The sequence below is a fragment of the Alicyclobacillus suci genome (genome assembly GCF_017329615.1).
GTDB lineage: Bacteria > Bacillota > Bacilli > Alicyclobacillales > Alicyclobacillaceae > Alicyclobacillus > Alicyclobacillus suci.
This window is the reverse complement of the sequence record NZ_JAFMTW010000011.1, coordinates 1-96,323: the sequence shown is the minus strand read 5'-3', so window position 1 is coordinate 96,323 and position 96,323 is coordinate 1. Positions and strand designations below refer to the sequence as shown.

General features: G+C 54.6%; 84 protein-coding genes, 2 tRNA genes, 1 pseudogene and 1 riboswitch. Of the genes and pseudogenes, 16 read left to right on the top strand and 71 right to left on the bottom strand.

From position 1 onward, the window contains the following. The 5 genes from priA to J3482_RS08150 all read right to left on the bottom strand — a co-directional run. The coding region (gene priA, locus J3482_RS08170) for a replication restart helicase PriA (RefSeq protein ID WP_206922260.1) at positions 1-2,013 on the bottom strand (2,013 nt) is incomplete at its 3' end. Beyond that, positions 2,010-3,227 carry a bifunctional phosphopantothenoylcysteine decarboxylase/phosphopantothenate--cysteine ligase CoaBC gene (coaBC, locus tag J3482_RS08165; RefSeq protein WP_146822027.1) on the bottom strand — a complete coding sequence of 406 codons (1,218 nt, stop codon included), beginning with the start codon at positions 3,225-3,227 and terminating at the stop codon, positions 2,010-2,012. The genes coaBC and priA, both read right to left, overlap by 4 nt. A gap of 83 nt (positions 3,228-3,310) precedes the next feature. Next, positions 3,311-3,514: a DNA-directed RNA polymerase subunit omega gene (rpoZ, locus tag J3482_RS08160; RefSeq protein ID WP_146822026.1), complete on the bottom strand. Its 204-nt coding sequence runs from the start codon at positions 3,512-3,514 to the stop codon at positions 3,311-3,313. A 124-nt stretch (positions 3,515-3,638) separates the two neighbouring features. Continuing rightward, positions 3,639-4,514 carry a YicC/YloC family endoribonuclease gene (locus tag J3482_RS08155; protein ID WP_188332151.1) on the bottom strand — a complete coding sequence of 292 codons (876 nt, stop codon included), beginning with the start codon at positions 4,512-4,514 and terminating at the stop codon, positions 3,639-3,641. A gap of 190 nt (positions 4,515-4,704) precedes the next feature. Continuing rightward, positions 4,705-7,416, bottom strand: coding sequence for a calcium-translocating P-type ATPase, SERCA-type (locus J3482_RS08150; protein ID WP_146822024.1), 2,712 nt, complete (start codon positions 7,414-7,416; stop codon positions 4,705-4,707). Between the two features lie 514 nt (positions 7,417-7,930). Between J3482_RS08150 and J3482_RS08145 the strand changes: the two genes are divergently transcribed. Next, positions 7,931-9,754: an Rqc2 family fibronectin-binding protein gene (locus tag J3482_RS08145; protein WP_206922259.1), complete on the top strand. Its 1,824-nt coding sequence runs from the start codon at positions 7,931-7,933 to the stop codon at positions 9,752-9,754. Position 9,755: 1 nt separating this feature from the next. Here the strand turns inward: J3482_RS08145 and J3482_RS08140 are convergent, their stop codons facing one another. Further along, complete coding sequence (locus tag J3482_RS08140) at positions 9,756-11,192, bottom strand: DUF2254 family protein (protein WP_188332150.1); 1,437 nt, start codon at positions 11,190-11,192, stop codon at positions 9,756-9,758. Between the two features lie 170 nt (positions 11,193-11,362). Between J3482_RS08140 and J3482_RS08135 the strand changes: the two genes are divergently transcribed. Continuing rightward, positions 11,363-12,610 carry a Glu/Leu/Phe/Val family dehydrogenase gene (locus J3482_RS08135; protein WP_146822077.1) on the top strand — a complete coding sequence of 416 codons (1,248 nt, stop codon included), beginning with the start codon at positions 11,363-11,365 and terminating at the stop codon, positions 12,608-12,610. Between the two features lie 334 nt (positions 12,611-12,944). On the opposite strand, the gene J3482_RS08130 is transcribed toward J3482_RS08135, so the two are convergent. Further along, complete coding sequence (locus tag J3482_RS08130) at positions 12,945-14,243, bottom strand: Nramp family divalent metal transporter (RefSeq protein ID WP_146822076.1); 1,299 nt, start codon at positions 14,241-14,243, stop codon at positions 12,945-12,947. A gap of 403 nt (positions 14,244-14,646) precedes the next feature. Here J3482_RS08130 and J3482_RS08125 point away from each other — a divergent pair, with 403 nt between their 5' ends. Further along, positions 14,647-15,093, top strand: a complete 447-nt coding sequence (locus tag J3482_RS08125; RefSeq protein WP_146822021.1) for a hypothetical protein — start codon at positions 14,647-14,649, stop codon at positions 15,091-15,093. 114 nt (positions 15,094-15,207) lie between these two features. Here J3482_RS08125 and J3482_RS08120 read toward each other — a convergent pair whose 3' ends face one another. The 3 genes from J3482_RS08120 to J3482_RS08110 form a co-directional block, all read right to left on the bottom strand. Next, a complete protein-coding gene (locus tag J3482_RS08120) occupies positions 15,208-16,080 on the bottom strand; it encodes a methyl-accepting chemotaxis protein (RefSeq protein ID WP_146822020.1) in 873 nt (290 codons plus the stop codon). Between the two features lie 114 nt (positions 16,081-16,194). Then, a complete protein-coding gene (locus J3482_RS08115) occupies positions 16,195-19,371 on the bottom strand; it encodes an MMPL family transporter (RefSeq protein WP_188332149.1) in 3,177 nt (1,058 codons plus the stop codon). Positions 19,372-19,493: 122 nt separating this feature from the next. Next, entirely contained in the window at positions 19,494-19,643 is a 150-nt protein-coding gene (locus J3482_RS08110) for a hypothetical protein (protein WP_188332148.1), read from the bottom strand. A 222-nt stretch (positions 19,644-19,865) separates the two neighbouring features. On the opposite strand from J3482_RS08110, the gene J3482_RS08105 reads away from it, so the two are divergent. Next, positions 19,866-20,378, top strand: a complete 513-nt coding sequence (locus J3482_RS08105; RefSeq protein WP_206922258.1) for a GNAT family N-acetyltransferase — start codon at positions 19,866-19,868, stop codon at positions 20,376-20,378. Positions 20,379-20,701: 323 nt separating this feature from the next. Here J3482_RS08105 and J3482_RS08100 read toward each other — a convergent pair whose 3' ends face one another. From J3482_RS08100 to lspA, 10 genes are all read right to left on the bottom strand, one after another. Beyond that, positions 20,702-21,937 carry a sensor domain-containing protein gene (locus tag J3482_RS08100; RefSeq protein WP_206922257.1) on the bottom strand — a complete coding sequence of 412 codons (1,236 nt, stop codon included), beginning with the start codon at positions 21,935-21,937 and terminating at the stop codon, positions 20,702-20,704. A gap of 165 nt (positions 21,938-22,102) precedes the next feature. Next, positions 22,103-22,732: an orotate phosphoribosyltransferase gene (pyrE, locus tag J3482_RS08095; protein ID WP_146822075.1), complete on the bottom strand. Its 630-nt coding sequence runs from the start codon at positions 22,730-22,732 to the stop codon at positions 22,103-22,105. A 7-nt stretch (positions 22,733-22,739) separates the two neighbouring features. Further along, positions 22,740-23,501 (bottom strand): orotidine-5'-phosphate decarboxylase, encoded by a 762-nt coding sequence (pyrF, locus tag J3482_RS08090; protein ID WP_188332155.1) that lies wholly within the window; start codon positions 23,499-23,501, stop codon positions 22,740-22,742. Continuing rightward, positions 23,498-26,752: a carbamoyl-phosphate synthase large subunit gene (carB, locus tag J3482_RS08085; protein ID WP_206922256.1), complete on the bottom strand. Its 3,255-nt coding sequence runs from the start codon at positions 26,750-26,752 to the stop codon at positions 23,498-23,500. The genes pyrF and carB overlap by 4 nt, the downstream gene beginning before the upstream one ends. Further along, positions 26,731-27,855 carry a glutamine-hydrolyzing carbamoyl-phosphate synthase small subunit gene (gene carA, locus J3482_RS08080; RefSeq protein ID WP_206922255.1) on the bottom strand — a complete coding sequence of 375 codons (1,125 nt, stop codon included), beginning with the start codon at positions 27,853-27,855 and terminating at the stop codon, positions 26,731-26,733. The genes carB and carA overlap by 22 nt, the downstream gene beginning before the upstream one ends. Then, positions 27,852-29,144, bottom strand: coding sequence for a dihydroorotase (locus J3482_RS08075; RefSeq protein ID WP_206922254.1), 1,293 nt, complete (start codon positions 29,142-29,144; stop codon positions 27,852-27,854). Before J3482_RS08075 ends, carA begins: the two co-directional genes overlap by 4 nt. After that, positions 29,141-30,061: an aspartate carbamoyltransferase gene (gene pyrB / locus J3482_RS08070; RefSeq protein WP_206922253.1), complete on the bottom strand. Its 921-nt coding sequence runs from the start codon at positions 30,059-30,061 to the stop codon at positions 29,141-29,143. The genes J3482_RS08075 and pyrB overlap by 4 nt, the downstream gene beginning before the upstream one ends. Before the next feature lie 14 nt (positions 30,062-30,075). Further along, a complete protein-coding gene (gene pyrR / locus J3482_RS08065) occupies positions 30,076-30,606 on the bottom strand; it encodes a bifunctional pyr operon transcriptional regulator/uracil phosphoribosyltransferase PyrR (protein WP_146822011.1) in 531 nt (176 codons plus the stop codon). A gap of 241 nt (positions 30,607-30,847) precedes the next feature. Beyond that, positions 30,848-31,789: an RluA family pseudouridine synthase gene (locus J3482_RS08060; RefSeq protein WP_146822010.1), complete on the bottom strand. Its 942-nt coding sequence runs from the start codon at positions 31,787-31,789 to the stop codon at positions 30,848-30,850. Further along, on the bottom strand, positions 31,786-32,256 hold the full coding sequence (gene lspA / locus J3482_RS08055) for a signal peptidase II (RefSeq protein ID WP_021295418.1): 471 nt from the start codon (positions 32,254-32,256) through the stop codon (positions 31,786-31,788). Before lspA ends, J3482_RS08060 begins: the two co-directional genes overlap by 4 nt. A gap of 102 nt (positions 32,257-32,358) precedes the next feature. Here lspA and comA point away from each other — a divergent pair, with 102 nt between their 5' ends. Further along, positions 32,359-33,174, top strand: coding sequence for a phosphosulfolactate synthase (gene comA / locus J3482_RS08050; RefSeq protein WP_223204047.1), 816 nt, complete (start codon positions 32,359-32,361; stop codon positions 33,172-33,174). Here the strand turns inward: comA and J3482_RS08045 are convergent. After that, positions 33,149-33,784 (bottom strand): TraR/DksA C4-type zinc finger protein, encoded by a 636-nt coding sequence (locus tag J3482_RS08045; protein WP_146822008.1) that lies wholly within the window; start codon positions 33,782-33,784, stop codon positions 33,149-33,151. The two genes, comA and J3482_RS08045, sit on opposite strands and share 26 nt — an antisense overlap. Positions 33,785-33,815: 31 nt before the next feature. Further along, complete coding sequence (locus tag J3482_RS08040) at positions 33,816-34,145, bottom strand: DUF5665 domain-containing protein (protein WP_236018021.1); 330 nt, start codon at positions 34,143-34,145, stop codon at positions 33,816-33,818. 165 nt (positions 34,146-34,310) lie between these two features. Between J3482_RS08040 and J3482_RS08035 the strand changes: the two genes are divergently transcribed. Beyond that, complete coding sequence (locus J3482_RS08035) at positions 34,311-34,523, top strand: hypothetical protein (protein ID WP_146822007.1); 213 nt, start codon at positions 34,311-34,313, stop codon at positions 34,521-34,523. A 461-nt stretch (positions 34,524-34,984) separates the two neighbouring features. Here J3482_RS08035 and J3482_RS08030 read toward each other — a convergent pair whose 3' ends face one another. From J3482_RS08030 to J3482_RS07890, 29 genes are all read right to left on the bottom strand, one after another. Continuing rightward, positions 34,985-35,488 (bottom strand): DivIVA domain-containing protein, encoded by a 504-nt coding sequence (locus J3482_RS08030; protein ID WP_146822006.1) that lies wholly within the window; start codon positions 35,486-35,488, stop codon positions 34,985-34,987. A 126-nt stretch (positions 35,489-35,614) separates the two neighbouring features. Continuing rightward, positions 35,615-36,385 carry a YlmH family RNA-binding protein gene (locus J3482_RS08025; protein WP_206922252.1) on the bottom strand — a complete coding sequence of 257 codons (771 nt, stop codon included), beginning with the start codon at positions 36,383-36,385 and terminating at the stop codon, positions 35,615-35,617. Then, positions 36,382-36,663: a YggT family protein gene (locus J3482_RS08020; RefSeq protein ID WP_223204053.1), complete on the bottom strand. Its 282-nt coding sequence runs from the start codon at positions 36,661-36,663 to the stop codon at positions 36,382-36,384. The genes J3482_RS08025 and J3482_RS08020 overlap by 4 nt, the downstream gene beginning before the upstream one ends. Before the next feature lie 11 nt (positions 36,664-36,674). Further along, positions 36,675-37,385, bottom strand: coding sequence for a YggS family pyridoxal phosphate-dependent enzyme (locus tag J3482_RS08015; RefSeq protein WP_146822004.1), 711 nt, complete (start codon positions 37,383-37,385; stop codon positions 36,675-36,677). A 15-nt stretch (positions 37,386-37,400) separates the two neighbouring features. Beyond that, positions 37,401-38,210, bottom strand: coding sequence for a peptidoglycan editing factor PgeF (gene pgeF, locus J3482_RS08010; protein ID WP_206922251.1), 810 nt, complete (start codon positions 38,208-38,210; stop codon positions 37,401-37,403). Between the two features lie 57 nt (positions 38,211-38,267). Continuing rightward, positions 38,268-38,564 carry a YlmC/YmxH family sporulation protein gene (locus J3482_RS08005; protein ID WP_031218008.1) on the bottom strand — a complete coding sequence of 99 codons (297 nt, stop codon included), beginning with the start codon at positions 38,562-38,564 and terminating at the stop codon, positions 38,268-38,270. 56 nt (positions 38,565-38,620) lie between these two features. Beyond that, positions 38,621-39,400: an RNA polymerase sporulation sigma factor SigG gene (sigG, locus tag J3482_RS08000; protein WP_146822002.1), complete on the bottom strand. Its 780-nt coding sequence runs from the start codon at positions 39,398-39,400 to the stop codon at positions 38,621-38,623. Between the two features lie 248 nt (positions 39,401-39,648). Continuing rightward, a complete protein-coding gene (gene sigE / locus J3482_RS07995; protein WP_021295406.1) occupies positions 39,649-40,365 on the bottom strand; it encodes an RNA polymerase sporulation sigma factor SigE in 717 nt (238 codons plus the stop codon). After that, positions 40,298-41,317, bottom strand: coding sequence for a sigma-E processing peptidase SpoIIGA (locus tag J3482_RS07990; protein ID WP_146822001.1), 1,020 nt, complete (start codon positions 41,315-41,317; stop codon positions 40,298-40,300). Before J3482_RS07990 ends, sigE begins: the two co-directional genes overlap by 68 nt. Before the next feature lie 240 nt (positions 41,318-41,557). Continuing rightward, entirely contained in the window at positions 41,558-42,676 is a 1,119-nt protein-coding gene (ftsZ, locus tag J3482_RS07985; RefSeq protein ID WP_146822000.1) for a cell division protein FtsZ, read from the bottom strand. Positions 42,677-42,807: 131 nt separating this feature from the next. After that, entirely contained in the window at positions 42,808-44,037 is a 1,230-nt protein-coding gene (gene ftsA / locus J3482_RS07980) for a cell division protein FtsA (RefSeq protein WP_146821999.1), read from the bottom strand. A 91-nt stretch (positions 44,038-44,128) separates the two neighbouring features. Further along, entirely contained in the window at positions 44,129-44,512 is a 384-nt protein-coding gene (locus J3482_RS07975) for a small basic family protein (protein WP_146822072.1), read from the bottom strand. Then, positions 44,512-45,243 carry a DUF881 domain-containing protein gene (locus J3482_RS07970; RefSeq protein WP_223204044.1) on the bottom strand — a complete coding sequence of 244 codons (732 nt, stop codon included), beginning with the start codon at positions 45,241-45,243 and terminating at the stop codon, positions 44,512-44,514. Before J3482_RS07970 ends, J3482_RS07975 begins: the two co-directional genes overlap by 1 nt. Positions 45,244-45,253: 10 nt before the next feature. Further along, positions 45,254-45,967, bottom strand: coding sequence for a DUF881 domain-containing protein (locus J3482_RS07965; RefSeq protein WP_146821998.1), 714 nt, complete (start codon positions 45,965-45,967; stop codon positions 45,254-45,256). 2 nt (positions 45,968-45,969) lie between these two features. Next, the gene (locus J3482_RS07960) at positions 45,970-46,749 is read right to left on the bottom strand and encodes a cell division protein FtsQ/DivIB (protein WP_146821997.1); all 780 of its coding nucleotides are present in this window, start codon (positions 46,747-46,749) and stop codon (positions 45,970-45,972) included. Between the two features lie 115 nt (positions 46,750-46,864). Beyond that, positions 46,865-48,121, bottom strand: a complete 1,257-nt coding sequence (murA, locus tag J3482_RS07955) for a UDP-N-acetylglucosamine 1-carboxyvinyltransferase (RefSeq protein WP_146821996.1) — start codon at positions 48,119-48,121, stop codon at positions 46,865-46,867. Positions 48,122-48,126: 5 nt separating this feature from the next. Beyond that, positions 48,127-49,050 carry a UDP-N-acetylmuramate dehydrogenase gene (gene murB, locus J3482_RS07950; protein WP_146821995.1) on the bottom strand — a complete coding sequence of 308 codons (924 nt, stop codon included), beginning with the start codon at positions 49,048-49,050 and terminating at the stop codon, positions 48,127-48,129. Between the two features lie 477 nt (positions 49,051-49,527). After that, entirely contained in the window at positions 49,528-50,625 is a 1,098-nt protein-coding gene (murG, locus tag J3482_RS07945) for an undecaprenyldiphospho-muramoylpentapeptide beta-N-acetylglucosaminyltransferase (protein ID WP_206922250.1), read from the bottom strand. Between the two features lie 32 nt (positions 50,626-50,657). After that, the gene (gene spoVE / locus J3482_RS07940; RefSeq protein ID WP_223204052.1) at positions 50,658-51,779 is read right to left on the bottom strand and encodes a stage V sporulation protein E; all 1,122 of its coding nucleotides are present in this window, start codon (positions 51,777-51,779) and stop codon (positions 50,658-50,660) included. 148 nt (positions 51,780-51,927) lie between these two features. Beyond that, positions 51,928-53,316: a UDP-N-acetylmuramoyl-L-alanine--D-glutamate ligase gene (murD, locus tag J3482_RS07935; RefSeq protein WP_146821993.1), complete on the bottom strand. Its 1,389-nt coding sequence runs from the start codon at positions 53,314-53,316 to the stop codon at positions 51,928-51,930. Between the two features lie 43 nt (positions 53,317-53,359). Then, complete coding sequence (gene mraY, locus J3482_RS07930; RefSeq protein WP_146821992.1) at positions 53,360-54,328, bottom strand: phospho-N-acetylmuramoyl-pentapeptide-transferase; 969 nt, start codon at positions 54,326-54,328, stop codon at positions 53,360-53,362. Positions 54,329-54,339: 11 nt separating this feature from the next. Continuing rightward, complete coding sequence (locus J3482_RS07925) at positions 54,340-55,830, bottom strand: UDP-N-acetylmuramoyl-L-alanyl-D-glutamate--2,6-diaminopimelate ligase (protein WP_206922249.1); 1,491 nt, start codon at positions 55,828-55,830, stop codon at positions 54,340-54,342. A gap of 45 nt (positions 55,831-55,875) precedes the next feature. Beyond that, the gene (locus J3482_RS07920) at positions 55,876-57,849 is read right to left on the bottom strand and encodes a stage V sporulation protein D (protein WP_438938610.1); all 1,974 of its coding nucleotides are present in this window, start codon (positions 57,847-57,849) and stop codon (positions 55,876-55,878) included. A gap of 189 nt (positions 57,850-58,038) precedes the next feature. Then, on the bottom strand, positions 58,039-60,243 hold the full coding sequence (locus J3482_RS07915) for a peptidoglycan D,D-transpeptidase FtsI family protein (protein ID WP_236018019.1): 2,205 nt from the start codon (positions 60,241-60,243) through the stop codon (positions 58,039-58,041). A gap of 6 nt (positions 60,244-60,249) precedes the next feature. Continuing rightward, a complete protein-coding gene (locus J3482_RS07910) occupies positions 60,250-60,636 on the bottom strand; it encodes a septum formation initiator family protein (protein WP_206916429.1) in 387 nt (128 codons plus the stop codon). A 69-nt stretch (positions 60,637-60,705) separates the two neighbouring features. Further along, positions 60,706-61,641 carry a 16S rRNA (cytosine(1402)-N(4))-methyltransferase RsmH gene (rsmH, locus tag J3482_RS07905; RefSeq protein ID WP_146821989.1) on the bottom strand — a complete coding sequence of 312 codons (936 nt, stop codon included), beginning with the start codon at positions 61,639-61,641 and terminating at the stop codon, positions 60,706-60,708. A gap of 24 nt (positions 61,642-61,665) precedes the next feature. Beyond that, positions 61,666-62,097 carry a division/cell wall cluster transcriptional repressor MraZ gene (gene mraZ / locus J3482_RS07900; protein ID WP_146821988.1) on the bottom strand — a complete coding sequence of 144 codons (432 nt, stop codon included), beginning with the start codon at positions 62,095-62,097 and terminating at the stop codon, positions 61,666-61,668. Between the two features lie 284 nt (positions 62,098-62,381). Next, positions 62,382-64,019, bottom strand: a complete 1,638-nt coding sequence (bshC, locus tag J3482_RS07895; RefSeq protein ID WP_236018018.1) for a bacillithiol biosynthesis cysteine-adding enzyme BshC — start codon at positions 64,017-64,019, stop codon at positions 62,382-62,384. Positions 64,020-64,071: 52 nt separating this feature from the next. Further along, positions 64,072-65,115, bottom strand: a complete 1,044-nt coding sequence (locus J3482_RS07890) for an NADH:flavin oxidoreductase/NADH oxidase (protein ID WP_223204041.1) — start codon at positions 65,113-65,115, stop codon at positions 64,072-64,074. Positions 65,116-65,276: 161 nt separating this feature from the next. Between J3482_RS07890 and ymfI the strand changes: the two genes are divergently transcribed. Continuing rightward, a complete protein-coding gene (gene ymfI, locus J3482_RS07885) occupies positions 65,277-66,050 on the top strand; it encodes an elongation factor P 5-aminopentanone reductase (protein WP_146821987.1) in 774 nt (257 codons plus the stop codon). A gap of 155 nt (positions 66,051-66,205) precedes the next feature. Next, a complete protein-coding gene (locus J3482_RS07880) occupies positions 66,206-66,709 on the top strand; it encodes a hypothetical protein (RefSeq protein WP_146821986.1) in 504 nt (167 codons plus the stop codon). Between the two features lies 1 nt (position 66,710). Here the strand turns inward: J3482_RS07880 and J3482_RS07875 are convergent, their stop codons facing one another. From J3482_RS07875 to clpP, 6 genes are all read right to left on the bottom strand, one after another. Beyond that, positions 66,711-67,955 carry a Ger(x)C family spore germination protein gene (locus tag J3482_RS07875; protein WP_146821985.1) on the bottom strand — a complete coding sequence of 415 codons (1,245 nt, stop codon included), beginning with the start codon at positions 67,953-67,955 and terminating at the stop codon, positions 66,711-66,713. 78 nt (positions 67,956-68,033) lie between these two features. After that, entirely contained in the window at positions 68,034-68,657 is a 624-nt protein-coding gene (locus J3482_RS07870) for an RsfA family transcriptional regulator (protein ID WP_146822065.1), read from the bottom strand. A gap of 179 nt (positions 68,658-68,836) precedes the next feature. Then, positions 68,837-69,091, bottom strand: a complete 255-nt coding sequence (locus J3482_RS07865) for a hypothetical protein (protein ID WP_146821984.1) — start codon at positions 69,089-69,091, stop codon at positions 68,837-68,839. A gap of 68 nt (positions 69,092-69,159) precedes the next feature. After that, the gene (gene thiI / locus J3482_RS07860) at positions 69,160-70,338 is read right to left on the bottom strand and encodes a tRNA uracil 4-sulfurtransferase ThiI (RefSeq protein ID WP_146821983.1); all 1,179 of its coding nucleotides are present in this window, start codon (positions 70,336-70,338) and stop codon (positions 69,160-69,162) included. A gap of 13 nt (positions 70,339-70,351) precedes the next feature. Continuing rightward, positions 70,352-71,506, bottom strand: coding sequence for a cysteine desulfurase family protein (locus J3482_RS07855; protein ID WP_206922248.1), 1,155 nt, complete (start codon positions 71,504-71,506; stop codon positions 70,352-70,354). Positions 71,507-71,645: 139 nt separating this feature from the next. Further along, entirely contained in the window at positions 71,646-72,224 is a 579-nt protein-coding gene (clpP, locus tag J3482_RS07850; RefSeq protein ID WP_021297424.1) for an ATP-dependent Clp endopeptidase proteolytic subunit ClpP, read from the bottom strand. Between the two features lie 116 nt (positions 72,225-72,340). Between clpP and J3482_RS07845 the strand changes: the two genes are divergently transcribed. Continuing rightward, complete coding sequence (locus J3482_RS07845; RefSeq protein WP_206916436.1) at positions 72,341-72,703, top strand: YgaP family membrane protein; 363 nt, start codon at positions 72,341-72,343, stop codon at positions 72,701-72,703. An 86-nt stretch (positions 72,704-72,789) separates the two neighbouring features. On the opposite strand, the gene J3482_RS07840 is transcribed toward J3482_RS07845, so the two are convergent. Next, complete coding sequence (locus tag J3482_RS07840) at positions 72,790-72,990, bottom strand: hypothetical protein (protein WP_021297426.1); 201 nt, start codon at positions 72,988-72,990, stop codon at positions 72,790-72,792. Positions 72,991-73,232: 242 nt separating this feature from the next. Here J3482_RS07840 and J3482_RS07835 point away from each other — a divergent pair, with 242 nt between their 5' ends. The 6 genes from J3482_RS07835 to J3482_RS07810 all read left to right on the top strand — a co-directional run bounded on the left by J3482_RS07835 (position 73,233) and on the right by J3482_RS07810 (position 77,867). Beyond that, entirely contained in the window at positions 73,233-73,724 is a 492-nt protein-coding gene (locus J3482_RS07835; RefSeq protein WP_146821980.1) for an IDEAL domain-containing protein, read from the top strand. A 164-nt stretch (positions 73,725-73,888) separates the two neighbouring features. After that, entirely contained in the window at positions 73,889-74,113 is a 225-nt protein-coding gene (locus tag J3482_RS07830; protein WP_206922247.1) for a hypothetical protein, read from the top strand. Positions 74,114-74,137: 24 nt separating this feature from the next. Beyond that, positions 74,138-74,497, top strand: a complete 360-nt coding sequence (locus J3482_RS07825; protein ID WP_146821978.1) for a YlbF/YmcA family competence regulator — start codon at positions 74,138-74,140, stop codon at positions 74,495-74,497. Between the two features lie 79 nt (positions 74,498-74,576). Beyond that, positions 74,577-74,942: a DUF1292 domain-containing protein gene (locus J3482_RS07820; protein ID WP_328702670.1), complete on the top strand. Its 366-nt coding sequence runs from the start codon at positions 74,577-74,579 to the stop codon at positions 74,940-74,942. Positions 74,943-75,105: 163 nt separating this feature from the next. Next, positions 75,106-77,061, top strand: a complete 1,956-nt coding sequence (acs, locus tag J3482_RS07815) for an acetate--CoA ligase (RefSeq protein WP_206916439.1) — start codon at positions 75,106-75,108, stop codon at positions 77,059-77,061. A gap of 221 nt (positions 77,062-77,282) precedes the next feature. Beyond that, a complete protein-coding gene (locus tag J3482_RS07810; protein WP_146821976.1) occupies positions 77,283-77,867 on the top strand; it encodes an acetate uptake transporter in 585 nt (194 codons plus the stop codon). Between the two features lie 358 nt (positions 77,868-78,225). Here J3482_RS07810 and J3482_RS21795 read toward each other — a convergent pair whose 3' ends face one another. The 11 genes from J3482_RS21795 to J3482_RS07755 form a co-directional block, all read right to left on the bottom strand. Next, positions 78,226-78,633 carry an RNA polymerase sigma factor gene (locus J3482_RS21795; RefSeq protein WP_369123479.1) on the bottom strand — a complete coding sequence of 136 codons (408 nt, stop codon included), beginning with the start codon at positions 78,631-78,633 and terminating at the stop codon, positions 78,226-78,228. A 410-nt stretch (positions 78,634-79,043) separates the two neighbouring features. Beyond that, positions 79,044-79,118: transfer RNA gene (locus tag J3482_RS07800), tRNA-Thr, on the bottom strand. Positions 79,119-79,122: 4 nt separating this feature from the next. Beyond that, a tRNA-Ser gene (locus J3482_RS07795) sits at positions 79,123-79,215 on the bottom strand. Positions 79,216-79,395: 180 nt separating this feature from the next. Beyond that, on the bottom strand, positions 79,396-80,535 hold the full coding sequence (locus J3482_RS07790) for an HAD family hydrolase (RefSeq protein WP_146821974.1): 1,140 nt from the start codon (positions 80,533-80,535) through the stop codon (positions 79,396-79,398). 12 nt (positions 80,536-80,547) lie between these two features. Beyond that, positions 80,548-81,627 (bottom strand): 3-phosphoserine/phosphohydroxythreonine transaminase, encoded by a 1,080-nt coding sequence (gene serC / locus J3482_RS07785; RefSeq protein ID WP_206916443.1) that lies wholly within the window; start codon positions 81,625-81,627, stop codon positions 80,548-80,550. Between the two features lie 12 nt (positions 81,628-81,639). After that, entirely contained in the window at positions 81,640-83,226 is a 1,587-nt protein-coding gene (gene serA, locus J3482_RS07780; protein ID WP_146821972.1) for a phosphoglycerate dehydrogenase, read from the bottom strand. Positions 83,227-83,364: 138 nt separating this feature from the next. Continuing rightward, positions 83,365-83,445: riboswitch (ZMP/ZTP riboswitch) on the bottom strand. Positions 83,446-83,563: 118 nt separating this feature from the next. Beyond that, positions 83,564-84,817 (bottom strand): aspartate kinase, encoded by a 1,254-nt coding sequence (locus J3482_RS07775; RefSeq protein ID WP_146821971.1) that lies wholly within the window; start codon positions 84,815-84,817, stop codon positions 83,564-83,566. A gap of 275 nt (positions 84,818-85,092) precedes the next feature. After that, positions 85,093-86,469, bottom strand: a complete 1,377-nt coding sequence (argH, locus tag J3482_RS07770; protein ID WP_146821970.1) for an argininosuccinate lyase — start codon at positions 86,467-86,469, stop codon at positions 85,093-85,095. Beyond that, entirely contained in the window at positions 86,466-87,734 is a 1,269-nt protein-coding gene (locus J3482_RS07765) for an argininosuccinate synthase (protein ID WP_146821969.1), read from the bottom strand. Before J3482_RS07765 ends, argH begins: the two co-directional genes overlap by 4 nt. After that, complete coding sequence (argF, locus tag J3482_RS07760; RefSeq protein WP_146821968.1) at positions 87,734-88,801, bottom strand: ornithine carbamoyltransferase; 1,068 nt, start codon at positions 88,799-88,801, stop codon at positions 87,734-87,736. The genes J3482_RS07765 and argF overlap by 1 nt, the downstream gene beginning before the upstream one ends. Positions 88,802-88,986: 185 nt before the next feature. After that, a complete protein-coding gene (locus J3482_RS07755) occupies positions 88,987-93,480 on the bottom strand; it encodes a glutamate synthase-related protein (protein ID WP_146822063.1) in 4,494 nt (1,497 codons plus the stop codon). A gap of 188 nt (positions 93,481-93,668) precedes the next feature. On the opposite strand from J3482_RS07755, the gene J3482_RS07750 reads away from it, so the two are divergent. Continuing rightward, entirely contained in the window at positions 93,669-94,160 is a 492-nt protein-coding gene (locus tag J3482_RS07750; protein ID WP_146821967.1) for an N-acetyltransferase, read from the top strand. Positions 94,161-94,255: 95 nt separating this feature from the next. Here J3482_RS07750 and J3482_RS07745 read toward each other — a convergent pair whose 3' ends face one another. Continuing rightward, positions 94,256-95,422: an aspartate aminotransferase family protein gene (locus J3482_RS07745; RefSeq protein WP_236018016.1), complete on the bottom strand. Its 1,167-nt coding sequence runs from the start codon at positions 95,420-95,422 to the stop codon at positions 94,256-94,258. Between the two features lie 227 nt (positions 95,423-95,649). Further along, a pseudogene (locus J3482_RS07740) lies at positions 95,650-96,138 on the bottom strand (amino acid kinase family protein); the annotation flags it as partial. Between the last annotated feature and the right edge of the window lie 185 nt (positions 96,139-96,323).

The window sequence follows — 96,323 nt, the reverse complement described above, 5'->3', positions numbered from 1 at the left end:
CCCCCCCCCCCTCTCCCAAACCCCCCCCCCCCCCCCCCCCCCCCCCCCCCCCCCCCCCCGGCCCCCCCCCCCCCCCCGGTAATCCGGCACTTCCAGCATGGTATCCGCGGCAATGACGCCAACCAGTCGCACGTGCGGAAAATCTAGTCCCTTCGCAATCATCTGCGTACCAATCAGTACATCGGCAGCGCGTTGCTCGAACTGATCGACAATTTGCTTGAGCGCTCCCTTTTTCCGCGTCGTATCCACGTCCATCCGCAAGACACGCAAATCGGGCCAAGTAGCTTTCAAGCTCTGCTCAATCTGCTCCGTACCAATCCCCAGTGCCCGCATGGCGCGTTCACCACAAGCCGGACACGCCGCTGGACTCGCCTCCTCATAGCCACAATAGTGACACACAAGGCGCAAGTCCGCCCCTGCCCGGTGAACCGTCAAACTGATGTCGCAGTGAGGACAATGCATCCCTTCGCCGCACGCGCGACACAACATCGCGGAGGCGTAGCCCCGACGGTTGAGAAAAAGAATGACTTGCTCGCCGCGCGCTGCCGTCGTCTCGATTTCTTCGGCGAGCCTAGCGCTAAATAACGATTTATTGCCCGCCCGAAGTTCGTCGCGCATATCGACGATGTCGACAGTTGGCAAAGGCCGGGAATTGACGCGCACGGGCAATGTGACCATCCGCGCCTCTTTGCGCTCGACCAAGTGGAGTGCCGTGAGCGACGGCGTCGCGGAGCCAAAGATGGTCAGCGCCGCAAACGACTGTGCCCGGTGCCTTGCGACATCGCGCGCATCGTAATGTGGCGCCTCTTCCTGTTTGTAGGACGGCTCGTGCTCCTCGTCGACAATCAACAGGCCAAGGTTTGCGACCGGCGCAAAAACGGCGGAACGAGCACCAATGACGATTGATGCTTCGCCCCGCAATATCCGATCCCACTCGTCCCTCCGCTCCCCCGCCGTCAATGCGGAGTGTAAAACGGCGATGCGCTCGCCAAAGCGCGCGTAGAAACGTCCAACCATCTGTGGTGTCAAGGCAATTTCCGGCACGAGTACAATGGCCGTCTTGCCACGCGCTAACGCATCTTCGATAGCACGGATATACACCTCGGTTTTGCCACTGCCAGTCACACCGAAGAGAATCGCGGTACCTGGTTCGGGCTGCGCCGCTTGCGCCCGAATGCGCGCCAAAGCACGCGCCTGGACATCGGTGAGTGTTGGCGCCACAACTTGCTCTGTCTGCGCCCACTTCAGCCGCGACTTCGGACGTGACTCGATAGCCACGAAGCCGTCGCGAACCAGCGGCTGAACCGTCGCAGGGCTGTACTCCGAACGCACCCACTCCATTTCGCCGACATCCGCGAGCACTTGCAGCAATCGCGCTTGTTTTGCAGCCCGTTTGGCGCGCGCCTTCGCAGCGCCCAGCAGTGCCTCTGCCGGTCGCAATCGAACGAGCCATGAGACCTCGGAGGCCTGCACCTCTTCCTTGACGACGAGCCGCCGCCGCAAGTATCCAGCTTCCTCCCAAGCCGCAACCTGTGCGCGTGCCGGTTTGCCAAACCGTTCATACACCACGCGCTCTGTCGGCTTGTTGTCACAAAGAAAACGCCAGATGTCAGTAGCTGCGATGTCGTCCGGAATCGTCGCACCTGGCACCGATTCGACGCGAATATCGCCCTTAACCCGAAACGCGCCAGGCAGAATCGCCGTGATGGCATCATTCATCGTGCAGGCGTATCGCGCGCACATCCATTCGGCAAGTGCACACTGCTCTGCTGTCAGCACTGGGTGTTCATCGATGAGATCAAGAACTGGCTTAACGTTATCGGGAATAGGCACATCAGTTTGCACCTGCCAAATGACACCCGACTTATATTGGCGGCCAAACGACACAAACACCCGTTGCCCGGGCCCAGCTACGTCCGCCAGATGCTCAGGTACGCTGTAGTCGAACGGTTTGTCCAAAAACAGGCCCGGGGAATCGATGAAGACGCTGACCACCGTGCCCGTTTTGATCATACGGTCCGCCCACCGCCCACACTGTTGCGCAGCGCTTTGACCCGTGTCAAAATGCGATCCGCCACATTCGCCTTCGTCATCAATGGCAACTTGTCGACCTCGCCGTCGCGGGAGATGACAACCACTTGGTTGGTATCGACGTCAAATCCCACCCCCGGCTGACTGACGTCGTTGACGACGATTAAGTCGAGCCCCTTGGACTCCAATTTGCGACGGCCAAACGTCAAGGCGTCGCGCGTCTCCGCCGCAAAGCCGACAATCGTTTGGCCTTCGCGGCGTGATTGGCTGACGGTCGCCAAGATATCTGGCGTCTCCTCGAGCACAATCTTCGGTAGACCATCAGATTTTTTCCACTTGTGGTTAAAGACCTCAACAGGGCGGTAATCGGCCGGGGCCGCAGCCGCAATCAACACGTCGGCGTCTGCCATCGCCCTTTGCACACCCTGGAGCATCTCTTCTGTGCTTCGAATGTTCACCATCTTCGCACCCGGCACAGGCGGCAAGTTCGTCGGTCCCGACACGAGCGTCACCTTCGCGCCGCGCGCAATGGCTTGCTTCGCCAAGGCGTAGCCCATTTTGCCGCTGGATCGATTGCTCAAGTAACGCACTGGGTCGATATCTTCTATCGTCGGCCCGGCCGTGATGACAAAGTGCAACCCGACCAAGTCCTGTTGCTGTTCGAGAAGCGCTGTAATCACTGCCGCAATATCTTCCGGTTCTGGCATCCGCCCCTTGCCGGTATAGCCGCAGGCCAGCGGGCCTTCACCCGGGTCGAGCACAATCACCCCACGCGCCTTGAGAATCTCCAAATTCTCCTGCACAGCGGGATGCTCGTACATATGGACATTCATCGCGGGCGCCACGACCGTCTGACACGTGGCCGCGAGCGCGGTGGTCGTCACCATGTCGTCTGCCAGACCATGTGCTAGCTTGGCGATAATATTGGCCGTAGCGGGCGCGATAACGAACAACTTCGCCCTATCGGCCACGGCGATATGGGCAATCTCCGACGGATTCGGTTCCGCAAACGTATCGAAGATGACAGGATGTTTCGTCAGGGCTTGCAGCGTCAACGGTTGAATAAACCGCGTCGCATGCTCGGTCATCAAAACCTGCACGTCAAACCCGGTCTTCACCAGCAAGGAACACAACGACGCGGATTTATACGCGGCAATTCCACCGCCAACGCCGACCAAGATGGACTTTGCTTCCATACAATCGCCCCCTCGTTGAAAATACAGAAGAAAGGCAGAACAACCAACCGGCTGCTCTGCCTACGTCACAGGTGCGTATACGCTTATGCCTGTTCCGCTTTTTTGGTTGTCGCCACGTCGCCATTATAAATCTCCCAAAGCGCCCGGCTCACATTACGCGTCGTCGAAGAACCCACCTGGTTCATCGTTTGTGTCTGCAATTGCCGCGCGCGTTTTGCCGTCAAAACGACCAAAGCATACTTACTGTCTGTCAACTCAATCAACTTATCGATGGAAGGATACAACATATTATGTCACCTCAAGTGTGGAATGGTCACAACATCATGAATGCGAGGGGTTAATAACCCCCGAATCCTCATTTTATCATGTTTTGGCCGGATAGGAAGGCAAAACGTCACCTTCCATTTTAGTTTACTCTACGTTCTGCACCTGCTCGCGCAACTGCTCCACCAGTACCTTCATTTCGACAACCAGACTGGCAATCCTTGCGTCGAGCGCCTTGGATCCTATTGTGTTGACCTCGCGATGCATCTCCTGGACGATAAAGTCAAGCCGTCGCCCAATCGATCCGGTTTGAAAAAGCGCCTCCCGAAACGATTCGAGATGGCTCGCCAGCCGAACGACTTCCTCGTCCACCGCGCTCTTGTCGACGAGCAGCACCACTTCCTGGAGAAGCCGCTCCGGTTCGACCTCTATGCGCAATTGTTCGATACGCGCCTGTAATTGCGCCAGTTTATGCTTCACAGCCTGCCTATCATGTTCTTTGACATGCGCGAGACAAGCTTCAAGCCGTCCGAGTTTTTCCTCAAAACTAGCCTGCAAACGGCTACCTTCCCGCTCGCGCATCGAGACGAGTTTCGCCGCCGCCTGCTGGAGACACGCGCGAACTACACGCTCGACCTCTGCACTGTCCGCCCGTTTCGGAACCACCTGAACCACGTCCGGATGTTTCAACCAATCACGAACAGTATGGGCGTCCAGCTCGCTTCCGAAACGTCGAAGCAGTTCTTGTTCCGCTGCGAGCAATCCGTCGAACAAATTCCAGTTGACAACGACCTCAGTGGCGTGAGACGTCATTTCCAGATTGACGAATACATCGACACGACCGCGATGAATCACCCGCCCCAACTCTTGGCGCGCCATCTCCTCCAGCTGTAACCACTCTTTCGGGACGCGCAAGTGGAATTCCTGAAACCGATGATTCACGCTTTTCATCTCGACGGATACAACGACCTGCTCTGTCGAGAGCGTCATCTGGCCATAACCGGTCATACTTCGTAACGTCATCGTCGTATCTGCCCTCCGGGTCGCCGCGCCGTAAACTGCCGCATCATTTAATGAAGACATTGTACGATGATTGATTGCGACAAACAACCAGGCCTTCGTTTCACGATACCCTATAAAACAGGGTCAGCCTGCGGAACGTCCGCCTGCCGACCCAATTTTAGACATTTCATTATCACGCGACGTTTGTCGCTTATGCCCGCTGCGTGGACGCCTTTGGCCGCAACGCGTTGCGACCGATTCGGCGAAGCGACAACGCAAATGTCGGAATGGCCGCCAATACGAGCACAATCAGCCAATCTAGCGCGCCCAGCGGAACCGTGTGGAACGCGACGGCAAGCTTCGGCACGTAGATGGTGAGCAGGAACAATCCGACCGATGACAGCACAGCAAGAATAAGCCAAATGTTCCCGAAAATGTTGCGCTTCATAATGCCGCCTTCCAGGCTGCGGCAGTCGAAGACAAGAATCAGCTGCGCCATGGTCAGCGTGGCGTAAGCCATCGTCTGCGCCCGTTGCAAATCGTCCGATGTCTTCAGCGACCAGACAAACACAGCCAACGTAACCAGGCCAATCAGGATGCCACGAGACAGAATCTTCATGCCCATGCCGCGGGCGAATATCCCCTCCCGGACATTGCGCGGGCGGCGTTTCATGATGTCGTCCTCGGGCGGGTCAACCCCGAGTGCAATCGCCGGCAACCCGTCGGTCACCAAGTTGACCCAAAGAATTTGAATCGGAGCCAACGGCAACGCGAAACCAAGCAGCATCGCGAGGAACATCGTGACGATTTCACCCACGTTCGACGCGAGCAAATAACGGATAAACTTCTTGATATTGTCGTAGATACCGCGCCCCTCTTCGACGGCGGCCACAATCGTGGCGAAGTTGTCGTCGGCAAGGACGAGACTCGACGCCTCTTTCGCGACATCCGTCCCCGTTTGGCCCATCGAGATACCGATGTCCGCCTGCTTGATAGCCGGTGCATCGTTGACGCCGTCGCCGGTCATCGCGACGACGTGCTCACGCGCCTGCAGTGCGCGGACGATACGCAGCTTGTGTTCCGGCGTCACGCGAGCGTAGACGTAGACATCGTCCACCAGTCGCTCCAACTCCCGGTCATCGATGTTATTCAATTCCGCCCCAGTGAGCACGCGCCCATCTTTCGGCAAAATCGTCAACTCGCTCGCGATGGCCGTCGCGGTCAACTGGTGGTCACCCGTAATCATCACCGTGCGAATCCCAGCCTCACGTGCCACCTGAATCGCCTCGCGGGCATTCTCGCGCGGCGGGTCCATCATGCCGCACAACCCGACAAAGACCAGTTCACTTTCCCAATCAGGCGCCCGTTTCGCCGACTCCACGCTCTTAAACCGACGGTAGCCAAACGCCAAGTTGCGCAGTGCTTGCGACGCCATCTCCTGGTTCGCCGCCAAAATTTGCTTGCGCGTGGTCGTCGACAAAACTTCCTCACGGCCGGAGAGGAGTACGCGCTCAGAACGTTCAAGCAAGACATCCGGCGCGCCCTTCACAAACACAAATACGTCTTCCCCAGACTGGACTAACACCGACATCAATTTTCGGTCCGAGTCAAAGGGCAGCTCTTCGATCCGCCGATACACCGCATCAGGCTCCGCAAACCCGGCCTTTTTCGCCAGCACGAGCAGCGCGCCCTCCGTCGGGTCGCCTTGCACCGCGTAATCCTTTCGCCCATCGACGTCCACTTCCACCATCGCCGCATTGTTACACGTGCCCGCAATCTCTATCAGGCTCTTGAGTGCTGGCCGACGATTGGGGTCTACCTTGTGATCTCCCGCCAAAAAGTCACCGGTGGGTTCATACCCGGACCCGGTCACCGAGAACCAACCGCCATCGGCAAACACGCGTTGCACCGTCATTCGGTTCTGCGTGAGGGTGCCTGTTTTATCCGAGCAAATGACCGTCGCACAGCCGAGTGTCTCGACCGATGGCAGCTTTCGCACGATGGCGTTGCGGCGAATCATCCGCTGAACGCCAAGCGCCAGCGCGATGGTGACAATAGCCGGCAGCCCTTCCGGTATCGCCGCTACAGCTAGGCTGACGCCGGCGAGGAACATTTCGTAGATTTCGTGGCCATGCAACACGCCGGCGATGACAACCAGGACAGTGATGCCAATTGAAATCCACACAAGCATTTTGCCAAGCTGGTCGAGCCGTTGTTGCAAGGGCGTCTCCATGTCCTCAGACTGCTGAATGAGATCCGCAATTTTACCCATCTCCGTCGCCATGCCGGTTGCCGTGACGACCATCTCCGCCTTCCCCCGCGTCACCATGGTTCCCATATAAACCATGTTCACACGGTCGCCCAGGTTACTCTCAACCTCAATCTTCGCACTAGGGTCTTTGCTCGCGGGCACCGATTCCCCGGTCAAAGCCGACTCCTCGACATCAAAGACCATCGCCTTGAGAATGCGCCCGTCGGCGGGCACCCTGTCCCCGTCTTCCAGCAGGACGATGTCCCCTGGAACCAACTCCTTGGCCGGGACACTGATAACCGCCCCGTCGCGCCGAACGCGCGCCATAGGAGCCGTCAATTCCTTCAATGCAGACAGCGACTTTTCAGCGCGCACCTCCTGAATGAAACCGAGAATGCCATTGAGAAAGATAATGGCGATAATCGTCACGGCGTCGGTAAACTCGCCAAGCAGCCCAGAAATCAGCGTTGCCGCCAGCAGCACGATGATCATGAAATCCCTGAACTGGTTCAAAAATACGGTGAGCAAAGAGACTTTTGTCCCATCGCTCAGTTGATTGAGGCCGTGGACTTTTCGTCGTTCTTCTACAGACGTAGAGGAAAGACCGGCCTCCGAACTTTCAAGAGCCGACAGACATTCGGCTGATGTTAGCGCATGCCAGTTCTCTTCCACCGGAGCCACCCCTTCATGAACTTGTCTCGTAATTTCTATGCTTGTCTCGGGGGGTTCATGTCCAACGAAACAGACGAGCTACATCCGAGCCACATCGCCCAGTGTATTTTGTAGGCGGATTGGCCTAGGTCGCGGACCTGTGTCTCGATCACGGCGGGCGTGATCGGCCGGGCGGCTGGCACGGCTGGCGCATACCGGCACACCAGGTAACTTTTCTGCTCTATTTGTGACATTTTGGCCCTGTGGCGGCGGATAAGGTAGGAAATCTGCGCAATTCGCGCGGATCTACCAAAACGTGACCGAAAAAGCCGAATCAGGCATGTTAGATGCGCTAATCGGCGCCCCCTCGCCCCGGCCCATTTGCCGAACAATCCGCCGTGCCGATATACTATCGGAAGGATTCACCTCTCATATTTTTGCAACCATCGAACGCCACGAGGCATCCTGATAAATCACAAAATAAAGCACGAGGCCACCACACCCATCACCGACACGACCAAAGGAGCGACTAGCGATGGACGGATTGACCATACGGCGCTTGACGCTCGAATTACACGAGCAGCTGGCTGGCAATAAAATTGAAAAAATTTATCAACCTGGGGAGCGCGACTTATTGTTTCACATTCGCGTGCCGGGACAACCGGTCGCGCGGTTGTTCATGTCGGCCCACAAGCAGTTTGCACGTGTTCACCTGCTGCAGGACGAGCGGCCTGAGAACCCGAAAGAGCCGCCGATGTTCTGCATGCTCCTGCGCAAATACCTGGAAGGTGGACGCGTCGTCAAAGTCGAGCAGCGCGGGTGGGATAGGATTCTGGAGATATCCGTAGAAGCTATCGACGAAATCGGAGATCTGAGAACGTACCGCTTAATTTGCGAGATGATGGGAAGAAACAGCAACCTCATCCTCTGCCGCACCGACGACGACGGAAAGCTGCGCATCATCGATGCGATTGTGCGCGTGACAGAACACATGTCGCGCGTTCGGGAAGTGCTGCCCGGTGCCCCCTACGTGTTGCCGCCGGCACAGGACAAACAGGATATTCGCGCCGTCGCGCTGGACGCGTTTGTCGGCCTCGACGCCGAACAGCCGCTGGCGAAAGCAAACGTGCATCTCTTGCTCGACCACGTGGCGGGCATCGGCCCGACCTCGGCGCGCGAAATTTTGCACCGCGCGGCAGAGGCGGCGAAGCGGCGCGTGCAGACAAATCTGTCGGACGCCGTGTACGACGAGGCGCGCAAGCTCATTGAAGCAGTAGAGACCGGTGTAGAATCGTCGACGGTAGCGCTGGATGAGGTAGGGCGAGCCGTCGAGTGCGAGCCGTATTTGCTGACGCACCGTACAAACTACGCCCTTTGCCCAACTATCAGCGAGGCGATTCGCCGGCGTTTCGCGGACAACGGTGAAATCCTCTACCACTCGCGGCTACACGACGAGTTGCAGCGCACCGTCAGCGACCATTTAGACAAACTGCGCGGCAAACTCGTGAAACTACAGCAGTCCCTCACCGAGAGCGCGGACGAAGCCAGCTATCGCATCAAGGCAGAAATTTTAACGGCCTTTGCGTACCAAATCGAAAAGGGACAAACGCGAGTCATTCTGCCAAACTACTACGCGGACAACGAGCCAATCGCAATCGATCTCGACCCGTCCCTCGACGCCATCCAAAACGCGCAGCGCTACTTCAAACAGGCGACCAAACGCAAACGCGCGGCGACGTCGGTTGCCGAGCAAGTCGACGCGACGAAGATGGACATCGATTACTTGGAGAACGTAGCAGAGTCACTGCGCGACGCGAGCCTTGAAAATATGGAGCAAATTCGACGCGAACTCGTCAGCCAAGGCTTTTTACAGGAGAAGGTAGCCAAACAAAAACCGCGGCAAGGGCGCTTCGGAGCAAAACACAGCGCAGCCAAGCCAGATCGCACACAAAGCAAACCGGACGCGTACATCTCGTCGGACGGATTTTTGATTCGAGTCGGGCGCAACAATCTCCAAAACGACCGATTGACATTCCGGCAAAGCGACCATCGCGACGTTTGGCTGCACGTCAAGGACCAGCCAGGATCACATGTGGTCATCCGACGTGGAAACGCAAAGGAGATTCCCGAATCGACGCTCGACGAAGCAGCGTTGCTGGCAGCCTACTTCAGCCGTGGGCGCGACTCGGCGACCGTGCCCGTCGATATCACCGAAATCCGCCACATCTGGAAGCCCAACGGCGCAAGGCCTGGTTTCGCGTTGTACGACAATCAGCGCACCGTCTATGTGACGCCGGACAGAACGCTGCTAGAGCCGATTCTCAGCCGGACTGCCACCGCCACAGAAGTTGGCGAGTGAATCAGACTTTTGGCATACCGTTTGTGGCAAACGGTATGCCATCGAACAGAGTCGACCAAATCGTTTGGAGGGCCGTTTCGTCTGCAGGCGCATCGGCTGTCTCTGGCAACAGATAGCGCAAAGTCACAACCAGCTCTTGGCGTCCCTGGTGCTTGGCCAAGGCCATGGCGAGTGCGCGCCCGTGTTGGCGCAACGCATCGGGCCACTGCTGTTGGGACCACCAACGCGCCCACGCTGCCACATCTTTTCGGTCGGCAACAGCCGCAAACGCCTTCCACAGCGAAAAGTACGTGAGGAGCGCGCGCTCGTAAAACGCCGTATCGCAAACGCCCTCGAACAGCGTACAAATCTCGTCCACCATCAAAAAACCGGCGAACAGCGTCGGATACCCCTTGCCCAAACGGAAACAGTTCTCCCCACAGGCTAAAATCACTTCCCATGTACGCACGGCGAACTGCTGCCCGCGTTCCGTCGACTGAACCGCGATAGCCGCCAGTCTGTACAGGCGCAAAGCCACCGTTTCCGCGTAATATTCCTGCCCCTCCGGCAATAAATGGCTAAACACGATGTTGCGATACATTTGTACGACTTCCTGAGCAGGCACGTACGAACGGCTCTCCAAGTACAAACACCCTTGCTCGTACAGCGCATCCAGGGCCACGTACGTGATGCCCGTCTCCTTTTCTTTCACCGTAACGCCGACAATCTCGCCCCATTGGTTGAGAAACGACCTGTGTACAGCGAGAACTTCTTCGCCTTCCCTCACAGGTACGGGGAGCTTCGCCGCAATCTCCTGCATTTTTGTGAGACCATAAGTACCGGTCAACGAGTCGTTGACCGAGGCGGCACGCTTGACAATATCGCAAATTTGCTCGACGTTCTCCAGCGCCGACAGCCAACGCGATGCACGAACCGCGGTGTCATACTCGCGCAAAATCAATTGAATGATGCGCTCGGGTTTGAGCAGCTGCACGACGGCGTACATGTACAACAACAAACTCAAAAAACAAATAAAGACGAGAATCAAATCGGCGCTCATTTCCGACTGCAGTGGCAGCGTCAGGGGATCCCGCTCAGGTTCCCGAATCTTCGCCATCAACAAAAAGCTGTGCATAATGGTGATGAGGAATACCAAAAACAGCGATGCGTTGTACGGAAGTCGAACAAAAAAATCGAGTACTCGGTGCGTATAGTTCCCCGCCGTCATCTGAATCGCCACGAGAATAATCGAAATGCAAAGGGCGAGAATAGTAGATAAGGACGAGACAATCGTATTCAAATAGTTGCGGGCGGTATCCGTATCGCCTTGGAAAATGAGCGGTGGATGAACGAACACGAGTCCGACGACAAACGCCGCTACCAGTAAGTAAAACACCCAGGAGGACGTCACTTGACGAACATGTTTGGCATAACTTTGCCCGCGAATTCCCATCGACATGTCGTCATCTCCCCGTTGGTGTACTGCACTTTTCATCGTTCCCCAAGTGGTTTATGATAAAACGGTGATGTGAGGTTTTACGGTTGTTTACACAACCTGTACATACTTGAGAGGGGCGTTTCGCCGTGTCAACCAAAGCCACTAACAAACGACTCATCGCTGGTGCCAACATGCCAGCACCCGGCGACAACGTGTTAGTCAACACGCAAGCTTCGGTGCGTGACGCACTATCGAGACTGGGTTACGAAGAGACGATTTACCACCTCTTGTCGGAACCGGTTCGCGTGCTCACCGTTCGCATCCCCGTCAAAATGGACGACGGACATACCGAGGTATTCACAGGTTACCGGGCACAGCATAACGACGCCATTGGACCAACCAAGGGCGGTATCCGCTTTCATCCAGATGTCACCTTGGATGAAGTAAAGGCACTCTCAATTTGGATGAGTTTGAAGTGCGGTATCTTTAATCTCCCGTACGGCGGAGCAAAAGGCGGCATCATTTGTGACCCGCGCGTGATGTCGATGGGCGAACAAGAACGCCTGGCCCGCGGTTATGTCCGCGCCGTTAGCCAAATTGTCGGTCCAACTAAGGACATTCCGGCGCCAGACGTCTATACCAACCCGCAAATCATGGCCTGGATGTACGACGAGTACAGTCACATTCGCGAACATGACTCCCCTGGCTTCATCACCGGGAAGCCACTGGTGCTCGGGGGATCGGAAGGGCGTAACCAAGCGACAGCGCTCGGCGTCTGCATCGCCATGCGCGAAGCGGCAACGCGCCTGGGCAAAGACATCCATAATCTTCGCGTAAATGTTCAAGGATTCGGCAACGTCGGTAGCAATGTCGCTCTGATTCTCCACCAATGGGGCGTCAACGTTACGGGTATCAGTGACGCAAACGGCGGCCTCTACGACGAAAACGGCCTGAACATCGAACAACTCATCGACCAGAAGGACTCGTTCGGCATGGTCACAACGGCATACCAGAACACCATGTCTAATGAGGAATTCCTGAAGCTTCCATGCGACGTTTTGATTCCTGCGGCGCTGGAGAATCAAATTCACCAGGACAATGCCGCCGATATCCAGGCATCCATTATTATCGAAGCGGCGAACGGCCCAACGACACCGGCTGCGGACGACATTTTGAACGAGCGCGGCGTGCTGGTCGTTCCGGACGTGCTGGCAAACGCCGGCGGCGTCACCGTCTCCTACTTTGAGTGGGTGCAGAACAACCAAGGCTTCTACTGGACGGAAGAAGAAGTCAACCACCGCCTGGAACAAATGATGGTAAAATCCGTGCACAACATCCTCGAAACGTCCGAGCGCTATCAGGTGGGCCCGCGTTTAGCGGCTTACATGGTCGGTATCCGCCCGTTTGCGGAAGCGATGCGTTGGCGCGGTTGGGTCTGACAAGCGACCATTTCGGCAACTGAAAGACAGATGCCACATGACCGACCCGGGCGCACAGAATGTCAGTTTGCGCATTCAATAAAAAAGAGGCCTTTGCACGGAAGAAGGGTGGCCGCCCTTCTTTTGTGCAAAAGGCCTCTTTTTATCCATCCCGACGACGCCTTGGCCGCTCTGCTGAATGGCGAAATACATGAGACCGCACAACATGCCGAGTGACTAAGAGCGCACCGACTGTCACCGACCCAACTAAATATTCCACAACTTACACCCCCCTTTGGGTCACGCCTGCAGTCGCCTTTCAAACCGACAAACGCGTGTGGCGTCAACCGTTCGCTCAGCTGAGACCCGGGATAGATCCGCCAAAGGTCAGATACAATAGCCCTAAATTGAGAACCACAATAATCACGGTGCTAATGACTGCTAAAACAGTGACAATCGGCTTATTGACGAGCACGCCCATAATGTCTCGACGCCTCGTGAAATACACGAGTGCGATTACAGGAATCGGGAGCACGAGGCTCAAAATGACCTGACTGATGACAAGCGCCTGCGTGGAATTCACGCCCAGCATAATAATTACTGCTGGCGGAATCATCGTACCGACGCGGCGTATCCACAGCGGAATCGTGAAGCCGACAAAGCCCTGCATAATAACCTGCCCCGCCATCGTGCCTACCGCCGAACTCGAAATCCCCGACGCCAGCAACGAGACGAGAAAGACCGCCGCTGAAGCAGAACCGAGAAGTGGTGTCAGCGTCTGATAAGCCGTGGAGATATCTGCAATTTGCGTATGCCCCGTCCCGTGAAACACAGAGGCGGACATGTACATCATTGACAAATTGACAAAACCTGCAAGGGTCAGGGCGATAATGACCTCCCGCGTGTTAAACCGCCCAATCTTGCGCTTCTCCTCATCGTTTCTTGGCACCACGCGATTTTGCGTCAATCCAGAGTGCAGGTAAACGGCATGCGGCATGACCGTCGCCCCAATCACCCCAACCGCCAACAACACTGCATCGTTGTTACCTAACCAAGGCACCACGCTGTGGTGCACAATTTGCCCAAACTGTGGCCGAGACATGACCGTTTCAACGATATAGCAAAGCGCGATGAGGACGACAAACGCCGTGATGAACTTCTCCAGCGGGCGAAAGCCAAATCGGTCAAGCGCCAGGATTAAATAGGTTGCAATGCCGGTCAACACCATCCCGATGACCATCGGGATGTGAAACAACAGATTTAAGCCGAGCGTCGCTCCTAAAAACTCCGCGAGGTCCGTCCCCATAGCGGCCACTTCGGAAAATCCCCACATCACATAGGACAACCAGCGTGGGCAATATGCTCGAATCATCTCTGGGAGGCTCTTCCCAGTAGCAATCCCCAATTTCGCCGACAAGTTTTGAATCAACATCGCCATCAGGTTTGCCAGCACCACGACCCATAGCAGTTTGTACCCAAACTCTGACCCGCTTTGGATATTCGTCGCAAAGTTTCCTGGGTCCACATAGGCGATAGATGCGACGAAGGCGGGCCCAAGAAACGGAATGAGCGCACGGATACCTTTTCGGTCATTGCTCATAGCGGCTCGTGCAGCGAGCACGGTTTTGCTCTCTTCCAAATGACTTGACGGCATAGTCACGAGAAATACACACCCTTTCCACGACGGACATTTACGATTGACACGGCATATATGACATCCCAACACACATTAGCCATACGCCATTTTTTTAGCTTAGGGAAACTTTTTGAGCGCATGACATCCGCTGCGACGTGTGATGGGTCATCTTCCCCTACAAAAAATAACTCTGATATTTAGTGTACACTAAAATTGTTTCCCTTGCACAACTTTTAATCATTCATATGCACGCACACAGAAACATGCGACCTTTTCTCGCGAAAATTCTGGTGTTGTAGCGAAATAGGCTATGATATTGGCCATCCAGAAAAATGAAGTGCTATTTTGTTCACAAAAAAACCGGGTTTTCACTGTGCCATGGAAGTTTTTTAGGCGAAAATGTGTAAGGAAGGTGAGACCAGTGAGTCAACGCAGAAAAATCAACAAAGCGTCATTTAAATATCTGTTCATTGCATATGGAATCGCGAGTGTCATTGCCATCATCGTCGTCTTAATGTACGACAAGAAACACCCAACAACAAGCGGAACAAACTATCCCTCCGCTGTGACGAAGACTTCTGTCTCGTCTCGACAATCGACTGAACTGGCCCTGCAACAATTAAGCAATGAAATCGTGTCATCCCAGCTGTCCGAAAGTGAATCGGAAAAACTGACCATTGAAGCATTCCAGAAATATTATTCCAGGACTGCGCCAAAAGCGAATGACAGCAGTGCAGACGCGATTGAATGGTCAGAAATTCACGATAACCTTCTATCCGCCGTCCAATATGCAAAAAGCAACGATTTTACGCTCATGCAATCCGCTTGGCAAGGTATCGGACAAGAGCTATCCGCTTTGGGTAGTTAACAACCGAAGGTAGCTATCCATACATCGCGACGCAATGAAGTGATGACAAAGCGCTCCAATGGCCGAGACGATACATCCGCTCGGCCATTGGAGCGCAGAACACGATACTTTACATCATTGTTCCCCCGACACAATACCCTCGGCGTACTTTGCTAAATCAGCTGCGTTCTGCGCTAGTTCCTGCATCGTTGCGGCAAACTGTTGCGTGGCTGCTGACTGATTTTCTGTCTCTTGGTTTACCGTGGATATAGATTCCGACAACTTACGAATTAACTGCTCGATATCGTGTACGGACTGTGTAATGCCGTCTGTCTGGTTTTTGGCATCCGTCGCTAATTTTCGCACTTCCTGCGCGATGACAGCAAACCCTTTCCCATACTCACCTGACCTCGCCGCTTCAATCGACGCGTTCAGGCCAAGCACTTTGGTACTGTCGGATATCTGCCTCACCGTGTTCGAGATTTTTTGGATCTCCTGAATACTATCGAGCACCTCACTCGATTGCGTAAAGATATCGGTCATATTATCCGATAAAATATTCACAGAGCCAGCAAGTTCTTCAATCGTTGCGCTAATTTGTTCAATCGAAGACGACAAAGTGGTGGCTAGAGAAGACAAATAATCATACCGCTCCATGCTAGCCCCGGCTCCGATTGCGCCAATGACGTTCCCTTCTATATCGTGCACTGGAATCGAACATGCCAGGATAGGTACACCAAAGACCTCTTTGGGAACGAGCGTCTTCGTCGGTTTGCCGTAGTGCACCGCCTCGTACATCCCATCTCCAGGAACCAATTTGTATCCTGGATTTAATCCGAGAGAGAACGTCTTTCCCGGAACGGTCGCCCAAAGCGTATCTACATCACACACACCGATGGTGACATCGTCTGGGAAAATCTCTCCCAGAAGAGGTGCTAAACGCACAAGCGTTTCAATCGATGGATGTAGCTGAACGGTCTTTGCAACCTCGCCTAGATTTTCTTCCATATCATATCCTCCTGCTATATCGCGCTTGTCGATGATGCTCAAATGATGGCGACATCGTTACAAGGAGTATTCGACATGAAGAAGAAGTTACCTTCATCCACCAACAAGCGTTTCCTATTCCTGAACCCCCTTTTCCTGGCTACGACCAAACGGCCAATGGTGCGCATTGTCTACAATGGCGGCCAATGCAGGTACAAAAAATCCCAGCAGGACAAACGCGTAGAAAAAGAGACCTACGACCACCGCAATCCCGATTTCAATAAGCGATGTCACTCCAGAAGCCACCATCGAGCCAAACGTGCCCGCCATAATCAACGCCGCCGAGAAAATGACATTGCCCATCTGAACCATCGCACGGTACATCGCCTGTTTCGGGGCCATCCCCAAATGAAGTTCCTCCTGAAAGCGCGAGAAGAGGAAAATTGAATAATCGACCCCCAATGCGACCAAGAGCAAAAAGACGAAAAACGGAACCGACCAACTCAGTCCGGACTTATGCAAGATGAATGACGAGGTCAGTTGCAGTACGCCCATGGTCACCAGATATGTCATCACGAGTGAGGCCATGACGTACAGCGGTGTGAAGATAGAGCGCAACATCACCACGAGCAAGATAAAAATTGCGCATAAGATCAGCACGACGGTTCGGAAGAAATCGGCTGTCGACACTTGGTTCAGCGCCGCTTGCTGTGGCGTCGTCCCCGCACTCATGATGGTTCCTGTGTGAATTGGACTCTGTTGCAGTGCAGCCGCCGCGTCGCTTTGAATCGACGAGACCGCGTTCATCGCCTGAAGCGAATAGGGGTTCGACTTCAACATCACAGTGATATTTGCCACATGCCCGTCGGGCGAAATATACGCATTCATCGCCTGTTGAATTTGGTGATTGGACAGCGCTGATGCAGGAATGTAAAACCCAGCACTTCCCTTTGTTTTAGCTTGCTGTGACGTGTTCAACACATGGGTGACATCACTCACGCCGCCCTTGAGCGTTGTGGTCGCTTGCGCTGCCTGCCCCATGCCCGTTGCGACAGACTGCAGCAAAGAAGGCACCTGTGTGACGCCACTCGCCAATTGTTGACTGCCGGATGCCAATGTAGCCAATCCGCCCGCAAGCCGACTCACCCCCTGCTGCAAAGACGTCGCGCCACTGGCCACCCTCGTCGCGCCATTGGCCACTTGTCCCGCACCCGAAGCGATGGCCGCCGAGGAGGTCGACAACTTCTCGCTTGCCGAAACGAGTTGCTTCGCACCTTGTGTCAAACTTGGGAGGTTCTTGGACAAGTTCTGTGCACCTACATTGACCTGTTGAGCGCCTGTGCTAGTAGACTGTGTCGCTTCTTCGCTCGCTTGCATCAATTGCTCAATTTGTTGCCACTGCGGAGATGTCGTCTCATTTGGGTGCGCCTTGCCCCACGCTGCCAACGCGTTGGCCAGTTGTTGCGTGAGCGCACTCGCCTGTTGACTTCCAGATTGTAACTTCGCCGTACCCGTTGTCAGTTGACTCGCCCCAGCGGACGCTTGCTGCAGTCCGGCCGCGAGGGATAGCGAACCCTTGTTCACCTGATTGAGCCCGATTTGAAACTGTGTGGCACCGCGCTTTAGCCCCTGTGCGCCGGCAGCCACCTGTTGCGCACCCTTGGCCACACGCTCACTCCCCACAGCCGCACTTTGCACACCGCTATTGAGTTTCAAAGCACCCGTCGACAATTGATGTGCCCCAGTGGCAAGTTTTTGCGTGGACGTCACAGCCGCACCGACCGATTGACTGCCAGTGGACAACTGTGTCTTCAACTTTGACAAGCCCTGGTTCACTTGCGCCAAGCCACCTGCTGCGGCCGCATTTTGATTGACCAATTGAAACTGCTTGATAACCGTCCCCGTCGGTTGCGTGGCACTCTCCACTTCATCCACCGCAGGATTCGCCGCGATGGCTTGCGAAATATTGTTGATGGTGGCAAGGCCAGATTGAGAACGCAAATTTTTCTTCGTTTGAATCACGACGTTCATCGGCAGGACATGCCCGGCACCAAACGCCTGCGACACGACGTGAAATCCTTTGACCGAAGGCGCCGACGGAATATCATCCATCGGCGAAAACGAACGCGCGTCGGTAAACTGTAGCGCAATCGGCACCAGCACAATCACCAAACAAAGGACGACCCACCAAGGACGACGAATGGCAAGACCGCCGGTTGCCCGCCAAACTTTCGAATTCCCGTGTGCCTGCCCGGGGCGAATCTTGCGCGGCCAGAAGAGTCTATTCTGAAATGTATCCATAATGGCCGGAACAAACGTGATGCAGCAAAGCAGCGTAATCAGGACGCCGACCGCGACGCCGACGCCAGATCGGTACAATCCAAAGTCCGCAAGAAATAAAACTGCAAACGACACCATCACTGTCGTACCACTAAAGAGAACCGTCTTTCCGATAGACCTCAATGTCGCTTCGAGCCGCTCGATTCTATCTTCATACATCGCCAACGACTCGCGGTAACGGTTCAACATGATGATGGTGTAATCTGTACCTGCACCAAAGAGGACAGCGACAAGGAAGGTCTGCGTAAAACTGCTGACGGGTAAGCCGTGTGTCGCCAACCAGGCGACGACGCTCGACGACAGCAAGAAGGATAAACCAATGGCGAGCAAAGTCACCAACGGCGCGAGCAGCGATTGGAATACGCCGAGTAAAATCACCAATACCAAAACCACGGTGACACCCATTGTCTTATCCACACCATGTTGGGAAATGGTCGTGGCGTCAACGGATAATGGCGCGTCGCCCGTCAAATACACATGCGTACCAGATGGCGGCGCAGCGAATAGACTATGTACCTGCTGGAGGGACGTTTGAATCTGTGTCGAATCCGTCGCGTACTTAAAATCAACCAGCGCAATTTCCGTGGTTCCGTCTTTGCTGTAAAACATCGATTGAGCACCTTTATCGCCACTCGACGCACCCTGTACATCCACCACACCATACTTTTTCTCGTGCCGTTCGAGCCTGTTCAACTGGTTGTGGAAATAACTTCGCTGTGTAGACGTGAGGCCATGCGGATTGTAGATGGCAACCACGGCAGAACTTTTCGATGTGTGCTTTGGATTGATTTTATCGAGCAGCTTTCCAGCCTGAACGACGGCCGAAGAATTGGGAAGTTCGCTCGTCGCGTGCTTTGCAACCACCTGGCTCAAACTAGGCAAAGTGAATATCGCGAAAAGGGTCGCGGCCACCCAAATCAAAATAATTGCCACTCGATACTTTGATAGGAACTTCGCATAACGTTGTATCACGTCCTTGTAACCTCCCATGCCGTTGTCGAGTGCCATCTCATTTCACTTCTTGTACGCATGACACAAACGTGAGCAATCGCTCAAGTTTATTGCGTTGTTATTATATGAGTAAAAACTCATGTTTACAAGTGCGCCTTCATCTCCGCTTCATCGATAATAGGAAACGGGCGAGGATAGGGATCTTCAAACAAGCGTTTCATTCGCCGCACTTCGTTTACATTTGCAACCGTACTTCGTTTGCTCTGTGGCAGTTGATAGCGATACACAAACAAGGTTCAGGTTTCCATTTTCCCCGAACCCATAGAAAATCTTGTATCGACTTTGCTGCTTTAGAGGAGGCAAAGAATGGAGGCCGATGCGCAATGGGGGTTTTCAGTTCGCGCTGTAACATTTACAATTTGAACAACGGGGCCCAGTTGTTGCTAAGGACCATGCCCGCATAGGCGTTTTGCAATGCCGGGACGACCGTACACTAGGCATTAAGGATGTGCGCGATGAGCCTTACTCGTGCAATACCACCGTTTGTGATTCGCCCATGGCGCGCAGATGACGTCGCACAAATCGTCCAACTGTTCCACGAAACCGTACACGCCATCAACGCAAATGACTATTCGGCACAACAACTCGACGCTTGGGCGCCAACATTGTCTTCAGCCGAACAAGACAAGCAGGAGACGCGCTTCCTGTCGCTTCTCAGCTCACGACTTTCCTATGTGGCTGAGCGAAACGGCACGATTCTGGGATTCGCTGATGCCACCAATGATGGTTATCTCGATCACTTATATACACACCGGAACTATCAAGGAATCGGGGTGGCATCTACCCTCGTTCAGACCGTGGAGGGCAAGATAATAGCGCTTGGCGTCCCCCGTGTGACGACCGACGCCAGTATTACGGCCCGGCCGTTTTTTGAACGGCGCGGCTACAGGGTGGTACAACCGCAGATGGTGACCGTCCGGGGTGTCACGATGCAAAACTTCCGGATGGAGAAATGGTTACACAGTTGACGGGAGCATGTGTCGGTGGGCGGAGGGATGGTGCGGGTTCGTGACGTTCTCGTTATTCGCGCTTGTGTGGTGGCTCATTTGGAGTGTCATTTACGATATGAGCGGATCCACCCAGTATTCGGCAGAACCCGACACCTAACTACACCTTGAGGATTCCACGCTTGCCCACAAACATCCATGTTTATTTTGCGACCGCCATTCCTGGCACCATACTATTTCCATGGTGTTCCATTGCGCTCCACCGATATTGGTCACACAACAGCTCAACACGTAAGCGTACGCTCCTGTGGACAGCATCGCCGATCAACGTCCAGTCATCACGTTTACTTTTTGCCATGGTACTTCGCGTGGTACATTGCGACATCCGCTGCCCGCATCAGCGCTTCAACGGATTCCCCGTCCATGGGATACAGTGCGGCGCCGACACTCGCATACACAGTATGCGTGCGGTCGCCAATAACCACTGGCTTTGATACATCGTGCTGAATTTGCTCAATGAACCGCGCCCAATCGTTCATGTTGTCGACATGGGTTTGGAGAATCGTGAACTCATCCCCACCTAAGCGGGCCACCATTCCCCTATCCCCAACCGTCTGGGTTAGTCTTTTCCCCACCTCAATCAAAAGCAAGTCACCCACGTCGTGTCCAAATGTGTCATTGACATCCTTAAACCCATCCAAGTCAATAAACAAAACACCATGGCACGCCTGCTTGGCATGTTTGAACACTAAGCCGATGTGTTGCAAGAACATCCGTCGATTCGGTAAATCCGTTAACGCGTCATGGTAAGCGAGATAAGAAACGATTTCTTCTGCCTGCTTGCGGTCTGTAATATCGCGTCCAACGCCAATAGTTTCCACGATGTTTCCCGCTTCATCGCGAATGTAACGAACCGTCGTCTCGTACCATCGGTACACGCCAGTCTTATGGCGAACTCGCCCCGTAAATCGTCCAGTATCCTGGTGGGGGGCGATAGCAAGATGAAATTTCTGCAATTCCTCGTAGTCATCCGGGTGATTGAAATCCACGACCTGCTTCCCAATGATGTCTTCTGGCGCATAGCCCAGCAGGGCTTGAACCGACGGTGAGATGTACGTAAAGAAGCCATCCGCTGAAAACGACGAGATAATATTCTCCGATTCTTCCGAGATGAACAAGAACCGCTGCTGATTCTCCAACAACCTCCGGCGCTGTTCCTCTTCTTCGGTCATGTCTTCGAGTAGAATAAAAGTCACAGGATGACTGTTTACATGAGGGGAAAGCGAAATTGCCGCAATTCGAACGTGGATGGCATGCCCGAGCTTGTGGCGCATCACCCGTTTCGTAGGCACAGCGAACTCGCGCTCGTAAGCGACGTTTGCGCTAGACGGATCTCCCAAAAGCTCGCGCAATGAAAGTTGCGTCAATTCTTCATACGTATAACCACTGATTTGTGTAGTAGATGGATTCGCATCCATCACATGGCCCCTAGCATCCACCAGGCAAATACCATCTGGATGGCGATGATAAAAAGATTGAAACAGCCCCGGGCGGGTAAATAGGTCTGAGTTTTCTATCATTTCTCGTGCATCCACCTTCACTGGACAATTCCCTCTCCAATGTAGCATAAATTCACGATTTCCATCAGATCGGACGACAATGAAACGCTATCGCCGTGAACCGTGGCCTTGGCGTGGGCGGGCGGAACTTTGACAGGCTGCCCCGCCCCATTTGCCTCCCCCAGGTTACACGCCAAACGTCGAGGGGGATTCGCGCCAGCGCATGAGAAGGTCAACATCGCTATCATCGACCACACCGCGCTCGTGCGCGACACGAACCAGCGCGCGGTAAGGCACTAGACGATACGCAGGCACCTTCGTCTGTTCTATGCGGTGCCGCGCTTCGTCAAAATCGTAAGACAAAATTGTAAAGACGGCCAACACCTGTGCGCCCGCTTCCTTGAGCCTGTCCACCGCGTCATAGGCCGATTTTCCTGTCGATAGAGTGTCTTCAATGACCACCGCCTTCATACCTGGGCGAACGTAGCCTTCGATTTGCTTTCCTTGGCCGTGCGCCTTCGCCGACGAGCGGACATAGGCATTTGGCAGCGACAGTCTATCGGCGAGCATCGCAGCGTGCGGGATACCTGCCGTCGCAGTGCCGACGACGACTTCCAGACTCGGGAAATCGGTTCGCACAATCTGCTCGAAGGCTGCAATGACTTGGTTGCGCAAGATAGGATAACCAAGGACTAACCGGTTGTCACAGTAAATCGGCGACTTCCAGCCGCTCGACCAGGTAAACGGCTGATTCGGACGCAATTCAACTGCGCCAATTTGCAGCAGTCCGTCCGCGAGCGTATCGACGTTTGCCATATAACTGTCAAGTAGCAGTTCCACTTTGGTGTACTCCCTCCATCATTTCATCCCAATAACGTTGTAAAGCAACCATCGGATCCGCCGCGTCGCGAACCGCCCGCCCGAGCACCAGGCGTGTCGCCCCCGCCGCCATGGCGTGAGCTGGCGTCGTGATGCGTATCTGGTCATGCGTTTCATCCGTCGCCAAGCGCGTCCCCGGCACCACGCGTTCAAATGTGGGCGGTACGCAATTGCGCAATGTCGTCAGTTCCTCTGCCGAGCACACCACACCATCCAACCCTGCGTCGACACACAGTTTACTGAGCCGCGCGACTGCGTCGCGTGGGGCATCTACGATGCCTAGCTGCCTCAAGTCTTCGGCAGACAGACTGGTCAGCACCGTCACACCTATCAAAAGCGGCTGATAGGGGCTCACGGACAGCGCTTCGCGGGCTTTTTCAAGCATGTGCTGCCCACCTTGCGCGTGGACGTTGACCATTTCAATGGGCGACGAACAAATCGCGCGCAAGGCACCGTACACGGTGTTCGGGATATCGTGCAACTTCATGTCGAGGAAGACGCGCAAATCGCGCCGCAACAACTCCTCAACCAAGGCCATACCGGCTCGGTGGAACAATTCGAGCCCCACCTTGAAACCGTCGACGACCGGCGTAAACGTCTCCACCAGATGCATCGCTTGCGCGCTATCGGCGACGTCAAGCGCAAGGTAGGTCGCCTTGCGCGCCGCGTCGTACTTCGATTCGAGCAAGGCGTCGCGAACCCTCACGCCTGCCACCCACTTTCCTGAAGTTGCGCCGTCGATGCATCCCCCAGTGCCATCGTCTGAAAGTGAATCAGTTTGAGAATGTCGAGCAAGGACGCGACCGTATCCAACGACGTCAGACATGGAACGCCGTGTTCCACCGCTGTGCGGCGAATGCGGAAACCATCGCGCTCTGGCTTCAGGCCTTTGGTCAAGGTGTTGATGACCAACTGAATGCCGCCTTGGCGAATATCATCCGCGAGGTTCGGCGTGCCCTGCGCCAGTTTGTTGACGACGCGAACCTCAAGTCCCCGCTCGCGCAAAAACTTCGCCGTGCCTTCCGTCGCGGCCAGTCGAAAGCCCAGGCGAGCAAACTCGGCGAGCAGTGGATACGCCTCCACCTTGTCCTTGTCGGCGATGGTCGCGAGTACGGTGCCGTGCGTCGGAATGACCGTCCCCGCGGCAACCATCCCCTTGTACAAGGCTTTCTCGTAATGCACATCGCGACCCATGACCTCGCCCGTCGACTTCATCTCCGGTCCGAGGCTGATATCGACGCGGTGCAACTTAGCAAACGAGAAGACCGGTACTTTGACCGCTACCGTGTCGGCTTCTTTCACGCGCCCGCTCACAAGCCCCAAATCGGCGAGGCGGCCACCGCAGACGGCGTGCATGGCGAGATCGACCATGCGAACATCCGTCACCTTCGATAAAAACGGCACCGTGCGCGATGAGCGTGGATTAACCTCAATCACCTCAACCGCATCGTCGTGCACGATGAACTGGATGTTGACAAGTCCTCGGACCTTTAACCCCCGTGAAAGGCGCATGGTGTACTCCTCGATAACGCCCTTGACCGACTCACTCAGGTGTTGGGGTGGGTAAACCGCAATCGAATCGCCCGAGTGGACGCCCGCACGCTCGACGTGCTCCATGATGCCGGGAATAACCACCGTCTCGCCGTCACTAATCGCGTCCACTTCGACCTCGATACCCTGCACATAGCGGTCGATGAGTACCGGGTGCTGGTCGGATACCTCGACCGCTTCGTCCATGTACTGCAACAATTCGGCGGTGTTCGAGATGATTTGCATGGCGCGACCGCCCAGCACGTACGAAGGCCGAACAAGCACTGGGTACCCGAGCCCTTCGGCTGCGTCAATCGCCGCGTCAACCGTCGTCACCGTGACGCCCTGTGGGCGGGAGATGTCCAATTCGGTCAACAAAGCGTCAAATTTCTCGCGGTCTTCCGCGCTGTCGATGTCCTCCCGCGACGTACCAAAGATTTTCACGCCAGCTTCTGCCAACGGCGCAGCCAAGTTAATCGCCGTCTGGCCGCCGAACTGAACGATAACGCCTTCTGGCCGCTCGCGTTCAATGACATTGAGTACGTCCTCGATGTGCAGCGGTTCAAAGTAGAGGCGGTCAGACGTGCTGAAGTCCGTGGAGACCGTCTCTGGGTTGTTGTTGATGATAATCGCCTCGTACCCCTGGCGCCGCAAAGCCCAGACCGCGTGAACAGTACAGTAGTCAAACTCGATACCCTGACCGATGCGAATCGGGCCCGAACCGAGGACGACGACCTTTTTCCGATGAGACTCTGTCACCTCGTCCTCACGCTCGTAAGTGCTGTAGTAGTACGGGGTCGTAGCCGCAAACTCCGCAGCACACGTGTCCACCATTTTATAGACAGGAACGAGTCCATTCGCTTTGCGCCAAACCCGGATGTCCTTCGCATCGACACCGAGGAGACGGGCAAGCTCCACATCCGGAAAACCTTTGCGCTTAGCCGTAGTGATGAGCGCTGCGTGCTTGTCAAGCAGGGATTGCGCAGGCATATGCAGTTTGCCAACATCCGCCAACTGCCGCTCCAACTCGACGAGTGCCCCCAGGTGCCAAAGGAACCAGCGGTCGATGCGGCTCTTCTGATGAATTTCAGCCGTCGTCCAACCGCGTCGGTACGCCTCGGCGATGGCGAACAGCCGGTCGTCCTCCGCTACTTCCACTTTTCGCTCGAGCTCGTCGTCGGACCAAGCCGAGGCAGCTTTTATCCAGAGCGACTCCGCACCGATTTCGAGCGAGCGAACGGCCTTCATCAACGATTCTGGGAAGCTGCGGCCAATTGCCATCACTTCGCCGGTCGCCTTCATCTGTGTCCCGAGCCGACGCTGAGCACTGCGGAATTTGTCAAACGGCCAGCGGGGAATTTTCGTCACAACATAGTCCAGTGCCGGTTCAAAAGCCGCGTACGCCTCCTGCGTCACCGGATTGCGCAATTCGTCGAGGCCATATCCCACGGCAATCTTCGTCGCAATCCGCGCAATCGGATAACCGGTCGCCTTCGACGCGAGCGCACTCGAACGGCTGACACGCGGATTTACTTCTATCACGTAGTAATTGGAACTGTGCGGGTCCAGTGCGAACTGAACATTACAGCCCCCTTCAATGCCGAGCGCGCCAATGATGGTCAAACTCGCGTCGCGCAACATCTGATAGTCCGAGTCAGACAGCGTCTGGCTCGGGGCGACGACGATGCTGTCGCCTGTGTGGACACCGACCGGATCGAAATTCTCCATGTTGCAAACGACGATGGCCGTGCCATTGCCATCCCGCATCACTTCGTACTCGATTTCCTTGTAGCCGGCGATGCTCTGCTCGACCAGCACCTGCTGAATCGGTGACATAGTCAGGCCGCGCTCGACAAGCTCCTGGTATTCCTCCCAGTTCTTCGCGATGCCCCCGCCTGTACCGCCGAGCGTGTACGCCGGGCGAATAATAATGGGAAAGCCGATTTTCTCGGCAAACGCGTTGGCCTCGTCCTGCGTGTGGACAATTGCGCTCTCGGGTACGGGTTGCTGAAGTTCGCGCATGAGGTTGCGAAACAGCTCTCTGTCCTCCGCCTTTTCGATGGCGGATAAGGGCGTCCCGAGCAGTTCTACACCTTCTTGTTCTAAAATGCCACTCTTGGCGAGTTGCACAGCCATGTTCAGTCCAGTCTGGCCGCCAAGCGTCGCCAACAGTCCGTCTGGGCGCTCTTTGCGAATGATTTGCGAGACGAAATCGAGGCGAATCGGCTCAATGTATACTCTGTCAGCAATATCAGGATCCGTCATAATCGTCGCAGGATTGGAGTTGACGAGGACCACCTCGTAGCCCTCTTCCTTCAGTGCCTGACATGCTTGCGTACCAGCATAGTCAAATTCGGCGGCCTGACCAATGATGATAGGACCGCTGCCGATGACCATAATTTTCTTCAAATCTGCACGCTTTGGCACGGTACAAAACTCCCCTCTTGGACGGATTTCATCATCCGAACAAACTCATCAAACAACCCGTTGGCATCTGTCGGGCCTGGTCGAGCCTCGGGGTGGTACTGGACCGAAAACGCCGGCAGCGCCTTGTGCGCGATGCCTTCGACGGTGCCATCGTTCAAGTTTACGTGTGTCAGTAACAAGTCGGTGGCGGCAAGGGAATCGGCATCGACCATGTATCCGTGATTCTGCGCGGTGATATCGACGCGACCGGTACGGAGGTTTTTGACGGGCTGATTCGATCCACGGTGGCCAAACTTCATCTTTTTCGTCCGCGCACCACAAGCGAGCGCGAGCAGTTGGTGGCCTAGGCAAATGCCGAAGATAGGCACCTTTCCGAGCAGCTCTTTCAGTGTCTCAACGGCGAACGGAACGTCCTCCGGGTTGCCGGGCCCGTTACTCAACATCACGCCATGTGGGTGCCAAGAGAGAATTTCCTTGGCGGTCGAAGTCGCCGGAACGACGATGACGTCGCAGCCACGGTGCAGCAGTCCGCGTAAAATCCCCGACTTCATGCCATAGTCGACGAGCACGACGCGAAAACCTGCGCCTGGGCTGCGGTATACCGTCTGCGTGGTCACCGACTTGACGGCGTCGACAATGGCTCCTTCGTGCATCCGCTCGAGCAACCGCGAGGTCTCGGTCTCACTCGTCGTAATCACCGCGCGCATGGCGCCCTGCGACCGGATAGCCTTCGTCAACTGCCGCGTATCAACGCCCGAGATTCCGATAATCTGATGTTCTTTGAGATACGCTTCTAACGATTCGGTCTGTTTGAAGTGCGACGGCGTTTCACAAAATTCGCGCACCACAAACCCGCGAACGTGTGGATGATGAGACTCGACATCGTCGACGTTAATCCCGTAATTGCCAATCAGAGGATAGGTCATCGTGACAATCTGCCCGTAGTACGAAGGGTCGGTGAGAATCTCCTGGTAGCCCGTCATGCCGGTGTTGAAGACGACCTCGCCAAAACGTTCGCCAGTCGCCCCAAAACCAACGCCTTCAAAGACGAGCCCGCTCTCGAGAATCAGCCGCGCAGTCGGTCTGTCTAGGTGATGTTTCATGAAAGTCGCTCCTCCCCTTGGACAAAAATGTCCTTGCCACGAAGAATCGTGCGGACGGTCCAACCGGCGGCATGCCAATTGGTAAATGGCGTGTTTCTACCTTTGGAATAAAACTGTTCTGGGTCAATGCGCCGCTCCTCGTCGATGCGCACAATGGTCAAATCCGCAGGTGAACCTGGGCGAATGCTGCCACCCGGCAACCCAAACAGCTCGGATGGGCGCCGGGTCATCGCATCGACCAGTCGACTCAATGGCACCACGCCGGGCGCAACTAAGTAGGTATACAGAAGCGGAAACACAGTTTCAATGCCGACCATGCCAAATGGTGCATGGGCGATGCCGCGCGCCTTTTCTTCCGCCGTGTGCGGTGCGTGATCCGTCGCGATGATATCCAGCGTGCCATCGAGAAAACCTTCCAAGCAAGCGTGTCTGTCGCGTTCCCCTTGCAGCGGCGGATTGACCTTAAACACGGCGTCGTCGTGCGTGATGATGGACTCCGTCAATAGCAAGTGATGCGGTGTGACCTCCGCCGTGATATTGACGCCGCGCGCCTTCGCCCAGCGAATCAGCGCCACAGACTGCTCCGTGCTGACGTGGCACACGTGCAAGTGCACCCCTGTGCGCTCAGCCAAGAGAATGTCGCGCGCAATCATCGCCGCCTCTGATTCCGGCAACAACCCTTTGACGCCGATGCGCTTGGCCGCATCCGGGTGAATGACACCATCAAGCGAAAGCGTCTCGTCCTCCGAATGGATGACCACGGGCAACCCTGCCGCTTTAGCCCGCACCATCGCTTCGAGCATCCGCGCACCATGTTGAACGCCCTTCCCATCATCCGACAACGCGATGGCACCCGCCTGTTTAAGCGCTTCAACATCAGTCAGTTCATCGCCCGCCTGCCCGACGGTGATACAGGCAATCGGGTGAACGTCCGCCTTGCCGATGGCCCTACCGCGCGCGATGATATCTTCGACCAGCGCCGCTCGGTCGACGGGTGGTTTTGTATTTGGCATGCAAGCCACATGCGTAAACCCGCCTGCCGCCGCTGCTTGAAGTCCTGTCGCAAGCGTCTCTTTATCCGTGAAACCCGGGTCTCTCAGGTGCACATGCATATCGACAAAGCCCGGCAACACCAGTTCCCCGTTCAGCTTCACAACTTTATCGGCCATATCGTGACAGTCACCGACTGCCACAATGTGACCGCGCTCGTCGTCGTAAGCGATATCCGCCCGAAACAACTCACCACATCGCGAGTCGAGCAATTGTCCACCTTCAATCCGTACCTTCACGACAGTTCCCCCTTTAACACTTGCTCAAGCAGCGCCATGCGCAGATATAAGCCATTTTCCGCCTGGCGAAAATACGCAGCGCGAGCATCCGGGTCGATAGCTGGGTCAATTTCGCCCACCCGCGGCAGCGGATGCAGTATCCTGGCGTGCGCAGGCAACACCGACAAGTGTTTCGCTTGGATTGCATAATCCGACGCGGCGCAGACCTCCTCCAAGGCCTCCAAGCGCTCGGCTTGAATCCGCGTCTGGTACACGACATCCGCGTCGGCGAGCGCCTCCTCGACGCTCCCTGCGTGTTCCACGCGCACCCCCGCTTGCGCCATCTCTGACAAAAGGTCACCAGGCAATCCCAATCCTTCTGGGTAATATAATTTCAGTGATATGTTTGACATCATTGTAAACATACGTAAGAGCGAGTGGACGGTTCGTCCGTATTTCAAATCGCCCAGGACAGCTACGGAAAGATGGTCAATGCGCCCGAGTTCCCGCCAAATCGTGTACACGTCGAGCAACGCCTGCGTGGGATGCTCGCCACTGCCCGCGCCCGCGTTAATCACCGGCACTGGAGCATAGGGCATCGCCTCTTCTAATTCCGCCGCACTGTGATGGCGAATGACGATGGCGTCAACGTAAGCGCCGACAATCCGGAACACATCGGCAAGCGTCTCGCCCTTTTTCGACGACGAGTTCTCCTGTGCGTTCTCGGCGCTGATGACCTGACCGCCAAGGCGGTAGACAGCCGCCTCAAACGACAGCCTCGTGCGCGTGCTCGGCTCGTAAAACAACGTCGCCACCAACATTCCCGCCAAATTCTTTTGAATCTCCGCGCGCTTGGCGGTACGCAGATACTCCGCACGTTCAATTAAGCGGGTCGTCTCTGTTAAACCAAATTGCCTGACTGTTGATACATGTCTCACGTGACCACTCCTGCCTACCGTTGGCTCACAATCCAAACGCCGTCTTCCCCATCGACTTCCGACAGCTTGACGATGACCTCCTCCGTCCGGCCCGTCGGTACGTTTTTGCCGACGAAGTCGGGACGAATCGGCAATTCGCGATGTCCTCTATCCACCAACGCCGCAAGCTGAACCACCTGTGCCCGCCCAGCCTTCATAATGCCATCGAGCGCAGCGCGCACCGTCCTACCGGTATACAATACGTCGTCAACAAGTACGACACTTCGCCCTCGCACATCCAAGTCCGGCGGCGGCGCATCATGGACGTTTCTATCGTCCACGTCGTCGCGAAACGGGCGCGCGTCGAGTGTCAGGCAGGGTACGCTTTGCCCTTCAATTTCCTGCAATTTCGCTGCAATCCGCTGTGCGAGCGTAACACCGCGCGTCAGGATACCGACGAGGACAAGGTTGTCCAGTCCCTTGTTGCGTTCGAGAATTTCGTGCGCCATTCGCGTCAACGAACGTCGCATTGCCGCATCATCCATGATTTGAGATTTGTTTACCACAAGTATTCCGCCTTTCACTTGAGGAAGTCGACGACACAAAAACGGCCACCATCCGATTGGATGGTGGCCGCAGGGTGCCACTATACAGGCGGCCAAAATTGGACGCACGTATAGCAATTCACGACTCCTTTCCAACCTCACGGGATTGGTTTAAAGGCAAATTCAATTTGTTCACAGCCTACCAGATGCATAGAACAACTGTCAACCAATGTTTTCAAACACGCTTGTATCCATACGCGAATTAACCAATCAACCCCGCTTGGAGATTGGCAATCAATTTTTCCATATCACCCGGAAGCGGACTCTCCAACCGCACCATTTCACCACTTTCAGGGTGGATAAAACCCAGCGTCTTGGCATGCAAAGCTTGTCCATGAATGGGCAGAGTGTGACGTCGACCATACACCTGATCACCCGCGAGCGGGTGGCCAATTGCCGCAAAGTGAACGCGAATCTGATGTGTACGCCCGGTCTCCAACCGACACTGCACGAGCGTATATCGTTCAAACTTCTCTAATACCTGGAAATGCGTGACAGCGCGTTTGCCGCGCTCGACCACTGCCATCTTCTGCCGATCTTGCGGATCTCGCCCGATAGGCATCTCCACCGTACCTGTCTCGTGCGTCATCCGCCCATGGACAATCGCGATATATTGACGCTCCACGCGATGCGTCCGAAGTTGCTCCGTCAGCGCATAATACGCCATCTCCGTCTTCGCAAACATGACCAGGCCACTCGTATCCTTGTCAATTCGGTGAACCACCCCCGGGCGCATGTCGCCGCCGAGCGCTGAAAGTGTAATACCCCGGGCGACGAGTCCATTGATGACCGTTCCGCGCGGATGCCCAGCCGCTGGATGGACAACCAGTCCGCGTGGTTTGTCGACGACGACGACGTGGGCATCGTCGTACACAATCGACAGCGGGATATCGTCTGGTACAATCTCGAATGGCTCATCTTCCGGCACCTCGACGGTGTACGTCTGCCCCGCCTCAATCGCGTCACTTGCCTTGATTTTGCCTGCAGGTATGCGACTGACAAGCCCTGCCTTCACCCACTTCTGAACGACGCTGCGCGAGATATCGATATCGTCGTCTTGCAAATGTTCCGTCAGCCACTTATCGAGTCGCTCGCCAGTTTCCTCTGTTCCGACCAAATACGCCGTTCGAACTGCACTTCTCATGAGTCAATATCTTCCTTTGTATCGGTTTTCGTCCCCTTTGGCGAGCGAAAACTGTTGATGAGTAACAACAGAACCCCAACGTCAATCGCTGCATCCGCCAAGTTAAAAATTGCAAAATGAATAATCGAAAAATACACGTAATCGGTAACCGAATGTTGAACGACCCGATCCGTCATATTTCCCACCGCACCGCCAAGCAACAGCCCAAGCCCTGTCTGCACAAGGAGTCCGGGACGATACTTGCGATCAATGACAATAACCGCAACCGTAACTACCACCGCGACCAACACGAACAGCCAAATTTGATTCGGGAAAATACTAAACGCTCCGCCGTTATTTTGAATGTGGAGAAACTCGACCACACCCGGAATCACGGTGACACTATGACCTATCGGCAAGTTTGCGCGAATCAGCCACTTAATCAATTGATCTAAAACGTAAATCAGAGCCGCAACCAAATAAAGCACAACATGTCACCTATTTCGCGTAGACTGCCCCCCTGCCTGCACACGTTTGTACGCACACCGCATACCGTGGATAAGACGACAAAGCTCGGGAGCGTGAACACCGTGATTTTATCAGACTCAGGTCCTTTCTCACAAATCATTGGGTACCCCCTTGGCAAACGCCCCGGGAAACCACGTGATAATGGACTGACGATGGTCATCGACAAAGGGCTCGGCTATGAACAGTTAGGGGATATTTTAGAAATCGCGTCCCCTTACGTAGACCTAGTGAAATTTGGCTTTGGCACGAGTTGCCTCTATCCACGGCACATACTTCGACAAAAATTGTCGCTCGCCCGCGTGTACGCCGTTCAGACATGCCCTGGCGGCACACTCGGCGAAATCGCACTAACCCAAGGCGTTTACGACAAATACGTCGAACGCTGTGCAAAACTTGGGTTTACCGCCATCGAAATATCCGATGGAACCATCGAGTTAGACGCAGACACCCGATTATATGCCATCGAAACAGCCAAGCGAGCCTTTAAACTGGTGATTTCAGAAGTAGGCAAAAAATTAGACCGTACAGCCGACGTGCGCACCTATGCGCAACAAGTCGTCGCTGATTTAGATGCAGGGGCGGATTACGTCGTCGTGGAGGGGCGCGAGTCTGGCGAAAACGTGGGCATTTATGGTGACCACGGGCAAGTGGACACGTCTATCCTCGACGATTTCATCCACCTGTTGCCCCCTGCGGTGCGCAGTAAAATCATTTGGGAAGCACCAAAAAAAGTCCAGCAAGTGGAATTGATTAAACGGTTTGGGCAAACCGTCAACCTAGGGAACATTCCACCTGCGGACGTACTTGCGCTGGAGTGTTTGCGCCTTGGCTTACGTGCAGATACATTCGCCCTCAAAATTCATGCGGACGATAAGTAGGTGACGGAGGCAGTTGGTCTTCGTATTGCTCGTTGGTGATTGCGTCCATATCGTCGACGATGCCTTGGTTGTCGTCGAGATGAACCTGTTCATACCCATAATCGTACGTTGGGCGCTCATTGTGGCGCTCGACGTCCTGCCAAGCATCTTCTCCGTCATACGCATTCTGATCTTCTCGGTCATGCCAAACTTCACCAAAACCTGGATACAGCATATGTTCTTCCACTGGTCGATGATGATGCTTCTTTTGCGTTTCCTCCGCACGCTGGCACTCCACGCAGTACATGGCCGTCGGCACGGCGGCCAAGCGCTCCATGGAAATGGCCCGCCCACATTTGCGACACTGTCCGTATGTCCCCTCGTCCATCGCGCGCAGCGCTTGTTCGATATCTGCTAGGTGCGCCTCGTCACGAACTCGGTCGCCGACAGCCATCCCTCGCAAAAACAATTCACTCCCGACATCTGCCGGGTGATTGTCGTACAGCGACAACTCGGACAACTCCACCTGCATGCTCTCGGACAGATTGGCGCTCTCCGTATCTTGTTCAAGCCGTCGCTCAATCTCGTTCTTCGTCGCGACGAGTTCCGCCCGCAGTTGTTCATAGTTCATTTCGCACACCCACCTTCTGGCGTCAAATTCTTTAATACGTATACTGCTTGGTATGCAGCTGGGCTTGAACAATAGCGACAAGGTCGGCGATATACCGGCCAATGACCGGTAAATTCCACACTTCGAGTTCCTGTAAAATCAGAACAAGCGTACCAGCGATCACGGTGAAACCGAGTCCAATGCCAATTCCGCGGAAAATGCCACCGATGAGATTGGACAACGCCAGTCGCCAAGGTTTCTGAAGCAAATCGACGTAGCCGGCGAAATTGGCACGTTCAAGATAGGATGCGGCCTGAGTCAATCCCCTATCCGTCATACTGCACTCTTCACATGGTGTCGCATGAGGCTTTGTCGAATCCATATCTCTCCGCCTCCTGCGCCTTAGTGTAGGTAGTGGGAAACAAACCATACCGGCAGGGATGCACCACATTCTCCCACTTTGTATTCCATATATTACAAATCCGAAATGACGCTTGTTCACGGGACTGTCAAACGCTAAGCGTAAGGCTAGGTGTATGATAGAAGAGTGGATGAATTCACGACTGGAGCGAATAAACGGTTGCGACGAAATCAAGTGTTAACAGTAGCTTGGGTATTAATGTGGGTTGGCGCAATTTTGCTCATCGCCTGCTGGTTGACGAAGCTGTGGTTTCAAATGGTGATTCCGCTGACACCAGTCTGCTTGGCGGCACTGGGGCTCGGGCTCGGGCTATTCGTCATCGGGCGGCGATTACACTAGATGGCACATTCAAACATCGATGCGCAGGAATTTTTTCGGGCGGAGACGTGACGCGATACTGACTGAAGAGAAAAAGCGTATCGGACGACGATATGCTTTTTCTGTATTGTGAGCGCAGGGCCTCGGAGGGTGTTGGCCGGGGCAATGCACGTGCCCGCGGCGGCACAGGGGCCTGCCTGGCAGCTTAGCGCACGAAATCTGCCTTATCCGGCGGCATGTCAGTTGAAATGTCTGATTAGGATAGGTAGCTGGATCCCTGGGTCTGACCCCTTCTAACATAAGACCGATTGTCACACCCATCGCCCCAAATTCATCCAAAAAAAACAGATAGTCGTTATGCGCGCCATTCAGCGACTGTCTCAACATCGCTTCCACATAAAAATGGAGTGCGGTTCGCGCGCGAATGCACACTCCATTTACCCTATGGATAGCTGCAAAATCTGCAGACGTTACAGTCGTCCTTAGAGCCCTGACTCCGCAATCGCCGCTTCCCGACGCGCAAGCTCGCGGTCAAACGATTCCCAATCCCCGGATTCCATCATCTCCAACTGAGACTGCACGAGGGAGCGGAAACGCGCTCGAAACACGGCCGCCTGCTTCTGCATCTCTTCCATATCTAACGCAATCTTGCGCGCCTTGTTCAACGCCTCACTGACAATTTTATCGGCATTCTTCTCTGCCTCGCGAATAATCAGTTGCGCCTCTTTGCGCGCGTTGCCTTTGAGTTCCTCTGCAGTCTCTTGCGCCACCAGAATCGACTTGCTCAGGCTGTTCTCCAGACTGTCATAGTGCGCAAGTTTCTCATTTAGACGATTGATTTCTTCTTCCAACTGCTTATTTTGACGAATCAGCCCTTCATAATCCTGAATCACACGTTCGAGAAAATCATCGACCTCATCTTCGTTATAACCTCGAAACGAGCGACTAAACTCTTTATTGTGAATGTCTATTGGCGACAGGGGCACCTTGGGTCCTCCTTATTCGACAGCGCCTTGCAAGACAAAGCATCTATCGACAAACTCCATGCAGACGTACTTCGACATAAAACGAGCAATTCCTCCCGTGAAATGCGAGCGATCCGGCAATAGACACTAACGGTTTGATCGAAGAATGCCAACCCGTACACGCGTAAGCTCCCGGCGGGTCGTGCCAAGCGTTTGTAGAATCTTAACTCTCCCGAACCCCCGAACAGACAGCAAATCTCCTTGGTCAATTTCATCGCGGTTGGTGGCCGCTACGAAATTCAATGTGACGTCACCGCGCTCCACAGCCGCCTGCGCCTTTGCTCGCGACATATGGCATGCATGTGCAACGACTGCATCCAATCGCAACGAAGCCAGACTGACGTCCATTTCTTCGTAATCAGGTGCTGGCAATTCCGGCGCCTGTGTCACTTTCGCCACGGACACGGTAGATCTTCCGACGCGGTTAAGCGATTCGTAGATAAAAGTCGCCATGGCATCCGTGACAAATACATACGCCTTGGTACCAACAACGGCGATGTCACCAAGCATTTTTCGTTGCAAGCCCAGGCCCAACACGCTCCCCAAGACATCCTTGTGACGTAGTGGGCCTTCGAGGGAAGTCAACTCCAGACAGGATATTGCATAATCTTCCGGCTGTGGATACCACTCGCCAGGCATCAGCAAGGCGCGACGGCGCTCGGCGTGCGCATAACCACCAAACGTCTCGACGATGAGACCGCGACCGACCGCCACACTGTTGACAAGATACTCTTCACGCGGCGTAAGGAAATCAGTCAGATACCAATGCCCCTTTGCTTCCACTTGCGCGCACCAGTCCTCGCTTGTCCGAACCAATGGCCGCTCTCCCTCGCGGACCCACGCGTGTTTATCACTCATTGCAAATTCACCAACAGTCGCACCATTACAATCCCTACCGCCTCTTCAATTACAAAAAATACCGCAGCGCCGACAATCCATGATAAATCCAAATAAATCTGCCCAATCGGCACCGGGCGAATGACGCGCCGAAACAAATTTAGATATGGATCCGTCACGCGCGCAAGCCACTGCCCTACGCGCGTATGGCGGATATCTGGCACATAACTGACAAACGCAGCTGCCAACAATACGTACCAATACGCAGAAAACAAGCCGCGGACGACACTCACCAACACACCCAAAATGTCTACTCCTCCTTGGCCCCGCCGGGGTGTCCAACCAAATATCTGCCGACGCGAATCATCGTGGCACCTTCCTCCACAGCGACCGGATAATCTTCCGACATCCCCATCGACAACTCCGTCAATTGAGGGAGTCCAAGTGTCTGCCGCGTCTTTGCGAGCAGCTCGTCCATCGCGCGAAACACGGGGCGAGTTTCCTCCATGTCATTCACTTTTGGAGCCATGGCCATAAATCCGCGCAATACCAAGTTTGGCAATGCCACTACCGCACCAGCGACGGCTTTGACATCTTCTGCGAAAAATCCGTGCTTTTGCGGTTCGCGAGCAATGTTCACCTGCAGTAACACATTCAACGTGCGCGATTGTTTGACAGCCTCTTGCGACAACGCGCGAGCCAGTTCTAACCTATCCACCGAATGGACCCAGTTAAACCTTGGCACGATATACTTTACCTTGTTCGTTTGTAAAGAGCCGATGAAGTGCCACTCAAACCGCTTTGCAGCAGGATGTTCAAACTTATCCCGTGCAACTTGCCAGCGATTCTCCGCAGCGTCGAAAATTCCCGCATTCGCCAAGAGAGGTAAAACATCAGATGTCGCCGACTTCGTCACAGCGATAATTCGAACAGCGTCCGCAGGGCGACTACGGCGCGACAGTGCACGCTGCACCTGTGTACGTACCTGTTCTACGTTTTTCAAGATATACGAATCGTCCACCACAATGCCCCCATTTCACGCAAGTGCAATGCACGCACCGAGTCGACCTGCGCGACCTTGCTCTTTACGATGCGAAAACAAGTGGTTGACCCGACAGGACGTACACAATCCAGTGTCTTCAATCCGCGCCCGTGCCACGCCAAGACGTTCTAAATCCCTGCGGATGGCAGCTTGCATCGAAAACCGATATTTATTCGGCTTTCCAAACCGCGGAAACAAAACCGAATCTTGAAATTCACGTGCTACCGGCTCCGCCACCACATCGTCCACTTCATAACAGCAACTGCGAATCGACGGACCGATGCTCACCAACAAATCACGCGGATTCGTACCAAACTCGCGTTGCATCGCTTCCACGACGCGAGCGCTGATATGCCCAACCGTACCGCGCCAACCAGAATGTGCGGCACCGACGGCGCGGCGCACCGGATCGTAAAACAAAACAGGGACACAGTCCGCCGTCAATATGCAAAGTGTCACGTCTGGAACATTTGTCACCATCGCGTCTGCTGACACGCGACTCGAGTCGGGCGCCATCGCCCCCATCCCCCGGTCGTTTGCGGTGATAGTCAGCACAGATGTCCCATGAACCTGCTTCACAAACACAAACGTGGACAACTCCACCCCCATCTGCTTCGCGACGAGCGACCGATTGGTCACCGTAGCAGACGGTGGCGTGCCCGCTTGAAACGCCAAGTTCAACGTGTCCTTCGGGTCATCCGGATGGTGGCGAAACGTAAACAAGGCGCGCACGCCCGCAGTGGTCCACTCGGGTTGCACGCCGATGCTGTTGCCGTACTGGTACCAGTTCGTTAGCACGCTCATCCCCCCAAGAATATCATACATGAGCCGTGCCGCGTTTGGCGATGGATTGACACAATTTCAGTACCCACCCGTGCCGCGTTTCCCGGAGTCCGGGGGAATGTAATAGCCAGTCTCACTGGGAGGTCGCAAATCGACAAGAATGACGTCCGAACCAATTTTGACAATCTGGTTCCACGGAATGATGTAATCCTGTGTACTGCCGACCATCCCAAAAAACCGCCCCTGTCCAGGAATGACGAGCGACCGGACAAGTCCGCTGTCAGTGTCGAGCTCCAAGTCGCCGATGGTACCAAGACGCTTTCCATCTTCCACATTCACGACATCTTTTGATTGCAAGTCAGATATTCGCATCAAGACGGATCCGCCTTCCTCCTAGTCATATTTCATCTATATGACAGGACTACAGGCTTTTACGACTGAATGTGTTTATGCATGCGCTGAATCGCCGCTTTTTCGAGACGGGATACCTGCGCTTGGGAGATGCCGATTTCGTCTGCGACCTCCATTTGCGTCTTTCCTTCGTAAAATCGCATGGACAAAATTTTCTTCTCTCTGTCGGTTAGCTTGTGCATGGCCTCGCGGAGTGCGATACCCTCCACCCAGCTCGCGTCAAGTTCCTTGTCATCGTGAATCTGATCCATCACATAAATAGGGTCTCCCCCGTCGTGATAAATGGGCTCAAACATCGACACAGGATCCTGAATTGCGTCGAGCGCAAACACCACTTCTTCTTTTGGGACATCCATTTCCTTGGCAATCTCCATAATCGTCGGTTCTCGCAAATGGCGAGTCGTCAGTGCATCGCGAACCTGCAAGGCCTTATATGCGATGTCTCGCAAAGAACGGCTCACGCGAATCGGATTGTTATCCCGCAAATAACGTCGAATTTCTCCCACAATCATAGGTACGGCGTACGTAGAAAAACGCACATTCTGCCCGAGGTCGAAATTATCAATGGCTTTCATGAGACCAATGCAACCGACCTGAAACAAATCGTCAACATATTCCCCTCGATTGTTAAAGCGTTGAATCACAGATAAGACTAAGCGGAGGTTCCCATTGACAAGTTGCTCGCGCGCCGACAGTTCACCGCTTTGTAGCCGAGCAAACAAGTCGCGCATTTGAACATTGGTTAAGACGGGAAGTTGTGAGGTGTTGACGCCGCAGATTTCGACCTTGTTGCGCTTCATAGAAGTTCCCCCCAAAAGGTGCATTGATCTGCCACGGGCATATCCATAATTTCCATAATTCGTCTTCAGTATGTCCGTGAAAGATGAACTTATGCACCGCTTAGGAGGGGCTGCAACGCACGCAAAAAATCCCTTTATACGTTATGTAAATGGCTCGGCCAGTAGGCCCACTAGAGGGAGTATGCAGCGTTAGACAAGGGCGTGTCCGAATGCAGTGATGTGCGTTCGGACACGCCCTTGCGGCTGACTTAAATCATCTTGTTAAACTCGCGTTGTAGCCGTTTCAAAATTCTCTTTTCCAATCGCGAAATGTAAGATTGCGAAATACCAAGTAGGTCTGCCACATCTTTTTGCGTCATCTCACGCCCGGTCCCCAGGCCAAACCGCAATTGCATGATCTTTCGCTCGCGCTCCGACAATTTTTCCAACGCGTCATACAATAATTCGCGGTCAACCTCATCCTCCAAGTTGCGATAAATCGTGTCAGATTCCGTCCCTAAAACATCTGACAGCAACAGCTCATTGCCATCCCAGTCCACATTCAGCGGCTCGTCAAACGAGACTTCCGAACGCAGTTTGTTGTTGCGACGAAGATACATCAAAATCTCGTTTTCGATACATCTTGAAGCATATGTAGCGAGTTTAATCTTCTTCGTCGGATCAAACGTATTGACGGCCTTAATCAATCCAATCGTCCCGATTGAAACAAGGTCTTCAATATTGATTCCCGTGTTTTCAAACTTGCGGGCAATATAGACGACCAGCCGAAGGTTGCGTTCGATTAACATCGCGCGCACAGACTCGTCGCCCGACGGCAATTGTTCAAGTAAATATTGCTCTTCTTCGCGGGTCAACGGCGGCGGCAGTGCCTCGCTTCCCCCAACGTAATAGACCTCTTCAGGACTGCCTTGGAGTCTCACGCGAATGCGTAGATAGAACAACCGGAGGCGAATTCGCAATTTCATATTGAGGTCCTTGAGTGTGTCGAGTGCTTTCAACCTCGTCATCTCCATTCATCATGTCCATATGCAAAATCGCTTGGAATGTTCCATCGCTGCTGAGTGTGCCTGGGTACACTGCCAAGAGTTGCGCGTTGCGCACCCGAAGCCGCTCCCCATTTTGTTGTAAGGTGACCTCATCCGGTCGCAACGCCACCGTCAGGCCCTTACCACTAGCTCCTTGAAACGGAACCAAACGAAACGACGTCGAGGCCGCCAGGGTAGCCACAGCAGTCAACAGATCCGTTCCCTTCGCGATTTCCCCTCGTACGTCCTCGGGTAGTACCGGCAACAAAATGTCCATATCCACAAAGGATACCGGGCATTTAGAGACCGGGTCATACAGTTGATTGCCTGAGTCCAATAAGCCATCAAACTGAACCACTACGTCGCCAAATTTCGCCGCAACGGCTACTATCCAGTTGCTGCGCTGTTGCACCCGCCGGAGTCGCATCATCAATCTCTGTATGCCAAAAACACAAATCGGCACAGCGGCCATTAAAGCCAATGTTTCACCTGACGTGGCAAACATGAGACCATGCCCGTTTACCGCGATACCCTTTCCCAAAGACGTGCTGGGAATGGCGAATCCCAACGCGACTGCTGCACCGGCAAACACAAACGAAACAAAGAAGAAAACGACAACTTGGCGAAGCAGGTCAAGCATTCCCTTGTGCGGCAACGCGATGAAAACCATGGCAACGGACATCAGCGCCTTCCCAGGCCAAGTGGTGAGCAAGGACAAAATGGGAAAGAACATGCATAGTCCGTAACCAGCCCCAAGGAGTGCTCCGAGTGCTACTCGCCGGAATCGCGTGCTACGTTTGAGTAACCAGCCAGTGGTCCACAATAACACGCCATCCATGACGAAATTGACGACAAAAACTACGTCGATATAGACGACTGGCGTCGCAGGCACGTAACCACCTCGAGCCGTTTTAAGGGAAGTATAATTTATCTCTATTACGAAGCCTGTCGGAACTTGACTGAAATCTCATAGACTTTTTGTAGAAGATGGGGGACATGTGTAGAAAGAGGGAACACGAGTCAGCGCGATGGCATAGACGACAAAAGGCTGCTCCTGCAGACATCCCTCGATGCGCAAGAACAGCCTCATGACCTTACAAATAAACGTTTTTACACATTTCTAGACTTACACTTACCTATCGCGACCAAACTTATTCCCATCGCGGCGCCGCATGAACGCTGGCACATCCCATGCGTTACCGGTATTCGGAACCGACGGCGGCGCATCGTGAATCGTGCTGTGCCGCTGAACCGTGCTACGCGTAGCGTGCTCTGGCGCCGTTTCATGATTCGACTGATTTCCTTCAAAACCAGTTGCAATGACGGTCACAACAATCTCATCTTCGAGATCTGGATCAATCGCAGCACCAAAAATCATGTTGACTTCCGCATCCGCCGTCGTCGACACGATATCCGCCGCCTCGTTAACCTCCCAAAGACTGAGGTTGGTACCACCAGCAACGTGCATCAAGACGCCTCGCGCACCATCGATAGAAGTCTCCAGAAGTGGTGACGAAATCGCCTTTTTCGCAGCCTCCGCAGCACGGTTCTCGCCAGAAGCGATACCAATCCCCATCAACGCCGAACCGCGCTCCGTCATAATCGCCTTGACGTCGGCGAAGTCCACGTTGATGAGCGCTGGCGTGGCAATCAGTTCAGAGATACCCGACACACCTTGGCGCAAGACGTTGTCCGCTTCGCGGAACGCTTCGAGAACCGGCGTGTTGCGGTCGACGATTTCGAGCAGTCGATCATTCGGGATGACAATCAGCGTATCTACCTTTTCTTTCAAAGCAGAAACGCCCATTTCTGCCTGTACCATCCGCCGACGTTGCTCAAAGCGGAACGGCTTGGTCACAACACCAACGGTCAACGCACCAATTTCTTTCGAGATTTCAGCGATGACTGGCGCCGCCCCTGTGCCGGTACCGCCGCCCATGCCGGCCGTGACAAACACCATATCTGCACCATTCAGTGCATTTGCGAGCATTTCGCGGCTTTCCTCTGCCGCCTTCTTGCCGATTTCCGGATTCGCGCCAGCTCCCAGACCGCGAGTTAGCTTTTCGCCAATCTGAAGCCGCGTTTCCGCCTTCGATAATTTCAATGCCTGGGCATCCGTGTTGACGACTATAAATTCGACGCCTTTGACGCCGGATTCAATCATGCGGTTGACCGCGTTACACCCACCGCCGCCGACGCCAATCACTTTAATATGCGCCAGGGAATCCGATTCAAAATCAAATTCCAGCATGACTGCTCCTCCTCAACATATATCGCTCCACGCCTATCCCTGCCTCTCTCGCGGTCAGGGGACGAGAGGTTTTCCGCGAGCCACCATACATCTCGCCTTGGACACGCCGACGAGCTGCGAACCTCTCAGCATTATACAAAGTCGCGCAACCAATCCTTAATCCGCGTAAACATACCACCCGACGACTTCATCTGACGAACCGGTGCTGACTGATCCATCGGAGTCGGCCGCAGACCTGTTCGGGCTGCGTACGCAATCGTGCCGACACCATTTACAAACGATGGATCTCGCACGCCCAGAAATTCTGGTATCGCGATGCGAACCGGCGCCTGCAGCTCCTCGCTGGCGAGTTCAGCCGCCCCAGGCGTCGACATGACGCCACCGTGCAGGACATACCCCGCAGGTAAGTCATCCGCATAACCCATCTTCTCTACCTCTTTTTGCACGAGTGCAAATATCTCCTGCATTCGAGGTTCAACAATCGTCGCTAGGTCGTATTGCGTGTATTCCGTGTCCTTGTTACTGCCCATCCTCGGAACTTGAAACGTCTCATTTTCAGACGCCTGGGCAACGACTGCACACGCGTGTCGCAGTTTCACCTGCTCAGCAGACGTGGTGCTCGTGCGCAACCCAATGGCGATGTCGTGCGTCACGTAGTCACCGCCCATTGGAATGATACTCGTCCCCATGAGGACACCATTGGAAAAAATCGTGACAGTTGTGGCACCTGCGCCAATATCGACGAGTGCGACACCGAGCTTTCGCTCATCATTCGACAATGCGATATGACTGGCTGCCAACGGCATCAGTACCAAATTGGCGACTTCCAGTCCTGCGCGTTCGACACAGCGCACGACATTGTGAATTGCCGTACGACTGCCCGTAATGAGATAAGCCTCTACTTCCAAGCGAACACCGAGCATTCCCCGTGGGTCCATAATGCCGCGCAAACCGTCGACGACGAACTCTTTCGCAACGACGTCGATGACTTCGCGCTCTGGCGGCAGTGCAACGACGCGCGCCTGCTGTAACACGCGTTCGATGTCTTCATCCGAAATTTCCCTATCCGCAGAGGACACCGCGACCACGCCGTGACTGCTGTGCAGCTGAATGTGGTTTCCCGAGATACCTACGTAAGCAGACGAGATGTGAATCCCCACCATGCGTTCCGCATGGTCAATGGCTTCACGAATGGATTCAACGGTCAAATCTATATCGACAATGGACCCATGGCGCAAGCCTTCACCGGAGGCGGAACCAACTCCGATGACGTTGATGCTTGAACCTGTGGGCTCCCCGATGATGGCTCGAATTTTCGAAGTGCCGATGTCGAGACTGACGATGTAATCTTCTTTGGCCAACCGAGTGGCACCTCCCTAGAGCGCCGAAGACTGCGATTCTCTATCTATTTCCACACGTTTTTCGACATTCCTCTTCAATCCTCAAAATAATTCACAACTGTGCTCGACCAGCAGCGTTCTCCCGGTTCAACTTGCGTTGCCGAAGAAGCAGGAAAACTCCGCGGCGAATCGACGCAATATTATTGAATAGGCGTACGCCAAAAGCCACAACAGCAGCGAGATACAAGTCAACACCCAACTGATTGCCAATGTAGGCAAGTAACGCTGCAACCAACGTGTTCGTAAAGAAGCCGGTTAAAAAAACGGCTCCGTCAAATGACTTCTCCAGACTCGCGCGGATTCCTCCAAGTACTGTGTCGAGAGCGGCTAAAATCGCAATTGACAAGTAACTGGACAACGCGACCGGAACAGTAATATTGGTGACGAGCCCCAAGGCGACGCCGACCACCAAACCGACGACCGGTAACCAGAACATCAACCGTTCCCCTCCTTTGCCCACTGTCCAGGCAACACGCCGCTATAACCTGGCACCTGAACGCCGTGCGCGCCCGTATGGGCTGTGACATCAAATGAGACGCCACACATATTGAACGCGTCCTTCAACTGTTCGACCGTCAGCCCCGCCTCCATCGTCTGTACATTGCCGACCGCTGATATCTCATACGGCATAGTAATCGGCGTCTTGTTGACATTGACGCCGGTAATGCCAGCGAGGCCGGACACAAGGCGGATAGACGACGTGGTCACCAGTCGCTGACCATTGATACTGACGGCTGTCGCGCCGCTGCCAAACAACGTATTCACCACTTCGGCGAGCATCTGGTCTTGCAGGCCAGGGAACGCAGCCTGATCTTCAGGAACCGTGGGAAGAGACGGATCGTACGCCATCTCAATGGTGATGCCCGCACCACTCACAGGTGCAATGCCTGCCTGTTGCTCGACTGTCTTCTGGTCGTTCAAAAGTACCTTTTGCAAGGAACCGCTGTTTTTGGCCGCTTGATATTCGTCGAGCTGAACCCTCGCCTTCGAGATGTCATTCTCGAGAATTTGATGTTCCTGCGCCAGCTCGTCCACCTGCGTCCGCAAGTCGATATAACTTGTAGGACTGCTGCTGTAGGAGGGACGCGAAGTAATCTGCACCGTCAGCATAAAGCCCAGGGCGGTAGTGATGGCGGACACCCCTAAAATTAAACTCCTGCGCTGCATACGCACTCACTCACTTTCCTGCATCAGCTCGCAGCGGACTGGTGTACGCAGGCATTTGAATGTCCGACTTGGCCTGCGGGGTCGACACTTGCAACCCCTGCTGACGGAGCGCATCCAGAATACCTCCAGACAACATGAGGGCCTTCTTCAACGTCGTCGGATCACCAATCGCGTCGACCTCGAACGGCGCCGCCAACTGCCGTCCGTTTACCGTGACCGTCGGTCCCTGACAATTGACCGCCGACGTCGCGATGACGCGCACGCCGTTGATGGTCACCGCCTCAGCGCCAGCTGTGAACAACTCGTTGACGACACTGCGCACGTTCCAGTCGTGCGTGATACCCGACGCAATATCGATGCCGGTCGTCCCTGCATCGTTTAACGTCACAACCACACCAGGTCCATGCACCGGGGTCGTCCCTGCCAAAATGCGTTCATCCTGAATTTTGGTCTGCAATTGCTTGAGCTCATCGCTGGAACCCGCCGACTGTGCCTCGTACTTGTTCAGACTGGCAGTGACAGACGCCAACTGCTGCTCAGCGTCTTGATTCGCAGCTTGGAGACTACTGAGTTTCTGCGTCAATTGCTTGTTGACCGCGAGACTCCCTGTGAGTGAACCAAGCCGAGCAGAGAGTTCTGTCTGCCGGTAGCCGAGCGACACCATGAGTCCAAGCACGACGGAGACGGCCGTGAGCGATAGCGTCAATTTTGTCCGCGTGTTCAAGATCATTGTGCCCCTTTCTCGTTTGCCCCGGCGCTCGTATTGGAAAAAGGTGTATAAAGGTAAGGCGGTGCCCCACTCAAGTCGATATTTCCAGGCTTGTACCCTTTTTCAATGAAATACTGCACGGCAGAATGCATGGCGTTGAAGCTTCCAACGAGTCCCTTCGTATCACAAGTCACGACGAATTGGTTGTCGAGATAGAGCGACACGGTGCCATCTCCGTTCACGTGGAACTCTGACACGTCCGCTAAAGCGCCCGAATCGACCTTCGCCAATTGCTTGCACACTGCGCTGACCTCTGGGCTAACTGCTTGTCCCAACTTCACATGGTTCTGTGAAGCAGTGACGAGCGGATACGGCAAGCCGTCCTTCGGTGCCGCTTCCTGGTATACCACTCCATTGTTCAATAGCTGATAAAATTTTCCCGACGTCTCATAAACGGCGACGACCTGCCGCTCGCGTATGGTGAGGTCGATAGAACCTTTTACCCAGTCCGTCGAAACCGCAACCGACTGAACCATCGGTTCCTTCGAAGTGACGTGATGGGCGACATTTCCACGATTCACCTGCCATAGGCTCTGGCCTTTATGCAGTCCACTGTCCGCGATAATACGCTGCGCTGGAATCGTCGTGTTTCCTGACACACGAAACGACCGAACGCGGGCAAGTGGTGACTCCAGCACGACGACGACGCCGATAAAGGCGAAGAAGCCGATGACAATTTTCCGATTGCGGGCTTTTCGTCGCTGGATATCCGCTGGCGACATGGCCGCTTGCGGCATGACTTCACTTCCTTAAATCAAGGTGGTTCCAACTATGAAATAAGACGCTCGACGACAGATGCGAACGGGTAAGCGCCCCGGCGCCCACTCAGCTGGCGCCGGGAGCGCTCGTTCATCACACCGTGACGCGTTCAATACGGGCCCCAAGCCGGCTTAAGTGCGCTTCAATCGCTTGGTAACCGCGGTCAATGTGCTTCACACCATCAACCTCGGTCGTGCCGTCAGCCATCAATCCTGCCACAAGCAGTGCAGCGCCGCCGCGCAAATCACTGGCCGTCACGCGGGCACCAGATAACATCGGAACGCCGCGCACAACGGCCGTCCGCAGATCTACGTTTACGTCAGCACCCATTCGCTGTAACTCGTCAACATGCTTAAACCGAGCCTCAAACACACTTTCGTGAATCACACTCGTGCCCTTAGCCGTCGTCAGCAGTGCCATAAACGGCGCCTGTAAATCAGTCGGAAACCCGGGAAAGGGCGCCGTGCGAAAATCTACTGCCGACGGTGTTTCGTCACATTTGACCGTAATTATATCACGGTCGACCTGCACCCGGACACCAGTATCCCGCAGTTTTTGAAGGACGGCGCCAAGATGGTCTACCCTTGCACCATGCACCGTTAGTTCTCCGCGCGTCGCCGCGGCCGCCAGCATAAGCGTTCCTGTCACAATCCGGTCAGGAATAATCCGATACTCCGTGCCATGCAGGTGTGAGCAGCCGTGAACGATGACGGTATCCGTACCGGCACCCTCAATCGACGCGCCCGTCGCCTGCAAAAACTGAGCTAAATCCTCCACTTCGGGCTCGCGCGCAGCATTTTCAATGACCGTCACACCATCGGCGAGAGACGCTGCCATCATCAGGTTCTCGGTCGCACCGACACTCGGAAAATCGAGTGTGATAGACGAGCCAATCAATCTACGAGCCGAACAACGAATATAACCGTGCTGTTCGTCAATCTTCGCCCCAAGTTGCCGCATGCCGCGCAGATGAAAATCGATGGGGCGCTGTCCAATGACACAGCCGCCAGGCTTCGACAGGGTTACATCGCCAAAACGCGCTAACAGCGGTCCCATCAGAAAAATCGACGAACGCATCCGCTGCATCAAATCTGCCGGCACGTTGGTACTGTGGATGGACGACGCGTCCACTTCAACACTCGTCACACCTTGCCAGCGCACGCGGGCGCCCAGCTGTTCAAGAATCTGCAGCATCACGCGAACATCCTCTAAATCCGGAACGTCCTCAATGACGCTGGTCCCTGCCACCATGACAGTCGCCGCTAGAATCGGCAAAGCCGCATTCTTTGCCCCGTACACACGTGTCTCGCCAGAAATCGGCATGCCACCTTCAATCCGCAACAATTCCACACCCGTCACCTCCCTGAGGCCGGTTCCCCTAACACGCGGACCTCAGTTTCCAAATCGATCCCAAACTGATCGCGGATCGTTGTCTGGGCGTGGCGGATAAGCCAAAGCACATCCTCTGCTTTCGCGCCGCCGCAATTAATGATGAAATTGGCGTGCTTTTCGCTGATCTGAGCGCCCCCGCGCCGAAGACCCTTGAGGCCCGCCGTCTCAATCAAGTGACCGGCATGCTCTCCCTCCGGATTGCGGAAGACAGACCCACAGTTCGGCCACGACAACGGTTGCGATTCCACCCGGCGCGCCGACCACTCTTTGACCTTGGCCATGAGCACATCGCGCTCTCCCTCAACTAAATCAAATCGCGCGCGCACCACAATCCCAGGATGATCTTTCAAGATGCTATAGCGATAGCCAAACATGAGGTCGGCGTTGCTGTACCGTCGGATGTCGCCATTCAAATCCATGACATCCGCCCAGGCGAGCACCTCGCGTGTCTCCCTGCCATATGCGCCGGCATTCATCATGACTGCACCGCCTACGGTGCCCGGAATGCCTGTCGCGAATTCCAATCCTTCCAGACCATGCCGAACAGCGATATTCGCGGCGGAGACGTAAGAGCGGCCAGCCATCGCGACAATCGACGTCCCTTCGACGTCAATCTGACCAAACCCATCATGCAACTTCACGACGACACCGCGGATTCCACCATCCAGCACTAACGCATTCGATCCCCGACCGACCACAGTCACCGGCATCTCCAGCTCCTTCGCCGCTCGCACAGCACCTTGCAGTTCACCCTCGGTCGTCGGCACCACCAGCACATCGGCTGGACCACCGATTCGCCAGGTCGTATGATTCGCCATCGGCTCGTTGAGGCGGACATCTTTCACCCCATACGCCGAGAAGATGGGCAACAACGTTTCAGAGACCATGCGCGAACCTCCATTATTGATATTCACCACACGCCTAACGCCCAGGTTCCGCATGGCATCATATGCGGGCACAGCCAAACTGTGCGGCTCGCACAATTCCACGCGCCCGGTGAACCGATAGAAACCCGCCTAGCCGCCTGCTCGTTCGCACAAGCACGCGCGCAGGTTCCCGTATGTACAGACGCACACACAAAATGAGCACGGTCAGCTTGCCCCGTGCACGGCTGTCTCTTATTGTAGCGGATTTACCTGAGAATGAAAGGGATTTTTGCGAGGTGAATCCTGGATACGTCGACGGCTGAAGACATATAGGGCGACGGCCGGGCGGGGTAGGACCGAGACCGAGTAGGCCGCGCTTGTTGGGGTCGGGCCCCCGGATGGGGCCAAGGTCATCAGCCCGATAACTCGCGAAGGTAAGTTTCCGGCCTTAACCGGTCCCGCCCCAGCCCGCCTCGCCCCACGCCCAATCGCGCCGTCCTACCGCGTCACGTCCAGCACCAGACGGTACAATCGCTCCACCGCGTCTGGCGTGCCAAATTGGCGCGCCGCGTCCTTCATCGCGCGCAAGGCCTGTGCGTCCATCTGTTGCTCGATGGCGGCAAAGAGTGTGTCTTCCGTCAAGTCCTGTTCGCGGAGAAGCGCCGCCGCTCCTTTGGCGACGAGTCGTTTGGCGTTCTCCTCTTGGTGATTGGCCGTCACGTATGGGCTCGGAATCAAGATAGAGGCGATGCCCAAGGACGAAATCTCCGCCAGCGTGCTGCTGCCCGCACGGCTGACGAGCAAATCTACGTGCGGAAGCAAGCTCGGCATGTTGTAGATAAACGGGATAAGCGACACGTTGTGCGGCAACTCAGACACGCTCGAAGCGACTCGGTCGTAGTGCTTGTCGCCCGTCACGAACAACACGCGCCAGTCCGGATGCGCGGCGAAACGCGGTAACACGTTCGCGAGCACCTTATTGACCGATTCCGAACCCCGGCTACCAAGGAAGATGAGAATCACCTTCTGGTCGCGCAGGATGCGGTACTCATCGCGCGCCGCGCGCACAGCCGCCGAATCTACCTGAAGTACTTCGCTCCCGCGCGGGTTGCCCGTCAACTCCACGCGTTTGGCCTTGGCGAAAAATCGCGCACTGTCCGCAAAGGAAATCGCGACGGCGCTCGTGCGCGTGGCACAAAGTTGGTTCGTGAGGCCCGGGCGCGCGTTGCCCTCCCAGACGACACTTGGGATATGTAGCGCGTGGGCCGCAAAGATCACGGGCAGCGTGACGAATCCACCGGTGCCGACGACGACGTCTGGGCGCCAGCGCTTCAAGAGGCGTTTCGCCTGAAAATAGCCGCGCGCCGTCTTCAGCAGCGTGCGTACCGCGCTAAAGGATATCTGCCGCTTGAGACCTGCTGCTTCGACCGTTTCGAAGGGAATGTCGAGCTTATTTACAATCGACTGCTCAAGCCCCTGCGTGGTTCCAATGTAGTAGGCCGACAAGGCGTCATCTTGCGTCTGCATATAGCGCCAAAGGGACAAGGCGGGATATATGTGCCCGCCTGTCCCTCCACCTGTAAATACAACTTTCATCCAATTCTCACCTCTGCCGAGGATGACGAAGCTCACCGATGCGGAAATACCGCTTGCTTCGAAATATTCAACAAGATCCCCACGCCGGACAAAATCAGGGTCAACGATGATCCGCCGTAGCTGATAAACGGCAGCGTGATGCCCGTCGCCGGCATGGATCCAGTGACCACCCCGATATTGATCAGCACTTGCACTGCAATCATGCCAGTAATGCCCACGCCAAGTAAAGACCCAAACTCATCCGGCGCGTAGATGGCAATCCGCACACCCCGCCACACGAGCAAGCCGAACAGCAAGAGCAGTGAGAGACCGCCGAGAAAACCAAGTTCCTCGCCGATGATCGAAAAAATAAAATCCGTTTGCGGCTCCGGCAGATACATGAACTTCTGACGGCTGTTGCCGAGGCCGAGGCCGAGGATGCCGCCCGACCCGAGTGCGTAGAGCGATTGAATGATTTGATAGCCCTCGTCCTTCGGATACTTCCATGGGTCGAGAAACGCCACCACGCGCTGCATGCGGTACGGTGCCGCCGCGACGAGGCCACCGAAGCCGAGGAGGCCGACGCCGAAAAAGCCGCCGAGGTGCGCCATCCGCGTGCCTGCCGCAAACATCATCAAGAGCGTGGTGCCCATGATGACGACACTCTGTCCCAAATCGGGTTCCAGCATAATCAGGCCTACGGCAGCAACCGCTGTCGCGAGCGGCGGGATGAACCCACGCCAAAACGACTGCATCCGCTCACCCGCGTCACATAGCATATGCGCGAGAAAGACAATCAAGCCGAGTTTCGCGAACTCCGAGGGTTGAATGCCGAGTGACCCAATGCCGAGCCACGCTTTCGATCCGCCCCGGTTCACACCAACAATCAGCACCAGGACCAGCATCGCGAAACTGGCGATAGCGATTTTCGACGCGTGCTTGCGCAAGTTGTGATAATCGTAGCGAGAGAACCAGAACATCGCGATAATGCCGAGAATGGCCCAGATGAGCTGACGTTTGGGATAAAAGAAGGGATCGTCAAATTTGTTGGCAGCAATCACGTTCGACGCACTGTAGACCATGACGATGCCAAGGCACAAGAGCATGATGATGACACCGACAATCACGAAGTCAACGGAATTTCGAGATGTGCTAGACGTGCGGGATCGAAGCACGGATAGATGCCCCTCCTCAAGCGCATGAACCGACCAACCAAGGCGGCGCCTCATGCGTACCTTCAGGTCCGAAGCAGCGGGCGCGACACTCGTGCGCAAAGCCGCAAGCACCGCAAGCTTGCGCGCCCCTGCCACTTCGGACAACCTCTTACAGTCTATGCACGGCTTCTTTGAACATGCTTCCCCTGACTTCAAACGAGGTAAACATATCCCAGCTCGCACAGGCTGGCGACAAGAGCACGACATCCCCCGCTTTCGCGCGGGCTCGAGCCGCACGCACCGCCTCGTCGAGCGAGTCGACAAGCGTCACATCTGGCACCCCTGCCGATTGACACGTCGCGGCGAGTGAATGTTTGGTCTGGCCGAGCAGAATGGCGGCTTTGACGCGATTGCGCAGATAGTCCTCGAGCGGCTCGAAGGAAATGCCTCTATCTAAACCACCAGCAATCCAGATGACATCTTTATCAAATGCCTGAAGCGCCTGCTTACAGGCATCTGGATTCGTCGCTTTCGAATCGTTGTAAAAGCGAATACCATCCAGCACGCGCACCAACTCCAAGCGGTGCTCGACACCTTGGAACGTCCGGGCGACATGCGCAATGGCTTCGTCACTCGCCCCCGCGGCCTGGGCCACGCACGCTGCCGCCAACAAGTTCTGCAAATTATGATGCCCCTTGAGTGCCATCTCGGCGACAGGCAATAGCGCGCGCAAAGACCCATCCTTCACTAACGCGATATGACCGTCGACGACCGTGGCACCATGGTCGAAGTCTGCATGTTCCGTGCTAAACCAATGAATCTGTGCGGCCAGGTTTTTAGCTCCATCGGCGACCACTGGCTGATCTCGATTCAGCACAGCCACATCGCCTGCACCCATGTTTTGAAACATGCGCCATTTCGCCGCTTGGTACGCCTCAAACGTCCCATGATAGTCCAGGTGGGCCGGAAAGAAGTTCAATAAGGCGGCAATCCGCGGATGGAACCACGCTGTGCCAAGCAGCTGAAAACTGGACACTTCCAGCACAACAGGTTGCTCAGGGAGAAGCTCATCAACCAGACCAGAGACCACCGTGCCGATATTTCCCGCGACAGCTGGATGCATCTTGGAAGCCGCAAGCATCTCACCGACCAACGTGGTGGTGGTCGTCTTTCCGTTCGATCCCGTAATCGCGTAAAACGGCGACGCCACAAACCAACTGGCGATCTCAATCTCCGTAAAAATCGGGATGTGATGCTCTTGAAGAGCTGCAATCAGCGGCATTTGATAGGGGATGCCGGGGTTTTTGACGACAAACTGCCACGAGTTATCCGCAAGTGTCAGTGGATGTCCTCCAAATACAAAACGAACGCCTGCGCGTTCCAGGCGTTCGAGGGTTTCGTCGGAATCCGGGCGGGCAAGGCGTTCGTTGACCGTCACACGAAACCCCTGACGTGTCAACAACTCCGCAGCGGCGGCCCCGCTTTTGGCGTAGCCGACCACCAAAACCTCCCCCTTGCGCGTTAACCATTGGTCACGAACCGTAATATCCAGACGCATCGTTCTTCATCCTTTATGTGGTATGTCTATAACAAACGATTCTTTATCGAGAAACCAGAGCCAGCGTGCCAAATGCACAGATAAACGCGGCCAGCCAAAAGACGAGCACCACTTCCCACTCCGACCAACCGACCAGTTCAAAGTGGTGGTGCAGTGGACTCATTTTAAACACGCGGCGGCCAAATGTCTTGTACGAAAAGACCTGAATCATCACCGACAGCGCCTCCACGACAAACACGAGTCCAAACAGAATTAAGGCCAGTTCACTGTGTGTGAGCACGGCGACCATCGCCAACCCGCCACCAATCGCCAATGAACCCGTATCGCCCATAAACACTTTTGCCGGATGGCGGTTAAACGCGAGAAATCCGCCAAGCGCACCGACCATCGCCGCACAAAACAGCGCCGCATCGTAGTTGGTATGCCAGTATGCGTAAAACGCGTATGCCGCAAACACCATAATGGCACAACCGGACAGGAGTCCATCGAGGCCATCTGTCAAGTTGACGGCATTCGTCGTACCGACAAGCACGATGAGCAAAAACAGGACGTAAAAAACACCAAGTGGAACCACCCAATTGGAAAACGGGATATGCACGCCAAACGAGTGGTCAGCCCCTTGCTGGTACCACAGCAAAATGAACAAGAGAATCGTGACAATGCCTTGGAACAGCAACTTTTGCTTGGCTGTGAGGCCGAGATTCCGCTTCTTGATGATTTTGATGAAGTCATCCGCAAAGCCAATCAAACCAAATCCGACAGTCGCCAACAAAAGCATCAGCGTGTCGAGGCTGTCAAAAGCAAACTTTAGCGTCGTGAGAATCACGGCCAAGAGAATGATGACGCCACCCATCGTCGGCGTGCCCGCCTTCGCCTTATGATGCTGTGGGCCCTCCTCGCGAATCGATTGACCAAATTTCAGTCGATGAAGGATTGGAATTGAAATCGGGCCAAGCAACAATGCAATGGCGAATGCCGCAATGGCCGTAAAAAACAAAGCTCGTAAGTCCACCAGAGTGCCTCCTAGAACGATGTCTCGGACAACCGTGCGCGGAGCGCCTGCCGCGCCTCTTCCCGATCATCAAAGTGAATTTTAGTCCGACCGAGGATTTGGTAATCCTCGTGGCCCTTTCCGGCGATGACGACGACGTCATTTGCCTGCGCCTCAAATACCGCTGCGCGAATCGCCTCCCGCCTATCCACCAAGCGTCGATACACAGCGCCTTCGGGAAGACCTGTCTCCATGTCGTCGAGAATGCGTTCCGGATCTTCAGTCCGCGGATTATCGCTCGTAAAAATGGCGCTATCACTCAACTTGAGCGCCGTCTGTGCCATCAGCGGCCGTTTCGTCTTGTCCCTGTCCCCGCCGCAGCCGACGACACAGATGACCCGCCCTTTTGCGAATTCGCGAATGCTCAGTAGGACGTTCTCGAGTCCATCCGGCGTATGTGCATAATCGACAAACACACCAAACGACTGCCCCTCGTCCACGCGCTCACACCGCCCTGGCACACCAGGATACGTCGCAAGGGCGCTTTGGATACTGGATATGGGAATCTGTTCAACCCGTGCAACGGCGATGGCCGCAAGCGTGTTGTAAACGTTGAATCGACCGATGAGTCCGGTTTTGACAGCAAATGTCTCCGATGGCGTCGTAACGGTCATCGACGCACCCTCATGTGTCAGAACGAGATTGGACGCCCGCACATTTGCAGCCGCAGTCAACCCGTACGTCAAAACCGGGGCCACGGTCGCTTCCGTAAGTATCGACGCGTATGCATCGTCCACATTGACGATGGCGTATTTACTCTCGTGCAGCGTATCGCCGTATGTATTGCCAAGTCTCGCAAACAACAGCGCCTTCGCCCGCGCGTACGCGTCCATCGTCCCGTGAAAATCGAGGTGATCTTGTGATAGATTCGTGAATACCGCAAGATCATAGTCAACGCCGGCCACGCGCCCTTCAACCAGCGCGTGCGACGACACTTCCATGACGCCGTGCGTGCAGCCCTTTTCCAAAACCTTGTGCAAAAAACCGTGCACCTCGACAGCGTGCGGCGTCGTGTTGGCAACTGCAAACGTCTCGTCCCCAATCACTCCGCCGACTGTGCCCAAGAGTCCTGTCGGCCGCCCGGCAGACTCGAAGATATGCCGGATAAGATGAGTGACTGTCGTTTTGCCGTTGGTCCCTGTCACCCCAACCATGCGCAAGTGCTGGGAAGGGTGCCGATACAATACGTCGGCCAGAATGGCCGACGCGAATAAAGTGTTTGGCACAACGACCTGCGGCACGTCGAGCCCTGGCAACCAGCGTTCGACCAAGAGCGCGACAGCGCCTTTGTCTACAGCCTGCTGAGCAAAATCATGACCATCCACCGTAAACCCAGGCACCGCGACGAACAAAAATCCTGGTTCGACCCGCCGCGAGTCCGCCTCGATGCCTACGACATCGACGTCTCGATTCCCTTGCAATTCGTATGATATCAGCGGTTGAAGCAATTCCCGTAACCGCATGAACGTCCCTCCTGTGTGACAAAACCCCTTAAGTCCATGCCCACTCTATTGGTTTTGCTTCTTCTTGTCAATCGACGCCTGTGCCGGGCCGTCTCCTAAAATCAAGCGGATGGTCAATCCCTCATCGACCGTGCTCCCCCCCGCCGGCGACTGTGCAACCACGGTATTACCGGTTCCTTGAATTTGAACACGCAGGTTGGAAGCATTTTGCAACGCCAATTGCTTCGCGTCTTTCAAGCTGAGTCCCACAAAATTCGGAACTTCGACAGGAATGGCATCGCCATACTTGTACTTCTTCGGAATTCCATTCGTCGTCGGCTCGACCCCGAGTTCCTCCAAGCCATCTGCGAGGATGTTCCCAACAATTGGCGCCGCGATCACGCCGCCAAATACCACGCCGTTTTTCGGATGCGGATTGTCAATGGCGATGTAAGCAATCAACTTTGGATTGTTCGCCGGTGCCATGCCAATAAACGAGACGATGTAGTGGCCTGACTCGTAACGCCCGTTCTTAGCGACCTGCGCGGTCCCTGTCTTGCCGGCAATGCGCAGACCAGGTTTGAACGCTTTGCCACCACTGCCCTGCGCCACGACACTCTCCAACGCGCTGCGCACCTGCGCCGCCGTGTTGCTGGAAATCACCTGTCGCACCACCGTCGGCTTCGTCTCGGAAACGATTTGACCCGTATCGTGGTCTTGCACGTCTTGTACGACGTACGGCTTCATCAACTTGCCACCATTGGCCACGGCGCCCAGCGCCATCACCTGTTGAATTGGCGTAACCGAGACACCCTGTCCAAATGCAGTTGTCGCCAATTCCAAAGGACCGACCTTGCTCTCTTTAAAGAGGATACCGTTGCCCTCGCCAGGCAAGTCAATGCCTGTCTTCTGACCAAATCCGAACTTTTTAATGTACGAAAATAGGGTCGTTTTGCCTAGGCGTTCGCCCAAGGCGATAAAGCCAGGGTTACACGAGTTTTCCACGACGTTAAGGAAGGTCTCTGACCCATGGCCACCAGCCTTCCAACAACGGATGCGGTGACCGGCGACCTCGTAATAACCCGGATCATAAAAACTGTCCTTCAAATTGACCTTATTCTCTTGCATCGCAGCAGATAACGTCACAATCTTAAACGTCGACCCCGGCTCAAACGTCTGCCAAATGGCGAGATTGCGATTATAGGTGGACGACGGGTAATCTTGCCAATCCGCGGGTTGAAACGTAGGATAATTCGCCATCGCCTCAATCGCACCAGTTTGCGGGTCCTCGACAATCGCAGTGACGCTGTCCGGATTGTACTCCGCGACGGCTTGTTCAATTTCTCGCTGCACGTACTGCTGAATTTGCAGATTCAGCGTCAATTTGACGTCGTCGCCATCGGTAGCAGGCTCCACTGACTCGCCTTGCCCCGGCAACAGTTCGCCGTTCGCCTTGGCGTAAAACGTAATGCCGCCCTTGCCACCCGTCAGTTGAGTATCGTACTCTTTCTCAATTCCGGTGAGGCCCTGGTTCTCCGAACCCGTGATACCCAGCACCTGTGCCGCTAGGTCACCGTATGGATACGCGCGCTTACCATCCTCGGTAATGTAGATACCGGACAGTTTCAAATCGCGAATTTGTTGAACTTGTTGCTCGCTGATTTTGCGTCCACCGGGTCGCAAATACTCTATCGAACTATGCTTCTTCAAGGTGGCGAGGACCTTGTCCTCCGACATGCCGAGAATCGGCGCAAGCTTCCTCGCCGTCCCCTCCTTGTCCTTCACCTGGGCAGGCACGACCAACACCGATGGCGCCGACGCGGTGTACGTCAGCGGCTGGCCCGCGCTATCGAGAATGCTCCCGCGTGTGCCCGATAGCGGAACCGTCCGTTGCCACAGGTTCTGCGCCTTAGTGGACAGCCACTTATTCTGCAAAATCTGAACAAACACAAGTCTGCCAGCCAATGCCGCGATGGCCAACAGCAATAGCAACAGAAGCCACACCAACCGGCGCCGCATCATTCCACGAGTCACTCGCACGTCGTTCGCCTCCAAGCTCGTTCATCGCAATTATCCTATGCGGACAACTTCCCCTATAGAAGCGCGAAGGTGAGACGACTGCGAGACAGACCACGACGGAACCCGACCGGCACACGGCCGAGTCGGGTTCAAGAACGTCTATTGAACAACTCTCAAAATTACCATCGCAACCATAGCACCATCATCAACTTAAGACTTCAGCGTGACAGGAACAATCGTGCCTGTCGCAATCTGCGACCCTGCCGGTATCGATTGCGAGGAGACAAATCCCGAGCCCGTCGGCTTGATATTGAGCGATAGCGCGGCGAGCAGATTGGTCGCGTCGCGAAGAGACAATCCAATAAGGTTCGGCACAGTGACTTTGTTCCCGGTGTTGGTACTCAATAATCCGTACATTTTACTGCCCTTGGCCACCTGGACGCCTGCAGCCGGCCACTGTTTCGTGACCGTACCCGACTCACCGGCAAACATGGCGGTCAAGCCAAGTGATTTCAATTTCGCTTGTGCAGACTGCTCCGAGAGCCCGACAATACTTGGCGTCTCCACATACGAAACTTTCCCAGCACCCGACGGCGTGACTTCTGAAGCCGACTGGACATCCCCCGTTGGCGGCACGTGATAATACTGCAAGCAATCTTTGATAATCGTGCGCGCATACGGCGCAGCAATGGAGCTACCCCACGTCAACGCTTCCGGCGTCTTCGGATAGTCGACTGTCACATAGACCTCGACTTTTGGGTCGTTCGCCGGTGCGAAACCGATAAACGAAGTAATAAAACGGTCACTGTAGTACTGGCCTGTTTTCGGGTCAGCCACTTGCGCGGTCCCCGTCTTGCCAGCCACTTCGTACCCCGCTATTTTCGCCGCAGCATCGATACCATGCTTTGGATCCGACACGTCGAGCACCATCGTCTGCTTCACTTCATCAAGGACGCTCTGCGGAATGAAATTTTGACGGACGACCGTCGGCTCAAATTGCTTGATGGTCTTGCCGTCCGGCGAGATGATTTTACTCGCGACGTAAGGTTTCATCAGCTTGCCTCCATTCGCAATGACCCCCATCGCCGCCATTTGCTGCAATGGCGTCACCGCGATTCCTTGGCCAAAGCCGGAGGTGGCCAACTGAACAGGGCCCTGGTTACTCGCTGAGAACAATAACGAACGCCCTTCGTTGGGGAGGTCGACACCGGTGGGCTGTGTAAAACCGAACAAGTTCAAATACTTGTTCATGTTGTTCCAACCCAACGCCTCCGCGATTTTGGCGAATCCGACGTTACTCGACTCCTCCAACGCCTGCTGGTAGGTGAGTGTTCCCCAGCCCGATAAGTTCCAATCGTGAATAGTCGTTCCATCGATAGTCGTCTGACCCGATTCATAGGTCTGGTAGAGTGAGACGGAGCCTGTCGCCAACGCTGCCGCCAACACGAACGGCTTAAACGTGGAACCTGGCTCGAAGGTGCTCGTGACGGCCCAGTTTTGCGAGAGCGCATCTGGCGTCTTCCAGTACTCGTTTGGGTCGTAGGTGGGGCGGCTGGACATCGCCAAAATGGCGCCAGTATTCGGGTTGGTAACAATAATCGCGGCATTTTCTGGCCGGTATTTTTGAACAATTTGGTCCATGACGTTTTCGACGAATCCCTGGATATTTTCGTCCAACGTAAGCTGTACACTGTCCCCTGGCTTGGCTTGTTTCGTCACATGCACACTTCCAGGAAGCGGAAAACCCTCGCTGTCGCGCTGATAGCTAAGCGAGCCATTCTGCCCCGCCAGCTCCTGGTTGTACTCGTACTCTACGCCCGCTTCGCCTGTTCCACCCTGGACATAGCCTAGTGTATTCGCCGCGAAATCCTTAAACGGATACTTCCGTTCTTCAGTTGGAGTAAAGGTGATTTCACCACTCCAGTTGGTCGCTTTATCATTCGGCGCCCACGCGTGTTTCGCAAACGCCGCCTGCAGCTTACTCTTGGTCGACGCCAACACAGGTTGCGGCAAGCGCACCCAAGCTGCATCAGTCGACAACAATTTGGTCACATCATCGACAGAAGAACCAAGAATCGGCGCAAGGATAGAGGCAGCGTCCGGCAAATACTTTTTCAAATCCGTTGTCTCAATATCGACATAAGATGCGGACACGTCGAACGCCAAGGAGTTGCCTTGTGCATCGAGAATCGAACCTCGCTGCGCCAAAAGCGTGGTGTTGGCGTCGACAGCCTTCGCTTCGTCGCCCTTTAACTGCTTTCCGTAGACTTTTTGTACATCGTATACCCGCCATAGCACAACGGACAGCGCTAGGACGAGGCTTCCCTGCAACGCCCACATTCGCTTTTTGTTCCGGCTGGATTTACGTTTGGGCTGGTTGCGATTCGACTTCCAACCGGAGTTGTACGTTGGCAAAACTCATCACTTCCCAGATTCAGTAGTCGGGATAGTCACTGTTTTCGTCGGTTTCTGCAGACCCAATTTCTTCGCCTTCGCAAGAATGTTAGCAGGGTTCTTATCTGCAGCAATCTGTGAAGACAAATTCGCATTATCGGCCTGTTGTTGAGCAACCTGTGCTTGAAGTCGACTATTTTCGTAATTCATGCTGTAAATGGACGCACCTTTCGCGGCGACCAACCAAACTGCGAAAAAGCAAATAGCACAGCAAAATCCAAGGCTAAGTCGGTTTAAAAGGCGCGCGCGCCGACGCAGTTCCTCTCGCTGACGCTGATTCTGCTCCCCTCGTTGCGGCGAACGAACTGCCTGGTCAATCCGCGAATTCCCAATTTGTTCTTGGGCCAGTCCCATAATCGTGTCAACCTCCACTCTTCATCCCATCACCTTATCGACAATCCTCGTACGCTCGACACGCTGGACCTATATCTTTTCAATCACCCGAAGTTTTGCTGACCTCGCTCGCGGATTGTTCGTTTGCTCGCTCTGCGACGGCTCGATTGGCTTGCGCGTCACAAGTTTGCCGGCAGGCGTTCTTCCACAAGTGCAAATCGGCATTTCCGGTGGGCAAATACAACCAGTGGCAAAATCTTTGAAGGTTTGTTTGACAATTCTGTCCTCCAACGAGTGAAAACTGATCACGGCTAAGCGACCACCCGGAGCGAGCAGGGAAAAAGCAGACTCCAACCCTTGTTCGAGGACAGACAATTCATCGTTGACAGCGATACGAATCGCTTGAAACACACGGCGGGCCGGATGCGGTCCCGTCCGCCTAGCCGCGGCTGGAATTGCCGCTTTGATGATGTCGGCCAACTGCGTTGTCGACGTGATGCGAGATTGCGCTCGTGCCTCAACAATCCTTCGTGCGATAGCCCGACTATACTTCTCTTCGCCATAGCGAAAAAAAATACGCGCGAGTTCCTCTTGCTCCATCTCGTTGACCAAATCTTCCGCGGTCGTCGTCTGTCGCCGGTCCATCCGCATATCGAGTGGCCCTTCTTGACGATAACTAAAACCGCGTTGTGCAATATCAAACTGTGGAGAGGACACGCCGAGATCGAAAACAATGCCATCGACCTGCGCAAACCCGTGCAATCGCGCATGTTCGGCCATCTCACAAAAATTGCTGTGGACGATAGTCAGCCGATTCAATATATCCGCAAAGCGTTCATGAGCGTTGCGAATCGCCGTTTCGTCCTGGTCAAATGCCATCACCTGACCAGTGGGCGCACTTTGCTCGAGCAGGCGCTGTGTATGCCCGCCGCCACCGAGTGTCGCATCAATATACAAACCTCCGGCGCGTGGTTTAACCGCGTCAACGGTCTCTTCTAACAGAACGGTTTCGTGATTAAAATCCAAGTTTGACTCTCCCTATTTATCGCGTCAGAACGAGAAATCGACCAGGTTTTCAGCGATATCCGCAAACGAGGTCTCTGCTTCCGTCGCGTATGCGGCCCAAATATTCGAATCCCAAATCTCCACGCGGTTGGAGACGCCGATGAGCGTGCAATCCTTGTCCAATCCCGCGTAGTCTCGCAATTTTTGCGGCAACAGAATACGGCCTTGTTTGTCCAATTCGCATTCAGAGGCCCCAGAGAAAAAAAACCGCACAAAGGAGCGGGCGTCTCCGCGCGTCATCGGCAATGCCTTCAACTTGGATTCTAATATCCGCCACTCTTCCATGGGGTATACGAACAAACATTTATCCAGGCCACGGGTAACCACAAATTGGGCACCGAGTTCGTCGCGAAATTTGACCGGTACGGTTAACCGGCCCTTCGCGTCAAGCGAATGTTCGAACTCCCCCATAAACATTTGTGTTCCACCCTCGCGTCTAGATTCCCCACTTTGCCCCACAACTCACCACAAATATATGTGTTCGTCCCACAACGTCAAAGTCCTTCCGTCGAACGAAAAAACATCGAAATTTCCTGGCTCTTTTTCTTATGTAGGCAAAATGCGACGTTTGAGGCAACAGAAAGGGCGGACCGGAGTTGGGCGCCTGCGCCCATGCTGGTCGCAAAAAAGCCGCCCGCGAAAACCCGCGAACGGCGATTCAAGTTCATCATGAACGTTTCACTTCAGTTGCCAGAAGGATTTTAATCGACTGTCACATCTAAATACGCACCCGGCTGCAAGTAATTCCCCCACACCGGAAGCGTTGCAAACCACTGCGCACCCAGTTCTGCCCACAAATTCATTGGGCTAAGGCGGCGTTCCTGCTCATGGCCATCCGTCCAAAACCAGTGTTCAATCCGCCGCAACTGCTGCACATCATCCGACCTCCGGCGTTGCGCCAACCCATAAACTTTCGACTCCAACCGCCGAATCAGTTCTTTATGTCGCGCGATTTGCCGTGCCACGATATCTTGCACCTGCGGCCCAAACGAAGAAAACTCCTCGCCGAACCGCTCAAGTTGACCGGAAAACGCCGTCTCCATCTGGGTGATTTGTGCATGCAACACGTCTTTGACGTCTCGCAGCGCACGCGTGGCGACAAGGTCGCAAGGTTGTGCCACATCCTCGAAGGAAATTCCCCACTGCGCCATCGTGCGCGCGACAGCTGGCGTCGCGATGCGCACGCGCTGCCGCATCACGAGCGGCGGCAAGTTGCGACCGTGTGCGTGGAACACGGCGCGCGACAGCGGGTGGTATGCAATTTCTGATGGCCCACCGACATACACGAGTGTCGGCAACAGATGATCTTGAATCACCGGGCGCAATAACACGTTGGAACTAAACCGTTGCGGTGCGACCACGGCCGTATCCTGCAATTGGGCCAACGTATATTCTGCCCCGAGCCCGCGCGCGACAAACGTGCCCGGTTGTCGACGCTCAAGCACATAACGCCGTCCTTCTACAACCTGAAAAACCGTAGAATGTAACGCGTCGCGAATGACCTCGTGGGAGAACCCCGCTTCTGCCACTTCATCATATGCCTTCTGCAAATTCGCCTGGACTGTATCAAACGACGCCAACGTATTGGCGAACACAGGCCCCACCAAACTGCGTAACTCAGGTAGGCACGGGTCTAAGATGACAATGGGATGATTGCACAAAAGTTTTGTCATGAGCCGCGCAAACCACACCGCCAACGAGTCGCCTTCTTCAAACGTCTCGCGCAGCGTCGTTAGCACTTCCGACTTATAAGGAAGTTCTGGAAGCTCCCTGTGCAGCGCCTCGAGAACGGACACCACTTGCACTTGTGTCAATGCCGCATGGTAGACCATTTGATGCGAATCAAACGAATGCTCAAGACGAATCCGCGTCACGTCGTGGGTCGAGTTGAGAATATAGGCGTGATCAACCTCAGCAAAATCGTGGTCTTCTGACGCCACCCAAAAGACCGGAACGACTGGACGGCCGAGTTCACGTTCCAGTTGTTCCGCCAAACCAATCGCCGAGAGCGCCTTGCTGATGGAATAAAAAGGGCCTAGCAGAAGCCCTGACTGTTGCCCAGTGACCACAGCGACACTCCGTGGATCTAACAAGCGCTTGACAGCAGCACGTTGCGCCGGCGTTTGGCCAATGCGCTGGCCATAGGCCGTCAATGCGCGGACCAGCGTTTGTCGATGGGCGTCGTCAAACCACTGAGTCACCGTCTCGGCGCGCGTGGCATACGTCTGAAGTTGTTTTGGATCTTGCTCATCATAAAGATGCGCCACTCGCTGAAAATCAAACAACTGGGCATCGGTAAGGCGATTCCCCGTAGGCGCCTGATGGATTGTACACTTCAAGCGAGAACATTCCCTTCAACATGTGCTGCACCAGCGCTGTGGTGAGCACCCATCATGCATTTGGAATTTTGTACGCGCGCACATATGGAACGGGCGGCTCGACCGGGTGCGAGAGCGCAAGTGCGGCATCGTGCCCCCAATTCTTGTTGCGCAAAAAACCACGAGCGATAAAAATCAAGTCTGCACGATTCGACTGGACAATCGAATCTGCCAGTATCGGATCATCCAACATGCCCACGCCACCAACCAAGATATCAATATCGCGACGAATCGCTTCTGCTAAGGGGATCTGATACCCTGCATAGACCTTGTCAGGCGGCGTAGGCACGTTTCCACCGGATGAGACATCAATTAGACTGACGCCTGCGTCCTTGAACGCTTGCGCATAGTAGCGCATGTCATCCATGGTCAATCCCGCCGGATGGTATTCACGCGCGGAAACGCGAACAAACAATGGCATCTCTTGCGGAATTACGGCACGCACGGCACGAACCACGGCAAGCGGGAAGCGCAGGCGCCCCTCGCGCGAACCGCCATATCCATCCTCGCGTTGGTTCGATAAAGGCGAGAGAAATTGATGCAAAAGATACCCGTGCGCCGCATGCACTTCAATCACATCGAAACCAGCTTCGACGGCGCGCTTCGCGCTCTCTTCAAAGGCGCAAATAACCTGTGACATATCCTCTTCTGTCATCGCCTGTGGCAACTTATACCGGTCACTAAACGCGATAGCGGACGGTGCAATCGGCTCACTATCCAAATCTGCCTTGCGCCCCGCATGATTTAACTGAATGCCCACGAGTACATCCTGGCGATGGGCGAAATCGACGATGCGACGAAGCCCTTCCACCTGCCCGTCCTCGTAAAGCCCCACGTCGCGGTTGGAAATCCGCCCACGCGCTTCAACACTGGTCGCCTCGACAAACATCAGGCTGGCGCCAGCCAACGCCAAGGAACCATAGTGCACCGTGTGCCAATCGTTGATATAGCCGGTCTCTTCGGCCTGGTACTGGCACATGGGAGAGACGACGATGCGATTTTTGAGTGTGAGCCCACCAATCGCCAGCGGATCGAACAAACCTGCCAAAATGAGCACCTCACCTTATGTACATCGCACTATGACGAAATCAATGCTGCTGATTTCAATCATAACAACAAGCATCTACTAAAGTAAAATAAGGATGACTAGCGAATCCAAAAGTCGAACCAAAGCCAAATGGCTTCACTGAATCTATGACATAAGGAGCATACCACGCCATGGAGGCAGAATCACGGGAATGGGGGCAAAGCGCCCCGCTTGCAGGTAAAGTCGCAGTGGTAACGGGCGCGTCTCGGGGCATCGGTAAACGCATTGCCACCACACTTGCAAAAGCGGGTGCGCACGTCGCCGTCCACTACCACCAAGCACGCGTTGAGGCATTTGACACAGTGGCTCAATGTGTTGGTTACGGCACAAGAGCCGTGGCGATTCAAGCGGATGTCTCGCAAGAAGAAGACGTTCAGCGGCTGTTTCTCGAAGCCACACAACTGGGTACACCGAGTATCTTAGTGAACAACGCAGGCGTTGCGCACTATGGGCTAGTGATGGACCTGTCCCTTCGCGAGTGGAATCGCGTCCTGCAAACCAATCTGACGTCGACGTTCCTCTGTTCGAAGGAGGCAATTCCATATCTTCGCCGGGTGGAGGACGGGCGCATTATCAACGTCTCGTCTGTCCACGGTCTGCGCGGCGCAGCGATGGAAGCAGCATATTCCGCAAGCAAGGCCGGTATCATTGCGTTCACTGAGTCCCTTGCCCTCGAGCTGGCAAGTCTCGGCATCACGGTCAATGCGGTGGCTCCCGGCGTCATTGATACCGACATGCTGAGGGGATTTAGTGCGGAAGAAAAGCGACAACTGCAAACAGAGACGCCCATCGGACGCCTCGGAACACCGTACGATGTCGCACATGTGGTTCGATTTTTAGCATCTCCGGACTCGTCCTTCATCACCGGACAAGTCATCAGTCCAAACGGCGGGCGATTGCCCTAATTTCACCATTGGCCACGAGCCTGCGGACATTTGTCTACACGGAACGTCTAGCTAGTGGCATTGGTTACATCAGGCACCGCGTGCAACATGCCAGGTTGGTGGCCGTGCACCAACCTGGTACCTCCTTGCGTGCCAGAGGGGTGAAGACGACACGAATGACAAAACGGAAGCACAAACCCACCCGGTCTTTTGCAACATTGAGTCGAAAACTGCGTTCAGAAGCGAAAGCTTTAGGGATGTCGGAAGACGAATACTTGCGGCTGACGCTCTCCTTGTCAAAGGCGCTGCGCGAGTCTCTCGGCTCGACGAAGGAACTGAACGCCAAACAGTTTCTCAGCTTTGTCGAGAGCCCGATGTTTGCCATCTTACTCAAAGGGATTGTCCAAACCGCTATGTCGACCTTCACACAAAAAAGCGACGACAATAGTGAGAAACCAACCGAGGGCGAACCAAAACCAAATACCTATAGGCCCATGCAGCCAAGCCAACCACCTGTCGCCGTCCAACCAGGTTCACCAAGGCGCGCACCCATTCCACAGTGGGGCTACGGCTATCCGCCAGCGCAACCAACGCAGCCAAGGGAGCCTGTTGTGCCACCATTCGCGCCGCCCGTCGGGCAACCCGTGCAACCCAGTGCAGGACGGCTATTTTGGCCGTGACTTACGCATTATTCGACTTGAGCGGCTCTGTTTGCACGCCAAAGCGGCGAATGTGCAAATTCGTCTGCACGACAATCTTGGCATCCTCCACTTTCTTTGCCCAAGGATACGCGTCAAACTGCTGGTAGGTACGAAACTGGCCACGAATATATCGCGACACCGGGATGACATCTGCCTTGTCATCAACCAGCAACCGATGTAAAAGCGCCGTAAGGCGCGCGTTAAACTTGTTATCGAGCGTGGCCTCCAACTGTTGGCGCCCCTGGTCGCTAGAATAGTCCTTGCCGCTTGCAATGTTGATGACATCCGCGTCAATGGGCACAGCAACGCTTATCGTCACGGGGTTCGACAAATCGACTTGAAAGCGCGGCGCGTGTTCTTTGTGCAAGGTCAACCCGATGTCGTCACTCTCCCCGCCGTCCGTAAAATCGATTTTCCCATTATTCATACCGCCCTCTAAAAGCCTGAGAAGAATCATATCCTCCCCGTTCAAATAATCTACGACTTTGTCGCCTCGAAACACCGCCCCACCCATCCAATCGACAGGATTGCCTCCGGTGCGCTCGACTTCACCGGCTTCGTAACTGACCTTAGATTGATCAGACAACTCCGCTTCCTTCGTCACATATTTATTGATGTCGTACAGGGGGGCAACCACATCTTGGTGCGGATTCTCCATCGCCGTTGCAAATTCGTGTAACCGACAGACTGGAATCGTCCCCGCCCGATTTGCCAAAATCGAAATATTGTCATTCACGCGGGCACTCGACGTATCCAGCATTGGTGCAAACTGACTGATACAATCTTTCGCGGACGACTTCGCCACCGCTAATGGAACAGTCCGGCGAAACTCGCGGTAGCGAATCAATGGCTGTACATACTTGAGAATTCCTTGTTTTGCTAACGAATCTCCAAATAAAATTAAGCTTAAGTGTGAAAATGTCACGTTCCGCTCAATCGATCCCGACGCCAACACCATGGCCTCATTGATACTGTGCGCGCGAATCGTAATTGGTTCCTTTGCAGCAAGCGGTTCCTGCCCGCCGCCACCACCGCCACTGGCCGGGTTGACCGGCAACGCGATACGGAACGTACAGTCGATGAGTCCATTTGGCGCTTGGTCAACGCCAAGTACGGTAACAAACGCCTGTTGCTCTAATTCCTGTCTGTCGTAACAGCCTGTCATTGCAAAGGGCGTTATAATCAAACACGCCGTGGCCCAAATCCGTTTCCAAATTGGCAGCATCCAATGTTCACCTTCCCAAGGGTAGGTTGGCACGGAAACATTTTGAACATGCACACACGGCAACAAAAAAGAGCGAGCTTATTCGGCTCGCTCCATTGGTTCGACGTGGTCGATACGCTCCAAATTCCCAAATTCGTCGATTTGGTACATAAACCCTTCAGACAACTGCGTTTCGTCGAAGACAGCCGCTTTGCGCGCGCGTTCCATAATCTCGACCAACGCTTTGTAATCCTTTGCCACGGTCTCGTAATCGCTGCGAAGTTGCAAGAACTCTTCCCGCATTTTACGATGTTCTTCTTGCAACTCGCGAAACCGATTCTTCCACTCATTGGCTTGACGTTCCGCATTGCGCCAACGCGATGCCCACTCTTGCGCCGTATTTTTTTCCTGGCGCAAGAAGCGGAGTACTTGCGCCCACGACATCAACGTCGCGGTTGGATGGTCGAGATCTCCACCCTCCATTTGCGCCTGTACGCGTTCCGATTTACTGCGCTTGCGTTCTTCTTTTGCCATTTCGATAATATTTCGCTGTTGTTTACGAACACACGCGTTCCAGCGGAACCCACAAGCGGCAGCCGTCCGCCCAAGTCGCCGCGATGCTTCATTAAACCCCGCTAACTGCGTGCTGCCTTGTTTGATATGTTTGAGGACAATTTCCGCTAGAATTTCGTCGTCCTCTGTGGTCCATGCATCCTGACGCATGGCTCGGTTTGATTGACGCATGAAGTTCCCTCCTAAAGTTCATCGTGTTGTACTGATTGCCCGCACATGCCTTGCTATGAGTTATCACGAGACTATCATTTGTTATAACCAAATCTGAGAGTGGTTAAACGTCAAAAAAGCGATGATCTCTCGATCACCGCTTTTTTATTGCAACATCCCTATTTCAATGGTTGACGTTGGTCATCTCCACTGGCAATCCGGCGCCAGCCGCGACGGCGGTAAATTTTCTCGTCGTGCGGTCCGACAAACGTAAACACCACGCGCGGCGATTGTAACACGCCATCACGTCGACGCAAAATGCGCCAGAGCACGCTGGCAAGCCAAATCAGTCGAGCTGATCTAGATCCGCGGAACACGGTGTAAATCATGGAGAACAGCCGAAACATCCGAAACAACAATCGAAACATTCCCATACGCCTCACTCCTGTAGGTAGTGTGCCCACACAGTGTACGCGCATGCGAAGCGCAGGTTGTAGACAACTTACAGTGCACCAGTTGCAGAGATTCTTTTCACTTCCACAGAATGAAGTGCCGTGTCAACTAACTGCTGCACATCCAGTTTTTCTTCCGCGCGTTCGACCTCTTTTAATGTCGGGTGCGTCTTTGGATGTCTTGGAGCAAATATGGAACAGCAGTCATCATATGGCTGAATGGATGTCTCAAACGTCCCAATGCGACGAGCCACATTGATAATATCCTGCTTGTCCTCCATCCCTACCGGGCGCAATACAGACAAGGATGTGGCCGAGTCGACCGCGTAGATGCCCTCTAACGTTTGACTGGCCACTTGGCCGAGACTATCCCCTGTCACCAACGCTAACCATCCCCGGCGCGCTGCCAAAGCTTCGCAAATCCGAAACATCATACGCCGCAAAAGAATCGTCCGCAATGCTTCCGGGCACGATTTTTGAATCGCGGCCTGAGTCTCCGTCACAGAAATCAAATGAAGATTCAAATCGCGAGACCATTCTGCCAAGGTGCTCGTCAATTCCTCTACTTTGCGCTGCGCTCGCTCGCTCGTGAACGGAAAACTGTGAAAGTGAACCAGATCTACTTGCAATCCGCGTTTCATCGCCTTCCAAACGGCAACCGGACTGTCGATACCCCCAGACAACAAAGCGCAAACCCGGCCACTCATCCCCACAGGTAAACCTGCCGCACCCTCAACTTTTTCCGCGTACAAATACGCGCCTTCATCTCGCACATCGATATGAATGGTCGCATCTGGATGGTGCACATCGACTATAAGCCCCGCATGCGCAGACAACACCGCCTCGCCCACGTACCCAGCCAACGTCGGACTATCCATGACAAAGCGCTTATTTCCACGCTTCACTTCCACTTTAAACGTCCGCGGTACAGTAGGTAGCTTGTCGAACAGCTGATTGGCAGCCTCAGTGATGGTTTCCACGTCCGCTCTTACCGCCATGACTGGACTCAATGAACTGATGCCAAACACCTTCGTAAGTCGCGTCAACACTGGCTCTGCAGGTGTACCATTGAGTTGCACGAGAATGCGACTGCTGATTCGCCGCACGTTCACGGCTTCCCACGCTTTGACAGCCTGCTGGACATTGTTCATCAGCAGGCGCTCTAGTTGTGAGCGGTTTTGCCCCTTCGTATTGATTTCTCCATACCGAACCAAAATATGGTCAAACATCCCGTTACCCCTCTCAAGCGCCAACCATCGAACGCAACCACGAACTTTGCTCGCGAACGACCGTGAGCGCACTTGCCAAATCTTCTCTATCGATTCCCGGGTGCCAAGAAAACCGCACTGCCGCGTCAACTTCGTCCTTGGAAAGCCCCATAGCTTCTAACACGTGACTGCGCTTCTGTTTCCCGTGCGCGGTCGAACATGCGCTTCCGGACGAGACATAAACACCTTGGGACTCAAGCGCGTGAACAATCACCTCGCCGCGCAAGCCCTTGAGCGACGCATTTACGATATACGGTGATGGCGATTTGGGTTTGCGCACGGTCCATCCCGGAATTCGCTCTAGTTCATCGACAAACCACTCGCGCGTCGCCAACGCATTCGATTCAGCCTCCAGTCGTTTGACTGCAATTTCCGCCGCTAAACCAAATACATCCGCCCCCAACACGTTCTCCGTGCCAGAGCGAGTCCCCAATTCTTGGCCACCCCCATACAGGATAGGCTCCAATTTAATCCCCGGGCGGACATACAGACCCCCTGTTCCTTTCAGCGCACCGATTTTATGCGCCGACACCGTATATAAATCGATAGCGGTATCCGCCAGACGCACCGGAATTTTGCCGAACGCCTGAGTGCCATCGACATGGAACCGAATCTTCGGGTACTCGGTTAACGCTTTTGCAACTTCGACCACCGGTAAGATGGCACCAGTCTCGTTATTCACATGCATCATCGAGACAAACACCGTATCCGGGCGAATTGCCTCCAGCACTTCATTTACCTGAATATCCCCGTTGCCATCCGGTCGAATATAAGTTACTTCCCACCCGCGTTTTTCTAATGTCCGGATAGGTTCTAGCACTGCAGGATGCTCTATCGCCGTCGTCACAATATGGCGACCACGCCCCTCTAAGAGCGCCAGACTGCCAAAGACGGCCAAGTTGTTCGCTTCCGTGCCGCCACCAGTAAACACCAGTCGTCCCGCCTTAGCGCCAAGCGCCTTCAGAACCCGTGTGCGAGCAGTCGACAGCCGCTCTTCAGCAGCCATCCCAATCCGGTGCAAGGACGATGGGTTACCAAACACATCGAGCATCTCGGACACGCGCTGTTTTACATCTTCCAACAAGGGAGACGTCGAAGCGTAATCGAGATATATTGTTTTTTCTGGCATCGTCTCTCCCCTCCCGCTCGTCCGTACAAGCATAATGGTATCAAAAAAGGCGCGTCAACACGCAGCATAATGCTGCGTGGCGCGCCTTCTACTTCCACTACTGGTCTATCGTACCTGACCAATCGACAACAGCAGGCAATCAGCGAACAATCACTTCGTCAATCAACCCGTATTCCTTCGCTTCTTGCGCCGACATGAAGTTGTCGCGGTCGGTATCGCGCGCGACCCGCTCCAATGGCTGCCCGGAGCGCTCACTGAGAATTTTGTTCAACTTCTCACGGGTTTTCAAAATGTGCTTCGCGTGAATCTCGATATCAGAAGCCTGCCCGCGCGCTCCACCGAGTGGCTGGTGAATCATCACTTCCGAATTTGGCAATGCGTACCGCTTGCCTTTCGCTCCGGCGGTCAACAACACGGCCCCCATGCTCGCAGCCATGCCGACGCACATTGTGCTCACATCCGGCTTGATATGTTGCATCGTGTCATAGATGGCCAGTCCAGCTGACACAGACCCACCCGGGCTGTTTATGTACATTTGAATATCCTTTTCTGGATCATCGGCCGCTAAGAACAACAATTGCGCCACAACGGCGTTTGCGACATCGTCGTCAATCGCCGTCCCCAAGAACACAATACGGTCCTTCAACAGCCTTGAATAAATATCGTAACTGCGCTCTCCTCGCGATGTCTGTTCAACAACATACGGAATCAGACTCATCCCTACACGCCTCCTTATTCATTACTACGATACCCATGATGCAGCAAAAACAGCATTTAGTCAAGAAAGGTCAAATCGCTTTATAGAAGATCCTTTTCATAGGAAGAGCAGTCCCAGTGAATACTGTTGATAATCCAAGGAAGGGTGTGCGCGTTGTGGAACAAAACCTGAGTACAGTAGATAAGTATGTGCGAATGGTAACGGGTTTGTTGGCACTTGGTGTTGCCTCGCGGCGCCGCGTTTCGCCAACGACAAGAACGATTCTATGGTCGTTTGGCGCGATGAAATTGGCAGAAGGCGCAACTGGCTGGTGTCCCATGCAAGCTGTTACCGAGCGTTTGACCAATCAAAAATCATCCCGTTCTTCGCAATCATCATCGCGAAACGACTCCCACGCTTCATCCAAGCAACCGAACGCTGACGGAAGCGACAACTACGATATTCCATCCTACACAAAGATGGAACATCAAACCCAGTGAGTTCACAAACAAAGCGCGGGTTGCCAACAATGTTGGGCAGCCCGCGCTTTGTTCAACTGGGTTAAAATGAACGATGGATACACGGATTACAGCCAACGTGCGGATGGCACAGAGGCCTCTTGCCGGCGAAACCGAACGCCGTATTTGCCGCTTTTCGCACGGTACACCTCGACATTGGTGGGACGAGCAGTCCGCCGAATGCGTTCGTCTGCTTCAACCCACATCACGGCACAGTACGCTTCAAACTTTGACTCGTATAGCCCGGCAAAATACACCCACTCGTCCATATCCCCATCCCCTCCGCAAGTAGTATCTACCGCGACGCAACTGGCTAGACCGGTAAAGGCTGTTTATCCTGCCAACACAAAATGATTTCACTTTCTTCACTGGCGTCAATTTGCTACAATAATTGCACACGATTTGCACACGCCACTTCGCAAGTGTCTAGGCGCCTGTGTAAGACCAAATGGTGTTAGCACGACGTATGATACAAGAACAAGGAACTCCGACTGCAAAGGGAGTGATCTCGATGATGACCAAGGACGAAATTCTCACACTGAAAACGAAACTTCTTCCCAGTGGAGCGGACTCCGTCATCGACTATCTTGCCGCACGTCATGCGCAGCTTGAAGCGACGAACATCGTCTTAGAAAATGTACCGTTGTTGATTATTGGACGTCATGGCATGATTGCTCGGATTCCGATTCATGGACGTATTAAAAAAGTGAGCCAGCCGGATGAGGTTTTGCAACTCCTGCAAACGTTTTTCACCCAGCCGGCGACTGCTTCGGAAAAATTGTACTTGTTTGTAAATCTACCAGATCTGCCAATCCCGCCAGAAGTGCAACAAGTATTGTCCGAAGTCGAAGAGCGGGCAAAATTGCGCGAACAAGTGAAACAGCGGATTGACAAGGCGTTGGATGAGCGTGATAAGTTCGCGTTTGAAGCGGCCGTCAAGGAATTGGCCAGCCTGCAACAAGAAGATGACCGCCAGACATGGAGAGCGCGTCGTTTTTTGTAACCGCACCGAAAACTAAATCATCGACGTACACAACTTGGTGTTGTGCCTCACGCGCAGCACCAAGTTTTTTTGACAGAACCGTGCGTGCGCTCACACGCGTCAATACACTGATGACATGTGCCATTGTGTCGTATAATAAAGGAAATGGCCCTGGAGGGATTGCCGTGCAAAAGACTCGAGCCCTGCGGTACGTGTTGTTTAGTCTGCTGTTTGCCCTCGTTCTCGTGGGTATTGTAGTTCACAATTACATTGCACTTGCCAGCTTGATGGTCTGTGGAATTATTTTGGCCATCGTGAGCGACTTTATAGAAACTGCGCCGACTCGACCATACAAGCAATACAATCACATGCACGACCGGCACGGAGATAGAACGCATCTCAATACATGATAAAACCCACGGTAGGTGAACGCGTTGGACAGAATTGACCTAATCGTCCAGGCGGATGAACTCGCCGAACTGATTTTGCATTTGCCTGAAGTTCGCAGCTATCGCGCCGCCGAAGCTCGCATGGAGGCAAATGGCGAAGCGATGAACCTGCGGCGCCGGTTGTTCGAACTGCGAGAACAAATTGCAGAATTCCAGGCTCGACGGGTTCCGCCGCTACATTATAGCTATTTACTTGAAGAAGCGGATGAATTACTGGGTAAACTAAATGCCATGCCAGAAGTTCAGGCGTTCGAGGAAGCACAGGAAAAGCTGAATGACCTTTTGGATGCTATCTCCAGCCGACTGTCGGCTGCAGTGGAAAAGCGCACCGAGGACCGCGCCTGATTTGCCGGCAAGCCTGGTTTTATGGGGTACATCACAGGTTCGTTGACAGTGCATTCGAACGATGATATGCTGGGCAAACGTGGTATTGAGCCAAATTTTGATAACGGATGGGAATGAAGCACTGATGGCGGACGAGCATCAACACTCGCATGACCATGAACATGAACATGAACACGACGAAGACGAAGTCATCATTCTCGAAGACGAGAATGGTCAAGAGCATCAATTTGTCCTCGGTGAAGTTTTGACGGTAGACGGTAAAGATTACGCAGTTTTGCTGCCAGTCGACAACGAAACCGAAGAAGGCGTTATTTTCCGCATCGATGGAGAAGAAGGCGACCAGATGGTTCTCTCCGAAATCGACAATGACGACGAATGGCAAAAAGTCGTCGATGCGTACAACGACGATTTGTTCGATGATGAAGCGGAAGACGAAGAACAATAACATATAGTCTCCGACCATACGTGGGCTGACCAAGCGTAGTGCGAATCCATTTGCACCCTGGGTCAGCCCATTTCGGTTTCTACATGCCTGTTGAGAATCTTTATTTTTGAAATATAATGGGTATAGTGACGATTTTAAACGCCGGTCGAAAGGGGTATACCTAATGAGTGTGGATTCCCAAAAACTATCTACTTTAATGCACGAAAATCGTACCTTCCCCCCTTCAGACGAATTCCGGGCACAAGCAAACTTCAACGATGCGCGCATTTACGAACAGGCTGCACAAGATCCCGAAGCATACTGGTCGGAACAAGCGTTACATTTAAGTTGGTTCAAACCTTTTGAAACCGTTCTCAAATGGACGCCCCCACACGCCGAATGGTTTCTAGGTGGGAAACTGAATGCCGCGTACAACTGCGTGGACCGACATGCGTTTGGCCCTCGCAAAAACAAGGCAGCACTCATTTGGGAAGGCGAACCAGGCGACACCCGCGTACTCACTTACGATATGCTTCGTCGCGAAGTGGACAAAGCCGCGCACGCACTCAAGCGCCTAGGTGTTCAAAAGGGCGATAGAGTGACCATCTATCTGCCAATGATTCCAGAGCTACCTATCGCAATGCTGGCGGCAGCCAAAATCGGTGCCATTCACTCCGTGGTCTTTGCCGGATTCTCCAGCCAATCGCTACAACAGCGCCTGGAGGACGCAAAGTCAAAAGTGCTCATCACAGCCGATGGGGGGTGGAGGCGCGGCGGCATCATCCCGCTCAAAGCCAACGCCGACGAAGCCCTTGTAAAAACGCCTGTCGAGAAAGTCGTCGTCGTCCAAAGGATTGGTGAGGCGGCAGGCATCACGATGCAGGAGAATCGCGATGTGTATTGGCATACGCTTTTGAATGAATCACCGACAACGCCATTTGAACCGGAGCCAATGGACTCGGAAGACGTTCTTTACCTCCTGTACACCTCCGGAACAACAGGAAAACCGAAAGGAATTGTTCACTCGACTGGCGGTTACCTAACGGGTGCGAATACGTCGATGCGCTCCGTGTTTGACATCAAAGACAGTGACGTCTGGTTCTGTACAGCGGATATCGGCTGGGTCACAGGCCACACCTATCTCGTCTACGGTCCACTGTCCGCTGGCACCACCGTGGTGATGTACGAAGGGGGACCCGATTACCCCACGCGGGATAGGTATTGGCAAATTATTGAGAAATACGGTGTCACAGTCCTTTATACCGCACCGACGTTAATTCGCACGTTTATGAAGTGGGGCGAATCGTATCCGGCATCACACGATTTGAGTACACTCCGCCTGCTTGGTACCGTCGGCGAACCTATTAACCCAGAGGCCTGGATGTGGTTTCACCAACATGTCGGGCGCGGTACCTGCCCCATCGTCGATACCTGGTGGCAAACGGAGACTGGTTGCGCCATGATTGCACCACTACCTGGCATCGTCCCGACCAAACCAGGTAGTGCAACGCGTGCGGTACCCGGCATCGACATCGACGTGGTGGATGAAAACGGCGAATCTGTGGGCTTTGAGAATGGTGGCTACCTCGTCATCAAGAAGCCGTGGCCATCCATGCTACGGACCGTATGGCAAGATGATGCGCGTTATCGCGATACGTATTTCGGGAAATTCGAAGGGATCTACCTCCCCGGCGACGGCGCCCACGTAGATGCAGATGGTTACGTGTGGATTTTGGGACGCATCGACGACGTCATTAACGTCTCGGGGCACCGAATTGGCACAGCAGAAGTGGAAAGTGCCCTAGTCGCACACCCGGCAGTCGCCGAAGCCGCCGTAATCGGCCGGTCACACGACGTCAAGGGGCAAGCTATCACCGCGTTCGTGACGGTGCGAGACGGTATTACGCCAGACGAGCAACTCGTGGCAGACCTGAAACAGACCGTCGTTGAGCAAATCGGCGCGATGGCGCGTCCCGAGGAAATCATTTTCGCAGCTGAACTGCCAAAGACGCGCAGCGCGAAGATCATGCGTCGCTTACTCCGGGACATCGCGGAGGGCCGTGTCCTCGGGGATACAACCACCTTAGCTGATCCCAGCGTCGTCGATGCCCTGAAGGCTCAATATAAAGACGCGGAATAAGAACATACCTGACCTGTGTAACCACGTGTGGGATCGGTGACGCACCCGGTCGTCGGTCCCCACGCTCATCTTCCCTTTCCACTCCTGAAATCAATCAGGAGGTGATGACTTCACCGCACACATTCACAACCAATTGATCAGTAATACAAATATGTGCACATCTATACAACATTTTACCTTGACACATCGCTCGAATTTCAGTGAGAAATGAGGGATTTAGTATGAGTCAGCAGGTGAAAATTGGCGACCCAGGACCGCTTGGTTTAGCCGGATTTGGCATCACGACGTGCATTTTAAGTTTAATCAACGCGCACGTGACCAGTGCCAACGCGCTTGGTGTGGTACTCGGACTGGCGCTCGTCTACGGCGGGACTTGCCAACTTATCGCAGGGATGTGGGAATTTCGCAAAGGCAACACATTTGGCGCCACCGCATTTTCATCGTACGGCGGATTTTGGCTCGCATTCTACTTTATCGAAAAAGCTGCCCCACAGGCTGGGCTCGGCGTATTTCTACTCTTTTTCGGAATCCTTACGTTCTTTCTCTGGTTGGGCACCTTCTATTTGAATCGTGCACTGTTCTTTGTCTTCTTGACGCTGTGGATTGCATTTGGCTTATTAGCGCTTAACGGCTTTGGCGTCATCGGTTCTCAAGCAGGCGGCTGGGTCGGCCTACTTTGTGGCGCGATTGCACTCTATACATCCTTCGCAACCGTGGTCAACGAGACTGCAGGGCACACCGTATTGCCACTCGGTGAATCGATTCGGAAGGCTTCCAACGGCACAAATGTAAGCGTTTCCTCTTAAGCTGATAACCAGCTGGAAGAGGACGCTTCGGCGAAGCGCACATCGAGTCGGGGGCTCCCAAGCCCCCAACCCCTCACCCCACCGTCAGCGCGTTGCAGGAAACAGCGACACCGCGCTCTTATATATCAGAGAATTACGTCTTCTATTACAATCCATACTGAGGATCGTCTCTAAAGATCACACAGTCTTTTTTGTTGTCGACCAACTCGATATGGATTGGTAGCTACCATTTACTTTGAATAGATTTCTCTAAAGATGGTTGAGAACACCCCTCAACGATGGTCAGAGCATTAACATGCCCTTTACCATGATCCGCCGAGGAGAGCAGTGGTATATTTATGTTCCAGGCTATGCCGCCTCAAGAAACTGAACTTTGGACCTCGTTGAAGCGATGTCTGATAGTCCCATATCGTGATAGTAATATAATATAATTATACCGTTGCCGCAGCATTGTCTTGCTCTGATTCACAACGATTCTCGAGAGCCATGAGAATTCACTATCTGTGGACTTCAATTGATTTATACGGAGACCTGCCTTAATAAGCGATTCCTGCACGCAGTCCTCCGCCGCTGGCCAGTCCCGCAGCACGTTATATGCAATCGATAAGAGTTGGCGTTCGTAATTTGTTACCCAAAACACAACTCTCTCCGAGAGCGTATCCGATTTCGCTCGACCTCGTAATGATAACAATCGGGTATTCAAATATAAACGCTTCTTAGCCCTACTATGGAAATTTATCAAAGCAGAACACGTTGACGAAACCATCCACGAGAATGAAACGATGGAATTCGCAAACAGCGACCAATCGTGATGAAAGGATGGGCTCAAACTCGCAAATATGAATCGTATAAACATAGTACCGAGCTTCAACGACCACATCACGATGTGCAAAATTTTTACCAGCACACTGAGAACCTTGCGTTTATATACTGTACGCAATTAAAGGAAGATCTGGCCAACGACACGCGCATCATCGTAAATACGGGCCGCATATGGCGGTTCATAAAGCATCTAGGGGATCAAGCCTAGCAAGCGCGCCGCAGAAGTTGTGGTCTGCTTCGTAGCGTAAAATGGTAGTGCACATAACTTACACACAAATCACACACAAAAAGAAAATGAGGTGGCATCCCACTCAGGACAACCACCTCAAAAACCGCGTCGCCACGGCCTGTCTATGGAGCCACCTGTCGGATTTGAACCGACGACCTGCTCATTACGAGTGAGCCGCTCTACCCCTGAGCCAAGGTGGCATGATGGCGGAGAGAGAGGGATTCGAACCCTCGAGACGGGTTTAACCGCCTACACGATTTCCAATCGTGCTCCTTCGACCAACTCGGACATCTCTCCACAATAAGTGCCGTGCAACAGTTGATATCTTAGCATGGGCTTGTCCGACACGCAACCCCTTAGCCACTGCATTTTCCTCACTATACGACAGCAAAAAGGGACTTCATCAGCGTTTACGATGAAGCCCCTCGAGACTCTCCCGATAGAATTGGCACCTTCTAATTAGGCATCCAATGACTCTTAAGCTTCAGACGCCACCCCATTATTACTCAATAGCAAATCCCTAACCTGCAACGCATTATCCAAAATGAAGTCCGCCTGCAGCCGTTCGAACTTGGGACGAGCCGAAGCCCCTTCCAGACCAGTCAACACTGCGGCAAACGACGCACCCAGACGCTGTGCAGCCAAAGCATCTGCAATCGAATCGCCCACAATGAGCACCTGTTCACGCTTGCCAGGTAGTGGCAAGGGCGTCTGAAGCAACGCGGTCGTATCGTCATTCGCCGTCAGGCTGCGCAAATAGGAATACGGATGCGGCTTCGACAGCGGCCTTGCCGAAGGCACTCGCTGCTCCGCCACAAGAACATCTGATGCAGTCGAGACTTTCGCCGCATCAAAAAACTGCCACCAGCCAAAAAACTCAAGCGGAACTTTCGTCTCCGTAAACGGTCGCCCCGTTGCAATACCAAGGCGGATACCGCTCGCTGACAAATCTTTCAGCAAGGCTTGGAACAAAGCCGGATCGACCAACGGAATTTCACTGGTCAGAAAACCTAGCTTCCCTGTTGAGGCGTGCGTATACGCGTCCCCTAGGTACCATTCCTGAAACGTTTCTTGCCCGATGTCCCACAACTTGCGGTCGTCAAGTTCGAGGCCTAGGAGCGTGTGGAACACCGTGCGTGCGCGCGCGAACAGTTCGTCTCGCGTCGTCGCGCCTCCGTACAGTGCATCATAGTGCGAGTACGACACGCGAGGCACGCCGAGGTGCTGGCGAACCACCACACCGAGTTGTGAGATAGCCTCGACACTCCAGCCAGCGCGCAAAACGTCGGCAACAGCCGTGCGCAAGGTCGAATTCGTCGTACACGGCGACAAGACGTGCGCCAACTCACTGACAAAAACCAAATAAACCATGTCCCAGTTGGCGTTCACGCCGACATTCTTCAATTTCTCAAGCACCGCATCCTGTTGAAATACCGCCTGGCGAACCTGGGTGATGTCCGCGTCAGACAAATCGGATTGATACGTGCCCGCAACCGACTCAAACCCGAGAAAACAGGGACTCGTCAACAGTTCGTTGACGGTCAGTGCCGAGGCGTCAAAGTACCGCTCCTCACTGAGCATCACCCCGTCAATATCAAACAAAACGTCGGTAAACATGTATATCCCCCATCATCGATGTGCCCGAGCGAAGTCTTCCATAAACGTCGCGAAACGGGCGGCAGATTCTACGGATACGGCATTGTATAAGGAAACGCGACATCCACCGACCGAACGATGACCCTTAACGCCGACGAATTCTCGCGCCTTCGCCTGCTCCAGGAATTCTGCGGTGAGCGCCTCGTCGCGTAGGCGAAATGTCACGTTCATATCCGATCTCGCCCCCACCTTCGCATGCCCCTGAAACAAATCCGGGTACTCGTCAATCACGCGATACAACAGGTTGGCTTTTTCCCGGTTGCGCTCGGCCATGCCCGCAACCCCGCCGTTTTCCTCAATCCAGTCCAACACCAACCCCATCATATAAATCGCAAACGTTGGCGGCGTGTTGTACAACGAGCGCTGCTTCGCGTGCACTGGATAACTTAACATCGTCGGAACCTCGCGGTTGGCGCTGTCGAGGAAGGCATCCCGCGCAATGACCACCGTCACCCCGGAAGGCCCCAGATTCTTCTGGGCGCCCGCATACGCGACGGCAATGTGGTTGAAGTCCACCGGGCGCGACAAAATATCACTCGACATATCGACGACAAGCGGGGGATCCACCGCAGGCAACGTCTGCCACTGCGTTCCATAAATGGTGTTATTGGAAGTCAGGTGAACATAGCGAACTGGTGCCGCTGGCATCTGAATCTGCGCAGGAATGTCCGTATAGCCCGTTTGCTTGGCCTGGTCGTCCACAGCCACATGACCAAAACGTTGCGCCTCTTTGACCGCTTTTTCCGACCACGAACCGGTCAGCACATACAAGGCCGTCTCGTCGGTGTTGAGGAAATTCATAGGCACCATGGAAAACTGCAGACTCGCGCCGCCCTGCAAAAACAGTACGCGAAAGTCGTCCGGAACTTGGAGCAGCTTCCGCAATTTCGCCTCCGCAGCGTCGTGAATCGCCTCGTACTCGCGACTGCGGTGACTCATTTCCATCACGCTCATACCCGTGCCCTGATAATCGAGCAGTTCCTCGCGCACGCGCTCCAACACAGGAAGCGGTAATGCCGATGGCCCCGCGTTAAAATTATCAATCCGTCTCACAAGACATCCTCCTCACAACTCGATGGCGCGGACCATCAAGATGCCATCCACGCTAGCAATTTGTCCGATAACGTCCGGAGACACTGAACGGTCTACCGCCAGAAGCATAATCGCTTCGCCACCGCTCTCCCGGCGCCCCACCTGCATGCCTGCGATGTTCACCTGCGCGTCGCCGAGGAATGTACCAATGCGGCCAATCATGCCGGGTTGGTCCTTGTGGCGCGTGAACAGCAAGACGCCTTCACTCGGCATGTCGATGGGATACCCATCGAGTTCGACAATCCGCGGTCCCGATTCGCTGTACAAGGTGCCTGTAAGTTGATGTGATCCGCCATCGGTCACAAACGAAATCGAGATCTCGTTCGTGTAGACGCGCCCGCGCGTCTCCCGCACTTCCTGCACCCGAATACCCGATTCTTCCGCGAACTGCAGGGCATTCACGTAATTTATCTCACCGCGATACTGAAATCCGAGCAACCCTTTGAGCACCGTCCGCGTGAGATAGCCCCCGTCCGGCGCCGAAGCGTCGCCAGCATACGTCACGCGAATATTCGAGGGTGCGCCTTGTGCCAACTGTGCCGCAAACAATCCAAGCTTCTCCGCGAGCGCCAAGTACGGCGTCAGGCGGGCTTTTTGATCAGCGCTTAGGCTGGGGAGGTTGACGGCGTGATCAAACGGCTCGTCCTTCAGTACGCGCACAATTTGCTCCGCCACCTGAATCGCGACATTCTCCTGCGCCTCGACCGTCGAAGCACCGAGATGCGGCGTTAATATCACATTGTCAAACGACCGCAGCGGATGGTCTGCCCGAAGCGGCTCCGATTCGAAGACGTCGATAGCAGCCCCCGCAACCTGCTCTGTCCGGAGCGCATCGCACAAGGCCAATTCGTCGATGATCCCCCCGCGGGCACAGTTGACAATGCGCACGCCGCGCTTGAGGGTCTGAAGACGGATTGCATCTATCATGTGGTGCGTTTCCTTCGTGAGAGGCGTGTGCACCGTGATGAAATCGGCCTCGGCAATCGCGTCGTCGAGCGATGCTTTGACAATGCCCAGACTCAATGCGCGCTCTTCGGTCAAAAACGGATCATACCCGATGACATTCATCCCGAATACCTTCGCGCGCTTGGCGACCTCTGTCCCGATGCGGCCCATGCCGAGAATCGCCAACGTCTTACCGCGCAATTCGACGCCGACAAAGCGTTTGCGGTTCCAATTCCCGGCTAACAAATCGCGATTGGCCGCCGGGATGTGACGCGCGAGACTAATCATCATTGCGAACGTGTGCTCCGCAGCGGCAATCGTGTTGCCATCTGGGGCGTTAATTACCAGTACGCCATGCCGCGTCGCCGACTCAAGGTCGATATTGTCGACCCCAACCCCTGCACGGCCAATCACGCGCAGGTTCCGTGCCGCTTGAATCACCTTGTCCGTCACGGTCGTCTGTGAGCGCACGACCAACGCGTGTGCATCCGCAATGGCTTCGAGCAATTCCGACTCGGACAAGCCCGTACGCACATCGACGGTCGCGCCCGGCATCGACTCGAGCACCTCAATACCTGTCTTTGCGATATCATCTGTTACAAGAATCTTCAGCATTTGTCCCGTTTCGCTCCCCTCGTCACCTGAACCGGAAGACCTCTCTACTCTATCGGTCGTCCCGCACGTTCGCATCGCCTAGATTGTCTTTTCGGATTTTGTAATACAGGAAAGGCCACCAAAGGCAGCTCCGAAAACTTCGAGTGCCCAGGCGGCCGGCATGTCTATCGTTGCACTCCCCTGTGGTGACCCACGTTTCCGCCAGTCATGCAACGTAAAATTTCTACACTGTTCAGACTAATAGAGAATCTACACATCGGTCAAGATGCACGCGCCTCAAGACCCGGGATTTCGCAGAAAACTCATCAATTTTTAAGATTTCCCGGCTGTGTGACCATCACTTCACAGCCGATTCCGCTTCCGACAATGACGCCTCTGCATCGGCCTCGACAAACGTCACGTGCAGCGCCTTCACGGCGCGCTCGACATCGTCCGCCGGCACGACGCACGACACTTTGATTTCCGAGGTGCTCACCATGTGAACCGCGATATTGGCGTCGCGCAATGTCACGAACATCCGCGCCGCGACACCAGGGTTGCTAATCATGCCCGCGCCAACAATCGACACCTTCGCCAAATCGGACTGCCGCTCCACCCGCGCGAAGTGCAGCGAGTCTTGAAGCGATTCCACAATGCCAACGGCTTTTGTCAAATCCGGCTCATGAACCGTGAACGATACGTCGACCGCTGCAGCGTCTACCACACTCTGGACGATGACATCCACATTGACGCCATGCGACGCCAACTCGGAAAAGATGGTCGCCAACCCATGCTGCTGCAGCGGCACGCCAATCACTGCAATGCGCGCCACCTGACGCTCAAACGCGATACCAGTGACCACCTGGCGGCCTTCTAATGTTTGTTCTGTAATCGCCACGACACACGTTCCCTCCTCATCGGAAAAACTCGATCTCACCACCAGCGGCACAGCAAAATGTTTCGCATTTTCCACCGCGCGCGGATGCAAAACCTGTGCGCCCAAATTGGCGAGTTCCAGCATCTCGTCGTAAGACACCTCCGTGAGCTTGCGAGCAGCCTGAACGACGCGCGGATCTGTCGTATAAACGCCATCAACATCCGTATAAATCTCGCACATATCCGCATGTAACGCAGCAGCCAACGCCACCGCACTCGTATCTGATCCGCCCCGCCCCAGCGTCGTGATATTCCCGCTTGCAATCCCCTGGAACCCTGTCACAATCGGCGTGATACCACTGTCAATCAACTGTCGCAGACGCGCCGTCTCAATCGACGTGACGCGCGCATTGCCATGCACATCCTCCGTTGCAATGCCCGCCTGCCACCCAGTGAGCGACTGCGCGGGTGTGCCCAGGTGAACAAGGCGCATGGCGAGCAAACTAGCCGACACCTGTTCTCCCGTCGCCAAGAGGCTGTCCATCTCGCGCGCGTCCGGCACATCGGCGATTTCCTTAGCCAAATCCACCAACGCGTCGGTGCTATGCCCCATCGCAGACACAACCACCACACACTGGTGCCCACGTGCTATCGTGTTCTGGATACGCTGTGCGACGAGGCGAATCCGCTCGGTCGATCCGACCGACGTCCCCCCATACTTCTGCACTACAAGCACATTGCTCCACTCCTACATCGATGCAAACCAAACGGGTCGCGCACCTGCGCGCCTCTGCATCCGCTGTTCTATCATCGCTATAAAATTCATTTCGCTTATCATACCGCAGTTCACAGGAATTGGTGAAGGGAAAATTGTCGAAAAACTCAATGCAATCGATTACATCGATAGATTTTAGATCAAATTGCTTCCCAGCGGAGGATACATCAGCGGTTTTCAAAGGCGTAACGCGCGGTAGGATGCGGCGGCAGAGCCGGCCCCGCGCCGCATCCCCATCACTCCAACCCACACTGCTCCTTCGCAAGCGCCAGTTGCAGTTGTACGGCTGTCGGCGCTGTGCCACCACGAGATTGGCGAGCCGCCACCACAGTCTCCGGTTGCAGCAGTTCGTAGACGTCGGACTCGATGACACTCGCCGCGGCCTGCATCGTGCCCAAATCGAGTCCGTTCAGGTTGGTGCCCTGCAAAATGGCCAATTGCACCAATTGTCCCACAATCGCATGCGCCTGGCGAAACGGGATGCCCTTGCGGACGAGGTAGTCAGCGAGGTCGGTCGCATTTGAGAAGTCGCGGGCGAAGGCGTCGGCCAAACGTCCGGCGCGAATGCGCATGGTCGAAATGCTGCCTGCCATCAATTTGAGTGCGGGAATCACCGTGTCTATGGCGTCGAACACACCCTCCTTGTCCTCCTGAAGATCCTTGTTGTACGCAAGCGGCAATCCTTTAAGCACCGTCAACATCCCCATGAGGTGGCCAAATACCCGTCCGGACTTGCCGCGCACGAGCTCTGGCACATCCGGATTCTTCTTCTGCGGCATCATGCTTGACCCTGTCGCGAATTCATCCGCCAACTCAATCCAGCCGAACTCCTCCGTCGACCACAAGATGAGTTCCTCCGACAATCGCGACAAATGCGTCATAATTGTCGAAATGGCAAAAAGGAAATCGAGTAAGTAATCCCTATCCGACACCGCGTCCAGCGAATTCTCATAGAGTGACGAGAATTCCAATTCATTCGCGACCTGTTTCCGGTCAATCGGGAACGTCGTCCCCGCTAACGCCCCTGCACCGAGCGGCATGCGGTCCACCTCGTCTGCGACAAAAGACAACCGTGATTTATCCCGCTCCAGCATCCAGACATACGCGAGCAAATGATGCGACAAGAGAATCGGCTGCGCGCGTTGCAGATGCGTGAAACCGGGGATGATAACCCCCATGTGATTTTCGGCCTGACGCACAAGCGCAGTTTGTAATTCTTTCACAGCGTCGGCCACCGTCGTCACAGCGTCACGAACAAACATGTGCATATCGAGTGCAACTTGGTCGTTGCGGCTGCGCCCCGTGTGCAATTTTCCTGCAACAGCACCAATGCGTTCGGTTAACAGCCGCTCAATGTTCATATGGATGTCCTCGTCATCAAGCGAAAACGTAACCTCTCCAGCCGCGATGTCCTCGGCCAAGTTTTCCAATCCCTCGATGATCTGACGCCCCTCGGCAGGGCTGATAATACCGCATTGCGCCAGCATTCGCGCATGTGCGATGGAACCTTTAATGTCGTACGGCCATAGGCGCTCGTCAAAGGAAATAGAAGCGGTGTACTTCAACACCAGTTCATCGGTATCTTCGGCGAATCGCCCGCCCCAAAGCTTCATACCACAGTCCCCTCTGCTACATCGGATGCTACGACGGAGACGCCCAAGCCCTCAAGTTTCGGCGTACCCGCTTGCTGGTTGTGCAGCGTCGCATGAACCGTCGTCGGCAAGCCCCACAGCGAGATGAACCCAACCGCCGCCATGTGGTCAAAACGGTCACCCGTCGTGTATGTCGCTAAGTCGTGGCGGTACAACGAGTTCGCAGACTGTCTGCCCGTCACTTGCGCAGTGCCCTTGAACAACTTCACGCGCACCTCACCCGTGACGTGCGTTTGCGTCGCGTCGATAAACGCATCAAACGCAGACTTCAGCGGCGAGAACCACAGGCCGTTATAAATCAGTTTGCTATATTCCAGTTCCAGCCCCATCTTGTACTGCAGCACTTCCCGCGTCAGCGTCAGGTGCTCTAACTCCTGATGTGCCATAATCAAGACGCGTGCCGCCGGGGACTCGTACACCTCGCGCGATTTGATGCCGACGAGGCGGTTTTCGACGTGATCAATCCGGCCCACCCCATGCTTCCCGCAGATCTCATTCAACTGGGCAATGAGTTGAGCGAGTTCTAGCGGCTGGCCGTCCAGCGACACGGGCACCCCTTGCTCAAACCCGATGACAACCGTCTCAGCTGTATCCGGTGCGGCCTCTGGCGCAACCGTCCATTCAAACGCCTCCTCCGGCGCTGCTTGCCACGGGTCTTCCAGTACCCCACATTCAATCGCCCGCCCCCACAAGTTGGCGTCGATGCTGAACGGGTTGTCGAGATTTACTGGAATGGGCACACCGTGCTCATGGGCATAGCGAATTTCCTCGTCGCGCGTGAATCCCCACTCGCGTACCGGCGCGACCACTTTGACCCCAGGTGCCAATGCGTTGATGGAGACTTCAAAACGAACTTGGTCGTTCCCTTTACCCGTGCATCCGTGCGCCACGGCGACCGCCCCTTCCGCCGCGGCCACCTCAACGAGCAATTGCGCAATCAACGGGCGGGAGAGCGCGGATGCCAGCGGATACTTGCCCTCATACAGGGCGTTCGCCTTGAGTGCAGGTGCGATAAACTCCTTTGCAAAACGGGATTTGGCATCAATCTGATATGATTTTATCGCGCCGACCTTCACGGCCTTGTTTTGGACCGTATCCAAGTCCTTGCCCTCGCCGACGTCGACGCACATGGCGATAACATCATATCCATAGTGATCTTTTATCCACGGGATGGACACCGAGGTATCCAAGCCCCCTGAGTATGCCAATACGAGTTTTTCCTTCATCACAAATCCTCCCCAAATGCCCCGGCGTCCGCCATCAATGCGGCCATAATCGCCTTTTGTGCATGCAAACGATTTTCAGCTTGATCAAAAATGACAGAGTGTTCCCCATCAATAACCTCTTCAGACACTTCTTCGCCGCGATGTGCTGGCAGACAGTGCATGAAGATATGATCGGATTTCGCCAATTTGCACAATTCCTCGTTCACTTGGTACCCCGCAAATTGAGGTAACCGCACCTGGGCCTCCGCCTCGTCACCCATACTCACCCAAGTATCGGTATAAATCACGTCCGCACCGTCGACGGCTCGCATGGGGTCTGTGGTAACCAGTACCTGCGTATGATTGTGTACCGCGTGGAATTTGGCCTCTTCCACAACATGCGCCAGCGGTTTATAACCAGGTGGTGTGGCCACCCGAATATTCATACCGAGTTTCGGAGCCGCTTGTAACCACGAATTGGCGAGGTTATTTCCGTCTCCGACGTACGCCACGGTCACACCGCGTAACCCACCCATATGCTCGAGAATCGTCAAGGCATCCGCCAGTAGCTGACACGGGTGAAACTCATCAGTCAATCCGTTGATGACCGGCACCGTCGCGTACTCGGCAAAGGTCTCGACATCCGCCTGCCGGAACGTTCGAATCATCACGCCATCGACATAGCGAGACATCACCTGCGCCGTGTCGGAAATCGGCTCTCCACGCCCGGTTTGCAGTTGGTTGCCTGGTAAAAACAGCGCGTGTCCCCCCAATTGCAACATCCCGACCTCGAACGAAACACGCGTACGCGTGGACGATTTATCAAAAATCAGGCCAATTGTCTTACCGGCTAGCAGCCGGTGCGTAAAATGCGTCTTCTGTGCCTCCTTCAGCACCTGTGACAGGCGAAGGATTTTCTCCAATTCGCGTTCTGTCAAATCGCTAAAGTGTAAGAGGTCCCGACCGGCAAGCGTCTGGTGTGCCTCCCAGAGTGCATTTTGAAGGCGGACGGATAAATAATTTGATCCCAACGGCACAATCGCCGAAGACCCCCGCCCAATTTCACTGGCTGCTTCCGATATCGCCACGCCGTAAAACTCCCTTCTATACGCCCAGCTAACCTGGTTCGCTCTATTTCATATGAATTATTATACACGAGTATGTATAGTTATCAAATGCTTGTATGATTCCTTATGCATAAAATTTTAAAACCTCCACAAAAAGGCGCCGAACCCCCATCCATGGAGGTTCGGCGCCTTCATCACCTTGATAGTTATTCTGTCGCAATATCCTGATCTGTGATCTCATGAGCAGGCTCAATCATCATAAAGTGCATGCCAGGATGGTCAATCAAAGGCTGTAGTCGTTTCGCGGCCTCAGGTTGACCGTGCTTTCGCAATTCCCGCTGATACGTGCCCAACAGCTCAATCAAATCCTTCTCGCCCGTCGCGTCCACAAACCGGATGGCGACCTTCGCCCCCTTGGCAATCCGCCGGCGAAATGCCGCTTCATCCAATCCAAGCTCTGGCTGATACCGAAGGTAAACTCGGCCACCCGTCATCCCGGAGCAAATCCACGGACCCGGGTCCCCCATGACGACAGCCCGACCGCCCGTCATGTACTCAAACGCGAAACCTTTCATGTTCGCGCGAGTCGCGATGCTCGCAAAATCATCGCGCACCGGTTCCGTGACTTCACCACCGATAATGACATCTGCCCCAGAAAGGCGAATCCCCGCACGCGCGTCCGCATCGCCCTGCACGATGAACAACCCATGACCCGCACCATACGCCAGCCCCTTGCCGACGGATCCGCCGCGCCATTGACCATCCGCACATCTGCGCTTGAAGACGAGAATCTTGCCACCAAACGACGCCTTGCCGACACCGTCCTGAGCACCACCGTACGCGATGCTCGTCATTCCAACCGTGTGGTAAGCGGCAAAGCCAGCCCCCGCGACACCGTCATGCACAATATGGCGAGGTTCTCCCGTGCGCCCGCTGCGAATGGCGTCGCCGCTCTCGCGAATTCCCAGTGCGCGCGGCACAGCCTGAATTTGCGTCGACACCCCCGCCGTCGCGCCGTGTACAGCGACACCATCCGTGCCCGTCGCTGCAGCATACGCGTGGATTTCCTGGAGAACATCCCCGTACGCTTCCTCAAACGACCGCTGCCGAACCCTTGTTCCACGACCGAGATGAACCTCGTTGACCGACCGCAACCACGTCGTATCGACGCGCGTCTCTTCCTGTAATTGCACGAGCAAATCACTGCGCCCAACCAAATCTTGCGTCCGATTGGCGCCAAGCTTCGCCGTCAACTGCGCGACATGTTTACCGACCGCATCGAAGAACGTGACGAGTTGTTGCGTGGCCATTTCGAATTCACGCGGCGCGAACGCTTTGAGCCCTTTGGCCGCAGCCTCTTCCATATCCTGCATCTGCGTGGCAATCCCGACGTGACACGTATCTTTGTGACAAGCGCGACAAGACGTACAGCCGATTGCGACCATCGCCATCGTGCCAAAACCAGCGCGGTTCGCACCCAACAAGATGGCTTTCATTACATCGAAGCCGGATTTCATGCCGCCGTCCGCCCAAATCTCGATGACATCGCGCAGTCCCGCTTCACACAGTGCCTCGTGCGCCGCTTTCACGCCGATTTCCATCGGCAAGCCCACGTGCCGGATGGCGTGCGCTCTCGCCGCACCCGTACCGCCGTCAAACCCTGACAAGGTAATGACATCAGCGCCGGCCTTCGCGACACCGACAGCAATCGTACCGATATTTGGCACAACAGGTACCTTGACCGACACTTTGGCAAACGGGTTGATTTCCTTCAGTTCGTATATCACCTGGGCCAAGTCCTCAATCGAATAAATGTCGTGATTATTCGAAGGAGAGATAAGATCAACACCCGGAGTCGCGTTCCGCGCGTTTGCGACTTGAACGGTCACTTTCGATCCCGGCAAGTGCCCCCCCTCACCAGGCTTCGCCCCTTGCCCAATCTTGATTTCAAGCACATAGGCGCCGTTACACAAGTCGGCGTTAACACCGAAGCGCCCAGAAGCGATCTGACGTCCGCGGTTGCGCGGATACTTGGTCAGCAAATCCTTAATCTCTCCGCCTTCGCCGTTGACGCAGACGATATTCAACCGGTACGCCGCTTCCGCATACGCACGATAAGCGACCTCGTTCTGTGAACCAAACGACATTGAGCTGATGAGTAGCGGATACTGATGCCCATCTATTGTCGTGTCGATTGGACCGTCCACCGCCTCCTGCGCCTCGTCGAGACCGAGCACGTGGCGCAGACTCAACGGGTTATCCACCTCGAACGCGTTGAGCTTTGTGACGTACTCGTCATACGAAACGTCACCCTGTGCGACAGAACCTGCCGACTTCCAGATGCGCGGATAGAGTTGGAACAACTTATTTGGCCGAATCGACTTCCTGTCATTCGCCGCATACCACTCCTCGCGCAGTGCCGACTGCGCCTCGAGTCGGTCGAACGTCAGCCCCGCCTCATCAGATCCGCAGAACGACGGAATACCAAGGTATTGGCTCACCTCATCCGACAAGCCGATGGCACTAAACAGGCGTTCATATCCACGAAGTTCGTGGATACCCAGGGTGGATATCACCTTTTCAATGCCCTTCGTCAGCGCCTTGTACAGGTTTTCCACACCGTGCATGTCACCTCTCGCAGCAGCAGTCTCCCACATCAGATACGGGACGACTGCATCGGCACCGAGCCCGAGCGCAACCATGATGTCGTGGAGATTGCGAAGCCCGCCACTGCGCAAAATCAAACTCGTCCGCCGACGCAAGTGCTCGCCTTTGCTCTTGTTTGCAGGGCGCAACAGCGCTTTGTGAATGGCGGCGGTGACCAAGAACGGATCTATATGGTGCCCACGCTTAAACTGCAACCGGTCATCTAGCACAATCGCGTTGGCGCCGGCCTGCACCGCCTCCAGCGCTTCTACTTGGAAGCGCTGCAACGCTGCTTCAATGGTCTCGCCTTCCTCGCGATGAATCAGAATCTCAACCGTTCCATGCGGGCTCGTATGCAACATCGCGAGGGCGTCCTCATAGCAAATGGTGCCATTGCGATGCGCAAGATTCTGCATCTCTTGAAACTCCAGTCCATACGACTTCGGAAGTTCCTCCAAGAGCACTGGCGCATGTACCTCAATGCGCGGCGCATCTTGATACAATCCATCAAACGACGGCCTGCGTCCGAGAACGGCCCGCGTGCTAAAGTGTTCAATCTCCCGCTCGCGGTCAATCGCGGGGTTGGTCACGACTGCGACGGTCTCGTGCATGAAATCAGACAATAAGGTCGCTTCTTGCGACAGCGCTGCGAGCGGACTGTCAAAGCCAAGCGATTTAATCGGTTCCGCCCCCGTCTGAATCTCCTGCTCAATCAACTTGATGTCGTCGTCGCGAAATCCAAAGGCGAGCGTCCGAATGTCAAGTGGCTTTTCATCGCGCTCTGGGTGCAAAACCTCGGTTTTTTGTCCATATGGCGCCGCAAAATGCAAACTGCGATGCTCCCCACGGAACTGGAACCGACGCTTTGCCGCGTTTAAAACCTCTTGCTGCAATTCGTGATACAGGTAGAGCTGTGTACCAAATTCATCCCATTTGACGCCAATCTTTTCACCTGGTGAAAGCGGCTTGGGCTCGCGTACCCACGTTGACTGCGGAACAATACCTTGCTCCGAACTGAAACAGTATGCGCTCTCCGTCTCAATTAACCACATTGGCCGCAGTCCCAACGCATCGACGCTATAGACGGCGGAGTTTCCGTGCCGCATCATCACGCCTGCCGGCCCCTGGGCGAACGGCCCCCAAATGGAGCGATAATACATGTATAAGTCAGATAATTCATCTGACATTTGTTTGATTTCGTGGACAATCGGTGGGAATAGGAGTTCCGCTGTTTCAAACAGCGACCACTTTCGCTCTGAGACGAACGACAAAAGCGCCCTGTCCACCATCTGTGAATCGCTGAAATCGGGCCGCACTGGTACGCCAATCATCGACGACTCAGTGTAGAACCGCAAAATCGTATTGATTTCACCGTTGTGCCCCAGCGACGAAAACGGCTGTACGCGCGGAAACGACGTGGTCGTGTTCGTCGAATAACGCGTATGTGCGAGTACAAATGTCGAACGAAACAGCGGATGTTGCAAATCCGCATAGAAACGATAGAGCGTCTCATCGTTTCCAATCACTTTATACACCGCGCTGTGATGGGATAGCGACGCCACATGAACACCCGAAATATCATCAATCGCCGTAAACAGGCTCGCAAGCAGTTCGTCGTCTGCGTCATCCAACAGGCCAGCCACTTGGTAAAATACCGGACACACTGCTTGTGCCATTTTACCCAGCGCCTCACGGTTCGCGCCGTCTGTCTTGCGCATCAGCACACGTGCGCCGCAGTTTTTAAACTCAGTATCCACGTGCAACTGCAATGGCTCACTTTGTTCCGAATCGAGAAAGATGTGTGCAACAAAAAATCCTGGCGCATCGACAAATGTCGAGTCAAGCCCCGCAGAGTCAAAACGAGCCTTCCACAAAGCGCGAGGGATATCCAACAATAAGCCACACCCGTCTCCTTCTCCAGCGACATAGCCAGCCCTGTGGCGCATCGCCTTGAGTGCGTCCAATCCGTTCTGGACCGTGTCTTTTGAAGGCTGCCCCGATTTCTGTATTTGTGAGAAAATTCCGCATGCATCATGTTCACGATGTATGTCCATCGACAACGCATTCAAGTCCACATCCGCCACTCCTTTTTGCAAAATAGTTTGACACTATCTCTATACTTGCGTCAATTGAAATTTTCTCGACGAATCCACGCGCTCGGACTGAAATAATATACGATATATTGAATAACAATGCTATCGCATGTTATAAATATATGCAAGGTTGAAAGGGGGCTCCTCACGTGGAAGTCCGAAAAGCGGCATCAACGGATGTCGAGAGTATGCAACAACTTATACAACAGTTTGCGGACGTTGGACTCATGCTTCCACGGACCATCAAATCATTATGTGAACATTTGCAATGCTTCACAGTTGCCGTAGAGGATGGGCAGGTCATCGGTGTAGCCGGTCTCCACGTGCTCTGGAAAGACCTCGCCGAGATTCGCTCGCTGGCGGTCGCGCCACACGTGCACGGAAAAGGCGTAGGCCGGAAAGTCGTCGAACACCTGATTCGCGAAGCCGAGCACCTAGGGATACCACAAGTATTGTCACTAACGTACCAAACGGGGTTCTTCGAGAAGCTGAATTTCCACGTCATCCGCAAAGAGAATCTGCCGCATAAAGTCTGGAAGGACTGCATTTACTGTAAGAAGTTTTACCACTGCGATGAGGTAGCCATGGTATATTATACACAACATTACGAGGCTTTCCAAGCCTTCAAAGAAGCCCGATGATTAGGTCTTTTCACAAATTCCATGGCAAGCTTCCATATCCGAAGCAGCAGGCACGAGCCCGCGCTTCGGATTTTTATTTGCAACTTTATACAACGTTAGGCAAGCTTTTGCACTATGCGCTCAAACCTTTCGACATGCGCTTCCTGCAAAATGAGCGGAGGGACAATCCGAATCCTCGTCGCACTGCACTTGGTCACTAACAGACCTTGCTCCATGGCTTGCTTGGCGAAGGTATTGGCATCTGCCACGTCAAATCCCCACATCATGCCCCGCCCGGATACATTCGTAAAGTACCGCCGCAACACTTGTTCTAACGCTATACTAACTTGGCACACGCCATCGAGAAATCCCTTCGCAGTCACCGTGTCGACTACGTAGTTACTTGCGGCCATCGCTAGCGGATTGCCACCAAATGTAGATCCGTGGCTCCCTGGAGAAAAAGCGGCCGCAACGGACGCGCGCGCAATGACAGCACCCACCGGAACCCCGTTGCCTAGCCCCTTCGCCAACGTAATGATGTCTGGCTGAACACCGACTTGTTCATACGCAAAAAAACTTCCGGTCCGGCCCACGCCTGTTTGAACTTCATCGACAATCAATAGCGCCCCCACCTCATGTAGTCGGTTGGCAAGCGCCTGCAGGTAGTCTGTGGCAAGTGGATAAACCCCCGCCTCTCCCTGCACGACTTCGACAATACACGCAGCAACGTCTTCATCAATCGCCGTCAGCACATCCGCAAGCGTCTCCGGCGTCACACAATCTGGCACCAGCGGGGTGAATCCCTCATGATATGCAGCCTTCGGCGTTAATGACAACGCCCCCATCGTCCGCCCATGAAACGCATTCGGCAGCGACAGTACCTTCGTGCGCGCCTTGCCCACGACGCTTGCATGGTACTTGCGCACCAATTTCAATGCCGCTTCATTGGCCTCTGTACCACTATTCACAAACATCACTTTCGCATCTTCGGCCAGCCTCGCTAAATCAGCCAATTTTTGCGCCAACGCCACCTGACCAGGGATGAGGAACAAGTTGGACGTATGTAATAACGTCCCCGCCTGTTTCGCAATCACTTCCGCGAGCCCCTTATCCGCGTGCCCCAAGTTGCACACTGCGATACCCGCTGTAAAATCGAGATATTGTTTCCCTGCATCATCGTATAAAAAGACGCCCTCGCCCCGGACCATCTGCAACGCCCGCGGACCATAATTGTTAAACAGTGCATTACTTTGCGCCAGGTCACTCTGTGTCATTGCGCTCATCGGGATCAATGCACCTCCATGTTTATGACTCGATTTTCATCCTCTATCGGGAGCCTTTGAGTCAATAGAGCATTTTGCGTGTCTTAAGTTCACTGAAACGACCGAATATCTGAAAATAAAGCAGACAAATTGCCTTATATACTCTCGATCACTGCGCTCCCCGGCACCCAGGCACTGCACACGCCCCGCACCACCTGGCCCAAGCCACCCCCACCGTTGCGGATCCATCATCCATGCGCAGGCGCCGAGGTCTGCGCGTTAGTGGGCAGCGCGACCAAGCGGGTCCCATACTGAGTGCGGTTGGAGCTAACTGGCGTTGGCGCATGGCCGATAGCGAACAAAAGGCTATCCTCGTCGCTGCCATCGACAACCCACACCTCGGGAATGTCGCAATCGGCGGCAAACAGCATCGCTTGTACCTTCGGAATCATGCCAGCCGAAAAGTCGCCTGCCGCGAGGTGCCGCCGTAAGTCGGACGCTGTGACGTCATAAAGTTGTTTTCCGCGCTCAAAATCCGCAAAGACACCAGCGACATTCGTGCATAATAGCAACTTGTCGGCGGCGACAGCACGTGCGATATGGGCGGCGGTCGTATCCGCATTCAAATTGAAAAACTCGCCGTCGTCATCCGCGCCATACGGAGGTAATAGCGGCACTTTTCCTTCCTTTAAAACCGCGACAATCGCATCCGCCGCCACATGGCGAACTTCCCCAACGCGCCCCCGCCCACAATCCCCTGTCTCTTATACACATCTCCGAGCCCACGAGACACTGAGCGATGGCGTATGCCGTGTTGTGGTTGAAAAAAAAAAGGGGGGGGGGGGGGGGGGGGGGGGGGGGGGGGGGGGGGGGGGGGGGGGGGGGGGGGGGGGGGGGGGGGGGGGGGGGGGGGGGGGGGGGG

Bases quoted from the DNA above. Each gene is read 5' to 3' on its own strand.
- coaBC (WP_146822027.1), bottom strand. From the start codon at position 3,227: ATGGAAGCAAAGTCCATCTTGGTCGGCGTTGGCGGTGGAATTGCCGCG.
- rpoZ (WP_146822026.1), bottom strand. From the start codon at position 3,514: ATGTTGTATCCTTCCATCGATAAGTTGATTGAGTTGACAGACAGTAAG.
- J3482_RS08155 (WP_188332151.1), bottom strand. From the start codon at position 4,514: ATGACGTTACGAAGTATGACCGGTTATGGCCAGATGACGCTCTCGACA.
- J3482_RS08145 (WP_206922259.1), top strand. From the start codon at position 7,931: ATGGACGGATTGACCATACGGCGCTTGACGCTCGAATTACACGAGCAG.
- J3482_RS08140 (WP_188332150.1), bottom strand. From the start codon at position 11,192: ATGTCGATGGGAATTCGCGGGCAAAGTTATGCCAAACATGTTCGTCAA.
- J3482_RS08135 (WP_146822077.1), top strand. From the start codon at position 11,363: ATGCCAGCACCCGGCGACAACGTGTTAGTCAACACGCAAGCTTCGGTG.
- J3482_RS08130 (WP_146822076.1), bottom strand. From the start codon at position 14,243: ATGCCGTCAAGTCATTTGGAAGAGAGCAAAACCGTGCTCGCTGCACGA.
- J3482_RS08120 (WP_146822020.1), bottom strand. From the start codon at position 16,080: ATGGAAGAAAATCTAGGCGAGGTTGCAAAGACCGTTCAGCTACATCCA.
- J3482_RS08105 (WP_206922258.1), top strand. From the start codon at position 19,866: ATGAGCCTTACTCGTGCAATACCACCGTTTGTGATTCGCCCATGGCGC.
- J3482_RS08100 (WP_206922257.1), bottom strand. From the start codon at position 21,937: ATGATAGAAAACTCAGACCTATTTACCCGCCCGGGGCTGTTTCAATCT.
- pyrE (WP_146822075.1), bottom strand. From the start codon at position 22,732: ATGGCAAACGTCGATACGCTCGCGGACGGACTGCTGCAAATTGGCGCA.
- carA (WP_206922255.1), bottom strand. From the start codon at position 27,855: ATGAAACATCACCTAGACAGACCGACTGCGCGGCTGATTCTCGAGAGC.
- J3482_RS08060 (WP_146822010.1), bottom strand. From the start codon at position 31,789: ATGAGAAGTGCAGTTCGAACGGCGTATTTGGTCGGAACAGAGGAAACT.
- J3482_RS08045 (WP_146822008.1), bottom strand. From the start codon at position 33,784: ATGAACTATGAACAACTGCGGGCGGAACTCGTCGCGACGAAGAACGAG.
- J3482_RS08040 (WP_236018021.1), bottom strand. From the start codon at position 34,145: ATGGATTCGACAAAGCCTCATGCGACACCATGTGAAGAGTGCAGTATG.
- J3482_RS08025 (WP_206922252.1), bottom strand. From the start codon at position 36,385: ATGAGTGATAAACACGCGTGGGTCCGCGAGGGAGAGCGGCCATTGGTT.
- pgeF (WP_206922251.1), bottom strand. From the start codon at position 38,210: ATGAGCGTGCTAACGAACTGGTACCAGTACGGCAACAGCATCGGCGTG.
- sigG (WP_146822002.1), bottom strand. From the start codon at position 39,400: ATGAAGCGCAACAAGGTCGAAATCTGCGGCGTCAACACCTCACAACTT.
- sigE (WP_021295406.1), bottom strand. From the start codon at position 40,365: ATGAAATTGCGAATTCGCCTCCGGTTGTTCTATCTACGCATTCGCGTG.
- ftsZ (WP_146822000.1), bottom strand. From the start codon at position 42,676: ATGCTGGAATTTGATTTTGAATCGGATTCCCTGGCGCATATTAAAGTG.
- J3482_RS07975 (WP_146822072.1), bottom strand. From the start codon at position 44,512: ATGTTCTGGTTACCGGTCGTCGGTTTGGTGGTCGGCGTCGCCTTGGGG.
- J3482_RS07970 (WP_223204044.1), bottom strand. From the start codon at position 45,243: ATGCAGCGCAGGAGTTTAATTTTAGGGGTGTCCGCCATCACTACCGCC.
- J3482_RS07960 (WP_146821997.1), bottom strand. From the start codon at position 46,749: ATGCCGCAAGCGGCCATGTCGCCAGCGGATATCCAGCGACGAAAAGCC.
- murB (WP_146821995.1), bottom strand. From the start codon at position 49,050: ATGGTCTCTGAAACGTTGTTGCCCATCTTCTCGGCGTATGGGGTGAAA.
- murG (WP_206922250.1), bottom strand. From the start codon at position 50,625: ATGAAAGTTGTATTTACAGGTGGAGGGACAGGCGGGCACATATATCCC.
- murD (WP_146821993.1), bottom strand. From the start codon at position 53,316: ATGCGTCTGGATATTACGGTTCGTGACCAATGGTTAACGCGCAAGGGG.
- J3482_RS07925 (WP_206922249.1), bottom strand. From the start codon at position 55,830: ATGCGGTTACGGGAATTGCTTCAACCGCTGATATCATACGAATTGCAA.
- J3482_RS07910 (WP_206916429.1), bottom strand. From the start codon at position 60,636: ATGGGACTGGCCCAAGAACAAATTGGGAATTCGCGGATTGACCAGGCA.
- mraZ (WP_146821988.1), bottom strand. From the start codon at position 62,097: ATGTTTATGGGGGAGTTCGAACATTCGCTTGACGCGAAGGGCCGGTTA.
- ymfI (WP_146821987.1), top strand. From the start codon at position 65,277: ATGGAGGCAGAATCACGGGAATGGGGGCAAAGCGCCCCGCTTGCAGGT.
- J3482_RS07880 (WP_146821986.1), top strand. From the start codon at position 66,206: ATGACAAAACGGAAGCACAAACCCACCCGGTCTTTTGCAACATTGAGT.
- J3482_RS07875 (WP_146821985.1), bottom strand. From the start codon at position 67,955: ATGCTGCCAATTTGGAAACGGATTTGGGCCACGGCGTGTTTGATTATA.
- J3482_RS07870 (WP_146822065.1), bottom strand. From the start codon at position 68,657: ATGCGTCAGGATGCATGGACCACAGAGGACGACGAAATTCTAGCGGAA.
- J3482_RS07865 (WP_146821984.1), bottom strand. From the start codon at position 69,091: ATGGGAATGTTTCGATTGTTGTTTCGGATGTTTCGGCTGTTCTCCATG.
- thiI (WP_146821983.1), bottom strand. From the start codon at position 70,338: ATGTTTGACCATATTTTGGTTCGGTATGGAGAAATCAATACGAAGGGG.
- J3482_RS07855 (WP_206922248.1), bottom strand. From the start codon at position 71,506: ATGCCAGAAAAAACAATATATCTCGATTACGCTTCGACGTCTCCCTTG.
- clpP (WP_021297424.1), bottom strand. From the start codon at position 72,224: ATGAGTCTGATTCCGTATGTTGTTGAACAGACATCGCGAGGAGAGCGC.
- J3482_RS07840 (WP_021297426.1), bottom strand. From the start codon at position 72,990: ATGGACGAGTGGGTGTATTTTGCCGGGCTATACGAGTCAAAGTTTGAA.
- J3482_RS07835 (WP_146821980.1), top strand. From the start codon at position 73,233: ATGATGACCAAGGACGAAATTCTCACACTGAAAACGAAACTTCTTCCC.
- acs (WP_206916439.1), top strand. From the start codon at position 75,106: ATGAGTGTGGATTCCCAAAAACTATCTACTTTAATGCACGAAAATCGT.
- J3482_RS07810 (WP_146821976.1), top strand. From the start codon at position 77,283: ATGAGTCAGCAGGTGAAAATTGGCGACCCAGGACCGCTTGGTTTAGCC.
- J3482_RS21795 (WP_369123479.1), bottom strand. From the start codon at position 78,633: ATGGTTTCGTCAACGTGTTCTGCTTTGATAAATTTCCATAGTAGGGCT.
- J3482_RS07790 (WP_146821974.1), bottom strand. From the start codon at position 80,535: ATGTTTACCGACGTTTTGTTTGATATTGACGGGGTGATGCTCAGTGAG.
- serA (WP_146821972.1), bottom strand. From the start codon at position 83,226: ATGCTGAAGATTCTTGTAACAGATGATATCGCAAAGACAGGTATTGAG.
- argH (WP_146821970.1), bottom strand. From the start codon at position 86,469: ATGAAGCTTTGGGGCGGGCGATTCGCCGAAGATACCGATGAACTGGTG.
- J3482_RS07765 (WP_146821969.1), bottom strand. From the start codon at position 87,734: ATGAAGGAAAAACTCGTATTGGCATACTCAGGGGGCTTGGATACCTCG.
- J3482_RS07755 (WP_146822063.1), bottom strand. From the start codon at position 93,480: ATGGACATACATCGTGAACATGATGCATGCGGAATTTTCTCACAAATA.
- J3482_RS07745 (WP_236018016.1), bottom strand. From the start codon at position 95,422: ATGAGCGCAATGACACAGAGTGACCTGGCGCAAAGTAATGCACTGTTT.